The 115078-nt window shown below is 59.0% G+C and carries 103 protein-coding genes and 8 pseudogenes (1 of these 111 cut by a window edge); 50 read left to right on the forward strand and 61 right to left on the reverse strand.

Annotation, left to right across the window (positions count from 1 at the left end; translation table 11 throughout):
• The first annotated feature begins 100 nt into the window (after positions 1 to 100).
• The 4 genes and pseudogenes from ASD00_RS02900 to ASD00_RS41340 all read left to right on the forward strand — a co-directional run.
• Positions 101 to 475 carry a transposase gene (locus ASD00_RS02900; protein WP_025431156.1) on the forward strand — a complete coding sequence of 125 codons (375 nt, stop codon included), beginning with the start codon at positions 101 to 103 and terminating at the stop codon, positions 473 to 475.
• Positions 472 to 819: an IS66 family insertion sequence element accessory protein TnpB gene (gene tnpB / locus ASD00_RS38210; RefSeq protein WP_008535377.1), complete on the forward strand. Its 348-nt coding sequence runs from the start codon at positions 472 to 474 to the stop codon at positions 817 to 819. The genes ASD00_RS02900 and tnpB overlap by 4 nt, the downstream gene beginning before the upstream one ends.
• A gap of 62 nt (positions 820 to 881) precedes the next feature.
• Positions 882 to 2504 (forward strand): IS66 family transposase, encoded by a 1623-nt coding sequence (locus ASD00_RS02905; protein WP_041692973.1) that lies wholly within the window; start codon positions 882 to 884, stop codon positions 2502 to 2504.
• A gap of 158 nt (positions 2505 to 2662) precedes the next feature.
• Positions 2663 to 2900: pseudogene (locus tag ASD00_RS41340) on the forward strand (hypothetical protein); the annotation flags it as partial.
• 45 nt (positions 2901 to 2945) lie between these two features.
• Here the strand turns inward: ASD00_RS41340 and ASD00_RS02915 are convergent.
• The 15 genes from ASD00_RS02915 to ASD00_RS02995 form a co-directional block, all read right to left on the reverse strand.
• Complete coding sequence (locus tag ASD00_RS02915; protein WP_057204448.1) at positions 2946 to 3590, reverse strand: FkbM family methyltransferase; 645 nt, start codon at positions 3588 to 3590, stop codon at positions 2946 to 2948.
• 86 nt (positions 3591 to 3676) lie between these two features.
• Entirely contained in the window at positions 3677 to 4777 is a 1101-nt protein-coding gene (locus ASD00_RS02920; RefSeq protein WP_082523425.1) for a glycoside hydrolase family 99-like domain-containing protein, read from the reverse strand.
• Between the two features lie 23 nt (positions 4778 to 4800).
• A complete protein-coding gene (locus ASD00_RS02930) occupies positions 4801 to 9225 on the reverse strand; it encodes a glycosyltransferase (protein WP_057204453.1) in 4425 nt (1474 codons plus the stop codon).
• Between the two features lie 117 nt (positions 9226 to 9342).
• On the reverse strand, positions 9343 to 10674 hold the full coding sequence (locus tag ASD00_RS02935; protein WP_057204455.1) for a hypothetical protein: 1332 nt from the start codon (positions 10672 to 10674) through the stop codon (positions 9343 to 9345).
• The gene (locus ASD00_RS02940; protein WP_057204458.1) at positions 10671 to 11759 is read right to left on the reverse strand and encodes a hypothetical protein; all 1089 of its coding nucleotides are present in this window, start codon (positions 11757 to 11759) and stop codon (positions 10671 to 10673) included. The genes ASD00_RS02935 and ASD00_RS02940 overlap by 4 nt, the downstream gene beginning before the upstream one ends.
• A gap of 9 nt (positions 11760 to 11768) precedes the next feature.
• On the reverse strand, positions 11769 to 13043 hold the full coding sequence (locus tag ASD00_RS02945; protein WP_156585432.1) for a hypothetical protein: 1275 nt from the start codon (positions 13041 to 13043) through the stop codon (positions 11769 to 11771).
• An 8-nt stretch (positions 13044 to 13051) separates the two neighbouring features.
• Positions 13052 to 13705 carry an ABC transporter ATP-binding protein gene (locus ASD00_RS02950; protein WP_057204462.1) on the reverse strand — a complete coding sequence of 218 codons (654 nt, stop codon included), beginning with the start codon at positions 13703 to 13705 and terminating at the stop codon, positions 13052 to 13054.
• On the reverse strand, positions 13702 to 14490 hold the full coding sequence (locus tag ASD00_RS02955) for an ABC transporter permease (protein ID WP_057204464.1): 789 nt from the start codon (positions 14488 to 14490) through the stop codon (positions 13702 to 13704). The genes ASD00_RS02950 and ASD00_RS02955 overlap by 4 nt, the downstream gene beginning before the upstream one ends.
• A gap of 1 nt (position 14491) precedes the next feature.
• Positions 14492 to 17542 (reverse strand): rhamnan synthesis F family protein, encoded by a 3051-nt coding sequence (locus ASD00_RS02960; protein WP_156585434.1) that lies wholly within the window; start codon positions 17540 to 17542, stop codon positions 14492 to 14494.
• A gap of 99 nt (positions 17543 to 17641) precedes the next feature.
• On the reverse strand, positions 17642 to 18511 hold the full coding sequence (gene rfbA / locus ASD00_RS02970; RefSeq protein WP_057204470.1) for a glucose-1-phosphate thymidylyltransferase RfbA: 870 nt from the start codon (positions 18509 to 18511) through the stop codon (positions 17642 to 17644).
• Positions 18508 to 19404 (reverse strand): dTDP-4-dehydrorhamnose reductase, encoded by an 897-nt coding sequence (gene rfbD / locus ASD00_RS02975; protein WP_057204472.1) that lies wholly within the window; start codon positions 19402 to 19404, stop codon positions 18508 to 18510. The genes rfbA and rfbD overlap by 4 nt, the downstream gene beginning before the upstream one ends.
• 4 nt (positions 19405 to 19408) lie before the next feature.
• Positions 19409 to 20464 carry a dTDP-glucose 4,6-dehydratase gene (rfbB, locus tag ASD00_RS02980; protein ID WP_057204474.1) on the reverse strand — a complete coding sequence of 352 codons (1056 nt, stop codon included), beginning with the start codon at positions 20462 to 20464 and terminating at the stop codon, positions 19409 to 19411.
• Positions 20465 to 20483: 19 nt separating this feature from the next.
• On the reverse strand, positions 20484 to 21056 hold the full coding sequence (gene rfbC, locus ASD00_RS02985) for a dTDP-4-dehydrorhamnose 3,5-epimerase (RefSeq protein WP_057204476.1): 573 nt from the start codon (positions 21054 to 21056) through the stop codon (positions 20484 to 20486).
• 103 nt (positions 21057 to 21159) lie between these two features.
• Positions 21160 to 22290, reverse strand: a complete 1131-nt coding sequence (locus ASD00_RS02990) for a hypothetical protein (protein ID WP_156585436.1) — start codon at positions 22288 to 22290, stop codon at positions 21160 to 21162.
• The gene (locus ASD00_RS02995) at positions 22287 to 24221 is read right to left on the reverse strand and encodes a glycosyltransferase family 2 protein (RefSeq protein WP_057204480.1); all 1935 of its coding nucleotides are present in this window, start codon (positions 24219 to 24221) and stop codon (positions 22287 to 22289) included. The genes ASD00_RS02990 and ASD00_RS02995 overlap by 4 nt, the downstream gene beginning before the upstream one ends.
• A gap of 587 nt (positions 24222 to 24808) precedes the next feature.
• Here ASD00_RS02995 and ASD00_RS03000 point away from each other — a divergent pair.
• Together ASD00_RS03000 and ASD00_RS03005 are read left to right on the forward strand one after the other, a co-directional pair.
• Positions 24809 to 25138 carry a DUF6516 family protein gene (locus ASD00_RS03000; RefSeq protein WP_244494747.1) on the forward strand — a complete coding sequence of 110 codons (330 nt, stop codon included), beginning with the start codon at positions 24809 to 24811 and terminating at the stop codon, positions 25136 to 25138.
• Entirely contained in the window at positions 25135 to 25506 is a 372-nt protein-coding gene (locus ASD00_RS03005) for a hypothetical protein (RefSeq protein WP_057204524.1), read from the forward strand. The genes ASD00_RS03000 and ASD00_RS03005 overlap by 4 nt, the downstream gene beginning before the upstream one ends.
• Positions 25507 to 25815: 309 nt before the next feature.
• Here ASD00_RS03005 and ASD00_RS03010 read toward each other — a convergent pair whose 3' ends face one another.
• The 9 genes from ASD00_RS03010 to ASD00_RS03050 all read right to left on the reverse strand — a co-directional run bounded on the left by ASD00_RS03010 (position 25816) and on the right by ASD00_RS03050 (position 34256).
• Positions 25816 to 26841 carry a sulfate/molybdate ABC transporter ATP-binding protein gene (locus ASD00_RS03010; protein WP_057204526.1) on the reverse strand — a complete coding sequence of 342 codons (1026 nt, stop codon included), beginning with the start codon at positions 26839 to 26841 and terminating at the stop codon, positions 25816 to 25818.
• A complete protein-coding gene (gene cysW, locus ASD00_RS03015) occupies positions 26838 to 27731 on the reverse strand; it encodes a sulfate ABC transporter permease subunit CysW (protein ID WP_057204528.1) in 894 nt (297 codons plus the stop codon). The genes ASD00_RS03010 and cysW overlap by 4 nt, the downstream gene beginning before the upstream one ends.
• Positions 27728 to 28549 carry a sulfate ABC transporter permease subunit CysT gene (cysT, locus tag ASD00_RS03020; RefSeq protein WP_057204530.1) on the reverse strand — a complete coding sequence of 274 codons (822 nt, stop codon included), beginning with the start codon at positions 28547 to 28549 and terminating at the stop codon, positions 27728 to 27730. Before cysT ends, cysW begins: the two co-directional genes overlap by 4 nt.
• A gap of 92 nt (positions 28550 to 28641) precedes the next feature.
• Positions 28642 to 29628, reverse strand: coding sequence for a sulfate ABC transporter substrate-binding protein (locus ASD00_RS03025; RefSeq protein WP_057204532.1), 987 nt, complete (start codon positions 29626 to 29628; stop codon positions 28642 to 28644).
• 160 nt (positions 29629 to 29788) lie between these two features.
• A complete protein-coding gene (locus tag ASD00_RS03030) occupies positions 29789 to 30607 on the reverse strand; it encodes a sterol desaturase family protein (RefSeq protein WP_057204534.1) in 819 nt (272 codons plus the stop codon).
• Between the two features lie 85 nt (positions 30608 to 30692).
• Entirely contained in the window at positions 30693 to 31490 is a 798-nt protein-coding gene (locus ASD00_RS03035) for a 3-methyl-2-oxobutanoate hydroxymethyltransferase (RefSeq protein ID WP_057204536.1), read from the reverse strand.
• A 52-nt stretch (positions 31491 to 31542) separates the two neighbouring features.
• Positions 31543 to 32769: an FAD-dependent oxidoreductase gene (locus ASD00_RS03040; RefSeq protein ID WP_057204538.1), complete on the reverse strand. Its 1227-nt coding sequence runs from the start codon at positions 32767 to 32769 to the stop codon at positions 31543 to 31545.
• Positions 32770 to 32810: 41 nt separating this feature from the next.
• Complete coding sequence (locus ASD00_RS03045; protein ID WP_025428998.1) at positions 32811 to 33128, reverse strand: MocE family 2Fe-2S type ferredoxin; 318 nt, start codon at positions 33126 to 33128, stop codon at positions 32811 to 32813.
• 36 nt (positions 33129 to 33164) lie between these two features.
• Positions 33165 to 34256: a fatty acid desaturase family protein gene (locus ASD00_RS03050; RefSeq protein WP_057204540.1), complete on the reverse strand. Its 1092-nt coding sequence runs from the start codon at positions 34254 to 34256 to the stop codon at positions 33165 to 33167.
• A 165-nt stretch (positions 34257 to 34421) separates the two neighbouring features.
• On the opposite strand from ASD00_RS03050, the gene ASD00_RS03055 reads away from it, so the two are divergent.
• Positions 34422 to 35453: a LacI family DNA-binding transcriptional regulator gene (locus ASD00_RS03055; RefSeq protein ID WP_057204542.1), complete on the forward strand. Its 1032-nt coding sequence runs from the start codon at positions 34422 to 34424 to the stop codon at positions 35451 to 35453.
• A 520-nt stretch (positions 35454 to 35973) separates the two neighbouring features.
• Here the strand turns inward: ASD00_RS03055 and ASD00_RS03060 are convergent.
• Complete coding sequence (locus ASD00_RS03060) at positions 35974 to 37023, reverse strand: capsular biosynthesis protein (protein WP_057204544.1); 1050 nt, start codon at positions 37021 to 37023, stop codon at positions 35974 to 35976.
• 350 nt (positions 37024 to 37373) lie between these two features.
• On the opposite strand from ASD00_RS03060, the gene ASD00_RS03065 reads away from it, so the two are divergent.
• The 4 genes from ASD00_RS03065 (at position 37374) to ASD00_RS03080 (ending at position 42119) form a co-directional block, all read left to right on the forward strand.
• Positions 37374 to 38186: a TIM barrel protein gene (locus ASD00_RS03065; RefSeq protein WP_057204546.1), complete on the forward strand. Its 813-nt coding sequence runs from the start codon at positions 37374 to 37376 to the stop codon at positions 38184 to 38186.
• Between the two features lie 237 nt (positions 38187 to 38423).
• Positions 38424 to 39353: a sugar ABC transporter substrate-binding protein gene (locus ASD00_RS03070; RefSeq protein ID WP_053250057.1), complete on the forward strand. Its 930-nt coding sequence runs from the start codon at positions 38424 to 38426 to the stop codon at positions 39351 to 39353.
• 163 nt (positions 39354 to 39516) lie between these two features.
• Entirely contained in the window at positions 39517 to 41058 is a 1542-nt protein-coding gene (locus tag ASD00_RS03075; protein WP_057204549.1) for a sugar ABC transporter ATP-binding protein, read from the forward strand.
• A 35-nt stretch (positions 41059 to 41093) separates the two neighbouring features.
• Positions 41094 to 42119 (forward strand): ABC transporter permease, encoded by a 1026-nt coding sequence (locus ASD00_RS03080; RefSeq protein ID WP_057204556.1) that lies wholly within the window; start codon positions 41094 to 41096, stop codon positions 42117 to 42119.
• Between the two features lie 381 nt (positions 42120 to 42500).
• On the opposite strand, the gene ASD00_RS03085 is transcribed toward ASD00_RS03080, so the two are convergent.
• Together ASD00_RS03085 and ASD00_RS39660 are read right to left on the reverse strand one after the other, a co-directional pair.
• A complete protein-coding gene (locus tag ASD00_RS03085) occupies positions 42501 to 43403 on the reverse strand; it encodes a zincin-like metallopeptidase domain-containing protein (protein WP_057204559.1) in 903 nt (300 codons plus the stop codon).
• Between the two features lie 1152 nt (positions 43404 to 44555).
• Positions 44556 to 44891 (reverse strand): hypothetical protein, encoded by a 336-nt coding sequence (locus tag ASD00_RS39660; RefSeq protein WP_156585438.1) that lies wholly within the window; start codon positions 44889 to 44891, stop codon positions 44556 to 44558.
• Positions 44892 to 45228: 337 nt separating this feature from the next.
• Here ASD00_RS39660 and ASD00_RS03095 point away from each other — a divergent pair, with 337 nt between their 5' ends.
• Together ASD00_RS03095 and ASD00_RS38215 are read left to right on the forward strand one after the other, a co-directional pair.
• On the forward strand, positions 45229 to 46050 hold the full coding sequence (locus ASD00_RS03095; protein ID WP_057204563.1) for a universal stress protein: 822 nt from the start codon (positions 45229 to 45231) through the stop codon (positions 46048 to 46050).
• A gap of 100 nt (positions 46051 to 46150) precedes the next feature.
• Positions 46151 to 46351 (forward strand): annotated as a pseudogene (locus ASD00_RS38215) (type II toxin-antitoxin system RelE/ParE family toxin); the annotation flags it as partial.
• Between the two features lie 427 nt (positions 46352 to 46778).
• Here the strand turns inward: ASD00_RS38215 and ASD00_RS03100 are convergent.
• A pseudogene (locus ASD00_RS03100) lies at positions 46779 to 47152 on the reverse strand (DUF2213 domain-containing protein); the annotation flags it as partial.
• 485 nt (positions 47153 to 47637) lie between these two features.
• Complete coding sequence (locus ASD00_RS41345) at positions 47638 to 47976, reverse strand: phage portal protein (RefSeq protein ID WP_244495991.1); 339 nt, start codon at positions 47974 to 47976, stop codon at positions 47638 to 47640.
• A 756-nt stretch (positions 47977 to 48732) separates the two neighbouring features.
• Here ASD00_RS41345 and ASD00_RS03110 point away from each other — a divergent pair.
• The 5 genes and pseudogenes from ASD00_RS03110 to ASD00_RS38225 all read left to right on the forward strand — a co-directional run.
• Positions 48733 to 48957: a hypothetical protein gene (locus ASD00_RS03110; protein ID WP_057204567.1), complete on the forward strand. Its 225-nt coding sequence runs from the start codon at positions 48733 to 48735 to the stop codon at positions 48955 to 48957.
• 494 nt (positions 48958 to 49451) lie between these two features.
• On the forward strand, positions 49452 to 49766 hold the full coding sequence (locus tag ASD00_RS03115) for a ribbon-helix-helix domain-containing protein (protein WP_057204569.1): 315 nt from the start codon (positions 49452 to 49454) through the stop codon (positions 49764 to 49766).
• Positions 49709 to 49831 (forward strand): annotated as a pseudogene (locus tag ASD00_RS41350) (type II toxin-antitoxin system RelE/ParE family toxin); the annotation flags it as partial. The gene ASD00_RS03115 and the pseudogene ASD00_RS41350, both read left to right, overlap by 58 nt.
• A gap of 74 nt (positions 49832 to 49905) precedes the next feature.
• Positions 49906 to 50639 (forward strand): annotated as a pseudogene (locus ASD00_RS38220) (IS5 family transposase).
• A gap of 9 nt (positions 50640 to 50648) precedes the next feature.
• Positions 50649 to 50801 (forward strand): annotated as a pseudogene (locus ASD00_RS38225) (type II toxin-antitoxin system RelE/ParE family toxin); the annotation flags it as partial.
• Positions 50802 to 51170: 369 nt separating this feature from the next.
• On the opposite strand, the gene ASD00_RS40715 reads toward ASD00_RS38225, so the two are convergent.
• The 4 genes from ASD00_RS40715 to ASD00_RS03140 all read right to left on the reverse strand — a co-directional run bounded on the left by ASD00_RS40715 (position 51171) and on the right by ASD00_RS03140 (position 54821).
• Positions 51171 to 51608 carry a hypothetical protein gene (locus ASD00_RS40715; protein WP_162249704.1) on the reverse strand — a complete coding sequence of 146 codons (438 nt, stop codon included), beginning with the start codon at positions 51606 to 51608 and terminating at the stop codon, positions 51171 to 51173.
• 144 nt (positions 51609 to 51752) lie between these two features.
• Positions 51753 to 52373: an NUDIX domain-containing protein gene (locus ASD00_RS03130; protein ID WP_057204804.1), complete on the reverse strand. Its 621-nt coding sequence runs from the start codon at positions 52371 to 52373 to the stop codon at positions 51753 to 51755.
• A 394-nt stretch (positions 52374 to 52767) separates the two neighbouring features.
• Positions 52768 to 54147, reverse strand: a complete 1380-nt coding sequence (locus ASD00_RS03135) for a sensor histidine kinase (protein WP_057204571.1) — start codon at positions 54145 to 54147, stop codon at positions 52768 to 52770.
• Positions 54144 to 54821, reverse strand: coding sequence for a response regulator transcription factor (locus ASD00_RS03140; RefSeq protein ID WP_057204573.1), 678 nt, complete (start codon positions 54819 to 54821; stop codon positions 54144 to 54146). The genes ASD00_RS03135 and ASD00_RS03140 overlap by 4 nt, the downstream gene beginning before the upstream one ends.
• A 77-nt stretch (positions 54822 to 54898) precedes the next feature.
• On the opposite strand from ASD00_RS03140, the gene ASD00_RS03145 reads away from it, so the two are divergent.
• On the forward strand, positions 54899 to 55966 hold the full coding sequence (locus tag ASD00_RS03145) for an ABC transporter substrate-binding protein (protein WP_057204575.1): 1068 nt from the start codon (positions 54899 to 54901) through the stop codon (positions 55964 to 55966).
• 369 nt (positions 55967 to 56335) lie between these two features.
• Here the strand turns inward: ASD00_RS03145 and ASD00_RS03150 are convergent, their stop codons facing one another.
• Positions 56336 to 56614: a PIN domain-containing protein gene (locus ASD00_RS03150; RefSeq protein WP_309239239.1), complete on the reverse strand. Its 279-nt coding sequence runs from the start codon at positions 56612 to 56614 to the stop codon at positions 56336 to 56338.
• Complete coding sequence (locus tag ASD00_RS03155) at positions 56614 to 56856, reverse strand: type II toxin-antitoxin system Phd/YefM family antitoxin (RefSeq protein WP_057204578.1); 243 nt, start codon at positions 56854 to 56856, stop codon at positions 56614 to 56616. The genes ASD00_RS03150 and ASD00_RS03155 overlap by 1 nt, the downstream gene beginning before the upstream one ends.
• Before the next feature lie 277 nt (positions 56857 to 57133).
• Between ASD00_RS03155 and ASD00_RS38230 the strand changes: the two are divergent.
• Positions 57134 to 57339: pseudogene (locus tag ASD00_RS38230) on the forward strand (ABC transporter substrate-binding protein); the annotation flags it as partial.
• A gap of 104 nt (positions 57340 to 57443) precedes the next feature.
• On the opposite strand, the gene ASD00_RS03165 reads toward ASD00_RS38230, so the two are convergent.
• Positions 57444 to 58358, reverse strand: coding sequence for a LysR family transcriptional regulator (locus ASD00_RS03165; protein WP_057204582.1), 915 nt, complete (start codon positions 58356 to 58358; stop codon positions 57444 to 57446).
• A gap of 94 nt (positions 58359 to 58452) precedes the next feature.
• On the opposite strand from ASD00_RS03165, the gene ASD00_RS03170 reads away from it, so the two are divergent.
• On the forward strand, positions 58453 to 59250 hold the full coding sequence (locus tag ASD00_RS03170; RefSeq protein WP_057204806.1) for an NAD(P)H-dependent oxidoreductase: 798 nt from the start codon (positions 58453 to 58455) through the stop codon (positions 59248 to 59250).
• A gap of 238 nt (positions 59251 to 59488) precedes the next feature.
• Here ASD00_RS03170 and ASD00_RS03175 read toward each other — a convergent pair whose 3' ends face one another.
• Positions 59489 to 59914: a type II toxin-antitoxin system VapC family toxin gene (locus ASD00_RS03175; RefSeq protein ID WP_057204584.1), complete on the reverse strand. Its 426-nt coding sequence runs from the start codon at positions 59912 to 59914 to the stop codon at positions 59489 to 59491.
• On the reverse strand, positions 59914 to 60159 hold the full coding sequence (locus ASD00_RS03180) for a type II toxin-antitoxin system VapB family antitoxin (RefSeq protein WP_057204586.1): 246 nt from the start codon (positions 60157 to 60159) through the stop codon (positions 59914 to 59916). The genes ASD00_RS03175 and ASD00_RS03180 overlap by 1 nt, the downstream gene beginning before the upstream one ends.
• 476 nt (positions 60160 to 60635) lie before the next feature.
• Here ASD00_RS03180 and ASD00_RS03185 point away from each other — a divergent pair, with 476 nt between their 5' ends.
• The 4 genes from ASD00_RS03185 to ASD00_RS40845 all read left to right on the forward strand — a co-directional run bounded on the left by ASD00_RS03185 (position 60636) and on the right by ASD00_RS40845 (position 64022).
• Positions 60636 to 61580, forward strand: a complete 945-nt coding sequence (locus ASD00_RS03185) for a tripartite tricarboxylate transporter substrate binding protein (RefSeq protein ID WP_057204588.1) — start codon at positions 60636 to 60638, stop codon at positions 61578 to 61580.
• On the forward strand, positions 61577 to 62068 hold the full coding sequence (locus ASD00_RS03190; RefSeq protein ID WP_025429027.1) for a tripartite tricarboxylate transporter TctB family protein: 492 nt from the start codon (positions 61577 to 61579) through the stop codon (positions 62066 to 62068). Before ASD00_RS03185 ends, ASD00_RS03190 begins: the two co-directional genes overlap by 4 nt.
• Before the next feature lie 14 nt (positions 62069 to 62082).
• Entirely contained in the window at positions 62083 to 63600 is a 1518-nt protein-coding gene (locus tag ASD00_RS03195; protein WP_025429028.1) for a tripartite tricarboxylate transporter permease, read from the forward strand.
• A gap of 254 nt (positions 63601 to 63854) precedes the next feature.
• Positions 63855 to 64022: a hypothetical protein gene (locus ASD00_RS40845; RefSeq protein WP_107028344.1), complete on the forward strand. Its 168-nt coding sequence runs from the start codon at positions 63855 to 63857 to the stop codon at positions 64020 to 64022.
• A 203-nt stretch (positions 64023 to 64225) separates the two neighbouring features.
• Here ASD00_RS40845 and ASD00_RS03200 read toward each other — a convergent pair whose 3' ends face one another.
• Entirely contained in the window at positions 64226 to 64498 is a 273-nt protein-coding gene (locus ASD00_RS03200) for a hypothetical protein (RefSeq protein WP_025429029.1), read from the reverse strand.
• 115 nt (positions 64499 to 64613) lie between these two features.
• Positions 64614 to 65717: a DUF475 domain-containing protein gene (locus ASD00_RS03205; protein ID WP_057204589.1), complete on the reverse strand. Its 1104-nt coding sequence runs from the start codon at positions 65715 to 65717 to the stop codon at positions 64614 to 64616.
• A gap of 450 nt (positions 65718 to 66167) precedes the next feature.
• On the opposite strand from ASD00_RS03205, the gene ASD00_RS03210 reads away from it, so the two are divergent.
• The 3 genes from ASD00_RS03210 to ASD00_RS03220 all read left to right on the forward strand — a co-directional run bounded on the left by ASD00_RS03210 (position 66168) and on the right by ASD00_RS03220 (position 68470).
• Positions 66168 to 67076: a DMT family transporter gene (locus ASD00_RS03210; RefSeq protein ID WP_057204591.1), complete on the forward strand. Its 909-nt coding sequence runs from the start codon at positions 66168 to 66170 to the stop codon at positions 67074 to 67076.
• Between the two features lie 91 nt (positions 67077 to 67167).
• Positions 67168 to 67563: a VOC family protein gene (locus tag ASD00_RS03215; protein WP_057204593.1), complete on the forward strand. Its 396-nt coding sequence runs from the start codon at positions 67168 to 67170 to the stop codon at positions 67561 to 67563.
• Positions 67564 to 67693: 130 nt separating this feature from the next.
• Positions 67694 to 68470, forward strand: coding sequence for an ABC transporter substrate-binding protein (locus ASD00_RS03220; protein ID WP_057204595.1), 777 nt, complete (start codon positions 67694 to 67696; stop codon positions 68468 to 68470).
• A gap of 355 nt (positions 68471 to 68825) precedes the next feature.
• Here the strand turns inward: ASD00_RS03220 and ASD00_RS03230 are convergent, their stop codons facing one another.
• From ASD00_RS03230 to ASD00_RS03240, 3 genes are all read right to left on the reverse strand, one after another.
• Complete coding sequence (locus ASD00_RS03230; protein WP_200951430.1) at positions 68826 to 70277, reverse strand: glycosyltransferase; 1452 nt, start codon at positions 70275 to 70277, stop codon at positions 68826 to 68828.
• A 178-nt stretch (positions 70278 to 70455) separates the two neighbouring features.
• Positions 70456 to 71586: a DegT/DnrJ/EryC1/StrS family aminotransferase gene (locus tag ASD00_RS03235; RefSeq protein ID WP_057204600.1), complete on the reverse strand. Its 1131-nt coding sequence runs from the start codon at positions 71584 to 71586 to the stop codon at positions 70456 to 70458.
• Between the two features lie 105 nt (positions 71587 to 71691).
• A complete protein-coding gene (locus ASD00_RS03240) occupies positions 71692 to 72735 on the reverse strand; it encodes a Gfo/Idh/MocA family oxidoreductase (RefSeq protein WP_057204602.1) in 1044 nt (347 codons plus the stop codon).
• A 610-nt stretch (positions 72736 to 73345) separates the two neighbouring features.
• On the opposite strand from ASD00_RS03240, the gene ASD00_RS03245 reads away from it, so the two are divergent.
• The 3 genes from ASD00_RS03245 to ASD00_RS03255 are packed head-to-tail and all read left to right on the forward strand — an operon-like array spanning position 73346 to position 76262.
• Positions 73346 to 74095 (forward strand): GNAT family N-acetyltransferase, encoded by a 750-nt coding sequence (locus ASD00_RS03245; RefSeq protein WP_162249706.1) that lies wholly within the window; start codon positions 73346 to 73348, stop codon positions 74093 to 74095.
• A gap of 33 nt (positions 74096 to 74128) precedes the next feature.
• Positions 74129 to 75490, forward strand: coding sequence for an FAD-dependent oxidoreductase (locus ASD00_RS03250; RefSeq protein WP_057204606.1), 1362 nt, complete (start codon positions 74129 to 74131; stop codon positions 75488 to 75490).
• Entirely contained in the window at positions 75483 to 76262 is a 780-nt protein-coding gene (locus ASD00_RS03255; protein ID WP_057204608.1) for a methyltransferase domain-containing protein, read from the forward strand. Before ASD00_RS03250 ends, ASD00_RS03255 begins: the two co-directional genes overlap by 8 nt.
• A 1067-nt stretch (positions 76263 to 77329) precedes the next feature.
• Here the strand turns inward: ASD00_RS03255 and ASD00_RS03260 are convergent.
• The 4 genes and pseudogenes from ASD00_RS03260 to ASD00_RS41355 all read right to left on the reverse strand — a co-directional run.
• A complete protein-coding gene (locus ASD00_RS03260) occupies positions 77330 to 77707 on the reverse strand; it encodes a helix-turn-helix transcriptional regulator (RefSeq protein WP_057204609.1) in 378 nt (125 codons plus the stop codon).
• 713 nt (positions 77708 to 78420) lie between these two features.
• A complete protein-coding gene (locus tag ASD00_RS03265; protein ID WP_057204611.1) occupies positions 78421 to 79326 on the reverse strand; it encodes a nucleotidyl transferase AbiEii/AbiGii toxin family protein in 906 nt (301 codons plus the stop codon).
• A complete protein-coding gene (locus ASD00_RS03270) occupies positions 79316 to 79879 on the reverse strand; it encodes a type IV toxin-antitoxin system AbiEi family antitoxin domain-containing protein (protein WP_057204613.1) in 564 nt (187 codons plus the stop codon). The genes ASD00_RS03265 and ASD00_RS03270 overlap by 11 nt, the downstream gene beginning before the upstream one ends.
• Positions 79880 to 80144: 265 nt before the next feature.
• Positions 80145 to 80813: pseudogene (locus ASD00_RS41355) on the reverse strand (tyrosine-type recombinase/integrase); the annotation flags it as partial.
• 284 nt (positions 80814 to 81097) lie between these two features.
• On the opposite strand from ASD00_RS41355, the gene ASD00_RS03275 reads away from it, so the two are divergent.
• Positions 81098 to 81847 (forward strand): SDR family oxidoreductase, encoded by a 750-nt coding sequence (locus ASD00_RS03275; RefSeq protein ID WP_082523430.1) that lies wholly within the window; start codon positions 81098 to 81100, stop codon positions 81845 to 81847.
• A gap of 22 nt (positions 81848 to 81869) precedes the next feature.
• On the opposite strand, the gene ASD00_RS03280 is transcribed toward ASD00_RS03275, so the two are convergent.
• Positions 81870 to 82733, reverse strand: coding sequence for a LysR substrate-binding domain-containing protein (locus ASD00_RS03280; RefSeq protein WP_057204615.1), 864 nt, complete (start codon positions 82731 to 82733; stop codon positions 81870 to 81872).
• Between the two features lie 105 nt (positions 82734 to 82838).
• Between ASD00_RS03280 and ASD00_RS03285 the strand changes: the two genes are divergently transcribed.
• The gene (locus tag ASD00_RS03285; protein ID WP_057204617.1) at positions 82839 to 83249 is read left to right on the forward strand and encodes a 4-oxalocrotonate tautomerase family protein; all 411 of its coding nucleotides are present in this window, start codon (positions 82839 to 82841) and stop codon (positions 83247 to 83249) included.
• A 71-nt stretch (positions 83250 to 83320) separates the two neighbouring features.
• On the opposite strand, the gene mmsB is transcribed toward ASD00_RS03285, so the two are convergent.
• From mmsB to ASD00_RS03305, 4 genes are all read right to left on the reverse strand, one after another.
• A complete protein-coding gene (gene mmsB / locus ASD00_RS03290; protein ID WP_057204619.1) occupies positions 83321 to 84217 on the reverse strand; it encodes a 3-hydroxyisobutyrate dehydrogenase in 897 nt (298 codons plus the stop codon).
• 55 nt (positions 84218 to 84272) lie between these two features.
• Positions 84273 to 85337, reverse strand: a complete 1065-nt coding sequence (locus ASD00_RS03295) for an enoyl-CoA hydratase/isomerase family protein (RefSeq protein ID WP_057204621.1) — start codon at positions 85335 to 85337, stop codon at positions 84273 to 84275.
• Between the two features lie 12 nt (positions 85338 to 85349).
• On the reverse strand, positions 85350 to 86492 hold the full coding sequence (locus tag ASD00_RS03300; RefSeq protein ID WP_057204623.1) for an isobutyryl-CoA dehydrogenase: 1143 nt from the start codon (positions 86490 to 86492) through the stop codon (positions 85350 to 85352).
• A gap of 122 nt (positions 86493 to 86614) precedes the next feature.
• Positions 86615 to 88033, reverse strand: a complete 1419-nt coding sequence (locus tag ASD00_RS03305; protein ID WP_057204625.1) for an XRE family transcriptional regulator — start codon at positions 88031 to 88033, stop codon at positions 86615 to 86617.
• A 141-nt stretch (positions 88034 to 88174) separates the two neighbouring features.
• Between ASD00_RS03305 and ASD00_RS03310 the strand changes: the two genes are divergently transcribed.
• The 6 genes from ASD00_RS03310 to ASD00_RS03335 all read left to right on the forward strand — a co-directional run bounded on the left by ASD00_RS03310 (position 88175) and on the right by ASD00_RS03335 (position 95901).
• Positions 88175 to 89707, forward strand: coding sequence for an acyl-CoA carboxylase subunit beta (locus ASD00_RS03310; RefSeq protein WP_057204627.1), 1533 nt, complete (start codon positions 88175 to 88177; stop codon positions 89705 to 89707).
• Positions 89708 to 89718: 11 nt separating this feature from the next.
• Positions 89719 to 90009, forward strand: a complete 291-nt coding sequence (locus tag ASD00_RS03315; protein ID WP_057204811.1) for a hypothetical protein — start codon at positions 89719 to 89721, stop codon at positions 90007 to 90009.
• 30 nt (positions 90010 to 90039) lie between these two features.
• On the forward strand, positions 90040 to 92043 hold the full coding sequence (locus ASD00_RS03320) for an acetyl/propionyl/methylcrotonyl-CoA carboxylase subunit alpha (protein WP_057204629.1): 2004 nt from the start codon (positions 90040 to 90042) through the stop codon (positions 92041 to 92043).
• Positions 92044 to 92215: 172 nt separating this feature from the next.
• Positions 92216 to 94354, forward strand: coding sequence for a methylmalonyl-CoA mutase (gene scpA, locus ASD00_RS03325; protein ID WP_057204631.1), 2139 nt, complete (start codon positions 92216 to 92218; stop codon positions 94352 to 94354).
• Positions 94355 to 94562: 208 nt separating this feature from the next.
• The gene (locus tag ASD00_RS03330) at positions 94563 to 95144 is read left to right on the forward strand and encodes a VOC family protein (protein WP_057204634.1); all 582 of its coding nucleotides are present in this window, start codon (positions 94563 to 94565) and stop codon (positions 95142 to 95144) included.
• 28 nt (positions 95145 to 95172) lie between these two features.
• Positions 95173 to 95901, forward strand: a complete 729-nt coding sequence (locus ASD00_RS03335) for a glutathione S-transferase family protein (protein ID WP_057204636.1) — start codon at positions 95173 to 95175, stop codon at positions 95899 to 95901.
• Positions 95902 to 95947: 46 nt separating this feature from the next.
• Here ASD00_RS03335 and ASD00_RS03340 read toward each other — a convergent pair whose 3' ends face one another.
• On the reverse strand, positions 95948 to 96580 hold the full coding sequence (locus ASD00_RS03340) for a hypothetical protein (protein ID WP_057204638.1): 633 nt from the start codon (positions 96578 to 96580) through the stop codon (positions 95948 to 95950).
• Between the two features lie 33 nt (positions 96581 to 96613).
• Positions 96614 to 98008, reverse strand: coding sequence for a selenium-binding family protein (locus ASD00_RS03345; protein ID WP_057204640.1), 1395 nt, complete (start codon positions 98006 to 98008; stop codon positions 96614 to 96616).
• On the opposite strand from ASD00_RS03345, the gene ASD00_RS03350 reads away from it, so the two are divergent.
• Entirely contained in the window at positions 97966 to 99546 is a 1581-nt protein-coding gene (locus ASD00_RS03350) for a hypothetical protein (protein WP_244495993.1), read from the forward strand. The genes ASD00_RS03345 and ASD00_RS03350 overlap by 43 nt on opposite strands.
• 199 nt (positions 99547 to 99745) lie before the next feature.
• On the opposite strand, the gene ASD00_RS03355 is transcribed toward ASD00_RS03350, so the two are convergent.
• The 5 genes from ASD00_RS03355 to phnF form a co-directional block, all read right to left on the reverse strand.
• Positions 99746 to 100285 (reverse strand): hypothetical protein, encoded by a 540-nt coding sequence (locus ASD00_RS03355; protein WP_057204645.1) that lies wholly within the window; start codon positions 100283 to 100285, stop codon positions 99746 to 99748.
• Between the two features lie 13 nt (positions 100286 to 100298).
• Positions 100299 to 100892, reverse strand: a complete 594-nt coding sequence (locus ASD00_RS03360; RefSeq protein WP_057204647.1) for a hypothetical protein — start codon at positions 100890 to 100892, stop codon at positions 100299 to 100301.
• Positions 100889 to 101488, reverse strand: coding sequence for a hypothetical protein (locus tag ASD00_RS03365; protein WP_057204649.1), 600 nt, complete (start codon positions 101486 to 101488; stop codon positions 100889 to 100891). Before ASD00_RS03365 ends, ASD00_RS03360 begins: the two co-directional genes overlap by 4 nt.
• 119 nt (positions 101489 to 101607) lie before the next feature.
• Entirely contained in the window at positions 101608 to 102060 is a 453-nt protein-coding gene (locus ASD00_RS03370) for a hypothetical protein (RefSeq protein WP_057204651.1), read from the reverse strand.
• 101 nt (positions 102061 to 102161) lie between these two features.
• Entirely contained in the window at positions 102162 to 102893 is a 732-nt protein-coding gene (phnF, locus tag ASD00_RS03375) for a phosphonate metabolism transcriptional regulator PhnF (protein ID WP_107028367.1), read from the reverse strand.
• A 90-nt stretch (positions 102894 to 102983) separates the two neighbouring features.
• On the opposite strand from phnF, the gene phnG reads away from it, so the two are divergent.
• The 10 genes from phnG to ASD00_RS03425 all read left to right on the forward strand — a co-directional run bounded on the left by phnG (position 102984) and on the right by ASD00_RS03425 (position 112625).
• Positions 102984 to 103451, forward strand: coding sequence for a phosphonate C-P lyase system protein PhnG (phnG, locus tag ASD00_RS03380; RefSeq protein ID WP_057204652.1), 468 nt, complete (start codon positions 102984 to 102986; stop codon positions 103449 to 103451).
• On the forward strand, positions 103451 to 104059 hold the full coding sequence (phnH, locus tag ASD00_RS03385) for a phosphonate C-P lyase system protein PhnH (protein ID WP_057204654.1): 609 nt from the start codon (positions 103451 to 103453) through the stop codon (positions 104057 to 104059). Before phnG ends, phnH begins: the two co-directional genes overlap by 1 nt.
• A 3-nt stretch (positions 104060 to 104062) precedes the next feature.
• Positions 104063 to 105169 carry a carbon-phosphorus lyase complex subunit PhnI gene (locus ASD00_RS03390; protein ID WP_057204656.1) on the forward strand — a complete coding sequence of 369 codons (1107 nt, stop codon included), beginning with the start codon at positions 104063 to 104065 and terminating at the stop codon, positions 105167 to 105169.
• Entirely contained in the window at positions 105166 to 106044 is an 879-nt protein-coding gene (locus tag ASD00_RS03395) for an alpha-D-ribose 1-methylphosphonate 5-phosphate C-P-lyase PhnJ (protein WP_057204658.1), read from the forward strand. Before ASD00_RS03390 ends, ASD00_RS03395 begins: the two co-directional genes overlap by 4 nt.
• Positions 106041 to 106817: a phosphonate C-P lyase system protein PhnK gene (gene phnK, locus ASD00_RS03400; RefSeq protein ID WP_025429075.1), complete on the forward strand. Its 777-nt coding sequence runs from the start codon at positions 106041 to 106043 to the stop codon at positions 106815 to 106817. The genes ASD00_RS03395 and phnK overlap by 4 nt, the downstream gene beginning before the upstream one ends.
• A 65-nt stretch (positions 106818 to 106882) precedes the next feature.
• A complete protein-coding gene (phnL, locus tag ASD00_RS03405; protein ID WP_025429076.1) occupies positions 106883 to 107590 on the forward strand; it encodes a phosphonate C-P lyase system protein PhnL in 708 nt (235 codons plus the stop codon).
• Positions 107587 to 108201: a DapH/DapD/GlmU-related protein gene (locus ASD00_RS03410; RefSeq protein ID WP_057204660.1), complete on the forward strand. Its 615-nt coding sequence runs from the start codon at positions 107587 to 107589 to the stop codon at positions 108199 to 108201. The genes phnL and ASD00_RS03410 overlap by 4 nt, the downstream gene beginning before the upstream one ends.
• Positions 108202 to 108748: 547 nt before the next feature.
• Entirely contained in the window at positions 108749 to 109567 is an 819-nt protein-coding gene (locus tag ASD00_RS03415) for a peptidylprolyl isomerase (protein WP_244495994.1), read from the forward strand.
• On the forward strand, positions 109564 to 110607 hold the full coding sequence (locus ASD00_RS03420; protein WP_057204663.1) for a HupE/UreJ family protein: 1044 nt from the start codon (positions 109564 to 109566) through the stop codon (positions 110605 to 110607). The genes ASD00_RS03415 and ASD00_RS03420 overlap by 4 nt, the downstream gene beginning before the upstream one ends.
• A gap of 83 nt (positions 110608 to 110690) precedes the next feature.
• Positions 110691 to 112625, forward strand: coding sequence for a DUF3604 domain-containing protein (locus tag ASD00_RS03425; protein WP_057204665.1), 1935 nt, complete (start codon positions 110691 to 110693; stop codon positions 112623 to 112625).
• A gap of 183 nt (positions 112626 to 112808) precedes the next feature.
• On the opposite strand, the gene ASD00_RS03430 is transcribed toward ASD00_RS03425, so the two are convergent.
• A complete protein-coding gene (locus ASD00_RS03430; RefSeq protein ID WP_057204667.1) occupies positions 112809 to 114527 on the reverse strand; it encodes a dihydroxyacetone kinase family protein in 1719 nt (572 codons plus the stop codon).
• A 13-nt stretch (positions 114528 to 114540) separates the two neighbouring features.
• On the reverse strand, positions 114541 to 115078 hold the 3' portion of the coding sequence (locus ASD00_RS03435) for a sugar phosphate isomerase/epimerase family protein (protein ID WP_025429082.1). It continues 401 nt past the right edge of the window; the window shows 538 of its 939 coding nt (coding positions 402-939); its start codon lies off the right edge, out of view; its stop codon occupies positions 114541 to 114543.

Below are 115078 nucleotides of genomic sequence, written 5' to 3' on the forward strand. Positions count from 1 at the left end.
GTAACCGCCCGATTGGCACCGCCTGCCGGATAGCGCCTTGATGGCCTAAGACACGTGCTTAGCGACGTCGTTAGCGACGTGTCTTAGGCGAGGGTATGGGATGCGTGTCGAAATTCTTGGTCAGGAACGGCGGCGGCGTTGGGGTGACGAGGAGAAGCTCGACATCGTCATGTCGGTTGGGCTCGACGGTGCGACGGTGACTGAGGTTGCCCATCGGCACGATGTGAGCCGGCAGCAGATTTACGCCTGGCGGCATGAGCTGAAGAAGAAGGGTTTGTTGCCGCCCACTGCCGATACGGTCTTCCTTGCCGTAGACACGTCCGCCATGCATGGCGCCCCGCTCGTGCGTGAGGACGTTGCGCGCGTGCCTGCAATGATCGAGTTGCGGTTGAACTATGGACGCAGCCTTCGCTTCGACAGTGGCGTTGATGCCGCCGTCCTGACTCGGCTCATCCGAGCGGTTGAAGCAGCATGATTGGACCAGGAACCGGTGTTCGAGTGTATCTCGCCTGCGGGATCACGGACATGCGCAAAGGAGTTGAGGGCTTGGCTGCGCTTGCGCAGGATGTGCTACGCCAGAAGCCGACGGGAGGTGCAGTCTTCGCGTTTCGGGGACGGCGTGGCGACCGCCTGAAACTTCTGTATTTTGACGGCCAGGGCTTCTGTCTGTATTACAAAATTTTGCAGAGAGGGCGTTTTCCATGGCCTTCAGCAGCCGATGGAACGGCGCGGCTGACAACGGCGCAACTGGCCATGCTTTGGGAAGGGATTGATTGGCGACGTCCGAACTGGGGCGCTCCGCCGGCGCGTGTCGGTTGATTTATCTCACTGAATCTGCTTGTTTTTATGGATACTTGTCCTGACCTATGGTAGTCAGGATCATGTCGAACGCGAGCCAAAATCTTCCCGACGATCCGGCCTTCCTGAAGGCGATGATCGCCGCCCTGCAGGCGGAAAATGCGAAGATGTCGGCGACGTTGCAGGCGCACGACCAATTGATCGGCGAACTGCGGCTGCGCATCGCCAAGCTGAAGAAACAGGTCTTCGGCAAGTCCTCGGAAAAGATCGAGCGGGAAATCCAACAACTGGAACTGGCGCTTGAAGATCTCTTGATCGCTGCGGCGGAGAGCAAGACGGCGCCGATCTATGAAGCCGAGGAAGCCGGGTCGGCGATAGCCTCGCAAGACGCGCCCGCAAAGGTCACGCGCCGCCGGCCGCGGGTATCGGAAAAGGCAGCTCGCGAGCGAAAAGAACTCGATCCTGGCACCTGTTGCCCCGAATGCGGTGGTGAACTGCGCCTTGTTGGCGAAGACGTCAGCGAAATCCTCGACATGATCGCTGCGCAGATGAAGGTCATCGAGGTCGCTCGATTGAAGAAGTCCTGCCGCTGCTGCGAAAAGATGGTGCAGTTGCCGGCACCCAGCCGTCCGATACCGGGCAGCATGGCGGGCGCTGGTCTTCTGGCGTACATCCTGGTCTCCAAGTTCGACGACCATCTGCCACTGTATCGTCTGAACGAGATCTTCGCCCGCATGGGCGCCGATATCCCCGATAGCACACTGGTCGATTGGTGTGGTCGTGCGATGCAGGTGCTCCAGCCGCTAATCGAGCGGATCGAAGCGGCGATCATGGGCAGTGACCTCCTCCATGCCGACGACACCCCGATCCGGGTGCTGGATCGTTCGCTACGAGACAAGGGATTGGGTAAAGGCGTGAAGAAAGGCAGGATCTGGACATATGTCCGAGATCAACGTCCATGGGCGGGTGCTGCCCCGCCTGGGGCGGTCTACTACTTCGCCCCGGACTGGAAGCAAGAACACGTCCATCGTCACCTCCGGCAGGCAAGCGGTATCCTTCAGGCCGATGGCTACAAAGGGTACGGAAAGCTCTATGAAGCTGGAGCAGATGGCTCGCGCCGCTTTCGGGAAGCAGCCTGTTGGGCGCATTGGCGCCGCGACTTCCATGATATCTGGACATCGAACAAATCCGAGATCGCACGCGAGGCTCTCGATCGTATCGGCGCGCTTTACGACATCGAGCGTGACATTGCCGGTCAACCTGCCGATATCCGCCTTGCCGCACGTCAGAAGCACAGTAAAGCAAAGGTCGAAGCATTCCGCGTCTGGGCCGAAGCGCAACTGACCCGCATTCCAGGCAAGGGCGATTTGGCTCAAGCCTTCCGGTATGGCCTGAGCAGGTGGTCCTCGTTCTGCCTGTTTCTGGACGACGGTCGTGTCGCCATCGACAACAATACCGCTGAGCGCGCCCTGCGTCCGATAGGAGTCGGAAGACGCAATTGGCTCTTCGCAGGAGCCGACACCGGCGCGGAGACCCTGGCGCGTGCCATGACGATCATCGAGACGGCAAAGATGAATGGAATTGACCCACAGGCCTATCTCGCCGACGTGCTCGACCGCATTCAGGATCACAAGATCAATCGCCTCGACGAACTGCTTCCTTGGCATTGGTCACCTGTCGCCACCATCCGCGCCGAGGCAGCCTAATGGCAACAATCACCTATGTCCGCACGCTCAAATATGTCGCCGAAATTCTCGGCGAGGATCCGGAGCTTCTCCGGGCAATCGTCTCCAACGATGATAACCTGACCTACGGCAGCATCATCAGCGTCTATAACGGGGAGGACGAATCCGTCACCGCTCTNTCCGGAGCTTCTCCGGGCAATCGTCTCCAACGATGATAACCTGACCTACGGCAGCATCATCAGCGTCTATAACGGGGAGGACGAATCCGTCACCGCTCTRACAGACGACGGCATGGAGGAATTGGAACAGATGCTCTCCTACGCTCGCCGCTCACCTCAGGAATGGAACGACTTCCTCGACAGCTTTGTAGACGACGAAGAACTCATCGCTCGCGTCAAGGCGAAATCTCCGCGGTAACAATCGGCCGGTTACAATCATTTCAGCACCATTTGCGTAGATATTTTATCTCGCGTCCGCAAGATTCCCATAAATTCGGGAGCTGACAAAGACTATGTTTGCACGCCGTAATATTGGCGCCCTTGCGATCCATTCCATCGTCTGTTCAAATAAGTGAAATACTCCAAAACCGAATGGTTCCAGAAACTCATTCACTTCGTCGTACGAAACATGATATTTATTATAACTGTTGAGACTGACCTCGCATTCCACAAAATCGGTGTTTCTAAGCATATGCGCCGCACCTTTCAGAACCTCTAGGTCGTGCCCTTCTGTATCGATTTTGAGGTAGCTGATACGGGTGATTTCATAGCCTGAACAAATATGATCGATCGTGCTCATCCGCACTATCTGGCCACCCCCGCGCCGATCTACTCTATTCATCTCAGAGTTATCGCCAACCCTCATATGCGTTGTCCCCTCGGATGACCCGAGTGCCAAATTTAGAACAGTCACCCGATCGCAATCGACAGTTTGCGCGCAAGCTGCGTCAAAAGTCGACAGAACCGGTTCGAACGCCAATATCTTAGCTAGCGGCAAATCCTCATAGAACTGCTTTGTCAGGCTCCCGACGTTAGCTCCAACGTCGAAGACCATCTCAAACTTATAGCCTGGCACATGCTTTAGAATTTTCGCGAAGGGCTCGTACATTGTGGGATCACATTCCAAGGTTCAAAGCAGGCGCACACAACCACAACTCACGAGGTATCTGCAGCAGGTTAAATGTCTCCCTGAATTTATTCAGTTGACAATGCAGGTGCAGCTTGTGAAGAAATACCATGTGTTAGCGCCGAAAGGTAGGCGGAGCCCAGCAGTTCGGTCGGCTCCAGCACGGCACCCTCAGCCCATTCATTCCAGGCATTGACGAACAGAAGCGGCGCGTCGATATGGCCAGATTGGAACTTTTCACGGCTCACATCACTGGCCCTTCGGACCCAGGATTCAAACTTGGCTGGGGTGCTGCCTATAACCACATGCGCATTTTTCGACCTGCGCGGAGAATTATCCCAGTCAGGCGTGACACCGGGATACATCCTATCAAAACCCTTCACGCGGGTTAATGCGGCCTCAACGATAGCGTCATAGGGTTCGAAATAATCGCCGCGAGAAGTATCGAATGGCTCAACAGTCTTCATGTCTAGCAATGTTCGCGGGCCACTGCGAGGGACGCGGTGCGGTGGAAACTGTACGACGGAATCGACGTCCTGCAACATTTCCACCTTGAGACCCGGCGAGAAGACGCAGCCTATCGTAACTTCCTGTCCAGTCCGGGACCACATCGCCTGCCGAAGTTCTTCAAGCCACAGTTTGCGGTCAGGGATTCGTTCAACCTGGTAAATAAGAATGAACGGTTTATCCTTGATTCTAATGTACCGAGGATCTTGCGTCGCCTCTACGAGGTCCGCAATCAGTCCACGCTTAGTGACCTCATCGTAGACTTGCTCGAGCAGCAAATCATCGCTCTTGCCATCCCATGCACGTGTCCAGCTTTCGTTAGCCCAACAATACATGAATGGAAAATCTGGGCGGCCCGCCTCCAAGTAAGAATGAAGTGGCCGCTCCAAAAGCCGCCGATTTCCCATTCGATAGTAGTAAAAACAAAAGCCGAAAACGCCAGCAGCTCGGGCCAGATCGGCTTGCTCCTCAAAGACATCCTGGCTGCGAAGATCGTAAAAGCCAAGCGCCCCCGGGAGACGCGGCTGGAAATGCCCCTCGAACAACGGCTTAGCTTTCACCACACTCCGCCATTCGCTAAAACCCTGTCCCCAATTAATATCGTTGACGGCATTAGGATAAAACTGAGGCAAGTAAAATGCGATTGGCTTAACATCTACCATATTGGCAATCTCTATATTGAAGTTTAGGACACATATTCAATGAGCTGGCGTGCGCGGCTATCAAAAGAATGATTTGATAAGAGCTCGGCACTCATCGCACGCCGTTGTTCTATTGTTGGCATCCAATCGTGCACGCCGTCAGTCAAATCTTTCAGGTCGCCTGCATTCGAATATACTTTTACGTGCGCACCGAATATCTGCTCAATCCCGGCAACCTCATCTGTGATTGCAACGCCGCCGCATGCAACCACGTCAAACAATCGGTTCGAGATTATCCCCGCGCATGCCATGCTCGGCCAGTGATCATTCAAAACGCACAAAGCCGATCTATACCAGTGAGGCAGATGTGCATTGTCGATGTGCTCGCCACGCATATAAGACCGGTCAACGAAGTATTCCCAATCTTGGCCGTAAATATCGAGCGGCAGATTCATCTTCACAGAATCCAGAACGATCTGGCGCGGCTCCCGCCGCGAGTTTCCGACAAACAAGAAGCGCTCCGAAATCGGCGTCACCGTCGCATTGTCCAGAAATGCGAAACGCCGAGCATCTGTCGCTTGCGGTAGAACCGTCGAACGGACCCCAAACCGTTGCCGGAGGTCCAACTGTGATTGCTGCGAGCAGACGAAAATCCCGGACATGCCCTCAAGCTCGGAAGCTCGCAGTTTATCAGGATGACTTATGAGCCACAAAAGATTCAGCGCGCCCGGCACGGCCTTAACGTCCACAATTCCCCGCAAATGAAGCACTATATCTGCGTCATACGTAGGATAGTCCCAATGATCACGCAGACGCACCTCGCAACGATGCCCTAGGCGCTCAAAAGAGGTCTTGAGTGAAAGTGCGAAATGATAGTCGCCCCAAGCATGACTATTTTGACCCGCTGGAGCCGGGCAGCGGATCTGAACGGCCCGCGACCCAGAACGAGTGGTGCGCGAATATGTCGGCAACGCGATCGCCGCCGCCTCGAGCAATCCGTTGGACACAACATACTTCTGCGGCAGTGTGTCGACTTTTAGTCGCGCTTTCGTGAACGAAACTTCGATGGTAGGCAGCCGACCGAACGTTTGCGCGAACCATTCTTGTTCCCGCGCCAAAGCGGTGCTGGTCCCGCACACACTCTTCTCGCGTTCGGCGACGAACTGCGAGCCAAAGTGCATCACGACTTTCCGAGCACTTTCGCGCCACAACGAGAGGACGAAACCAACAAGTCCCTTGTCGAGGCAAAGATTTGAATTGAAGCCGTTCAGCCTATCAAAGGCGTCCTTTCTAATCGCAACTGGGAAATGTTGCGCGGCAATGCCTGATGCATCCCCGATACGCTTGTCGATAACTTGCCTGCCAGCAACAGCCTGAATGCATGACGCGTCATGGGATATGGTAAACATCCCATCGATGGTCTTCCCCTCGGCATCGACCACGACTGGAAATTCGACGTCAGCTGCAGAGCTCAGCTTCGACATAAATGAATCGATGCGGTCCCCGTCATACCGAACCCTGCCGTCCCAGAAGAGCAATTTCTCGGAACAGGCCAATTTTGAACCTAAGTTGCCAGCCGGGAAGAACATGAACGTCCGCCAAAGGTGAACCACTCTCAATCCACGCACCGACTTTGAAAGCTCAGCCAGAAGCGAGGTCAGAGCATCAGGCAGGGCATTGTTGATAATAATAAGCTCGTGCTCGCCCATTGATAAATGCCGGACAGCTTCCCAAACCTGTGCTGCGCTCGATAGATGTTCCCCAGACTGTATTGACCAGATTATTGAGTATTTGGGCGTAAGTTCTTTCTTTTGACCGGTAACGTGGGAACCGAGGGCCATCTGAGCAATTGATAGCTTGTAGAAGTCTCCGACCAGCTCCGTGTTCGTAATTCTCTTCAGCTCACCGCTATCATCCACATAGTTGCAACCTGGGAATGCGACATAGTACGAAGGTGATTTCAGAGAAATTCGCCTAATCAGATCCCAATCTACGCACCTGGTGAGTGTTTCATCAAATCGGAAGCCTTCATCGACGAACCGCCGATGATGTCCGAAAACATTCATGTCTATGTAATTCTCACGATCCATGGCCATCTTATCATAGACGTCGCCACGGTAATAAATTTGGCCGCGGTCATTGTAAATTCGAAGGGCCGCATGCGCGGCATCAACGTTCTCAACGATCATGGACTTAATCATGATCTCAACGAAACTCGGCTCCCAATAATTATCGGTATCAAGGTAGAATATGTATGTCCCCGTTGCTGCCTCCAGCCCCCGATTTCTCGCCGCCGAAACGCCGGAATGCGGTTGCTCAATCAGCCTAATACGGGCGTCCGAAAGAGTGGCCAGGCAATTGACGGTAGCGTCGGTCGAGCCGTCATCAATAACGATCAACTCTAGATTGTTGTAGCTTTGCTGCATGACTGATGAAACAGCTCGCAAAATTACCGTTTGCCGATTTCTTGCCGGCATAATGACAGTAACCAAGGGGAGATCCTGGCTCGGCGTAGTTTTCTCGTATCGGCGCCGAACCTCCTGTTGCAACCTATTGGCCGCCGCAAGGTCGAAATAGGGGTAACTTCTGACGATAGTCTCATTCATGCGCAGTTTGGAAATATTCAACGCATCGAAGTGCGAGACCGAATCTTCGAATTCATCAATGGAGCGGCATGACGCATCAATGCGAGAAACGGCAGCTTCCGATTGGCCAGTGCCTATCTCGAACACCGTCCGTACGCCAAATGGCGGCCTCCCGGCACCCGTTTCGGGCTGACCAAACAACCACTCCTGAAGTTCGCTCGCATTTGCTCTCTCGCTTACGAGAACCGCAGGATGGGGAGAAGCACCGAAGGGTGAACTTAAAAATCGCCGCAATGGCTGTTCACTTGGACTGAGTTTGACTATCCCCTCATACCAACGGGGATCAAAGCGCTTGTTAGGTCGCCGGCGCTCGATGTCGCCTGCAACCAGAAAGTGCTTCAATAAGTGCATACCTGCCAGTGCGACATCTTTGTACATCGCCAGATAGTACCGAGTCGAAAAATACTTGCTGGGATCATGTAACCTTGCCTCGCCGGAGGCTAGGTAATCCAGCAACGGCCCTTTAACATCTGAGATAATTCGATACTTTTTACGATACCACGTTGGGTCGAAAAGATAATTCGGCTTGAATCCGCTGACCTCACCTTGCACGAGGTAGTGCATCAACAAATGGCCCGAACTAATTTCAACAACATCTGTATTCTTTCGATAGTAAACGGCATCGAACACGGCGTTGTTATGAACCGAAGGCGACCGGCGAGTGTTCAGAAAAGCAAGATAATCATCAAGGGATTTCTTGTTGAAAGCTTGGCCCGCGAAAAAAACCTTAGAATCACAATACAAATAATGGGGAACGAGATCTCTCTCTTCTTTTTTATCAAAGAAGACCTCGAGGGGCGTCTGATGTTGCCCTAAGACAGTACCCAATTTTGCGAGAAATAGCTGGCTATCGAAGCCGGGATTTGGTTCACGCCGGAAATGCCACCCACCGCTGATATAATCGATCCACGGATGCAGTCGAGCAGGCAAATGGTACTTGGTTCGATACCACCCCATCCAGAAACCGAGGTGTGGATCAGCGTCCAGTCGAGCGCCAAATTTCAGGAAGAAATAGAAGGGGTCAGACGCGGCCAGATGCTTGCTATCGTCAACAAGCAGATTGAGACTCGAAACATAGAACTTGGCGTCAAAGAGCGGGTGCGGGTTACGGTTTTCCCTGCAGCCAAGCTGAAGGTAGTGCTCGAGAGGATCGGCGGCCGCGTTGCGAACATCCTCGTACTGGCGAAGATAGTATTCCGCATCGAAGTATCTTCCGACAATCTCTCTACGTGTTAACTCCGCAAAATCAGCGTGCTCGGACCAAATCAAAGATGTCGCAACGAGTTCAGGCTCCTGCTCCCGAGCTATAGACTCAAGATCAGCGCCCGTCGGGTCAACTACTGATGCAATGCGCGCGTAGACAGGCCTACGTGACTGGTAGATTTCCTCCACCAACTGCAGGCCAAAATGTTCAAGCCAACCTGCAAAAGTCATTGTTAATGTCATGGTCAGAGTGGAACTGAGCGCATCCCCCCCCGCATTCTGATCCACGTGACTTGTGTCGGCAAACAGCCTTAGTGAAACACTTCTCGAACGACTGGGCTCGATCACCGCTCCGGACGTCAACCCTGAGACGATCGCCGAACGGTCGAATCTCAGTTCAAAGCCAAAATCGCCCTCCGCATTTAGCGCGGCTGAGACATCGGGTCGGCTCAGATTAACAGATGTTTGCCCGAGCTGGACACCATCGAGTTCAACCGACAGTCGATGAACGGTTCCATTATCGCCACGGGCAATCCACCCTCTAATTCCACTGGAAGTCAGCTCATCAATGAAACCGCGATATGGTGCTTCAGTGAGCGAATTATTGAACTGTAACGTCATTTGTCCGAAATACTCTTCCTAGTCGCTCAAATCTCGATTGACGAGTTGGCTAGCATATACCCTGGATAGCAACTTCAATTCCGATCAGCAATCCCGCAAGCCGTTGAGCGATCACTGTTAAAGGTTCGCACCGTCCCTGATATTCGCTACAAGAAGTGCGGTGATTGACCAAAGCACGAAGGCAGCCAGGAAAATCAGCGCGGCATTAATCGCCGGGCGCGGGTAGCGCGCCACATCCGGCAGCATCGGGGGAACAACCGTTACCACATATAATTGCTGCTGCGCCATCCGCCGGCGTGCGTCCTCGTAGCTTGCGCGTGACAACAGCAAAACCTGCTCCGCGAACTCTTGTCGCAGCTTTAGCAATTCGTAATCTTTCAGTTGAGCAGATACGGAACCCGCGTTCTCGGTTCCGGTGAGCTTTCCATTGAGATCCTCAATTTGCGAATCCACAACATCGAGTTGCGCGCGAAGATACGTTTCGCCAGGGCGTTCGGAGTTCCCCACACCGGCAGCGACGGCCAGACGGCTTTCCATTTCTATCTTTCGCGCCGTCAACTGGGAGATGAGAGCTACGATCTGCTTCGCATTTTCGATAGGGTCGATGGTACTGGATCGTTGTTGAAAATCGAGCAGCGCCGTCCGTGCTTCCGCCAGCTCACGTGTACTCTTCTCCACTTCAGCACTGGCGCGCGTGAGTGCATCTTGTCTGCTGCGCTGCGAGATGTGATTGATCAACGCTTCACTTCTCGATATTAAATCCTGAGTTAATTCTAGTGAATTCTCAGGTCGAAACGTATGCACGCGCAGAGTTATTATATTCGACAGCGTATCAAGGCTAATTGATACCTGCTCGTTCCAGTAATGCAGTATATCTTCAAAGTCTTCAGAGGGTCCCAGGCGGGATAACCAATCCACTTCGGAAGGACCATATATATCTTTCATCCGATCGCGGCCACCAACTGCTTCCACTGCGGCGCGGCTTTTTACATAATCCACGACGATCATCGCATTTTGAAACGTATTACTTGATTTCGTTAGCCCCACCTTGCTCAAAATCGATGAAGCCGTCGACGCCAAAGATTGTTGTGACGAACCATCCGCCTCAACACTCTCCCGAACGGCAATTTTTGCTTCCGAGACGAAAACGTCCGATGCGAAAAACAGTGAATAGACGAAGACAATGAAGGTCGGCACAAGAACGCAAAACAAGAAGCTGGACAGCAACGCGCCTCTACCGCGTCCGCTGGCCGAAGCACCCAAAACCTCCCCCTTATCAGCTTCATGAGGAGCCGGTCGGCGCTTGACGAGACCCCCAACACTTAGCGCGTTGGAAACCTTCGATTGGATGCTCCGCGACAGTCCAGTCGTACGGCGGTCCTCAAGAAGACGATCGTCCTGCAGCTTTGGCGCAAATTCGCCGTGCTTTTCCTGTTCTTCCCTCTTCATTGAATATAGGCGTGTTTTGCGTTGTGGATATCTTGCTCTTGTGTCGTCCCGAGCGCCGTTGCGATCGCATTCGCCACGAAAGAATAGAGAGCGATGTCCTCATCTAACAGATCCGCCACAAGCGCGATCTTCCCGAGGCTCTTCGCCAACTCGGAAGCACCACTAAGCGCCTCAATCGCGTCGGCTCGGAAGATGGGCACACCAACAATACCGTTAGCCATAAAGGCAAAATCATCGAAACGTGACTTGATGCCCACCGCGTCCACCTGGGCGAGGTTGTCAAGCGCGATGCTTACGTTTCTCCTCTGAACGATCTCATCGGGCGTCGCACCAAATGTCGCAGTCATCGGTGACTTAATCAAATGCCGTTGCTCGCGGCTTAACCCTCGAAGACCTTTGAGGATAGATTTCTCATCATGCAAGTCCATGCCCTCCACAGCGGGAACAAGTATCTCGTAGCGCTCTAAAAGGCCGCGCGAGAAGGATGTAATCGGCTGGCGGCTAATAAGTTTAATTAACAGCAACCGCTCCGCGAGGTCTTCGACGGGTTCTGACAGAAGTGCCGTAGTCACAAATTCCTTAGATTGCAGTATGCCCGAGAATCGAGCCCAGTTAATACGCCCAGAGGCGACGGTCGACTTCGAATAGTGATGGCCGAGCGCGGCAGCAATTGTCTCCATCGGGAACCGATCAAGCATCGGGTATTGCAATGAGAAGTGCGCCATCAGTTCCCGTAAGAGCTTGACCTGAGGCATCGCCCCAGTTTCGATCAAAACGACTTTGCTCTCAACATGCTTCGACGGATCACAGCGCCGATAGATCGGCAGCCCCGTGGTCGCCTCCGCCAAGGTGAATGACGCCAAGCTCGGCAGATCCGGGATCAACGCCTCATCTATCTGAAAGCCGGCCATCCCGGTGGCATGGAGCCCCAGATCATACAAATCTTTGCGGAAGACATTCGCCCGCAGTTTAACTTCACGGCCATCTTCAATTAGAATCTTGAACTCGGGCGTTTCACTCGGATTATCGAGTACCAACCATCCGCAAACTGTGCCGCCGGAATCGACGTCGATATTGAATTGCATCTTGCCAACCTAGGTAGCGGTGTTGTCGCGCACAAGTATCGCCATCCCGAAGAAGGCCGCCCATCCGATTAATGCCGCGACACTAATCACGATCCAGGTCAACAACCGCCGAGGGTAAAGTGATTCTTCGGCTTTTGTTGGACTGATGTATGTCTGCAAGTAAGAACGCTGGCGTTCTGCGGCTATACGCGCCCTTTCGAAGGCTGTCATCGCCAGGGTGTACTCAGACTGAGCTATCTTTTGATCCATTTCGTTTTGGCTTAAAAGCTTTGCATTTTCTGCCAGTGTTTTCTCCACACCCGCACCGTCACCACCAGCCATCAGCCCTTCATAGTAAGCTATCTGGTCTTGGATCGCTCGACTGCGCGCTTGGAATTGAACAAGCTGCGGTGCTCTCTGTGAATTGGTGTTACGCAAAGCCAAAATTTGTTGCTCAACCTTTGTCTGCTCTAGCCGCAGTTCGGACAACACGTCCCCATAGACCTTTGCGGCGACCGAAACATCGAGAATACCCAGCTTCGATCGCGCATCGCGCAGTGCCGAAACAGCTAGCTCGAGGCTGCGCTTCGATCGCTCCAACTCTTGCTGCGCTTGCATGAGCGAATCTGATTCATTGCGGCGTGTCAGTTTGTTAACCATTTCCTCCGAGTGATCAATGATTGCAGTAATCAAAGAACGGCTATCGTCGGGCGAAAAGGTTCTTAGTTTCAGAGTGACCAATCCCGAAACGCGGTCAACCGAAATCGATACCTGGGATTTCCAGTAGTCTAGGAGGTCTTCGGCGCTGCCTTTCGGGTCGAGTTCGGCCCAAAGATCCCACGTACCCGGTCCGAAGATGGCGCGAAGATCGTAGTCCTTTGACAAAACATCGATCATAGCACTGCTCTCGACGTAATCAGCCACGATTAGTCCATCGCGGGCTGCGCCTGTATCGATCATTGACGATAGCCCAGCTAAGCTTTCAAGAGGTGATGAGTCGCCAGATCTTATCGCGAAGCGCGCTTCGGACACAAATTGGTCGGCCGCAAAGAAGCTTAGATAGGCGCCGCTAAGAACTGACGGGCCAACAAAAATCACGAAAAAGCTGTACAAAACAATGTTGCGGAAAACTTTGTCAATTCGGCGCGCTTGAAAGCCGCTGCCCCCAGCGACGACGGGGGTGACGACACGCGCTTTTCTGGCCGCGCGACGGAGCTCGATTGATATCGCCTTTGCGACACGTTGTGCACGCTGGCCTACGTCGACCTCTTCAGCACGCTCTGATTGGACCACCACATCGGACACGCCGCACCTCATTGATTCAGCTTTGTGTAAAGCTCTATCGCATCATCAACGTGCGAGAATTCATGCAGCACTCCGTGCGCAAGCACAACGCCACGGCTGCAGTAGCTCCGTATCGTCTCCATTGAGTGCGACACCATAATGATGTCGGAATGAGCCCTGCGCCTGGCAAATTCCTCGTGACATCGCGCCTGGAATCTTGCATCGCCCACGGCAGTTACTTCGTCTATTAGATAGCATTCGAAGTCGATCGACATCGAAAGGCCGAACGCCAGTCTTTGCGCCATTCCAGAAGAATACGTCCGGTAAGGCTCATCTATATAGGCGCCGATTTCAGCAAAATCCTCTACGAATTCGACTGCACGCTTTGGATCTTGGCCATAGATTCGGGCAACGAACTGAACGTTCTCCCGTCCAGTCATCGCAGGATGAAGCCCTGCCGAGAACCCAAGCGGCCACGAAACCCGTGCCGAGCGACTTATTCTTCCCGAATTGGGAAGTTCGGTCCCTCCCAGCATACGCATTGTTGTTGATTTTCCGGCTCCATTTATCCCCAATATACCGTAGGACAATCCAGCACGGAATTCGTAACTCACATTGTCAAGAATAACCTTCTTGCTGCCGCGGGTTTTATAATATTTGTGGACGTCAATCAATTTAATCATGCGCCGAGCAACTTGCCTCGCAAAAACCTTTCCCCGAGCAGCCCCAACATCAGGCAAGTCGTGGCAACCCAAAGAACGAATTCTTGTGAGAGCATTTCGCCGCCATAACCGTCGTAATATGAAGATCGAACCCATTCGACACAATGAAGGAGCGGATTATACCACATAAGCTCCCTAACGGCCGGAGAAAATGACGACGGCAGGACGAAAACACCGGCGGTCGCATACATGAAAAACATCAACAGGACGAATACGACGTGCCACATCTTAAATATAGATGAAATAACCGTATTCAAAATACCCATACTGATCGATAAATACACAGTTGCCAGAACACCACTGGCCCAAGCGCTATAGTTTATCGGAACAATATCAACGCCGAATGATAAAAGCGCACCACAAAAAATAATCGCAACTACGAACGCAGTCAGAAACTCGATCGCGCCCCTGGCCACAATAACATCGAAGACTTTGACGACTGGAAACAGAAACAAGGCCCTGTTCGCCTCCACGCTATAGCCCATCAAACGCGCGGGGTATAGGCAGAGAATGTACGGCAAGACGCCGCTGACGACAAATACAGCTGGATCTGTTCCGAACGGCAGTACCCTGTTCGCGTAAAGCATCATGGAAACAAGGACGCTGAGATGGACCAACGGCCATGCGATGGCGATCATGTAGCCAACGTGCGAGCGGCCAAAACGCGTCCTCATATCACGCATCATGATCGCGAAAATGACGCGCCCACGCTGCGCAATGCCCAGATTTTCCGGGAAGCCAACCACGCTAGTCTCGGCACTGTGCGAGGGCGCCGTCGTCGAGGCGCCGGAGCTTTTTGTATATCTCTGCGAGAGCAATTGGATCGTAAACCTGACAACCCACGGCAGTGGCTGATGATCCACCACCAACCGTCACCTGACCGACCATCTCCTTCTCAGCTCGGAAAATCGCAATCTCAATTTTCTCAGCAATCGTGGCAGGCTCCAAGATCTCGACCGGGAGAATGTTGCCATAACGAGCCTCAAGCCTTTTGTGCGAAAAGTTATTCGCGATTGTCAACAGACCAGCTTCAGCCATTTCCAAGGGCGGATAACTCGGGTGCGGCGATATCATCAACGATATTCCCACGGACGCGGTGCTCAGATACGCCGCATACTGCTGTAGCGACGCTTTTCCGACCACGGAAAAATTCTGCGCCGGAAGTGCCCAATCCCTACTGTACTCCTCCCCAAGGCTCACAATGGACCACTTCGCCGCTAGGCTTGGATTACGCTGTTGCCAGAGAAACAATGCGTCGACGACAAGCTCGAAGGCATTGCGTGTCACGCTTGGACGGCCATAGATAATGATCGTCCGCTCGCGAACGCTCGCCCTCAACGACCGCTTGATCGTTCCGTTCATCTGGTATGGCAGGCAGAACGATTTGGAAAATTGGTACCGTTCGGTAATGCTTGAGAACAGTTCCTCGGAGTTTATGATCGCTATCGTTTCATCTGGACGCTTATATGTTGCTTCCGCCAGCGACCATTTGCTTGACCAACCATAAAAATTCGGCTCGTCGTCCTGTATGAGATATATAACAGGAGGCGGCGTTTTTCCCGACGCTCGTCGAATATCATTGAATTCGAACGCGAATCTCGCCGTCCACCACGCAGTCGCAACAAAGACGTCGGAAGGCCTTAGATCGAGACGCCCCTGGGATCTGTCAAATACGTCAGTTAGGCTCCACTCCGTAGTATCTGAGGACGGCCCCATCGGAGTGAGAGTATAATCAGAGAACCGCTCGACAGCTTCTGCCTGAACAGGAGCGCATGTCGATACGATCCTCCTGTCATATCCAAGCGCGTCGGCAATCTCGCCGAATACCTTAATTGCGGTGGAGATCCCTCCGAACGTCTGCGACGGATTGACTGTTGGTACCAGTAAGTTCAGACGAGGCCGCTCATTTCGGGATGGATAGGTCAAAATGGCGCGGGTTTCTGGTATCGCCCGCTCGCTGGGCATCACCCCGCTCACGGGTCTCGTCAAGACAGGCTGGAATACAAAGTGCCGCCATTTTATCAGATCCGTTGGGCTGTCCACGCGGAGTACGGTTTCCGGCTTTTCATACAAATCCCGCTTGACCACCTTCCGCCATTCAAATCCTGCACTTTCAACAGCAAAAAGCATCGATCTTTCGATCGCATGCGCAAGCGTGCCGTCGATTTGGCCAGCCTCTTCCGGGAAGTCTTCGAAGGCAAGCTCCAGATCAAGCAACCCACGGATTGCCTCGCTTCGCCCCCAAAACATTGATCCCGAAGGGAACTCCAGCACCATATCCTTATCGAGTTTGACACCTACTCTGTCCAAGAGGGCGCGTGCGAGGTCATAGTCATAACCCCAGTTCAATATTCCCCTCAACTCAAACAGGTGTTGCGGAAAGACCACGCCAATCGAATCGTCGTCGAACAGGGTAAGGATCGATTCAACTATGTCTTGGCTGCCACAGATATTCTCCAGCAAATAATCGCGCCACCTGGCCAGTGGTTCACCGCCATGCGGCGATCTTTTGCTGTGAGCATGCAGAAACAGCTCGTATCGCGCATATACGTCACGGAAACCCACGAATTTCGGAGCTATATCACGCCCGCGATTCTCGAAGACACGGACTTCAAACGTCCCTTTTTGCCAGGATCCCTGGCAGATATCCGTGATTTGTTCGCGCTTTTCCGCTGTATCTGTTGATATAAAAATATCTGCTGCAAGCGGGATATTATCGAAATATCGGAGCATTTCCGGTAGGACGTCCGGATAGAAGCAATGCAGTACAATTGCTATTGTGCGATCGGGACCACTTTTCCGATCAAAACCAAACGGGACTTCCAACGCGTAATCTGCATCATTACGCGGTCTCCTCGAGGGGACGACACCGTCCTCTTTAGTCAGCTCGTAAGTATATTCATAGTCACTTTTGGCAGAACGGGCCGCGCGCCTGTCACGATTTGCACTCGCGCTGTGCCGACGGTTCCCCTCAGCGGCATTCGCCAGGTGCCGCAAGATACTCGCCAAAGCGACTTTGTCGCCAAATGTCGAACGTATACTTCGGTATTCCTCAACCCAGCCTGTGTTCGATGCCGGCCCAAGATCACTAGGATCCAACACTCCGGCAACCTCCCGGACTCCCGCGCCGACCACTGCGCGCATTCCGCGCTTCTTTAGAATATCTTGCGCTTCCGAAAGAAGCTTCTTGTATTTTTCTAGCATCTGACCGTCTTGAATATCCATAGCCTCCGATTGTCGAAGGCATTTTAACAGGTCGTCCAGCGCGGCCGGCACATCGAGTTCAGCGCAGCCTGCAAGTAAATCGATAGCATTGCTACGATCGCCATCAATCGTGGACGGCCAAATCGCTCGTCCTTCCGCGCGGCCCCATTTCAAATAATGGAAAAGCGGGTTGTAACCCGCGTTGGCTACATCGCCATATGCCGAAAGATAAAGACCAGTTGAAAACCCAGGGTGTGGATCGCGGCCCTCCAGCGCACCATGTCGCCAATAGTGAACCAGTGGATTGATTGTGCTGGACGCGACATCGGGATTATTCTCAAGATACCAATGGGTATCAAAAAAAGGATTGGCGTGGCGCCCTTCTGTGGCGCCGTGGCGAAGGAAGTGCCGCCAGGGATCGATCCGCGACTGAGCTACATCTGCGTACTCGGCGAGATACCAGTCCCTGTCAAATAACGGAGGACATTTGTTTTGCTTCTGACCATTGAGCCTGCCAAATAAGACCTGCCTCAACCTCGCCGAGACACGACGCATATGATAGAATCCTTCGTTTGCAAATCCCGTTGAATCCATGGTGGATTCGCCAATCGCCCGCCGCTTTCCTACGAAATGTCGTTGGCCACGTCAGCTATTTCGAATGATTGCGCTTTTAAAATGGCACCGACACCGTCCCTATTCGGCGCCCGCCAACTTTAAGAGATTGCGTCCGTAGGCTGTTTTGGCGAATTTCTCCCCGAATGCTTTGAGCTGCTTCTTGCTAATCCAGCCGTTCTCAAATGCTATCTCTTCAATACAAGCGACATGCGTGCCCTGTCGGTGCTGAATGACGCGCACGAACTCCGATGCCTCCAGCAGACTGTCGTGTGTCCCGGTGTCCAGCCATGCAAATCCTCGGGACATTTGTTCGACGAACAATGCGCTTTGTTCCATATAGATACGGTTCAGATCGGTAATTTCGTATTCTCCGCGTACAGAGGGCTTCAGAGTCTTAGCAAATTCAACGACCCGATTGTCGTAAAAATACAGACCCGTCACCGCTAGGCGCGATTTTGGCGCATTTGGTTTTTCTTCCAGGCTAAGCGCATGTCCATCTGTGCCGAGCTCGACAACACCATATCTTTCAGGATCATCGACCTCATATGCGAAGACCGTGGCACCATGTCTTCTGGCACGGGCCTTCATTAGAAGGTCCGCCAGGCCTGCGCCAAAAAAGATATTGTCTCCGAGAACGAGCGCAACATGATCGTCGCCAATGAAAGCCTCACCTATCGTGAATGCCTGGGCCAATCCGTCTGGCGTCGGCTGCACTGCGTAACTTATCGTTAACCCCCATGGGCTGCCGTCTTCGAACAGCGCCTGATAGCGGTCCAAATATTCAGGCGATGATATAATCAGAATATCCCTGATTCCGGACATCATTAAAACAGACAATGGATAGTATATCATTGGCTTGTCATAGACGGGAAGAAGCTGTTTATTCACAGCCAGCGTCGCAGGATGGAGTCTTGTTCCGGACCCCCCCGCGAGGATAATACCCTTCATCTTTCTTCCTCTCTTAGCACTTCAGATGCGAGAAGGCTCGCCATCACATCCGAAAGCGCGTCTTTCCAATGACGTGGGTTCACACCGTAGTCGGCCATTATTTTTTCGTGAGATAGCGTCGAGTTCGCGGGGCGCTTTGCAGCAGTCGGATACTCGAAAGTGCGGATCTCTTCCAAAGCGGGCGATGTCCCGCGGAGACGGAAAATTTCTCTGGCGAAATCGAACCAACTACCGACACCAGCATTGGTGAAGTGGTAAGTTCCTGTCGGCGCAGCACGATGGTTAATTAAGCTTAGCGTGATCTTTTGGACGGTTTTGGCAATATCGACAGCGCTTGTTGGCGATCCGATCTGATCTCCGACAACCTTGATGCTCGGTGCGGCTTTCGCCAGCCGTAACATAGTTTTAACGAAGTTGCTGCCGTGTTCGCTGTAAACCCATGCGGTACGTAGAATGACATGACGGGCATTGCTGGTCCGAACCGCTTGCTCGCCCGCCTCTTTCGAGGCCCCGTATACCCCCAGCGGCCGAACCGCATCGTTCTCGCAATACGGCTCTCTTCTGGCTCCATCGAACACGTAGTCCGTTGAAATTTGCACAATTGGTATTCCAGCGGCGCTGGCTGCCGAGGCAAGTCCCGCCGGCGCCAGAGCGTTAATCTTCCAAGCTGCAACAATTTCGGATTCAGCACGATCCACCGCAGTGTAGGCGCCCGAGTTGATAATCGCGGCAAAGTTTCCGCCAGCGACGTACTCCACGATCGCGCTTACATCCGAAAGATCAAGTTCACTTCGTGCGGGCGCAACCAATTGAGCATTCTCTGGCCAGCCGCGGCTGCGGATCAGCTCTAAGCCTACTTGGCCAGTGCCGCCGGTGAGCAAGATACGAACCATCTTACTATCCGCCCAATCCGCGACGCTGAGCCGCCGTTGTCGCTTGCAGAATTTGCCCCCACCATTGGCGGTTTTCGAGATACCAGCCAACAGTTCGTGTGATTCCGCTCTCGAAAGTTTCCAGCGGTTCCCAATCGAGTTCGCTGGAGATCTTGCTGGCGTCTATGGCGTAGCGCTGGTCGTGTCCCGGCCGATCCGGTACATAGGTGATCTGCTCTTTATATGATTTGCCATCATTTCGCGGCTCTCGTTGGTCGAGGGCGTCACAGATGGCGTTCACGACATCGATATTACGACGCTCGGAACTCCCACCAACATTGTAAGTCTGTCCGGGAATACCTTGCTCAAACACCCTTTGGAGCGCCCGCACATGGTCTTCAACGAAAAGCCAGTCGCGGATATTTGCACCGTTTCCATAGACAGGCAGTGGCTCCCCTGCCAGGGCCTTAACGATCATTAGCGGAATGAGCTTCTCTGGGAAGTGATAGGGTCCGTAATTGTTGGAGCAATTCGTCACCAGCACCGGCAGACCGAATGTGTGCCCCCAAGCCGAAACCAAGTGATCCGAGCTCGCCTTTGAAGCCGAATATGGTGAACGCGGGTCGTAGGGTGTTGTCTCGGTGAAGTACCCAGTTTCACCGAGCGAACCGAAAACCTCGTCCGTCGAAATATGATGAAAGCGGAAGGATTTTTGACGAGCTTCGCCCAATCGGCGCCAGTAGTCTAAGGTCTTTGTAAGCAGCGTATAGGTACCGACGATGTTAGTTTGGATAAAGGCGCCCGGACCATCAATAGAGCGGTCAACGTGCGATTCGGCCGCGAGATGCGTAATGACGTCCGGCTGAAAATCCTCGATCGCGGCTCCGACTGCACGCTCATCACAAACATCGCCCTGTTTGAATCGGTACCGTGGTGACGACGAGACCGTCGCCAATGAAGTCAAGGTTCCGGCGTAGGTCAATTTGTCAAAATTCAGAACTTCGTGATCGCTGTTTTCGATGAGATGTCGGACCAATGCAGATCCGATAAAACCAGCTCCACCGGTAACTAGAATGCGCATATCGTCTCCTGGAAGATACTTAAACTTCGATCATTTCAAGCGGTATTCCGTCATATTCGAACGGACTGTCGAAATCACGCAGTAAGGGCTGACGTTCGTCTTTGGCACTTAGCGTAGGGGCGACGTCTTGCGGGAGCGGCCAGTTCACTCCAATCTGCGCATCGTTCCATCGGACCCCACCGTCGTTTTGAGGGGAATACACGTTCGAGACCTTGTATGTGACCTCGGTGGAAGGCTCAAGTGTAACAAAGCCGTGAGCAAAGCCGACCGGCACGTAAAGTTGGTCGCCGTTTTCTGCCGAGAGTTCAGCCCCGACCCACCGCCCAAACGTCGGCGAAGCCCGACGGATATCAACGGCTACATCAAAGATACGGCCGCGAATGCAGCGAACCAACTTCGCCTGAGCGAATGGCGGCGTTTGGAAATGCAGCCCCCTCAGCGTGCCAACGGGCACCGAAAGCGAATGATTGTCCTGGACGAATCGGTCGCTAATGCCCCGCTCGAAGAAAGTTTTTTCGTTATAGGTTTCAGAAAACCAACCGCGCTCATCGCCAAATCGCTTCGAGCGAACCAAAACAACCTTAGAAGTCATCAACAATACCTACCATTCCAATGAACCGACGACTAGCACGGGCTCTGTTAGCCGGTCCAGTCGCGGGTAGCACGGAGAGACGAGAATGGCAATTCTGTGCAAGCTATTCACAACGTAGGCTTGTGGCAGTGCACGTCGCCAGCATTTTTAGCCCCTCATTCGCACTTTGCGTCATCTGCCGGACAAGCCGCAAGGTGCTTGCTGTTGCCAAATCATGAGCCTCGTGATCGTCAACCAGCCTTAGGATCGCATTCTGCCAGATGTCGCGAACATATGGCACACGCTGCTCGCCAGAACCTTCACGTGTTGCGTATCCATAGGCTGCGCCCTCGGAAAATACTCCGGCAGCTTTATATCGGGCAACGTCGATCCGCTTCGTCGGCGCCCGGCTATCATTCACGCGCGATGGGTGAAGCGGAACGAGCATGACATCGATGGTGCGATTGTTGGCGTCCGCGAGATAGTCCTTCCAGGGCAGTGGTCTTCGGACCGACACTCGTTCCAACCCTTCCCAAATCGATGCGGCACGGCCGTCTGCAAAAACCTCAAAGCGCACCTGCGGTCGTTGTAGCAAGATTTCCTCGATGATCGGACGCAGAAACCGGTGCTCTTCAAGGTGGATGCCAGTTGCGTGGTAAGCAATCAAAACCTGATCTGATACCGAGTTTGTGACGCGACCAGATCCAGGCGATCGCGGCCTCCATAATGTTTCGGGAGGCGCCGGAGGCAGCACTTCGACTTCGTGCACCTGCAGGGTTGATGCCAAATGCGGTGTCGATGCCCAGACGATATCGAGATGACGATTGAGACGACGGAGCGGCCAAAGCGCTCTAAAACACAGAGCGAAGCGATAGCGCAGACTCGCATCTCGCCCTGTGACCACGGCCGGTATGTCGTCGTCGACGAAGAGCCCCACACCGGACAGGCGATCAGCATTGGTATCCAACCAAGTCAGCACGTCGGGCGATACATAGCGACAGATGATGATGAAAGTGCCCTCTGGATCAAGGCCTGCAAGTTTGCCGTGCCTGATATCGACAGCTTGGTACGGGGGCATGCCCGGCGCCGCAAGCCGCGCCGCGAAATAATAGTCAAACGTCGGGTTCGGCATGCGCCCGAAGACGATAATGCGTTTAACAGGCCCACGTGGACGACCGTTCGCCCCCGGCCTCAACTTCGGGCGCGGCAGCCTTCGCTCGATCCATAGAGCAAGCCGTTCTCTGAGATCAGTCATCGTGATGACCTCGGAGATAGATCACGCGGGCGGGCCTCAAGAACAAAATCCTCCGCGATGAGGGAGAGGTTCGGGTTGTGATGCGGATCATCCCGCAAAATATCGCCCCACCGCTGATACACCGTCTGCTCCTCGCGCGCGAAACGGCCCAGCTTTTCAGGTGTATTGTCCGCACCTCGAGAGACCGATTCCCTGTGCAGCATGGCGCTATCAGGAGTCCAGACAATCGTGCATGCCGCTTGCCGCACCTTGACGCAGTAGTCAACATCGTTGAACGCAACGGTGAGATTGCTCTCATCCATGCCGCCAATTTGCATCCAAAGGCTTTTGCGTGTCAGCAAGCAAGCTGCAGTGACCGCAGAGATCTCCCGCCGCTCACTCAAGAGACCATTGTCCTCACCTGATAGGGGGTGCAGGAAATGAAAGCTGTGCCGAGCAACAGTACCCGCCCCGAGCGTCACGCCGCCGTGTTGTACGTAACCATCCGGGAAAAATAGGAGGCTGCCCGCAGCGCCAACATCCGGATCATCCAACTCCCGCGCAAGGTTCGAAAGCCATCCCGGCTGCAATGGTTCGACGTCATTGTTGAGCAAAAGGATGAGTTCGTTGCGCGATGCTTCGACACCAAGATTGCAAGCCCGTGAAAAATTGAACCCACCTGGCAGCGGCAGACGACGGATACGCCCCGCCTTCTCATAGCGGTCCATAAGGGCAAGAGCTGCGGGATCGCTGCTGTCATTGTCGATGACAATAACATCCAGATCAACGCCATCAGTGCTTTCAAAAAGGCCCCTGAGACATGCCTCTAGCAGGTCAGCTCGATCCCGCGTCGGAATGATGACGCTCACCTTGCGCACGTCGACCGTATCCGCATTGAGTCGGACGGGCCCCATCATTCGCTGGTATGGGGCGTCTCTGTGCAAAAGCACCCGAGGCAAATGAAGGACCGCACCGCGACGGCCGTTTGCAGCTTTGGCGATCACCTCACCCATCGGCCGATTCTCGAGATCCAAGCCCTCCGGCAGGTCAGCCAAGCGGACAAGGGCGCCGTCCAATGGGAGCCAACCGGATTGCGCAAGGGGCGGATTCCAAGCCGGCTTGAAGAACGGATCGAACCGGCGACCACGCTTATTGACCCGATCTTCGTCGCTATAAACTGCAGTCACCGAAGACGAGAAAGCGAAGGGGCGTGCAAGCCTCTCCAAAGCGCGCGGCGCCAGGCGCATGCCCGCGGGAAGCCGCATCCATAGTTGCGGTCGGGCTGCGTTCCCGTCTTTCATACCTGCGACTTCACTGGCAGGCATCTCGGCGTAGTCGCGCCAGGTCTGTGTGGCCAGTGAAGCGCGTGTTTCGCCGACGGCCTGCTCAGTGCCGCGCCCAATCGAAACGAAGACGAAAGGTTTTGTTGGCCAATCTCCCCGAGCGTCAGGCACCTCCGCGCGCTCCGCCGCCTGCTGGGCGTCGATCCATTCGTCATAGCTCGGCGCCGACAAAGCGTCGACTTGCCTGGCAAAGCGAAACGTGGCGCCTTTCACGTTGCGCGCCATAAGGAGACGAAGAATACGAAGAATGAACAAAGGTCGTCGCAGAGCGAGGATAGTCCCGATTTCGAGCAGCGACAGCCGCCGCACGCTTATCTCCGGGGTAACGTCCGCCGATATTTCCGCTGTTGCGTCATCGGCGAAAAGCGTTGCACCTTCGAATTGCACCGGCAGCCATCCATAAAACCGTCCGTGGCCTTTGCTGTTCACCAGGAATGAGCGGAAAACCGAAGCCGGTACTCTGCCCTTACGATGCAACGCCAAGCGCGGGCGCAGACCCAAACGGTGCCCTGGATCCTTAACCGTTAGAACGACAGGACGGTCGGCATAATCTTCCAGCGCAGCCTTGAGCGGCACTTTGAATTCGACCTGTGAAGCGTCAGCCATCATTCTCTATCTTGCAATTCAGCGAAACCGGAGTCGGTATGCCGCTTATGCCAGAGCTTTGAATGAAATTTAACTCATAATTCCAGTTATCTGCGCAAACCGAATATCCATGCATCCAATGCTGTTTCAGGCAGGTGCTAGCTTGATCGTCCGAGCTCGGCGCGCGGCTACTTTTGTAGGCCTACCTCCACAATCCGGCTTTGGTTAAGGATCACCGGCTGACGAGGCCAGGGCTGCCTCCGCCTATCGGCGTCATGATTGTTGCGTGTTCGATAAATTGGCCTTCCCCGCCAAATTAGCAATCTTTCCAAGCACACAATGTGGACGCCCGTAAGATCTGCGCGCACGAAGGCTCGCGACGAACGGCTGGCCTCGGCCCTCCATGCGACCTTCATTTGATGACGTGCTTAAAGAAATGAAAGCGGCGCCAACGACGAAGCTTCTGAAATTGTTGGAGCATGAAATTGCGTCTTGTGCTCACCGTTGGCGGCGTCGCCCCGGGGCATTACTGGCACCGTCCGCATAGGCCCTTCTATGATACCCCTGCCGGTACTCAGGAAAGCCTGCGATCTGTCTAGAACAACGCAGTGTTGGCCAGATTGACAACAGCGGCGATTGTTGGCATATTAGCCAACATGGATGCGCAAAAAATCACCGAGCACAAAAACGTTGAAGCAGACGGCAGCATCATCCAGTTTGTCATCTGGAAGCTGCCGGAACCCGTTCCCCCGACCACGCACGGTTTCAAGTATCGCATGGTCTATATTCGAAACCGCGAGCGCGTCGTCGGTTTCGATAACGAGCGCGGCAAGGGTGATCATATGCATCTGGACGGCAAGGAGTATCCTTACCAGTTCACGTCGCTTGAGCAACTCATTGAGGACTTCATGTCCGAGATCGAAAAACGGAGGCAGTCATGAGGACATTGACCATCACGACGAACACCGATTGGAAATCGGCCCTGCGCGCCGCCGGAGAGAAGGCCAAGGTGGGTCTTGCCACCGGGACCTATCAGGGCGAGACGCTGAATTTTGCTACTCCCGGAGCGTTTTTCTCCCACCTTACCGAACGTCGATGGGAGATGCTGAACGAGCTTCTTAGGAGTGGAACGATCGGAGTCCGTGAACTTGCGCGCCGGCTAGGACGAGACGTCAAGCGCGTGCATGAAGACGCTGCGGTGCTTGTTAATCTAGGACTAATCGAGCGTGATGAACGTGGCGCACTTACATGCCCCTTCGGAAACATTCACGTTGACATGGTAATGACGTCCGCAAAATCGGCGGCGTAGGTGTCCTCCCTAGAAAGGGATGCTGAGAAGACGTAAGGCCGTTGTCCTAATCTTACCGCGCAGGCACTTGGGTAAGGACAAACGGCCGGAATTCCGCTCATGGGCGCGCCGGTTATCGTTGCGTTACGCCCGCCGGCTCCGCTGAACGCCAAAACTCCGTGATCTTCTCTTCTCGATCTCACTGCGATGTTCTGTAGGAGACATGTCTCTCCCCATTTTCATGAAGATCGGTTCAGCATGATAACTTGCGCCGGGTCTCCGACGCCGGTTAATTCGCCCGCCCTTTAAGGTCTGGCACGCGCACTCGATTTAAACACCTCTCGGGAAAACCTGCGGGTTCCTAAGGATAATCCCAGCCCCCTGAGACAGATCGGGTTCAACTTGCTCAGGGATTTCAAACTCCACTCGAACACCATCTTTGGTCGTACCAGCGACAGTCAATCCATCGGGCCGATGTAAGATGCGCTCGATATCCACGGGAATACCTCCCGCATCCTTCTGCCAAACCACATCCCGTGGCCTTACGAATACCTCGACAGGACCAACTTCGCTGGACGCGATACCAGTGGCCGTTTCGCCGACAAAAACGAAACCGTCCCGTGCCACGCCTGGAAACTTATTAACGTCCCCGAGAAACTGCATGACAAATGCCGAGCCCGGATGCCGGCAGACTTCTGCAGGGGTGCCCTCCTGCACGATCTTGCCTTCATTGAGGACCACTACGCGGTCGGCCAGGTCGAGCGCCTCTTCCTGGTCATGCGTCACGAACAAGGTCGTAATGCCGAGTTCGTCGTGAATCTCGCGAAGCCAGCGGCGGAGATCCCGGCGGACGTTGGCATCGAGAGCGCCGAAAGGCTCGTCGAGAAGCAGCACCTTCGGATCGACGGCAAGAGCGCGGGCAAGGGCTACACGCTGACGCTGACCGCCGGAAATCTGGCCGGGGAAACGGTCGCCAAGCCCTTCGAGCTTTACCAACCGCAGGAGTTCCGAGACACGTGTCGCGATCTCCGACTTGCTCCGCTTGGTCTTGGAAACCTTCATGCCGAAGGCGATGTTCTCAGCAACGGTCATATGCGGGAAGAGCGCGTAGTGCTGGAAGACGAAGCCGACGCCGCGGTCACGCACCGGTATGTCGGTCGCGTCCTGATCGCCGAAATAGATGTGGCCGCCGTCGGCATATTCGAGCCCGGCCACCATGCGCAGGATTGTCGTCTTGCCGGAGCCCGAGGGACCAAGGAGTGCCACCAGTTGTCCGCTCTCGATGTCGAGCGAGACACCATGCACGGCGCGGAACGTGTCGAAGGTCTTCACGACCTGCTCGAGACGGATTTTCATGGTCGGGTTCCTGCATTCTGTTCTTTGGCTGCGGCAGCAAGCGCCGGCCGGCGGCCTGCGCCGCGACGCTCAAGCGCGACCTTGGCAATGATGGTGACGACGGCGAGCGTCGCAAGGATTGAGGCAGCGGCAAAGGCGCCCGCCGCCTGGTAGTCGTGATAAAGCAGTTCGATATGGAGCGGCAGCGTGTTGGTCTGGCCGCGAATATTGCCGGAGACCACGGAGACCGCACCAAACTCACCCATGACCCGGGCGTTGCAGAGTACCACGCCGTAAAGCAGCGCCCATTTCACATTGGGAAGCGTGACGGAGAAGAACGTGCGCCAGCCTGACGCGCCAAGCGAGGTTGCCGCCTCTTCGAGGTCCCTGCCCTGCGCCTGCATCAATGGAATGAGCTCACGCGCCACGAAAGGTGCCGTCACGAACATCGATGCAAGCACAATTCCCGGCAGGGCAAACAGGATCTTGATATCCGCAGCCTCCAGCATAGGGCCGAACAACCCTTGCAGACCGTAGACGAAGAGATAGGCGACGCCGGCAACGATCGGCGAGATCGAAAATGGGATCTCGATCACGACGAGAAGGAAGCGTCGTCCCCAAAAATCGAACTTGGTGATTGCCCAGGCGGCCGCAAGACCGAAGGCGGTATTGATAGGAACGGCGATCAACGCGGTTGCCACCGTCATGAAAATGGCGTGGCGTGTATCGGGATGAGCGATGGTCGCCACATAGGCTTTGAGCCCCTGACCGAATGCTTCGACGGCAATCACGATGAGGGGTGCGAGCACCAAAATGGCACCGAAGAACAGGGTCGTGCCAATCAACACACGGCGTATGATCGGCCCATCGCCGACGCGCGGCGGTTTGCGTCTGGTCGGTCTCATGCTCAAGACCTCGCGGTGTAGCGCAAGGCACGGGCCTGCAGGAGATTGGTGGCTGCCAGCATCAGGAAGGCGGTGATCAACAGCACCGACGCAATGGCGGCGGCGGCCTGATAATCGTATTCCTCAAGCCGGATGAAGGCGAGCAATGCGGTGATTTCGGTTTCCATCGGCTGATTGCCGGCGATGAAGATGATCGCGCCGAACTCGCCCAGCGACCGGGCGAAGGACAGTGATAGGCCCGCGAGCAGCGCCGGCATCAGCAAGGGCAGGATAACGCGCACGAAAATGGAGCTGTCCGATCCGCCGAGCGATTGGGCCGCCTCCTCCAGTGCAGGATCGAGGTCTTCAAGCACCGGCTGTACCGTACGGACGATGAAGGGCAGGCTGGTGAAACACATGGCCACCATGATGCCGATTGGCGTGTACGCCACCTTGATACCGAGGGGTGCTAGAAGTGCTCCGAACCACCCATTGGCCGAAAACAGCGTCGTCAGCGCAATGCCGGCCACGGCCGTCGGCAGGGCAAAAGGCAGATCGACAATCGCGTCGATGATCCGACGCCCAGGGAAGCGGTAGCGAACGAGTACCCAGGCAAGCGCCAGGCCGAAGACGAGGTTGAAGGCGGTGGCAACAAGGGCCGAAAGCACGGTGACGCGGTAGCTGGCGACAGCGCGCGGTGAAGAGACGATCGCCCAGTATTCGGCAGGTCCAAGGCTCGCCGCCTTAAAGACCAGCGCCGCCAAGGGCAACACGACGATCAGCCCTACGTAAAAGAGGGTGATGCCCAGCGACAGAGGCAGGCCGGGCAGGACATTGCGTTTCAATTGATCGCCTCCACGGCGGCATAACTTTCATTCATGGCAACCCGGCGAGCAGAACGCGCCGGGTAAATTGGATCGGTTTGATGTCGCGGTTTTCAGCGATTGCCGTAGATCTGGTCGAGCGCAGCGCCGGAAGCGAAATGCTCGTCCTTGATCTTGCCCCAGCCGCCGAACACGTCCTCGACCGTGACCAGGCGGATCTCCGGGAACTGATCCTTGAATTCCGCTGCCACCTTCTCGTTGTGGACGCGGTGGCCGTATTCAGCGGCAATCTTCTGGCCCTCCTCGGTGTAGAGGAAATCGAGATAGGACTTTGCCAATTCGCGCGAGCCGCGCTTCTCGGCCACCTTGTCGACCACGGCAACCGGGAATTCCGCAAGCAGGCTGACGGAAGGCACGACACTTTCGAACTTGTCGGTACCATACTGCTTGGCGATCGAGCGGGTTTCCGCCTCGAAGGTAATGATCACGTCGCCGATTTCGCGCTCGACAAAGGTCGTCGTTGCCGCTCTTCCACCGGTATCAAAGACCGGAACGTTGTCGAAGATCTTCTTGACGAATTCGGTGACCTTGGCCGGGTCGTCCTTGAAGGCTTCCTTGGCATAGGCCGTTGCCGCCAGATAGGTGTAGCGCGCATTGCCCGATGTCTTCGGGTTCGGGAAGATCACCTTGACGTCGTCACGCGCAAGATCGCCCCAATCCTTGATGCCCTTCGGATTGCCGGAGCGCACGAGAAAGGACGGGAAGGAATAGAACGGCGAAGCGTTGTTCGGAAAATCCTTCTGCCACCCCTCGGCGACGAAACCGTTCTTTGCCAGGAAGTCGATATCCGTGACCTGATTGAAGGTGACGACGTCGGCCTCCAGGCCTTCGACGATGGCTCGCGCTTGCTTGGAGGTGCCTGCATGCGACTGGTCGACGGTGATCCCCGGATGCGCCTTGATGAAGGCTTCGTTCTCGGCCGCAAAGACTTCCCGCGCAACATCGTAGGAGGCATTGAGAAGGGAGGCCGGCGCTTCGGCAAGGGCCGGTCCGCTCAGGAGCGCAACAAAGGCAGCGCCCGCGATCAGCAGTTTCTTCATGGGTATCTCCGGTGGAATAGAGGCGGCAGGTTAGATGAAACCTAACGGCCGCTATCGGAGACGACGAGGCACCATGATCTTCGCTTGTTTCCCGAACGAGAAAAATCGCCTAACGAATTCGGATATCAGAGAAAATGGCGTTGCGGCCTTGGCCCACGAACTACCGATCGGAGGTTGCCGACGCCTCTTGCGTCGGGGTCGATTGCGAAGGTCGTTTGAGGCTGATGGCCGGTGCCTCGCCTTCAAACGTCTCCACCCGCCGGTCATAGACTGGCGAGATCGTGCCGAGAACACGGTCCCAAAAAGAGAAATAGTTCGCGTAGTTGTAATTGAATTCGGCGTGATGCTGATCGTGATAGGTCGTGCACAACAGCGGCCACGGATAGCGCGCAGTCGGCGAGGCAAAATACTCGAACCCCGCATGCCCGAAGGTGCCGTTGATCTGGTCGAACAGCCTGTGCGCCAGCAGGATCAGCGGCGGAAACGGCACCAGGAAGACGATGACGGCGTAATAGCCCTGCGACAGGGCCGTATCCACGAGACCGATCGAATCGTTGCTCCACACGGTCGGGGCGACACTTCGATGATGCAGCAGATGATATTTGTAGAACAGCTTGGTGTGCAGCAGCCGGTGCGCGAAGTAGAACCAGGCGTCGAACAGCACCATGCAGAGCAGGAAGAGTGGTACCGCCGTCCACCAGCTGAAGGCCCAGGGCGTGAACAGTGTCCAGCCCTGGTACTGGGCAAAGAGACCGATCGCGACGGATGTGCAGGTCACGAGGATCGACGCCATGCTCTGACGGATCTCGACCGCCTTTCGCTTCTCCCCCCGGCGTCCCTTCTGGATGCGCCGCTCCGGATTGCGATCATTGAGCCAGGTGATGCCGTAGCCGAGCGCAAAATAAACGAGCACCGTCGCGGCGTAGATGACCGCAAGAATGGCGAGAAAAGTCAGGGTACCCTGGACGAACGCGTTCAAGTGGAAATCCGGTGCTGCTGCGTGGGAAATAATCAGACCCGCTGAATACACCAACCAGACCGAGCAAGGCAAGGCAAGCCCCGGCTCAAACCCGCTCAAGATCCGACAGAAACGCGTTCAGTTCCGTTTGGTCTATCCCGACGAGATGGCCTTTGTCGGGATAGGCGCCGGACCGCACGTCTTCGGCAAACTCCGAGAAGGCAGCGATGCGCTCGCGTTGAAGCCGCTCATATTCAGCGGCGAAGTTGCGATAGATTTTTGCGTGACGGGGAACGTGGCCACGATTGGCACCGAGCACGTCATCGCTGAAGAGATACTGCGCGTCGCAGCCCGTGCCGGCGCCCATCGACAACATGAGCATTGATGTCTTCGCGCTGATCGCGGCGGCGACCTCGCCGGGCACCACTTCGATCTCGGCGGCAAATGCACCTGCCTCTTCCAACGCTTTTACCTGGCGCCAGATCTCGATGGCGCTTGCCGCCGTCTTGCCGACGGCGCGAAACCCGCCGGTCCAGGTGGCCTTCGACGGGATGAGGCCGACGTGCCCGCAGACCGGGATGCCCTCTTCGCGCATGCGGCGAACGGTAGAGAGGCTTGCCGCGCAGTAAACCGCGTCGCCTCCTGCTTTGAGCGCCTTGAATGCGGCGCGGATATATTCGTCGGCCGTGACCAGGTCGCCATATTCGAGGCCCGGGAAGGCAAAACAGGTCGGGGCCACTTCGCGAAACTCCGGCCCGAGCAGCGCCGGCGGCACGGAGACCAGATCGATGCCGGCGGCTTCGGCGGCTTCCGCCTCATCGAGCGTTTCGACCCGCAGCATCGTCAACTGTCTCTTGCCTTTCATCGAAAGAAGGTCGGCAACGGTCGGGCGGCGGTTTCGCATCAGGATCTCCGGGTATCGGTTGTTGTTATGACAGAGGAAGAAGCATCGTGCCTCAGGCGGCGAGCAATGCCTTCAGCTTGATGTCGATTGAGCCGAGCGCCTGCGGATCCGGCCTTTTCCCGGCAGCAATCAGCATCTCGGCAAGGCGGATGTCGCGAGCGATCGCGTTTCCTGTGCCGATACCACTCGCGCTGATCAGTCGACCGCTGGCGTCAAGATGAAAGAGAATGAAGGCGCTATCGCCAAGGTCCCGCTGCACCGTCATCACAGCACCATCGGCAAGGCCGGCGATCTGCAGGGTCAGGTCGTATTGATCGGACCAGAACCAGGGCACGCTCGCAATCGTCTCGGCAGCACCCAGCAGATTGGCCGCGGCAAGCGTTCCCTGGTCCTGCGCGTTTCGCCAGGCTTCGAGCCTTATGCGTCGACCCCCGTAGTGCCCGAGCGGATAGGAGCAGCAATCGCCGGCCGCGAAAATGTCGGGGTCCGAGGTGCAAAGCGTCTCATCGACGGCGATGCCATTATCGATGGCAAGGCCGGCAGCCTCGGCCAAGGCCGTGTTCGGCAAGGCTCCAATGCCGATTACGACCAGGTCGGCGACAAGAATGTCTCCGTCGGCAAGCTCGATTTCAACCTTTTCCTCGCGTTCCGCGATGCCGGCGATCTTGGCATTGCAGCGGATATCGACGCCTTCCAGTCGATGCCGCTCGGCAACGACGGCGGCGATTTCTTCCGGCACGCCGCGGGAAAGCACCCGTGGCAGGCCCTCGAGGAGAACGACATCTGCGCCGAACTTGCGGGCAGTCCCTGCGAGTTCCAGGCCGATGAACCCGCCACCGATAATGGCAAGCACCTTGCCCGGTGCGAGCTTTGAGCGGATGGCAGCGGCATCCGCATGCGTCCGAAGCATCCGGATAAGTAGTGATGCCTCTGACAAGCCCGGCAACGACCTTGGCCTCGCACCAGTGGTCAGCAACAACCTGTCGTAGGAGAGCTGCCGGCCGTCGGCGAGCCGTACCGTTTTCGCATCGCGATCGATGGCCGCCACCGGCGTATCGGTGAGTACCTGGATCCCGGCAGCCTGATAGCGCGCGGCGTCGGCGACGAATTTGGGCTCAAGCTGTCCAGCCAGACCTTCCTTCGAGAGTGGCGGCCGCTCGTAAGGCAGATGTGCCTCGGCACCAATGAGCGTGATGTCACCCTCATGGCCCTTTTCCCTGAGCGCAAAAGCTGCCCTCGCACCACACTCGCCGGCGCCGACAATGACAATCCTGTTCATGTGCCTCTCCCAATGTCTCGTTGGACGCCTTGAGCATCCGCTTAGGCGACCGCGATGAAAACGCTGCCGGCCTCGACCTTTACCGGGTAGGTCTTCAGGTTGACGCAGACGGGCGCGCCCTTGGCCTGGCCGGTCTTGTAGTTGAAGCGGCCATTGTGTTTCGGACACTCGATGATGTCGTCCATCACCAATCCGTCGGCGAGATGGATGTGCTCGTGAGTGCAGAGACCGTCGGTCGCAAAATATTCGTCGTCGGGACTGCGGTAGACGGCAAAGGTGCGTCCGTCATGGTCGAAGCGGATCACATCCTCTTCGTCGATCTCGTCGGCCGCACAGACCTCGATCCAGTTTCCACTCATGCTTGTTCCTCCAAATGCTGTTGTTTGCTGGTGTGCCTATTCGGCAGCATGCACCAGGGCATCGCTGTGAAACTCTTCGCGATAGGGTTTTGCCGTCGGCGGCAGGTCGCGCTTCAGGAAATAATCCTCGTTCCTCAGCTGGCGCAGGTAGGCCGGGATCATCTCGCGGTAGCCGTGGAGCATGGATGGATTCGGCTCCGGCAGATCGTGCTTGATCATGGCGTGAAGCCGCGGCAGCGCATGGTATGGCACCATCGGGAACATGTGGTGTTCGACGTGGTAGTTCATGTTCCAATAGATGAAGCGGCTGACCGGATTCATGTAGACTGTGCGGCTGTTCAGCCTGTGGTCCGTGACGTTGTCGGCAAGCCCACCGTGCTGCAGGAGGCCCGTCAGCACATGGTGCCAGGCGCCATAGAGGCGCGGCAGGCCGATGAGCATCATCGGCAGGATCGAACCGAGATAGAATGACAGGCCGATGGTTGCGAGATAGATCGCAAACCAGATCCGCGCGGTCCTGATTGCCTTGGGCTGCTCCATTTCCGGAATGAAGGTTTTCTCGGCAGCGCTGATGACGCCGAAGGCATTGCGCACCATGTCGATGACGGCATGCCAGACATCGAGAATGCCGAAGAAGTTTAAGACGAGCCGAAGCAGATCCGGCGGCCGCATGACGGCGATTTCAGGGTCCCGACCAACGATGACAGTGTCGGTGTGGTGACGCGTGTGGCTCCAGCGCCAGGTCACCGGATTGCGCATGATCATGAAACAGGCGACCTGATAGACCACGTCATTCATCCACATCGTCTTGAACGCCGTGCCATGGCCGCATTCATGCCAACGGCTGTCAGAAGCCGAGCCATAAAGAACGCCATAGGCAAGAAAGAAGGGAACGGCCCACCAGGTTCCCCAGTAGTAGACGCCGAGGCCGCCAAAGAGAATGAGGCTGGCGAACCAGATGGCCGTATCACGGATCGCCGGGCCATCCTCGCGCTTCATCAGTTCCTTCATCTGCTTGCGCGGGATCTCTGTGTGATACCACTCCGCCGCAGACAGCCCATTGGCGACCGCGGCCTGAGCGTCGCGGCCAAGCAAGCTGTAATCACGCTTCGTCGGAACCATCGCCATCCGTTTTCTCCTCCCGCAATCGACCACACGCCGGCGGCCGCTCCTCATCTCTTGGAACTGACGATAGGTTGACTTTTGCAAGTCCTCAATGCAGTGATGATATATTCTCTCAAATACCATCATATCTTGCATTTCATGTATGATGGAATAGTTTCAGGGGCAGCCATGAGCAACAGACCGACAATTGCCGATCTTGCCCGCGCCGCGGGTGTCAGCGTTGCAACCGTCGACCGCGTGCTCAACGGCCGACATCCCGTGCGCGAAGAGACGGCGCGACGGGTCTATGATGCGGCCAAGTCCATCGGCTACCACGCGGTCGGCTTGCTTCGTCAGCGGGTCTTCGAGGACCTTCCGCAATACCGCCTCGGTTTTCTCCTGCAAAAGCCGCAACAATCCTTCTACCAAACTGTGGCCAAAGAGATCGAGAACGCAGCGCTCGGGCTGTCAAACGTCCGCGCCCTGCCCCAGATCGAATTCGTCGCCAACTCCACACCGACGGGTATCACCGAGAAGCTGAAGGCAATGGCTGCCCGCAACCAGGCGATTGCCCTCGTCGCGCCCGATTATCCGGCGGTGACCGCAGTGGTCGAAGAACTGAAGGAACGCGGGATCCCGGTTTTCTCCCTGCTTTCCGACTTTGCAGCCGGCATCCGCGAAGGTTACATCGGCTTGAACAATCACAAGGTCGGCAGGACAGCGGCCTGGATGATTGCCAAGGCTGCGAAGAGACCGGGCAAGGTCGCAGCGTTCGTCGGCAGCCATCGCTTTCTCGGCCATGAACTGCGTGAAATCGGCTTCCGATCCTATTTTCGCGAGCACGCGCCTGATTTCGAGGTGCTCGACACCATGGTCAATCTCGACACCGCCGAGATCACCCACGAAGCGACGCTCAACCTCTTGCAGCGCCACCCGGATCTGACGGGCTTCTACGTCTGCGGCGGCGGCATGGAAGGAGCAATCTCGGCGATCCGCGAGGAAAAACTCGAAGGCAAGCTGATCGCTGTCGTCAATGAATTGACGCCGGAGTCGCGCTTAGCACTCGCCGACGATGTCGTGACCCTGGCGATATCGACGCCGACGGGGGGCCTTGCACGGGAAACAATCAATCTGATGGTGCAGGCAATCGGCAAAGGGCCGACGGGGGCCCCGGGACAGACCTTCCTGCCGTTCGATCTTTTTACGCCGGAGAACATCTGACGAAGTATGTCGGTGGCCACATCAAACCGGAGTACAAGAAGGTGGACCGCATCGACCGCCGCCGCAAGGAGAACCAGAACGGCAAGCGGTGCTTTCCCTGTGCGAACACAATCCCGATCGCCGAACCGCACGATCACCCGTGTAGTCAAGGGCGGCGAAACGCATCGTAGACAAGGTGTGCACGGCGGAAATGACGGTCGGGAAACAGCACCACCTGCGGTGAGCGATTTTGGCTTCGTCACTTCCCCAAGGCATATTTACATTTTCACCACGACACTATTGACACTTTCCCCGGCTTTCTATTGACACTTTCCCCGCAGGTCGCGCTCCCTCTGTCGATATTTTGGTCATTCAAAGAAAGTTTAGTCTGAATGGACGATTGGACAGCTGCTTTCAGGAACAAAAACGGAACGTGAATTGGAAACTAGCAACTTTTAGCAGAGCAGAAAAATTGGAATGGCGCGTAATCACGGGCTCGAACCGTGGACTCGCTGATTAAAAAATCGAGGCCATAAAAAAATCAGGCATTCCGTCCAGTTGTGGTGATTTCTTCGACCAGATAATCGATTGCCTGGAGGGGCTCCAACATCGCCCATGTCTTTGGATGACGATAGACAGGGTAGAGGCCGAACGCTGCGAAAGTAAGCTGATCGAGGGTGGGGCGTGCAATTGCCCGTCTCGCATGGGCCAATTGGGCACGGTCTTCCACGTGGTCTTCTGTCAGTCCCCAACCCGCATAAAATGGGCTCGCATAACAACGAACGGGAAGGCCACGCAAAAGTGCGTCGAAACCCATTTGGCTGGAGACGGTCCATACTTCATCGACGACAGCGAGAATGGCCGCAGCAGACACCTTGTCGGCCATCAGCGTTACGCCTGGTAACTTCGATGCCCGTTCGGTCATATAGCCCTTGCGATGACCGGCAATGACGTCTGGATGCGTGCGAACGACAATCTGCGCACCGCTTGCAAGCGCATCATCCAACATGCGGTCAAAGGAGGAAGGCGAGCCTAACGCCTTTTCTACGGAAACATCGCCAAACACCTGATCAACCAGCAGTATCCTGCGCCGTGTCGACGGAGCGAGACGAGGCTCGCTGTGAGGGAGGTTGTTGTATTTCGACAGCTTGTGCGCCACCAGGGCTTCACGGATCGGGGCACCAACATCATGCGCTAAGACGCCAGCCGCTTCACGGATCAGCAATTCCAATCGAGAGGCGCGACCGGCATCGACCGGCAGCGCTTTATCATCGACGACAATCGAGATCGGAACACTTCCATCCTTGCCGAGACCGACGGAGCGCAGGAACCCATCCTCGATATGCCAATGCGGAAGGTGGCGCAATCGCGCAATTCGCATCGCGGTCTGTGCTGGCAGACGACCACCCCAGGAAACGATGCCATCGAGCCTGGGGGCAAGCGTCGAGCGAAGCGGTGCATCGCCGAAATAGCGACCCAACCAAGGGAACGCCTTGTGCACGAAATAAGTCGCCCCGAGCCTTGCCCCCCATTTCGGGTGCCAGGGTCGGACTTGTGTCGCGGTTGGTGCGGGATTGTCGAGCACGTCCATATTCTCACTCTGCCAGCCATCACGGCGCGCTCCGCCAGAAATCACCTTGCAAAGGGAAATGCAAACCGAACTTGCGATACGTCGGGCGGTTGAAGACAGCTTTCTCGATCCAGGCCAACCGGGCAAGAGTTCAAGGGCAGTCGCACGCGGACGGTAGATCTGCACTGAGGTCACCTGGAATCTGATTGGATTCCATCATCTGGAAAAGACAATCTTGCAACAATGCAAGTGCTTTGACCGGACACGCGTCAACTACCTCCTAGTCATTGGTGATTTGCACGGGTAGCTATAAATGGAATGAACGTTCCATTTATAGCTACCGACGAACCACACCTGGAGGAGACATTCCCATGACCACCCTACCCTTCGCGCTTAATCACATGACAACCCCCGGCCTGCCGCTCGACGCCTTCTTTGCTCTTGCGCGATCGCTCGGCATGACTGCCGTCGAGATCCGCAACGACCTGACCGGCAATGCCATTCTAGATGGCACACCCGCAAAACACGTTACGGCACTGGCAGCAGAACATAGGCTGACAATCATCTCGATCAACGCCCTGCAGCGGTTCAATGAATGGAACGACACGCGCGCCGCCGAAGCCGCACAACTGATCTCCTATGCCAGGGACTGCGGGGCAAAAGCGCTCGTTCTTGTTCCCCTCAATGATGGCAGCGGCCAGGCCGATGGTGAGCGTCAGGCAAACCTAAAGGAAGCCCTTACGGCGCTGAAGCCGATGCTCGATGCGGCCGGTATCATCGGCCTTGTCGAGCCGCTCGGCTTCGAGATCTGCTCGCTTCGCTCCAAGACGGAGGCTGTTGACGGCATAAGGGCAATCGGCGGCGAGGCTACGTTCCGCGTCGTGCACGACACCTTCCATCACCACCTCGCCGGCGAGCCGGCAATCTATCCCGAGATGACCGGCCTCGTTCATATATCCGGCGTCACTGCCAGCGACGTAGCAATCGCCGATCTGCGCGATTCGCATCGTGTTCTGGTCGACGGGAACGACACCCTCGACAATGTCGGGCAGATCCGCCGCCTGAAGGCTGCAGGTTATTCCGGCCCCTTCTCGTTCGAACCCTTTGCCGATGAAGTCCACGGCGTCGCCGATCCGGCAGCCGCCCTCAAAACCAGCATGGCTTACATCGAAGCCAATATCTGACCGGCAAAGCCGACCGAGCACTGGAAAACGAAGCGAGGCGTCGAAAGACACCCTTGACGGCGCTCGCACAAAATGGAATACATATTCCGTAATTGCAAATCACTGGTTCTTTTATTCCGTTTTGATTGGAGCGCAGCGGGAGTACCGCTTCCGATCAGAGATGGGCGCGACCCGATATGGTCAGCGTTTCCGGCTGGAGAAGGTGTGGCCGGGCACCAAATGTGGAGGAGAAAGACAATGAAGAAATTCCTGCTGGGTACAGCCATGGCGGTGATGATGTCGACGGCGGCGCATGCCGAAACCATCGGCGTTTCCATGGCGCAGTTCGACGACAACTTCCTGACGGTCCTGCGCAACGGCATGTCCGACTACGCCAAGACGCTCGACGGCGTCGACCTGCAGATCGAAGACGCACAGAACGACGTTTCGAAGCAGCAGAGCCAGATTCAGAACTTCATCGCAGCCGGCGTCACCGCCATCATCGTCAACCCTGTTGATACCGACGCGACGGCCGCGATGTCGAAGATCGCCGCTGACGCCGGCATTCCGCTCGTCTACGTCAACCGCGAGCCTGTAAACGTCGACACCCTGCCGGAAAAGCAGGCCTTCGTCGCTTCCAACGAACAGGAATCCGGCACGCTGCAGACCCAGGAAATCTGCAAGATGCTCGGCGGCAAGGGCAAGGCCGTCGTCATGATGGGGGAGCTTTCCAACCAGGCTGCCCGCATGCGTACCAAGGACATCCATGACGTGCTCGCGACCGAAGCCTGCAAGGGCATCGAGATCGTCGAGGAGCAGACGGCCAACTGGTCGCGCACACAAGGGTCGGACCTGCTCACCAACTGGCTTTCTGCCGGCCTTGAGTTTGACGCCGTGATTTCCAACAACGACGAAATGGCGATCGGCGCGATCCAGGCGCTTAAAGCAGCTGGCCGTCCGATGGACAGCGTCGTCATCGGCGGCATCGACGCGACACAGGATGCGCTTGCAGCCCTGGCCGCAGGTGACCTCGACGTGACAGTGTTCCAGAACGCCGCCGGCCAGGGCAAGGGCTCTGTCGATGCAGCCCTCAAGCTCGCCAAGGGCGAGCCGGTCGAGAAGAAGGTCTACATCCCCTTCGAACTTGTCACGAAGGAAAACATGGCCAGCTATCAGGCGAAGAACTGATGCTTGCATTGGGAGCGCGGGGTATCTCGCGCTCCCAACCAAAACAGTCCCGCGGCAGGTGCGCTGATCCTGTAGATTGGCGCCTGCGAGGAGAATGGCTGGTTGACCCACCAGCTGCGAGGACTTTTCCGCGAAAGCCGGAATTGACGGGGAGGCAATGACAATGACGCTCAGTCCGACAACGATGGCCGCCGTGCGCGCCAGCGGCGCTGTACCCAACGCCGAATACCTTCTCAACGTTGAAGGCATTCGCAAGGAATTTCCGGGCGTCGTCGCGCTCGACGACGTGTCTTTCCGCCTGAGGCGCGGCACCGTCCATGCGCTGATGGGTGAGAATGGCGCCGGCAAATCGACGTTGATGAAGATCCTGGCCGGGATCTATACGCCCGATAAGGGTGAGGTGCGATTGAAGGGCGCCGACATCAGGCTGAAGTCGCCGCTCGACGCGCTCGAAAACGGCATCGCCATGATCCATCAGGAACTGAACCTGATGCCGTTCATGACAGTCGCCGAAAACATCTGGATTCGGCGCGAACCGAAGAACCGCTTCGGCTTTGTCGATCATGGCGAGATGCGCCGCATTACCGCCCGGCTGTTCGATCGTCTGAAGATCAAGCTCGACCCTGAAATCGAGGTCCGCCACCTCTCGGTTGCCAACCGCCAGATGGTCGAAATTGCCAAGGCGGTCTCTTACGAATCCGACGTGCTGATCATGGATGAGCCGACATCGGCCTTGACGGAGCGCGAGGTCGCGCACCTGTTCGAGATCATCCGCGATCTGCGTTCGCAGGGCATCGGCATCGTCTACATCACCCACAAGATGAACGAGCTCTTTGAGATTGCCGACGAGTTCTCGGTCTTCCGTGACGGCAAATATATCGGCACGCATGCTTCAAGCGACGTCACCCGCGATGACATTATTCGCATGATGGTCGGTCGCGAAATCACCCAGATGTTCCCGAAAGAAGAGGTGCCGATCGGCGACGTCATACTTTCGGTCAACAATCTGACGCTTGACGGCGTGTTCCACGACGTCTCTTTCGACGTGCGTGCCGGCGAAATCCTGGGGATCGCCGGACTGGTCGGCTCCGGCCGCTCGAATGTCGCCGAGACTCTCTTTGGCGTCACCCCGGCAAGCTCCGGCACGATCGCCATCGACGGCAAGACCGTTTCGATCGATAGCCCCAACACCGCCATCCGCAACCGCATGGCGTTCCTGACGGAAGACCGCAAGGACACTGGCTGCCTGCTAATCCTCGACGTGCTTGAAAACATGCAGATCGCCGTTCTCCAGGACCGCTTCGTCAAGGCCGGCTTTGTCTCGGAAAAGGACATCACCGCAGCTTGCGAGGAGATGAGCCGCAAGCTTCGGGTCAAGACGCCCAATCTGCAGGAGCGGATCGAGAACCTGTCCGGCGGCAATCAGCAGAAGGTGCTGATCGGCCGTTGGCTGCTCACCAACCCGCGCATCCTGATCCTCGACGAGCCGACGCGCGGCATCGACGTCGGGGCCAAGGCAGAGATCCATCGCCTCGTCACCGAACTCGCCCGCAACGGCGTTGCCGTCATCATGATTTCTTCGGAAATGCCGGAGGTGCTGGGCATGAGCGATCGCATCATGGTCATGCATGAAGGTCGCGTCACCGGCATCCTTCACCGAGCCGAAGCAACCCAGATCAAGGTCATGGAACTCGCGGCCAGCTGAGCGCGAACCGAACGGACCACAGGGAGGAACGAACAATGGAAACCAATGTCGCAGCACAAGGCACCGGCTCGGCCCTTCCGGGTGCGAAGCGTCGGATGCCGCCCGAATTCAGCATCTTCCTGGTGCTGATCGGCATCGCGCTTGTCTACGAAATCCTTGGCTGGATCTTCGTCGGACAGAGCTTCCTCATGAACCCGCAGCGCCTGACGATCATGATCCTGCAGGTTGCCGTTATCGGCATCATCGCCGTCGGCGTGACCCAGGTGATCATCACCGGCGGCATTGATCTGTCCTCAGGCTCCGTTGTCGGCATGACCGCGATGTTCTCGGCAAGCGTGGCGCAGGCCTCCACCTGGCCGCGCGCGCTCTATCCATCCTTGACAGACCTGCCGGCCATCGTGCCGATCGGGCTCGGCATCGGCGTCGGCCTGCTTGCCGGTGTCATCAACGGTCAGTTGATCGCCAGAACGAAGATCCCGCCCTTCATCGCCACGCTCGGCATGATGGTTTCGGCACGCGGCATCTCCAAGTGGTACACGAAGGGTCAGCCGGTTTCGGGCCTTACCGAACAGTTCAATTTCATCGGCACCGGCATCTGGCCCGTCATCGTCTTCCTGGTCGTTGCGATCATCTTCCACATTGCCCTTCGTTACACCCGCTACGGCAAGTTCACCTATGCGATCGGCGCCAATGTTCAGGCAGCCCGCGTCTCGGGCATCAATGTCGAGGCGCATCTGATCAAGGTTTACGCCATTGCCGGCATGCTCGCAGGCCTTGCCGGCGTGGTCACCGCCGCCCGCGCTCAGACAGCGCAGGCCGGCATGGGCGTCATGTACGAACTCGACGCGATCGCCGCGACTGTCATCGGTGGCACGTCGCTGACCGGTGGCGTCGGACGCATCACCGGCACCGTGATCGGCACCATCATCCTCGGCGTCATGACCTCCGGCTTCACTTTCCTCAGGGTCGACGCTTACTATCAGGAAATCGTCAAGGGCCTGATCATCGTCGCCGCTGTCGTCATCGACGTCTATCGCCAGAAAAACCGTAAGAAAGCCTGATCCTCCAAAGAAGACCTGTTCTCCCAGTGAGCCAACTGGCCGGGATGATGAAAATCATCCCGGCTTCTTTTGCGCGCTTCCTGCCCGGCAACGCGACTGTAGCTCGCACGACGCACGAGGGCCTAAGCGAGGGTGTCGCGGCGAAGACTGGGGTGTAGCCGACTGAAACGCAACTTGCCGCGAACGTATTGCTCGCAAACGATGCCATTCAACTTGCCCAGCCATCGACGTGGATGCGTCGCTTGAGCAAGCCGCTTTTTTTGGGGGCAAGCGCCGGTACCTGTCAGAGCGAACCCGAAGGTGGTGGCTATGCAAAATCGACATGTTGTGGGCAAGTACTGATCCTGATGCGCGCTCCGTGTCCTCGCGCGAAGGCGGCCGCTAGGCCGCCTCCTGCCTTTCGGGTGAGTTAAGGGTCAGCAGATAGTCACTGGCCTCGGACGCCTTGCTGGCGGCGGTGATGAATGCCTTGCGGTCGCCCTTCAGGATCTTGATCCAGTTGTGAAGGTACTTGGCGTGGTCGGCGCGAGGCTCGGCCGAAACGCCCAGGCGGGCGCACAGGAACGCCGCGCCCAGTTCGGCAACCAGTTCTTCGGCGGCATAGGTATCATCGCCGAAGCGCTTGCCAAAATCGCGCTTGAGGCGCGGTGCACTCCAGTGGGTCAGTTCGTGCAGGGCGACACCGTAGTATGCCTCGGTGGCGCTGCTGGTGGACGTACCGGTGAACAGGTGTTGCGGGGGCAGCACGATTTCGTCGGTGCTGGGCCGGTAGAAGGCAAGCGCGCCTTCATGGCGGATCTTCGCGCCACTGGCGGTGATGAGGGCATCGGCCTTGTCGATCGGGGACACATGGTTGTCCTCGGGCGTTTGTGCTTTCTCGGGCTGGTAGCCATTGACCTGAGCGACGTTGAACACCCAGCTCAGGCGGGCGCAGGGAATGCGGCGGTCATTGTCGTCATCGGCGCCGGCGTCGCCGACATCGTTGCCCCCGCGCTCGAGCATTTTGAACCAGATGACCGGCGTGCCCTTCTCGCCCTTGCGGACGCTAGCGCCCCTTTCGGACCACTGCTTGAAAGTCGCCCATTGATTTTGCGCGTAGCCGGCCTCCTGGGCGGCGACCCACAGCATGACGACGTTGGTGCCGCGATATTCGTGACCCGACATGGCGTTGACCGGCATGGTCGGCGACGGGCTGACCCAGGGACGCTCGCAGGGTCCGCAGTTTTCGAGGGCCTGGAGAATGGTGTCGGTGATGACTTGGTAGGTGTCGCGCTTGGTTTGCATGGTGTGGCTCCTTTCTGGACCGCCTTAGCGGCGGGAGCTTCCAGCAGCGGAGGGCCATGAGCGGCGCATGCACCCGCAGGGCCGAAACGCACGTGGAGGAGGGCTTGCCCTTGCTTGCGCCGCGGCCCGTAGCAGCCTGCTCCCCTACGCCCCATCGGTCCGGAAAGAGACGATTGCCCATGCCCGCGCGATCGCCGGGCTTGGTCGATCGACCTTGACAACCGACATTTCATGGTTGCCGACCTCTGGCCGCAAAGTGCTGGATGCTTGTCCTAGCGGTCCGGACCTCAGCGAAGAGGTAGCCGTCAGCCCTCCGTCGCATGCCGCGATCGGGTGAAAATCAGTGAATTTCATGGTATGGTCCCGCCTCACCAAAAAGGGACAGCTTCAATGTACGCACGAGTTGCGTCGCTTCCGGACTTGGACAAAATATTCGCCGCGCCCGCACAACGATGTATCGAGGAGCTCGAGTGCGCTGGATCGAGCCTAGGAGAGGCGGAGAGAAATTTCCGCACACGGCAGAGGGTCGGCGACATTCGGGCACTGATCATAAAGGACGATGATGCTACCGGACTGATCAGCTGGCAAAAAAGAGAAGTGCTCGGCAGCCTGCGAATCCGCGTCTACTTCATTGGCGTAGAAGAGTTTTTCGCACCTCAGGTTCCCTCCACAAGGTTCGGACGGAAATACATGAGTACGCTACAGTCCGAGTTAGGAAACCTGCCGATGCTGTCAATGTGTTGGGGCACCCACCCTGAGGTTGACCGCTGGTACCGTTTGATGGGGTATCGCTTGGCCGAAACATACGGCCAACAACGAAACTTCGTGCTGGAGCCCAGACAGTAAGCGCAAACAGCGACTTTCCTGCGGTTCGACTTATTGAGTTGCTTCACGTTGAGGCTGAAACCCGGGAATGAGAAAGCCAGCTGCCAAAAATCAATGCAGCCTAAGATCTCGCCTTTAAGGCGGCACCATAAATGCGAGAAGCAGCTCTCGTGCGTCAAAGCAAATGGGCGACCGCAGGCGACGGATGGCCAGGCGCATTAAAACGTTCGGCCTGACCGAAGCACTCGCATCTGGCAGTAGGTTACTTCACGCCGACGCAACCGGCTGGTCTGCAACGGCTACACTGACGACCACGCCGCGATCGAATTAGCCGCAACCGTCCAGTAAACGCCGCCGGCGATCGGAAGCTGCGGATTGGTTGCGAAGGACTGCTTCACCGTCGCGGCAAGATAGCTCGCATTGCTCTGTTGATCGACACGAACGGTGCATGTTCCGATCGCCGCCACCGACGACCTTGAAGGTATCCTGCGTGCCCAACATGAATACCGGCGCAAGCCCGGAGGTAGACGTCGCCGTACCTGCTGGGACGACGACGGCGATCTGAATGTCGTTGGCAATCGTGTAGATTGAAGCAGCGAGTCGCACGATCCGTTCGCCGTTTCTGTAGAGGTCAGCGCCTGTTTCCGAGTTTTTGTTGCTCATCAAACAACGCTTGAGCTCCTGGACGACGAAATGACACGGCGCCTTCAATGTTCGGCAGACAACTATAAGTCTGGAATAGATACGTCAAAGTTGATAGAGTGGCACTAATCAGCCGTCACTCAAAAGTTGTTGAGCTCGACAGTGATGTTGTCACTTGCGATCGATCCGCAGCCATAATTGAAGTTCGTCAATGCTCTGGCGGCGAGTGTTCTCTACGTTGGATAAGACCCCTCCGCCTTACGCAAGGCGTAGAGTTCGCATCAAAGAACCCAGATCCCCCAGATCCCAAAGAGCGGATCTGTAGGCGTCAGAATGGTGAACAAAAGGCGACCACTACATGAGCTACAGATCCATACTTGTAAATCTTGATATAGACGGCCCGGTCGCTCCAATCGTCGAACTTGCCACAGAGTTGGCCGCTCGCTCGAGTGCGAAGCTGATTGGGTTTTGCGCCGCAGACGTGCCATTGCCGATGGTGGGTCCAGAAGGCGGCGACCTGTCGGCGCAGGTCTGGCAACAACTCAAGGCGGACGTAGAACGCAGATTCAAGGACCTGGAGTTCGATTTCAAGGGTCTGGTCCCTACCTCCCTGGAAGTGGAATGGCGCTCCTCGCTCAGCTACCCGACGCAAGCCCTGGCGCGAATAACGCGGCTGGCTGACCTTGTAGTGACAGGCGCCAAACGGGGTGCCGCCACCGGCGACAGCTATCGCGCCGTTGATCCTGGAAGTGTCGTGCTTCAGGCTGGCAGGCCCCTGCTTGTCGTTGCCACGGACGCGGAACACGTTCTGGCCAGAACTATAGTTATCGCGTGGAAAGATACCCGTGAAGCGCGGCGGGCGGTGAGCGATGCGGTCCCGCTGTTACAGTCGGCAAGCGATGTCGTCGTCGTAACGGTAGACCCTGAACCCGACGGTTGGATCAGAGACAGCGTTGCCGATGTGGTTGCGTTTCTCGCACGCCATCAGATCAAAGCCCGAAGCGAAATCATCTCTGCTCGGGACGAACGCCGAGCACTGACCGACTTCGCGGTCTCTTGCCACGCCGATCTCGTCGTTTCGGGCGCTTATGGCCACAGCCGGTTGAGAGAATGGGTGTTTGGTGGCGTGACACGTTCATTGTTGGACGCCGGCAATCTCCATCGTTTCATGTCAAGTTGATCGGTGGGACCGTTTCCGTTGCGAAACTCACTTTGGGAAAGTCGGGTGAACCGACCTTTTTCAGTTCCGGCCGCTTGCGTCCCGATCCCGACTTCCACCGATGAGATCGTCGTCAAATCAGCAGGCACGCACGGTTCAATCGATGACGACTGCACCGACACGCCTGGTTGAACAGCCGCGACTTGGCGAGAAGCTCGAAGAATTTGCGCCTTGCGAAGTCCGCCAAATCCTCGTTGGGCATTATGAGATCCGCTACGAGATTCAACAGTCGATTATCTATGTTCTGCGCGTGTGGCATACCCTGAGGCCGTTGAGCTTAAGGCCAGCCCAACTCCGCACTTGCACGATAGACGGCGCGCCGATACAGAAATTCCGACCCGGCTAGTAACCACCACTCTTGTTACATGTCCGAGTTTCGAAACATCATCAGAGCGTGGTGTTGATCGGTTTTGCCGACCGCATTCCTGGCCCCTTCATCCTCGATGCCATGTACGCCGACCTCACCTTCCTGCGGGTAGACGCCTGCTATTAGCAAATCGCCAACGGCCAGGTCGTCGTTGCCGCCGTCATCGACGTCTATCGACAGAAGAACCGCAAGAAAGCCCGACCTTCCAGAGAAGACCTGTTCTCCCAGTGAGCCAACTGGCCGGGGTGATGAAAATCATCCCGGCTTCTTTTATTCAAGCAGCTGAGCGCAAACTGCGCGCCGGACCGGGGCACCGGCAATCGCTCGTTTGGCGCTTTCCCTCGTCGACGCCCTTGATTGCCGCGGCATCGATCACGATCAGCGGCATGCGGACCAACTCGCCGTCGCGGGCGCCGCCCTCGTCACAGATCTGGCCGACGGCCAGTCCTTCCAGTTGGCGGCGCGGACCGCTTCGTCAAGGTGAACCTTCGTCACCGGCTTACAGCTGCCGGGGCCATCCCGAGCGAACAGCTGATCTGCGGACCGATAGACCTTCACGACCGGCATGTCGGGTTTGCCGACCTCGTGGCCGGGGTAGTCCTCTGTGCCAGTGCGAGCAGCGCGGACCTCGGCGACAAGGTAGCCGTCGGCGGTCCGTCGCGTTCCCGCGATCGGTGCAGAGTCGGTGAATTTCATGACGAGTGCCTCAAAAAAAAATCCACCTTACGGCGATGGCGGTTCGACACACTGTCAACGAAAGCAGCGAGATCAGACCATGGTCCGATACAAAAATTTCAGCGCTGGGCTAGGTTTTGGACCCGTACAACAGTCGTGGAGTTTTGTAGTGACAAAGGTTCTGGTTGCCGCGATGGCGCTGGTAATGGTCGGTTTCTGGGGTTCTGTAGGGCTTCTGCTTTACTCGCTGCTTGCGTCTTAGTGGGTAGCGGGATCGTCGTCCCTCCCCTATAGTTCCTCCCGGCAATGGAGGTTGCCTACGGAGGATTGCATGAGCGACACCACGTTTGGGTTTCTGTTGGCGGCCGAGTTGTCGGCCTTACTCTGGGCCGCACTTTTTATGGTGATATTCTCGGCCTCTTGATGAGCCGCTCGGGTTCATCGCTCCTGACTTGACTGTGCGGCTGCTGCGGCCGCATGCGCGTGTTCGGAGGGCTCCTGCACGCTCAGCTTGCCATATTCCTCGATCGCCGCATCGAGCCCAGGCAACGTTCCATCCTCGACGAGCGCGTTCGGACACAGCTTCGCGAGGTATAATTTCCTGACCAGGCGAAGTACCCACCAACTGGCGCCAGCGTCGGCCTTCGTTTTGAAGAGTCGGCCTTCTCCTTCTCCAGCCCCAGGGGGGGCGCCCACTCATAATAGATGTCAGCGTCACGTGAGCCGGAACCGCTGCGGATGATGCACTCTTCAAGCCACCACATTGCTCGACGCATCTTGGCTTTCTGCATGGCCTGCAGGCGATCGTAAAAGTTGCGCAGGTCGCTTTCGCCGGTGGCGTTCATGCCAGCCGGTGACTGGACGAGTAGCCGGGTCGCCGGGACGTCGACTGCGCCGCAACGATCTGCAGGAACACCATAAGGACTTCCGGAGACGTGCTAAAACTGGCCCGAACTCCTCTTCCTTGTCCAGGAACAGGTCGCCCTTGATGCCCTTGGCCGTGGCGGCGAGCATCTAGCGCTGAAGGATCTTCGCGCAGTACTCGGCATTGTCACGTTAGCACCGCTGCGAAAATCGCAGCAGCATCGTTCGTTAAGGTCGGTGCGGATTCGCCCGGCGCAATTTTGTCAGTCATTGATCCGTAGCACGGCACAGCGGTTATTGGGTGGTCGCGTCCAATTTCGAGCTATATCTAAAACGCGAGAACGACACATCCACAGGACATACCGCGCATGTCAGTCTAAGCTGGATTAGCTCGTCGGCAGTAGGAACAAATTGAGATCAATTCCCATGAAAAAAGGCCGGGGCGAAACCGCACCGACCTTCCTCATCATCGCTTACCAAACCAGTGCCAGTACATCCGTGGTCAAAAGTCTAAAGCGACGAGGCATTTGCGAGCGGCGAATCATTCAGCGCTCATAGCAATGCCAACGACGAGGTAAGGCCAATGTGTTCGAATCAAGTCGGTAACCATTTCGAGGCGTCGCGGATCGCGGAACGGTCGAAATACGACACCTGCCGTATGTCGCCGTCTCAGCAATAGTCCTAGGCAAAAGCTTCCCGCATTCCTTGGCGGGAGGTTCGAACCTAGGAGACTACCAATGAAAATCACTATCGCCGCCCTGGCGTCTCTCGCTTTTGCGACTTCCGCCATTGCTGCTGTGCCGTCGATGCCAGCCGAAAAGCAGTCCACCGTCAAAACAGCCGGTCAGATTGAATTGGCCTTCGGGTCTTCGCGCGGCCTTGCCACATCAACCAAGCATGGCAAGAAGAGCTCGACCAAGGACGGCGCGCCGATTGGTGGAAAGACAACGTTCGCCAAATAATGAAACTAGAAAGGGCGGCTTCGGCCGCCTGATTTTTGGATGCATTTCTTCGACGAGCCGTATGTAAGCCTTCTGCGAACGTCGGCAGGCGTGACATCGAAGCCAGGCGCACGCTCACCGCTCCAGTTTATGCCAACGCTGACAGCATCCTTTTCCAACCTTACCAACCGACGATCGCGAAAACCTCCAAGGTCTGCGGGTGTAGCATGAAGTCGCGATAGGATGGAAAGTCTCAGAAGATTTCATAGTGGGCTGCGGCGATGCTCATTGGTCTTTGTATTTATGATGCTACCGGCGCGATCAGGAGGACGGCAAGCACTGTGCTCTCGGCCTTTGATGAAAGGTGAGCGACAATGCAATTGCCAAATATGTGCATCACAATGGATCGTCCGGATTTGGTTGTCCGAGGTCGGTTGGTGCATTCGACACTTACAGCCTCTCCACTTAAGCAAATCTGTCACTATGATTAAGGTCGATTACACAGGAAGCGTTCATTGAAAACCAAGGTACTGACAGCGCATGTTCCGCTGCCGCTTGCGGAGAGGGTAGATCAGTTGGCTAGCAGGCTGGAACGTTCGCGCGGCTGGATCATCAAGCAGGCACTCACTGCCTGGGTAGATCAAGAGGATGAACGACGCCTGCTCACACTTGAAGCGCTCGCGGACGTGGACGCCGGTCAAGTTATTGATCATCAGGCCGTGCAAGCCTGGGCCGATAGTCTGGACAACGACAAGCCGCTCTCTGTTCCGCTCAGGTTAATTGGACAAGCAAGACCCTTGGTGATCTCGCGCGCCCTTTCGAATTTCTAGCTCCCGTTAATCGGCGAGCCGCCGCACGCACGGTTCAACCGTTGACGACTGCACCGACACGCCTGGGGTCCGGACCCAATAAGTGGGTTTCCTTGCGCACTGCGACGTGTTTCACTCGCCTCAGCGAGGAGGCGGTTGCATGTCTGATTTCTTTTGGTTTTCCGACGCGCAGTGGGAGCGGATAGAGCCGCTTTTGAGGCAAGCCGCGCGTGGATGACCGCCGGGTCTTGAGCGGGATCGTCCATGCGCTGCGCTGTGGTGGCCGCTGGGCGGATTGCGCAGATGTCTATGGACCGAAGAAGACACTCTACAACCGCTTCGTCCGCTGGTCCGAACGCGGCATCTGGGAAGGCATCTTCAGTGCGCTCGCAGGGGCCGATGATGCGCCGGATCGACTGTTCATCGACAGCAGTTGCATCAAGGTCCACCGCTGTGCGGGTGGAGGAAAAGGGGGGCCTTGGCTCATGGTATCGGCCGCACCAAAGGTGGACGGAACACCAAGCTCCATGCTGTCTGCGATGCCAAAGGCCGCCCTCACGTCCTGCTCCTGACGCCCGGCAACGTCCACGATTGCAAGGTGGCAAGGCTCTGTATCGAAGCTCTGCCACCCTCCGCCGAACTCGTCGCCGACAAAGGCTATGACAGCCAGGCTCTGCGCGAGTGGCTCGACGAGCGTGGTACCCAAGCCGTCATCCCGCCGCGCAAGAACCGCAAAATGAATACGACAAGGCCATCTACAAGCAGCGCAACGTCATCGAGCGCATGTTCTGTCGCCTCAAGGACTGGCGTCGCCTCGCGACCCGCTTCGACCGCAACATCAAAAACTTCATGGGGGCAATCGCACTCGCAGCCGCCGTCATCTGGTGGTTGTGAGTCCGGACCCTAGTTGAACAGCCTCGACTTGGCGAGAAGCTCGAAGAATTTGCGGCTCGCGAAGTCCGCCGAATCCTCGTTGGGCATTATGAGATCCGATACGAGATTCAACAGTGGATCATCTATGTTCTGCGCGTATGGCATACCCGCGAGGCCCGTTGAGCCAAGGCCGGCCCCACTTCGCACTTGCACGATAGACGTCGCGATGGAACGACCCGGCTCGCAATCACTCTTGTTACATATCCGCGTTTCGACGCATCATAGCGCATGGGATTGATCGGTTTTGCCGACCGCATCACCGCCCCCCATCTTCGATGTTATGAACGCCGGCTTCACTTTCCTGCGAGTCGACACCTGCTATCAGGAATCGCCCACAGCTTGATCGTCGTTGCCGCCCGTTGTCATGGACGTCTATCGACAGAAGAACCGAAAGAAATCCTGATCCTCCGAAGAAGACCTTTTCTCCCATTAAGCCAACTGGCCGGGACGATGAAAATCATCCCGGCGTTTTATTGCCGGCACCGACGTATTTTAACCGTTCCGACCGTTTTTCGACATATGCTTGCCGCGCAGGGCTGCCACGGCGCTACCGCTCTGGCAACTGCAGCTCCGATCGACTATATCAAAGCCATCCAAAACTATCGGAGATTTATCATGTTGTCGCAGCGCAAGCTTGCGAGCCAGTTTCAGCCGCGTTTCGTTCTTCAGCTTTGGAACGCGATGCTTCGGGTCCAGACCCGCGAAACAGCTTCCCTCTTCGGCCAGCGCAGCCGCTAAAGCGCTACCCAGTCCTTGTACGTAGTTCCAGCGTATGAGCGTGTCGCGCTCGTCGAAGACGGCGACCAGTTCACCATCGACGTCCATCACCAGCTTTTGCAGCTCGGGCTTCCGAGAGAAGAGATCGCTCGACGGCCGGCCCTTTTGCAGCAGCCTATCTAGGCGCAGATACCGGCGCGGGGTGTTGGCCAAGTTTGCGGTTTGGTCCGCCCCGCAAATGAAGGTAAAGTCACTGGCTGATGCTCGAGGTCGGACGCAAATCCGGACGGAAGACTGCGTCGTACTTTTATCGCAACGACTTGAAGGTTGCCGCGACGGCCGGTGACTGCTGCGGTCTCAGGAAGGGCGTGCAGCGCCAACGTCGATTGGCGTTCGATTGGAGAAGAGGTTCAAGGCGGCGTACTGCAGCAGCATGATCGTTTTTCCATCCCGAATTGCCCCCGAGCCGACCATCGCAAGCGCCTCGTCGATACCAACTTCCAGGACGGCAATATCCTCCCCTTCGGCCTCGTTGCCACCACCTGCCGAAGCCTGGTCGCCTGGCTGGTACTCGCCAACGAAGAAGTGTAGCCGCTCCGTTACGGAGCCAGGGCTCATGAACGCGTCGAACGCCAGGCGCACATCGCGCACACGAAAGCCTGTCTCCTCTTCCGTTTCTGCGCGGATGCGTTCTTCCGGCTCGGCATTGTCGAGCAATCCGGCCGGCGCTTCGATGAGAAGGTCATCATGACCATTGACGAAGGCTGGATAGCGAAACTGTCGGGTGAGTATCACCGTGCGGCGTTTCGGATCGTAGAGAAGGATCGTCGCACCGTTTCCCCGGTCGTAGGTCTCTCGCGACTGTCGCTGCCAATTGCCGTCGGCGCGCAGGAAGGAAAAAGTCGTTTTCTTTAGGACGTACCAGTCGTCCGAGAGGATGGTGACATCCTCTAGGCGAACGCGGTGTGCAATGCTCATCTTGACCTCTTTCATTGTGGCAAGGTCAGCATAAGTCGCCGTTCCTTGTTTGACGGCAAATTTCGTGCATTTTCGTGCAATGTCAAGCAATTTCGTGCACACCGAGAATTAGGCCGCCGCAGCGCGCCTCCCTAAGCACCGCCCGTTTCGCCGAAAAACTTGAGGTCGGGCGCTCCCAACCGCTTTGAACTCCTTTGTTCGTGGGGGGGATTATGGCGCAACGGCCAGCTAGATTCGCAGCCTCGGAGGAGCTCTCGAATGATGTGCAGATGTAGCTCCTGGGATGGATACGTTCCGTTTGCCAGATCGAGTGCCGAACTATGGATCGGTGGCCTACAACGGGGGAACAACTCTGTTTGCGCGCGCCGGATGGAGACTGAGCGGCCCGCCCTGTTCAGCCGGCCGGAAAGAGGATGGCAACCCTAAGCCCGCGCCCACCTGCCCCATCGGTCAGGCTTGTTCGCGCACCGTAGAGGGCAGCAATTTCCTCGACGATCGGCAGACCGAGCCCCGTTCCAGGCGCTTCGCTCGCGCCGCGCTGAAACCGCCTGAGCACGCTCTCGCGCAGTTCCGGCCTGATTCCGGGTCCGCTGTCTTCGACCTCCAGGGATACGAAACCTTCCTTTTCGCTCACCCGCGTCGTGACCTCCGCCCCTCGCCCGGCATAGAGCAGCGCGTTGCCGATCAGGTTCTTCAGCATCTCGCCGACCAGCAAAGGCTCTGCACGAACGAAGGCTTCGCCCTCGCCGTCGAAACCCAGATCGATGCCGGCGTCACCGGCGGCTGGCACATGTTCGGCGGTGATGCCGCGCGCCAGCTCGACAAGGTCGATCCGCTCCAGCTTGCGCGTCTCGTCCTTTCCGGCAGCGTCGATCTTCGCCATCAGCAGCAACTGCGCCAGAATGCGCTCGGCGTTCGCAACGGCCTCGTCGGCCTTTTTCACCGCCTTCTTGGTGTCCTCGATCGAGCCTGCGCGCAGTGCCAAGGCCAGTTGCGTTCGGATGATTGCGAGCGGCGTGCGCAGCTGATGGCTGGCGTTGCCGGTAAAATTGCGCAGCGCGTCGAGCGCCGACTGAAGACGTCCCATGAACGAATTGACCGTGTCGACAAGCCCCTGGACTTCGTTTGGTACGCGCTCGCCGATCGGATGCAGATCGTCGGGACTGCGCTCGGCGATCGCATCGCCTAAGCGATAGAGCGGTCTGAGTGAGAAGGTGACGGCAATCCAAACGATGACCGCGGCACCGGCGATCATCAGGCCGAGGCGCAAGGCGGAACGAACGAGAATCGTCTGCGCCAGCTGTCGGCGCGCGATGGTCGTTTCGGCAACCGTCACGACGAAGGGAACCGAGTTGATGCCCGTCGAAGCCGACCGGCGCAGTGCCGCGATCCGGATGGGCTCGCCGCGGAACGAGGAGTCGGCAAAGGTCGTGGAGCTACCGGGAACTTCGTCCAGAGACGGCAGGGTCTGGTAGCCGGTGATGAATTGTCCGGGCGGTCCATCGACACGGTAGAAGACACGATCCTGCGCCGCCGAGGTCAACATCTCGAGCGCCACATAGGGGATGTCCACCTCGAGCGAACCATCCTCCGCCACAACCACGCGCTCGGCGATGGCGAGCGCCGAACCGGCAAGAACGCGGTCCGACACGACATTGGCTGTCGTCACCGCCTCGCGGTAGGTGTCGGTCAGCGCCGCGACGCCGATGACGGCGGTTGAGATCAACAGCCAGCCAAGCAGCCTGCGGCGAAGGGAATAGACCGCCGCCCTCATTCCGACCCGGCCGCTTTGTCGAGATAGTAGCCGATACCGCGCGCCGTTCTGACCGTTAGGCCGTGTGGCGCAAGCCGCTTCCTGAGGCGGCTGACATATTGTTCGATCGCATTCGGGCTCAGATCGTCGTCAAAGCCGGTCAGCGATTGCATGATCGCCTCCTTGGCGACGACCTTGCCGGCGCGCATGAACAGGAGTTCGAGCAGCCCCAGCTCTCGGGCCGGGATTTCGATCGGCACGCCACCGGACGAAAAGCTACGTGCATTGAGGTCGAGCGACACATTGCCGTAGCTGACCGTTGACGCGCGCAATCCCGCCTGCCGGCGAAGCAGCACGCGTACGCGCGCTTCAAACTCGCCGATATCGAACGGCTTGATCATGTAATCGTCGGCGCCGAGATCGAGCCCCTTCACCCGCTCCTCCGGCGTGCCCCGCGCCGTCAGGATCAATACCGCCGCACTGTTCTGTCGGGCACGCATCGCCCTGAGCACATCGAGCCCGTCCATCTCCGGCAGGTTCAGGTCGAGGATCACCAGATCGAACGTCTCGGCGGCGGCAACCGCGTGGGCCGACGCGCCGTCGCTGACGACATCGACGGCATAGCCGCTACCACGCAGGATGGCCGACAGACCCTCGGCGAGGACCTGATTGTCTTCAACAAGCAATATGCGCAATTGTCTTCACTCCCCTCTCCACTCTATCCGCCGTTGCCTTGCTTGTGAACGGTGGCGCGCTGAGGCATTGTGAATTTATGCGGTACTTGATTTCTTTTCTCTTTTTGGTTCTTTGCCCCCGGCTCCTTCTGGCCGCACCGGTCATTTTCCCGGCGCTTTCGGGCGCCTCGGACGCCAGGACGCTGGTCGTCTACTCCTCGCTCGACGAGCCGCTCGCCAAACCCATGATCCTCGGCTTTCAAAAAGCCAATCCGGATGTCGCAGTGCGCTATGAGGACATGCTGACGGGGGAGATCTACGACCGGATCGTCAAGGAAACCGACGCGGGGCTGAAGACCGCGGACTTCGCCTTCTCGTCTGCGATGGACCTGCAAGTCAAACTGAGCAATGACGGCTATGCCCAGCGCAGCTACCTGCCGATGAGCGGCCGCTGGCCGACCTGGGCCAATTGGCGCAATACCGCCTATGCGCTAACGTTCGAACCGGCTGTCTTCGTCTATCATAAGCCGAGCTTTACCAAGGAAGCGCCGCCTTCGACCCGCGCCGAATTCGTCGCCTATCTCAAGCGCCAGGGCGCCGATGTCTTCGGCCGGATCGGCACCTATGACATCGAGCGCTCCGGCGTCGGCTTTCTCTTCATGTCGCGCGACCAGGAGCAGTTCGGCGACATCTGGGATGTCATCCAGGCCATGGGCGCCGCCGGCGTCAAACTCTATTCCACCAGCCAGGCCATTCTGGAGCGGGTCGCCGACGGGCGGTTCGTGCTCGGCTACAACATCCTCGGCTCCTACGCCGCCGATTGGGCAGCCCGACACCCGGATGTCGGCATCGTCCTGCCCAAGGACTATACCGTAGTGATGTCGCGGATCGGCCTCGTGCCACAAGCATCCGCCTCGCCTGACCTCGGCCGCCGCTATCTGGAATTCTTCATGTCCAAGGAAGGCCAGACGATCATGGCGCGGCAATTGCAAATCCCCGCTGTCAGCCCGGATGTCGCTGGCGAAAACACCGCCAACACCATGCAGGAAATGCTCGGCGCCCAGTTGCGTCCGGTGCCTGTCAGTCCCGGGCTGATGGTTTATCTCGACCAGGTAAAGCGGTCCCGGCTGATTGCCCGCTGGAACGAGGTGCTGCGGCTCCACTAGTTCCAGCGTTTTGACCGGGTCGACATCTGCTGCTTTCGTTACTCGGTCCGCCCTCGGGGATCGCAGCCCCTCGGGAGAAGTTGGGTGTCTAGCAGCCAACGACAGCACCTTGGACTTTCGGCGCGGCTCACCCGAAATGACCCGTCGTCTTCAGCGTCGGAGAGAGCGCTTCTGCGTCAATTCACGGAAGCCGCAGCGCTATAAGTGATAAGCCCTACGCTATAACTCCGGCATTGCCTCGAAGGGATCGAGTGCTCGAACGCCTAACGGTCCAAAAAGACGCAGATTGCTTGTCAAAACAGTCAGGCTATGCACTTGGGCTGTGGCAGCTATTACAATATCCTCGAAACCCGACTGCTGGGGCGTCATCTAGAATCTGCCCGGCTGCAGGCGCGCATTGCAGATCGAACGGAGCAGCTTCTGCGCGTACAGATACTCTATGATTTCCCACCAATCTTTTAACCGCTGCGCCTTGGTAGTCGCACCTTCTCGTTCCGCCTTCGTGATCCCTGAATTAACCTCAGCGGCCGAAATAGCAGATAGGAACAGCTGCGAACTGGCTTTATCGAGCCATTCGACAAGCTGCTCGGAACTTTGACGTTTGGACGGGGCAAGCGCAGATATCACGTTCGTGTCGACCAGAAACATCAGAGATCAATCATCCGGCTCGGCTTGTGACCGCGCGGTGGGATATCGTCGTCATCACCTGGATAGGACGCTAGGAGCCGTCCGAAACTTGGAACGTGTTTCAGCTTTTCATACTCCTCGAACGAAAGCACCACTGCTTCCTTTCTGCCATGTCGGGTGATGATCGCAGGATTGCCGTGAACCGCCTGATCGACAACGGCAGAAAGCGTTGCCTTGGCATCTTTGAGCCGGATCTCTTTCATGTCGGCCTCCAAATAATGACCCCCGTAGTCATACTGCCGCATCGACGCTCCCGAGCAAGAGCCAAGCGACTTAGACGTCCTATGTTTGAACAGCACCATGCCACCATACAATGCCGATGAGTGCTTTCTCTCCAGATTTGAGGCCAAAGCGCGCGGCTCGGTAGCAATTTTCACTTCACAAGTGGGCGGCATGCTCGTCCAATTGCAGGCGCCCCCTTTTCTCTGGATCATAGACCTGATCGGAACGGGCCTCGCGACGGTGGCGCTGCGTCTGCCGGAAGGCCGGACGATCACGGCGCGGCAATTGCAGATCCCCGCCGTCAGCCCGGATGTCGCCGGCGAAAACACCGCCAACACCGTGCAGGAAATGCTCGGTGCCCAATTTCGGCCGGTTCCCGTCAGTCCCGGGCTGATGGTCTATCTCGACCAGGTCAAGCGTCCCGGCTGATTGCCCGCTGGAACGAGGTTCTGCGGCTCCACTAGTCCCAACGATCAACCCAGTGAAATCTATTTCGTTGGCCTCGATCAATATGGGGTCGCTCAAACGTGTCTGCGACCATGGACGGTCGTGTGTCAGCACAACCCGGTTACTCCAGACCTGGAATGTCGCCGATCCGTTCCGCGAGATAGTCCACAAGCAACCGCACCCGGGCAATGCCTGCACGCTCCGGCACGATCAGCATGCTCAAGGGCACGGCTGGCAGAAAATGGTCCGGAAGGATGCGTATCAACCGGCCATCAGCGAGCAGATCGTCGACCAACCAACGGTGCGCGGGGGCGATGCCGCGGCCGGCGACGAGCGCCTCGCGCGCCGCCAATCCATGGTCGACGCGTAGACGCCCGTGAAAGGGCACCATATGCCGTTCCCCGGCGTTCCCGTGAAGTTCCAGCATGTCGCTGCCCGCCACATTCGACATGCGAATGCCCTCGTGGTCCGATAGATCCCGGGGAACGACCGGTGTCCCTCGCTTGGCGAGATAATCCGGCGCGGCGACCAGCAGACGCTGGCTTTGGCCCAGTGCCCGCAATTTCAGCGAACTGTCGTTGAGCGGCCCCAGGCGGAGCGCGATGTCGATGCCCTCCCGCACAAGATCGATGCGCTCGTCCGTCAGGCTGAGATCAACACCGATATCCGGGTATTTTTCCTGAAAGGCAAAGATCAGTCGCGTGGCGTGCAGAACGCCGAAAGCCGCGGTGCAGGAGACCCGGATCGTGCCGGCCGAGGCACCACGGGTGCCTAGTGCCTCGTCGCCGGCCTGCTCCACGAGGCGCAGGATCTGGACGCTGTTGGCATAGTACCGGCTGCCCTCGTCGGTCACCGTCACGCGCCGGGTCGTGCGACTGATGAGAGGCACGCCCAGCGCCTCCTCCAGTTCGTGCAAATGCCGCGTGACCGTCGACTGCCCGAGCCCGAGTTCACGCGCAACGGCTGACAGGCTGCCACGCTCGGCAACGCGCACGAATGTCCGCATGCGTTCGAGCGTGATGTTGGACTTATCCATTTTTCGGCACAATCATATGCATTCCCAAGTTATAGTGAAACACTTGGGTATCGTCTACATCAGGGGTTGGTTTCTCATCACAGGAATGCTGACCGTGAAAGTTTTGCTTGTTTTCGCCCATCCAGAACCGCGTTCGCTCAACGGCGCGCTCCGCGACGTCGCCATCCGCGAACTCGAGGCTCAGGGCCACGAAGTCCGTGTATCTGACCTCTATGCTGAAAAATGGAAATCCGAGGTCGATCGGAGCGACTTCCCAGAGCTTTCAGCCGACACGCAGTTCAAGCCGAGCCGCGCCTCGAAAGCCGCCTTCACGACCGATACCCTCACGCCGGATGTGAAGGCGGAACACGAGAAGCTCTTATGGGCGGATACACTCATCCTGCAGTTTCCGCTCTGGTGGTACACAATGCCAGCCATCCTGAAAGGCTGGGTGGATCGGGTCTATGCCTACGGATTTGCCTATGGCGTCGGCGAACATAACGACACCTATTGGGGCGACCGGTTTGGCGAGGGCACGTTCAAGGGCAAGCGAGCGATGCTGATCGTCACCACCGGCGGCTGGCAGGAACACTACTCGGCCCGCGGGGTCAACGGACCGATCGATGACCTCTTGTTTCCCATCAACCACGGGATCCTTTACTACCCGGGATATGATGTGCTTCCGCCCTTCGTTGCCTACAGGGTCGATCGTATCGACCAAGCTGGCTTCGCAGATGTTGCGGAACGTCTGCGCGAGCGGATGCGGACGCTTGCCACAACCCCGCCTATTCCCTACCGGCCACAAAACGGTGGTGACTATCTGATCCCGAGCCTTCAGCTCCGTCCAGACCTCGTCAATCCGGGTGACCGCGGCTTCGCCCTCCACGTCGATCGGCAAGAAGCAGCCGAGTAGCGTTTAAGATGAAATTTGCAGAAGCGGCTCCACCAGCTCTTGCGCATCATCGCCATCCGTTTCCGGGTCTGATCGGAAAACGGATGGCGGACGGAACGCCGGCCTCAGCCTTGTGGCGCCGAACGACCACACGCCGCAGTGCATTCCGGCGATGGTGCCGGGGTCAGGACGCTGGCTGCTACTCAGGACAAGGTATTGGTGAGCTGTCTACGGCCTGGGATCGTCGCGGCTGGCGATCTCAGGCAACATCGATTTCTGTCCTGGAAAAATCATCGCCTTTGAACAGAAGCGGCACTTGCTGGGACTTCGCACAAGCATAAGCGAAACAATCGCCGAAATTCAGCCGAGCCGGATGGCCGACAAAGCGACCATAGTTGCGAGCCGCCTCAATCGCTGCGCGGTGCAGGGATCCGCTGATATTGCCCATCGATTGCTCAAGGAATTGCGCAACACTCTCCTGCGCCAGTTCGATGATATCCGGTGGCGTTGGAGCCTGGTTGCCGTTGTGTGAGATGGCAATGATACGTGCCAGGCTGATCACCGCTTCGAACACAGCAAGTGACGAATAGAAGATTGGCGTCTTTGACATCTCGATTTTGGCGAGATGATATCCGGCATCTTTCGCCAGCCAACACCGCCACGACACAGATGCGTCCAGAGACATCAGAGTTCCCACATCTCGTCGATGAAGTGCTTCATGTCAAAGTTGGGCTTGTTCGACCCCATATTCGCTCTGAACTTGTCTTGAATTTTCGCGACGCGCTCGCGTAACGGCACTTCTTCCCGGATGCGATCGAGTTCGTGTTGCAAGGCGCGACGAACGGCCTCTGTCTTGTTAGGAGCCTTGGACAGCTTCTGGAGCTCGGAAGCGAGATTGTCGACTGTATTGTCACGAATATAGAGCGCCATCGCTTTCTCCTGAATACGCAGCAAGGAATATTCAAGTAACACAAGACAGCACTCTTAGCTTGCAATGCGCCATAAAACGCAGAGAATTGGGCGTCTCGCCCCACATCGCCGTCGGGGCTCATTTCTTAGTTGGGAAATGGCCCGCGAACGTTCGCGAATCGCACCCCAACCGGAAACGGCACGAGCACCTGCCCCACGGCGAGCCCATTCCCGCCGCGAGTGGCAAGCAACAGCCTAAGATTCCGTAAACACTACGCTTCATTTTCGCAATGAGGACTTGATGTCAGCTTAATGTCAGCTTTCTATGATGGTTTAGCAGTCGTCGGCGCCCCGTGGAGGCGGGCCCGCAGATTGCGCACTGGGAGGAAGTCACCAATCCGGTCAGCGACAAGGGTCCTTTGGACACCGTCGCGTCTTCCCGTTCGCACGCAGAAACAACGTGCGCGTGGAAAATCGCGCCTCATGGAGGACTGACCTTGAAACACTTTTTCCTGGCATCCATTCTCGCCGGCGCAATGGCGCTGCCGGCCTATGCGGCTGACTACACTATCATCGCTCCGGCAAATCCGGGCGGCGGCTGGGACCAGACGGCTCGCTCGCTCCAGACCGTCCTGCAGCAGGAAGGCATCTCCGGCAACGTACAGGTTCAAAACGTACCGGGCGCCGGCGGCACCATCGGTCTCGCCCAGTTCGCAAGCCAGCAGAAGGGCAACCCGAACGCCCTGATCGTCGGCGGGTACGTCATGGTCGGCGCAATCCTGACCAACAAGTCGCCGGTCACCCTCAAGGATGTCACCCCGATCGCACGCCTCACCGGCGAATATGAAGCAATCGTCGTTCCAGCCGCTTCCGAGATCAAGACGATGGCTGACCTCGTCGAAGCCCTCAAGAAGGATCCGGGCGCCGTTTCCTGGGCTGGCGGCTCTGCCGGCGGTACCGACCACATCGCCGTTGGCCTGATTGCCAAGGCAGCCGGTGTCGACCCGACCAAGATCAACTACATCGCCTATTCCGGCGGCGGCGAAGCCCTTGCAGCCATCCTCGGCAGCCAGGTTACGGCCGGCATTTCCGGCTACGGCGAGTTCGAAGCCCAGGTCAAGGCCGGCACACTGCGCCTGATCGCAGTATCGAGCGGCGAGCGCCTCCCCGGCATCGACGCGCCGACGCTGAAGGAATCCGGCCTCGATGTCGTCGTTGAAAACTGGCGCATGGTTGCAGCCGCTCCCGGCCTCACCGACGAGCAGAAGGCAGCCGTTTCGGCCGACGTCGAAAAGCTCGCCAAGTCGGCCGGCTGGCAGGAAGTCCTGAAGACCAAGGGTTGGCAGGATAGCTACCTCGCAGGCGACGCTTTCGCCGCCCAGCTCGACAAGGACGTTTCGGCCACCGAAGCCGTCCTCAAGGACATTGGACTGGTGAAATGACCAAGGGGCTCAACCCTTCGACCACAACGCGTCGCCCGGATCGGGCGGCGCTCTTCATCGCGGCCGTGCTGGCCGCCATCGCTGGCCTCATTTTCTGGGACGTGTCGCGCCTGGCAGGCGCTGCCGGTTACTCCCAGGTCGGACCGACGACGGTCCCCTATGCGATCGCCTGCTGTCTTGCGGCCCTCGCCATCTGGACTGTCTTTGCCGCATTCCGCCACGATTTTCCCGAGCGCGAGCACCAGGAAATCTCACCGGTCATCTGGATCGTCGCCGGACTTGCAGCGCAGATGCTGCTCTTGAACGTCGCAGGCTTTTCGATCGCCACCGGCATTCTCTTTGCGCTCACCGCGCGCGGCTTTGGCAAGCGCAAACTCTGGTTCTCCCTGCCAGTTGGTATCGCGCTCTGTTTTGCCGTCTGGGTGATTTTCGCCAAGCTCCTGCAGTTGTCGCTGCCCGCAGGGCCGCTTGAACATCTGTTCTTCTAAGAGGGCCGTCGACCATGGCTACTTTTGAATTCCTGTTGCAGGGACTATGGGTTGCTGCCCAACCGATGAACCTGTTTTACGCATTGATCGGCGTCACGCTCGGAACCGCCGTCGGCGTTCTCCCCGGCATCGGCCCGGCCCTGACCGTCGCGCTTCTGCTGCCTGTCACCTACCAGCTCGATCCGGCCGGCTCGCTGATCATGTTCGCCGGTATCTACTACGGCGGCATGTATGGCGGCTCGACCACCTCGATCCTGCTCAACACACCGGGCGAAAGCGCCTCGATCGTCACCGCGCTCGAAGGCAACAAGATGGCGCGTGCCGGAAGGGGCGGACCTGCGCTTGCGACTGCCGCCATCGGCTCGTTCGTTGCCGGCCTGATCGCGACGCTCGGCCTTGCCTTCATCGCGCCCTATATCGTCAAGCTCGCCCTGGTCTTCGGTCCGCGTGAATATTTCGCGCTGATGGTGCTCGCCTTCGTGACCGTTTCATCTGCGTTCGGCGATTCCACGCTTCGCGGCCTGACGGCGCTCTTTGTCGGCCTGGCGCTTTCGGTCGTCGGCATCGACCAGTTGACCGGACAGGCGCGCCTTTCCTTCGGTGTTCCCGAGTTGCTTGACGGTATCGAGGTCACGACGCTTGCAGTGGCGATGTTCGCGATCGGCGAAACGCTGTTCATTGCCGCACAGGGCGAGAAAGGCCCGGATAAGGTCGAGGCAGTCCGTGGTTCGATCTGGATGAGCAAGGCCGACTGGGCGCGCTCGTGGAAGCCCTGGCTTCGCGGCACGGTCATTGGCTTCCCGATCGGCGCAATGCCGGCCGGTGGCGCCGAGATCGGCACCTTCCTGTCCTATGCAGCGGAAAAGCGTCTGGCGAAACATCCCGAAGAGTTCGGTAACGGCGCCATTGAAGGCGTCGCGGGTCCGGAAGCTGCCAACAATGCATCCGCTGCCGGTACGCTCGTGCCGCTCCTGACCCTCGGCCTGCCGACGACGGCGACAGCGGCGATCATGCTTGCCGGCTTCCAGCAGTATGGGCTGCAGCCCGGTCCGCTGTTGTTTGCCACCAACCCGCAGCTCGTCTGGGGTCTGATCGCCAGCCTCCTGATTGCCAACTTCATGCTGCTGGTCCTGAACCTGCCGCTGATCGGCCTTTGGGTTAAGCTGCTGACCATTCCAAAGCCGTGGCTTTACGCAGGCATCCTGCTGTTTGCGACGCTCGGCACCATCGGCGCCAACCCGTCGGTCTACGAACTGGGCATGCTGCTCGCCTTTGGTCTGCTCGGCTATGCCATGCGGGTGTTCGGCTATCCGATTGCCCCTGTCGTCGTCGGCCTGATCCTCGGGCCGCTCGCAGAGCAGCAGCTCCGCCGGGCGCTGGCAATCAGCCAGGGCGACGTCAGCGTCCTCTTCACATCGCCGATCGCCGCCGTGCTCTTGGTCATTGCCGCTGCGGCACTGATCATCCCGCTGGTCCTCAGGGCCCGCGGACGTGGCGAGGTGCTGGCACAGCTCGCCGCCAACGAAGACTAAATAGCCCTGCCGCGCCGCACCCAATCGGGTGCAGTGCAGCAATGCTTAGACCTTCGGCATAATCTTCCTCAAATCGTCTCCGATTTGGCGAATTATGCAGGAGCCTCCCAAGGCTCAATCAGCAGGCCCGGTCGATGGATAGTCGACCGGGCCTGCTTCCGTTGCATGGCTGGAGTGTCCAATTGTGCATTGCAAAAAGACCTGGCAAACCCCATCTTTTGCTCATCAGAGAGAAAACGAAAGCGAGCAAAGAGATGGCTACCACAACTTACCGCAACGGTTTCATCGGCCGCGCATTCGCAGTTCTCGGCGCCGCTAGCGCCGCTGCCGCTGCTGTCGAAGGCCACCGCCGCCCGAAGGCGAGCGACCTGCGCACGCTCGGCATCGATCCGGCCAATTTCCCGGACGCACGCCGCAGCTAACAGAGATTTCCAGCGCCCGTTGCGACGGGGCGCCTTATCCTCCCAAGGATGAAACGGCTCGACATTGAGAGATGGCGGGCCGTTATTTTTTTGCCGCTCGCTCGCAGCGCATTTCCAGGCCGAAGTGCCTGGCGGTTTTTCGTCAGGAACCATCTGCAAAATGAGAAGAGCGTTTCTGTGACTGCGCATAAGGCTGAAGCGTCCTAACGCCACGTCGCCATGCGCATCAGATCACGCATGCGCTGCCGCAGGATGCGGCCCCATGGCACCTCCGCATCGATTGCCCGGTATCCCGCCTGCGTCAGCGAAAAGCGGACGCTACCGTCGATCTCGCGTCTGGTGATGTATTGCATGTTCAAGGCGCGAAAGACGGCGGCATGAAGCTCCTGCGGCCAATCGATATCGTCGGCCGGCACCCGATGGGCGCCCGCCCGGTAAACCTCTTCCAAGACCCGCTTCAGATCGCCTGAAATCATCAACCGGTTATCCAGGGATGATGGCCGTTTGGCAATGCCAGCCCGGCGCTTTCATGCAAAAGGCCCCGGTGCGCCTGCACCGGGGCCTTTTTAAGAGCGCCTATGGTCGAGGCGTTTATGCCTCGACGCGAGCATGGCCGTGGCTGGTTTTACCGCCCAACTCTGCCTCACGCTCCCGCTTGTTGTAGCGGATGGAGGACCAGAGCGAGATACCGATCAGGGCAGCGCCGCCGAGGCCGGTGATCACTTCAGGGATGTGCACCAGCGTCTGGAAGTACATGACCACCGAGAGGATCAGGATCGCGTAAAACGCGCCATGTTCCAGGTAGCGGTACTCGCTGAGCGTACCCTTCTCCACCAGCATGATCGTCATCGAACGCACATACATCGCGCCGATGCCAAGGCCGATGGCGATGACGAAGAGGTTCTGCGTCAACGCGAAGGCGCCGATAACGCCGTCGAACGAGAAGCTCGCATCAAGCACTTCGAGGTAAAGGAAGGCACCGAAGCCGCCCTTTGCCGCTGCACTCATCGTCTGCTGCGACGCGTCGAGCAGACCGCCGACGACCTCGACGACGAGGAAGGTCAAGAGGCCGTAGATGCCCGAATAGACGAAAGTATGCGCGTCTGCCGGATCGAGCAGGGTCGAGAAACCAAGGATCAGCGCCAGCACGAAGGCAATTTCGATGCCCTTGATCGTGGCGAAACGCGCCATCTTGCTTTCGACCCAGGAGATCCAATGCACATCCTTCTCATGATCGAAGAAGTAGGTGAGGCCCACCATCATCAGGAAGGTGCCGCCGAAGGCTGCGATCGGCAGATGCGCATCATTCATGATGCGGGCATATTCTTCGGGCTTGCTTGCCGCCAAAACGATCGCATCGATCGGACCGATGCCCGCCGCGATGACGACGATGAGCAGCGGAAAGACGATACGCATGCCGAAGACGGCGATGATGATACCCCAGGTCAGGAAGCGGTGCTGCCATTCCGGGGTCATGTCCTTCAGCTTGTTGGCATTGACGATCGCGTTGTCGAAGGACAGCGAGATTTCGAGAACGGCCAACACGGTGCAGATGAAGAATACCGCGGCCATGCCGCCGATCGTGCCGGTCGACTGCCAGCCGAGCCAGGCGCCAAGCACCAGGCCGATCGCGGTGACGATGAATGCCCACTTGAAATAGCCAATGGTGCTCGTGTGCGTTTGAGGCTGCGTCATCGACGGACCTCCTTCGCGCGCACGACACCCGGTTCTGAGAAGAAATGGGGCTTGGAAACGAAAACACGCACGGCCGAAAGGGCACATGCGTTAGGCATGAGATCAGTTTTCATGGTAGCTAATCCGCCGGCTTATTTGCTGGCGGTACCGACATCACGAGAGCGCCGTAAAAACTCTCGCCAGAGGGGCCCGGCACCAGTGTTCATCCCGCGGTCCGATGTCTGGACGGCAGGATCACCCCTTAAGTAGCAGCGCCGCGCGTTTCGTCAAGAGGCAACGCCATCTCCCACAAGGTGATCTGGGTGTTCCAGGATTGAAATCATCCCAAGCAGATTAACGGGCGGTCCGGCCTGATTCATTCGTAAAACTTATCGTCCCATTCGAACAGCACGATGGATCGGCGTGCTGGAATGTGTCAAAGCCACGCGAACACGTTTGAAAGCCGCTCCCATGACCATACTGACTGCCTCCGCAACCGCGCCGAACGCCGCTCGGACGGGTGTCATCATCATGCTTCTCGGCATGTTGATGTTCTCGCTCAACGACGTCATGGGCAAATGGCTGGTGGCGACCTATTCCGTCAGCCAGTTGATGGTCATTCGCAGCATTGCAGCCCTGCTCGTGCTTTCGCCGTTCATCCTGAAACGCGGGCTGCGTTCGATGTTGAAGGTCGAGCGACCGTGGCTCCAGGCGCTGCGTTCGCTGCTTTTTGCCGTAGACGCGTCTGCCTTCTATTTCGCCGTCGCCTACATGCCGCTCGCCGACACCATGACCTACTGGTTGGCGGCGCCAATCTATGTTGCCGCGGCCTCGCCGTTCCTGCTCGGCGAGAAGGTCGGCTGGAGGCGATGGACAGCGATCCTCGTCGGCTTTGCCGGCGTCGTAATCGCGCTCGAACCGTCAAAAGACACCTTCAGTCTGCCGGCGCTGATCGCCCTTGTCGGCAGCGCCGCCTTCGCCTTCGCGCTGATGCTCGGCCGAACGCTGCGCTCGACCCCGGATACGACACTGGTCTTCTGGCAGGTGATCGGCGCGCTGGTCTTTTCCCTGGTCGGCGTTGCCGCCAACCCAGCCGGTTGGGCGCCCGTCGATGGCGAGGCGATCCTTCAGCTCGGCATGCTGGGCATCGTGGCGATGCTCGCGCACATTCTGGTCAACCGTGCGCTGAAACTCGCGGATGCGGCGACGGTGGTGCCACTGCAATACACGCTGCTGCTTTGGGCCGTCGTCTTCGGCTGGTGGTTCTTCGGCGACACGCCACGTCCGACCGTCATCATCGGCGCCGGGCTGATCGTCGCCTCGGGTCTCTTCATCTTCTTCCGCGAACAGCAGTTGAAGAAGCGGGGCCGAACCATCTAGCCATTGGGCGATCGGAACTTCTGGACGAAGGGTTCCATCCTTCTTCGTCCTCTGCTACCTCGCACGCGTCTCAAAGCTGAAGGAGGCTCACTTGGCCAAAGCAATCCACTCGATGATCCGGGTGCTCGACGAGCAGAAGTCCCTGGATTTCTACAGAGTGGCATTCGGGCTTTCCGTAGCCGAGCGGCTCGATTTCGAAACCTTCACGCTTGTTTATCTCAGCAATGAAGAGAGCGAGTTCGAGCTCGAGCTGACAATCAACAAGGATCGAACCGAGCCCTATGCGCTCGGCGATGGCTACGGTCACCTCGCTTTGTCGGTGAGCGATCTCGACAGCGAGCACAAGCGATTGACCGATGCGGGGCTTGGTCCGAACAAGATCGTCGAGTTCAATCGAGACGGCGCACTTCTGGCGCGGTTCTTCTTCATCATCGATCCGGATGGCTACAAGATCGAGGTCCTGCAGCGCCACGGCCGGTACAAGTGATCGTCCGATGGCGGTCATGATCAATCGAAACAATACCGATTATCGCGCCTATCTATTTCGCTTATAGGCGGACCGGACTTAGTGTTCTCCCGGAAGCATCAAGAATGATGCGCTAACAAGGGGAACACGGATGAAGAAACAGATTGCAGCAATGATGCTGGCTGTCATGGCGACGGCAACGGCGGCGACAGCCGCTGACAAGATCAAGATCGGCACCGAAGGCGCCTATCCGCCCTTCAACTTCGTCGATTCCGCCGGCAAGATCGGGGGCTTCGATGTCGATATCGGGCTGGCGCTTTGCGAGCGCATGAAGGCCGACTGCGAGGTTGTCGCGCAGGATTGGGACGGCATTATCCCCGGTCTACTAGCCAAGAAATACGACCTCATCATCGCGTCGATGTTCATCACCGAGGAACGCAAGAAGCAGGTCGCCTTCACCAATCCCTACTATCTTGCGGCCATGACGCATGTGGCGCCGAAGGGCGCTGGCATCACCACGTTTACCAATGAAGCCCTCAAGGGCAAGGTGATCGGCGCCCAGTCGGGCACCACGCAGGCCGATTTTATCGCCGCCACCTATCCGGACGCCGAGATCAAGCTCTATCCGACCCAGGATGAAGCCAATCTCGACATGGTCAACGGCCGCCTTGATCTGCAGGTCGGGGACATGCTGCCGCTCCTGGATTGGGTGACGAAGAACGACGACGGCAAGGCTTGCTGCGAAATCATCGGCGAACCGATCACCGACAAGAAGTTCGTCGGCGACGGCGTTGGCATAGCCGTGCGCCAGGACGACAACGACCTGCGCGAGAAGCTCAACAAGGCACTCGACGAAATCCGCGCCGACGGCACCTACAAGAAGATCAACGACAAGTACTTCACCATCGATGTCTATACGATGAAGTAGGCCAAACGTGATTTCACCGGCCGCCATAGTGGCGGTCGGGGATGCGTTGTCGCGTACAATGTGCGTGCTTGGCCACAGCAACACCCAGTCCTGAGAAATTGCAGCGCTTAAGCTCTGGGACACCAGATCGACAAGCGAAACTCGTCGTCGTCCTGTTCCGCGAATTCTACGAAGTCGCACCGTCGAAAACAAGCAAGGCTTGCGGCGTTGTCGATCTCGATGTGTGCGCGGATCTCGGCGAAGGCGAAGCCCGGCCCACGCAAATACACAAGCAGACTTCCTTTGCCGCAGCCATTGGCGCATAGTTCCGGCCGCGGCCACCGATAGCAGATATGCCATCGGACTCTTAGGCGGGCTACACCGCGATCGCTTTCGCCGAGGCGATACCGGAAAGGCCATCAGCCAAAACGCGGATCATCGCGGCCTGGTCGGGGAGATTGCAGCCGTTCAGGACCCGTTCCATGAGCGCCAGCCATTGGGAAAAATCTTCCTGGCCGAACCAATGAATGGAGAGGCAATCCCCAGGCATCGGGCCCTCCAGGCCGGCCTTCTCGAAATCGATGCACTGCACCGGTCCGGATATCAGCCACATGGCGCGACGAATGCTGACATGAGGCACGGTTTCTGCCTGCCGCATCATCATTTCGCGCAGATCTGAGTCGTTCAACAACGCCGACAGCAGCAAAAGCCACGCGATCTCGCAGGGATCCAGCCGACCCATGTTGGGACTGAGCCGGCCTTGTGCGTTCCCCCTGCGGGTAAAGAGCACGATCGCGTCCTCAAGCTGGCCCTGAAGCATCGCCAGTATGCCCAGCATGAATGGCGGCTCGGCAATGTGACCAATCCATTGGCTCGCGGCGGTGAGCGCGGCCTGCGCTTGCCCCAAATCGTCTCCGGTCAGAATCGCGTCGCGGGCATCACGTAGGATGGCAGACATCGGGTTGTCGTGAAGCGAAAAATCGGCGATCGCAGGCGTATCCGGCTTGCCCGGCACGTTCCTGAACCGTCCGAACTGTCTCGTTTGCTGCGTCATCTCACCTGGCTTGCGCGCCATGCGGCACTCGTACCAGTCGAGCAGATACGTCCATTTCTCGCGGGTGAAATTGTCCTGTATCAGCCGGTAACCGCTTTTCTTGATGCGGTTGTACGCGTCAGGCTTCGAGGATACCGCAACGATCTTGGCATAGAGTTCCTCGCCGCTGCCCAGGATGCAGTTCTCAAGATCGACGAAGCCGTATCTCTTGACGACCTCGGAGTCGGGCGCAACGAGGATCGCGCCGGCGGCCGGTATCTCCAGGTGTTTTCGCACCACATAATCCAGCCGGGTCGTATCGGCGATCGAGAAGTAACTTTGCGATATCAGCCGGGCATATTTTTCGTCGCGAACTTCAAAGGGTGCTGGCGTGCCGGACTGGTAGCCCGGATGCGTGTAGACTAGCGTTGGCAGGAAATGCTGTATCTCCTGCGTAACCTTCGCTCGCCACGGGTAAAAGGCGGGAAACAAATGGCCGCTGAAGATCGTGACCGGGATCGTCTTTTCGACAGCGTAGTCCCTGAATATCTTGCTGTCGATAAACAGCGGCAGGAGGTGGCAGGTAAAACGCTCCAGCTCCGGCGTGTGCTGCAAGTGTTCAATGCCGCAGAATATGGTCTCGACGCCATAGGTTTCCAGCATGCCGAAAAGAAGCGGTCTCATCGGATCATGGGGATCGCAATTGAGGTACAAGACCCGCGGTATTTCCGGGAACGCGGCGATGTTAGCGATATTGAGCCGTTGGGGACGGACCCAATGGACAGCGTCAAACACGACGAAATCGGGCTTCAGCTTTCGGCAGGCCTCCTCGAAGTCGAAATCCTGATCGATCGTGTCGACATGGCAATGCAGCGCAAGCGCATCCACCCACTCGCTGGATATCCTGCGCAGCAATGGGCCGGCGTCCGGATTGAGAGTCGGCCTGACACACAGGACCCGCCTACGGGGCGCTTTACTGGTCATTCTCGTCCCCTCGCTCGAAGAAGCCCCTTACTGCATCGATGACTCGGTCCTGCTGGTCCGGAGTGAGGCCGGCGAACATCGGCAGCGATAGTGCCGTGCCGGCATAGTCATCGGCGACGGGGAAATTGCCTTGGGCCGATGCCATGTCGGCAAAACATGGCTGTCGATGAAGCGGGATTGGATAGTGCAGTCCAGTCTGCACGCTGTGTCCTTCGAGATAGCTTTTGAGCGCATCGCGATGCGATGTGCGAACGACATAGAGGTGGAACACGTGATCGCCGTGGACGACCTCCGGCAGCTTCAAGGGAAGCCCTGAAAGGCCTTCCGCATAGCGCAAGGCGATCTGCCGCCGCTGGTTCGTCCAATCGTCGAGATGTGCGAGCTTGTGGCCGAGCACCAGCGCCTGAATACCATCCATACGATAGTTGTAACCGATCATCTGGTGGACGTAGCGCTGTGCCTGACCGTGATCGCGCAATGCCCGCATCGCGTCGGCGCTGCGATCGTCATTCGTGACGACAAGACCACCCTCGCCGGCTGCGCCAAGGTTTTTTCCAGGATAGAAGCTGAAGCAGCCAAAGTCTCCGAGAGAGCCCAGCGGCTGCCCATCGTAGCGGGCGCCGATCGCCTGCGCGACATCCTCGATCACCAGCAGCTTGTGCCGCCGGGCGAACTCCAGGACCGCCGCCATGTCCGCGGGCTGCCCGTAGAGATGAACCGGTATGATCGCCTTCACCTTTTCGTCCAGCTTGCTTTCGGCGTCGCGAACATCGATCGTTCCAGCGCCTGCCTCCACATCGCAGAACACCGGAATGGCGCCGGCATAGATCAGACCCCAGACCGTCCCGATAAAGGTGTGGGTCGGAACCAGGACCTTGTCGCCCCGAACAATTCCCGCAGCGATCACCGCGACATGCAACGCGGCGCTGCCACTGCTGACAGCCACGGCATGGCGCACGCCGAGGTATTCGGCAATCCGCTGCTCGAAGTCCTTGGCCCAAGGGCCAAGGCAAAAGGCGCTTGCTTCGAACAGGCGCTCCATATCAGGCAATACGCTGCTGCGTATCTGGTTCCACTGTATCGACAGGTCCACGAAGGGCACTGTGGAATGGGCGTTCATCTAAGTCTCTTTCCCTGCATTCGAACTCCTTGCCCACGCACGACGATTGGGAAAGCGAACGTTGCTGATCAATGTTTCGGCTAAAGGTATAGGGTCAAACGGATCTCATTCCGCCGCGACGACGCTGGCTTGTTGAGCGGCTAGCCCGTTGCGAACACGCAGCAGGCTGAAGTCCAGTTTCGCCTGCGCCTGCTCAAGGGTGCGCACGACCCGTAGCCCCAGGCGACCATCCGTCTTGCATCGCTCCTGCCCCAGCATGACCCGGCGGAAATGCTCGAGCACATCCACCAGCGGTTCCGAACCCGCAAGGCGTGGAGAATGGACCGAGCCGATGCGGTAGCTCGGCAGGATCATGTGGCGCTCCTGCTCTGATTGGAAGGTGATGCCCGAATCATAGACCTTGAGCGGCTCTTCACGATTGAGATCGTCCCAGACTGCCATTTGGGCGCTGCCTCCGACGGCGATGCGTCGCACCTTGACCGGAGACATCCAGCTCAGGTTGAGATGCGCAACCATCGATCCTGGGTAATGGAACGTCAGGTAGGCGATATCAGGAGAGGTGGGATTGACGTGGCAGTACCCGCTTGCCTCGATCTCGACCGGCTCGTGCTGGAAGAGGTAATCGATGATCGAGAGATCGTGCGGGGCCAGATCCCACAGGACGTTCACGTCGGGCTGAAACAGGCCGAGATTGACGCGTTGCGAATCGAAATAGGAGATGCGCCCAAGCGCCTCGGAGTGCACGAGCTCGGCGAGCTTCATGACGGCCGGATGAAAGAGGAACGTGTGATCCACCATCAGCGTCAGGCCGCGAGCAGCAGCCCGGAAAACGAGATCGGCGGCTTCGTCGCTCGAGCTGCACATCGGCTTCTCGACCATGACATGCTTGCCGGCATCCAGGGCAGCGCGCGCGAGATCGTAGTGCGACGCGACCGGCGTCGCGATCACAACAGCATCAATGTCACTGTCGGCCATCACCGGTGCCGCGTCGGGGTAGACTTTGACGTTAGGGTGAGATGCCGCCAGTCTTTCCTGCAGGCCGGGCGCAGGATCAACGACAGCGGCCAATTGAAGGCCGGGATTGTTGGAAATCACCCGGAACAGGTTTCGGCCCCAATACCCCATTCCAAACAATGCGACCTTGATCATATCCCCATCCATCAAGAAAACTACTCGGCCCAAACTGGACAACAAAGCTTGTCCCGGCCTGAACGCGGCTAATTTCCCAATAGATGATCGCTGACCGAATACTCAGCGACGGAAAGCCTGGCAAAAGATTGCCCAAATACAACACGAGTGCGGTCGACCTCGAAAAGCAATCGTCGTTGCTGCACCATGACAATGAATTGACTAGCAATATTCCGGATTGGAAACATTTCGGACAACGTGACGAGGTTGACGAGCCGGCTGAGAATCGCCGTTCGCTTCTCGTCGGATTTCACCACCCACCGACCGATGCCGCGAACCAAGCGCCGAGGTCAGCGGAAACTCTATAGCGGCGAAACTACGCATGGTTCATCACATCACGTCCTACGACGCCAGCGCCAAACAAGCGTGGGATGATTTCGTGCCCACGACGCAGGCCGGCACGATCATGCACAGCCGCCGGTTTCTCGAATACCATGGCAAGCGCTTCGAAGACGAAAGCCTGTGCGTCTGGAGCGACCCCGGCGTTAGGCTGAAGGCGGCCATTGCGCTGGCGCGCGCACCAAACTCCACGGACGTCGTGGCCTCTCATCCGGGAAGCACTTTCGGCGGCATGATTGCCAACGTGATCGACCCCTCGGAGCGAGCCAGCATCCTTTCGGCGGTCGCCGGGACGCTGCTTGAGCGAGGATATCGCAAGCTCGTCTACAAGACTGTGCCCGCGATCTTCGGACAACAATTCGATGAAAGTGATCTAAGGCTGCTTCTGAGAACAGGAACGGTGCGCCGTGCCGATCTCTGGAGTTTCATCCGGATCGACAGAGCTTATGCCTTTTCAGCCAAGAGGCGCGCCTCCATCAAAGCCGCCGAACGCAAAGGCGTGCAGCTACGGCAAGCCCAACAAGAGGCAGATTGGGTGGCCTTCCACACGCTGCTGTGCAGCAACCTGCAGGAGCGGCATTCGACTGTGCCGGTGCACAACCTCGCCGAGATGCTCGATCTGCGCCGTCGCCTCGAAGGCGAAAACCAGCTATGGCTCGCATACGGGTCGGACGGCGAGATTCTTGCCGGGACATGGTGCTTTGCCTACAACGCCGAAACGCTCCACACCCAATACATCGCCTCCAATCCTCGCGGGCGAGAACTTGGCGCCGTGGATTACCTGCTGGCCGGCGTAATCGACGCGACAGCGGCCAGCAGCTTCAAGGTGATGTCGTTCGGCATCAACACCCTATCCGATGGATACGCGATCAACACCAATCTGCTGAAGCAGAAACTGCGTTTCGGCTCTGGCGTCGCGGTGCACTGGCATTTCGACGTCGATCTGGAGCAACTGGCGAATGGGGATGCGGGTTTTGCATAAGGACAATGTGGCTCAGGATCTGGAAGGTTTGACATGACGGAACTCGTTGTCATCGGAGCCGGCGTCGCAGGGCTCGTATGCGCGGCGCTTGCGAGGGCGCAAGGCGCTTCGGTAACCGTGGTCGAGGCCGGCGCTTTGGCAGGAGGCCTGTGGAAGTCGACCGCCGTCGACCTCGGCGGGCAGTCGTATAGGCTTGATGCCGGTCTGCGGCTCCCGGTTCTTTCGGGAACGAAGTCGATCGACGATGCGATCTTTCACCGCCCCGACTTCCAGTTTTCCTGGGTCTACTATGACGGCTGGCCACGCGAGAGCGCCATCACTGCGGACAGCTTCAATTCGGAAAGCTCCTGTCTCGACACAACCGTCCTGGGGACGCAGCTAAACGTTGCGCTCGACGAAATGCGTGCAACGAGACCGGTCGAAAATGCCGACAATGCCGAGGACTACAGCCTGAACTGGTTCGGGCCGACGTTGACGAACGGCCTCGTTCGCGACGCCGTGCTCGGGCTCTTTGAGACGGAACTGTCTGAGCTGGCGCCGAATGCCGTAACGTGGTTCCTGCCGCGCCGCATGATCGCCGGGGACCATCAGGCAACTTCGAGACTGCTGGACGACGAGGCTCTCGCCGGGCGCATCGCGCATGCACGCTACAGCGACTTGCCCAAAAACGCTGCGCGGCAGTTCCTGCGGCCGCAGAGTGGCGGCATTTCGACCTGGATCAATGCCCTGCAGCAGAGCCTCGCCGCAGACGGCGTGACGTTCCTCTTCAACGACGCAGTGCAGGAGATTCATCGTGCGCCAGTCACGCAGCGTCTGGAGCGCATAGTGCTGCGGTCTGGCGAGGTCATCCGCCCGGCAGGCGTGATCAGCACGATCGCGCCCGCGCTCGTCGCTCGCGCCATGGCCGTGTCCCCCGGCGCCCTGCCGCGGTTCCGCCATTTGCAGATCTCCCACGCACTCGTGGACCGGCCTGTTACCCATCAGGCCGAGTATGCGCTGAACTTCAACCGTCACCCGGCCTTCTTCCGCGCCATCTTCCACGACAACATCGGTGATATCCCGGCCGCCGGCCACATCATCACCTTCGAGCATCTCGTTGACGAACTCTTGCCGGCGGACCTTGCAGGTGCAGCGCTGAATGAATGCAGGCGATGCGGCATCATTGATGCCGGGGCCACCGTTCTCGGCAGTCACAGCGATCTCTATCGCAACATCATTCCTGTTCCCACCTCGGACTACGGCAGAGCAACCGCGCAGTTGAAGCAGGATACGCTCGACCGCGTTCCCAATCTGCGCTTTGTCGGGCGCTCGGCGGGCACGCCATTCCTCGATGGAATCATCCAGGAGGCCTCATTGGCAATCAAAACAACGATCGGAGCCGAAAGTTATGCCTGACGCCATTGCCACAGCGTCCAAATTGATTGGCGCCGAGGAGTATGCCCAGAAGTATCTCATCGACATGGCGTTCGAGCGGCATCTCATAACCGCCCGTCAGGACAACTGCCTGGAGTTCCTCGGGCAACTTGCCCCAACGTCTGTCGTAGAGGTGGGCTGCGGTCCCGATCTGCTGATAAACCGCTTCGATCTCGCCGGTTCGTCCATCCGAAGCTGGTTAGTGATAGAACCCTCGTTCTATGCCGACCTGATCGAGGAAAAACGGACGTCCATCGACAAGCTTGAGCTTGAACGCGGTTATCTCGAAGAGAGGGTCGAAGCGGCAAGGACAAGAATGCCGGAAGGATTTGACGCCGTTCTGCTATCGGGCCTGCTGCACGAGACAACCAATCCTCAGACCATGCTGTCGGCCGCCAACGCGCTTCTGAGGCGCGGCGGCTCGCTTCTGGTCAGCGTGCCGAATGCCATGTCTTTTCATCGCCTGCTCGGCGTCGAAATGGGCCTGATGCAATCGCCAACACAACTCTCCGAACGAAACATCGAACTCGGGCAACCTAATGTCTTCCATCGGGAGACGCTGGAGAAAATGGTAATTGATGCAGGCTTCGGCGAACTCGCGTTCTCCGGATACATGTTCAAGCCGTTCTCCAACGGCCAGATGCGCGAGGTGCTCGACATCGTCGGCAACAACACGGTCGAAGGACTGATCCGGCTAGGCAAACGTTTCCCGGAGAACGCTGCAGAGATCGCGATCTTCGCCCGCAAGCTTTAGCAATACGTTGGCAGTAAGCAGACAACGTGCGGTCACCGCACGAGGTCGCCGATGCCAACCGATTTGGCGGGCAGGTACTGATAGATCCGACGACCACGGGACCGGTGTAGATCGTCTCCAACCTGGCATAGGCTTGGAGAACCTTTCGACCTGGATTGCCCTTGTCGAGCGCGTACTGGCTGCCAATGGCAGGGCAGATCGCATTCGCTACGGTGCTGTTCTTGACGGCCGGTCCAAGATCATGCTCGGACAAGCTAAATTGAGGCGAAGGGCGGCCATTGATATCAACGGGCTCATCGCGACCACGGCCTCGCTGGCCTCCGCTTGTCTTTCGATCCTTGACGAACACTTTGCGTTCGACAACCTCGACGCGCTGGGCGAAGGCGCGCAGGTTCGGGCTGAAGACGAGATAGGCTCGACAAGCATACCGCGGCTAATCCACTGCTGGTCGCTGCGTCGGAACCGACGCCCAGCATCGTTGAACCGCTGTCTCTCGCCGCCACAAGGCGCGCGATCTCGAAAACGCGTCCGGACGATCAGGGCTTCGCGATCATCCGGTACAAGGGCGTTGTCCCTCTCAAAATCGCTCCGACTTCCATTGAACGGGGAATTCGCGTCCGAAGTCAGTTGTTCGCTCTTGGAGAAACTCAAGGCCATTTGTCCAAGGCAACCGAGAACGGGTGCTCGTTGTCGAGAATGAATCAATTGCGTTCGGCCTGGAGGAACAGTCCGAAAAAACATCAGCCGACAACCGCAGAATTGAAGCGGTGGGATGAAAAACCGTTGCCATAGGTACGTTCGAGAAGCCTCCGGACCCAACTATCCGGCGCGGCGTCGGCGAAGACGCGCCGCCAATGCACCGCGCATGTCTCCGGTCTAACCAGATGTGTGAAATGGCCCAGCTTCAAGCGGAAAGGTTGGCTGCACGGCAAAGGCGCGGGGACTGTCGATCCAGGCTGGATCATAGGCAAAAGTCGAGAACTGCCGCGGCCCGGCCTGCGTGAAACCCAGCTGACCAACGGGTGTCAGGCTCTCGCCGAGAACGACATGGGCGTTGGCGTCGGGCTTCAGAATGACGCGCCGTCCGGATCGACGGCATCCGGATCATCCAGTGCCGTTTTACCCTTGGCCTTCTGCCTGCGCAGTGTGGTCGCAATAGACCGTCCGCGACGCGGCTGGCGTTCGGCGGTCAACGCTAGACCCAGATCATCCTTGCGGATGTCGATCAGGTCGGCCAGCCGGTCGACAAGACCAAGCACAACCAGGATATCGGCGAGCGTGCCGATTCCGACACCGGGATCCCCCTTCTCGAGGCGCGAGACGGTGCTCGGTGACGTGCCCGCACGCACCGCCAGATCGGCCACGGCGATGCCGCGCCACAAACGAGCGCCGCGCACGTCGTGTCCAAGTCTTTCTAGGGCGGACTTTGATTTCGGCGATCCCATAGCAATGATCCAGATACGATGATAAAATAGCCGTATCACGTCATATATGACTAATTGTGGAATTCAACAAGGGTGCCATAGAGCAGTGGCTCGATTTGGCGGCCGACTAGGCGACGTGCCTGAGCGCTTCCTTCCCGGTCGATGCGTCCCTGCCTGGGACCAGTCAGGGCTAAATAAGACCCGACGCCGGTCCGGCTCCAATAAGCAGCATCGCCACGGATAATCTGCACGGTGCGCAATGTGATCTTTTGCAGGACACGCTTGCCCACGAACGATCCGATGAACGCCCAAACCGTGCCCACTGCAACCGGCGCAAGCAGTTGCTACGACTGAATAAGCTGCTCGGATAGGACGCCCGTGGCGACGAACGCCTCCTTCGTCAGGCCGGTTTTCAGCAGAAAGGCGGAACGTAGTGCCCCATGCTTGCCGGAGAGACCGGTACTCCGACAGCACGCCTCCAAGTGGCAGCCAGTGCAACAGGAAAGCCAGTGTCTGGAAACGCGGTCACAGTTCCTGAATGGCGAATACGACGATCAGCACTCCGATGACGGCCTTGACGACAGTGATTTCATAGGTCCATCCGCCGAGCGTGTAGCTCGCAAGAGCCGGCATCTTGTCGAACCCAGGTGAGCAAGCTTGCTCCGACAATGACAGCGACGGCCGCCGGAATACCGAACCGCGCCACGACCGGCACTCGCGTCAACGGCGCGGCCTTACAGCTGAATCCATCCCGCACGCGGCTTCCAAAGCCAATTGCCATCACGGGCCCAAGTGAGGGGCAGCAGAAAGCGTCCGAGGTCCCCCACTACCGTGGCCAAGCCTGGCGGCGCGACCGCCATACGTTCGCGACCGAGAAACGCCCGCCACTGCCGATCCCATACTTCGGCATAGGCATCGCTGAGACCCATCGGCCTCTCCTTCGGAAAGTCCGTCCCCCTTCGAGCGAAAGTCTGGCGCACGGCCTTCGCGAGGGTGGACCACTCAAGCTCGAACGTCTCGGCGATCAGCCAAAGATCGTAGAAATCCTTTAGGCGGCTATTCGCCATGCCTAGCGTCACCAGCGCCTCGAACTTCTCTGCGACCACGGTTGCGACCGGATAGGCTCGCAGGTGCGGCGCCGGAGCATCGAGCAATGATGGATATTCTATTTCGACCGGTCCGGGTGTGATGGCATCCCCGAAGCCGATGTCCACCTGAATCGGGATGCGGGCGCCTGCGATGGTGGCTGTGGTGCGGACTCGAATTCCGCCATATTCGACTTCTTCACGGATCGGCGCGGCTTCGAGCGCATCGACATCGAAAACGACGCCATCATCGTCGACCGGCTGCGTGCAAATGGCATGGAAAGTTTCGGCGATGGCCTTCGGGCTGTTCGCACCATAACCCAGCAGGTCGAGGTCACGCGTCGGCCGAAACGGGTCGGCGACCCATGTAACGAACAGCATCGCGCCCTTTAGGATGAAGCGGTCGCGATGCGCGGATAGGCTCAGCCGGTACAGGAGCCTTTCGAGCGCGTAGCGCGTCAGCAGGATCAGAAAGTCCGTGCGCTCCGCGCGGGACCGATCCAGAAGCCGGGCGCGCACTGATGCCCCGACGTTTTTCTTCGGTTCAAGCGCCATCAGCCACCGTCGCTTCGACATAGGGTCGCATGGTCGACCAGATTCTGGCCCTCTTCGCATATGTCCAGAGTTCGTCGCTTGTGGTTTTGCGCCGCCGGAGCCCCTCGCGCAGCCCCTCCATCGCAACATCGAGGCCGACTTTCGTCCTATAACGGAAGCAATCGACGATCGAACGCGCCGGATTTGTGATCGGCACGTCGACCCCCTCGATGCGATGCCGTTCGACACCCTCGGCGAGAGCGGTGCCGGTGAAGCGTACGAAACGGATAGGCGGATAGTCGATCTTGGGGCGCCAAGCCGTTCGATCGATGGCCATCCAGACCGCCGACGGCATTTGCAGCGTCAGCTGATGAAACTGCAGCGCCGAGATTAGGCAGACGATCCCTCTCGGCACAAGCGCCGATGCCTCGGCTAGGGCATGTCGTGCGTCGGCCGTAGCGTCGGGAAGCTGGTAGAGGCCGCGCGCCGGACGAACGACTTCTTCATCTCGTACCAGGCGCGCGAGCGTCTCTGAGCCAATGCCGTGCGCGGCGAAATCCTTCAGCCGCAGCATATGCCGGGCTTTCAGGAGTTCCAGTGCGCGAGCCCGTTGGGTGCCAGCCGTGTCCACTTCCGTGATGTTTCCTCTGCTGAAAATCATACCAGCAGAGGTTTTAACACATTCGCCTCTGAAAAACACCCATGCTCACCTGCTCCTTGACTTCTACCCCAAACTAGAACGAATATAGAACATTACGTGCCCGTCCCTGGAGGTCAAGAACGAACGTGCGGTCAGAGCCCGCCACTACGTCAGCCATCAAGCCCTAAGCGGCATGTCCCCTTCCCAGAACGTGGGTAAACGGCTCCAGTGGCAAACCTTCCGCTTTCGCCCGTTCGACGACTGCGTAGGTCACCCGGTTCAAGGTGGCGCGCGACATCGGAGCATCCGCGTGATGCCGCGACGGCAGCAGATATCTTGAATTCCGTTACACAGGTCTTCAGGGCGATCATAATGTCGTACCTGGCGCGACAGGCGTTATTCGCCTTGGAGCGCTTGATCCGCTCTGGGGATCGTCCAGACCGCATTCTCGAAGTCGACCTCGTCCCATACGCGTTCTGCAGCTCGCTCTTGCGAACCACCGTGAGGAGATAGAGCCGCATTCCCAAACGGATCGTGGGAAGCGTGGCGATGTGGTCGAGTTGCTTCAGCATCACTCGAATTTCGGAGGATGAGAGCGCGCGGTTTTTAGGCACGAAAGTGGTGATCGACGCTGGTCCCACTTCGGCTGCCGGGTTCGCGACCTTCTCTCCGTTCAGGATGGCAAATCCGTAGATCTACTTCACAGGATGTCTCGCACGTGGATGGCCGTCGCCGGAGCGCCGCGTTCAGCGATTTTCCCGCAATGGGCTCGTAGATCGTCGGGCGTGATCTCCGTCAGGAGACGATTGCGCCATGCCGGCAGAAGTTCTCGCTCGAAGATGGAGCGCGTGCTGTCAGCCAGAGCGCCGGTGAGCCCATACTACTGACACGCTCTTATCCGGAAATAGAAAATAGCAGACTGCCACCAATATACGCTGGGCATTAGCAAACGGGCGCGTCGATCATCTGTTATTCCCCAATGACCGTGCACTCCGTATCCGTGAAAGCCCGCGCCACGCCGATCGGGGCACTGACTGGCGACGCACCGTGTCGCCGTCAAACCTGCGGTTGGCTGACACGGCAACACGCGCTAAACGTTGGATGTCGAGACTTGGCGTTGTTTCGACCGCGATGACAAGTCACGAGGTATATATGTTCGATCTCAACGGCAAATCAGCTCTCGTCACCGGCGGTGGCCGTGGACTTGGCTTTGAGATGGCAAAGGCACTTGCCAAGGCGGGCGCGTCGGTGGCAATCAATGGCCGCAACCGCTCGGCATTGGAGGCGGCACGCGATCGGGCCGCGAGTGAAGGCATCACGCTTGAGACCGCGGCCGGCGATGTGGCGGCAGATGTGGACGAGATCCTGGCCGCGGCGACAGGTAGTACCGGAAGGCTGGATATTGTGATCCACGCCGTCGGTGAGCGCGACCGGCGCGGTGCGGACGAGATGGATGCTGCCGGCTTTGCAGCCCTCATCAACACCGATCTCACTGCCGCTTACGGGATGGCGAAGGCAGCGCTGCCTTATCTTCGACAATCGGACGCCGGACGGCTGATCTTCGTCACCTCGATCGCGGCCTTTGCAGCCCGCGCCGGCGACCCCGCCTATACCGCGGCAAAGGGCGGACTTGACGCATTGACGCGATCGCTTGCGGTCGAACTCGGCTCTGACAGCCTGACCGTTAACGCCATCGCGCCCGGCTGGTTTGCTACGGAAACCAACGCTGCACTTGCCGCCGATCCCGTGCTGCAGCAATTCATCGATGTCCGCATCCCATTGAAGCGCTGGGGCCGGCCGGAAGAAATCGCACCTGCCGCCGTGTTCCTCGCGTCACCAGCCTCAAGCTTCGTCAACGGTATCACCTTGACGGTGGATGGCGGCATGACGGTCCAGATGTAAGCCGCGGCACTCGAAGCAACTGTCAGGGCGCAGAAACCGCTTTTGAAAGTCCGTCGACAAGAAGGCTCGCAAGCGTGGTCGCCGCCTTTTCGGCGCCGGCTTTGAGATGCAGGCTGAACTCGGCATCGGGCAAGGCCGGCAGCGCCAACCTTTCGGGCGCAATCGCCACACCCTCGCCGACGAAGCGCTCGGTTCTCGCCGTCAGCGCGATGCCGCCGCGAACCGCGGCGCGAAGCCCGGAGAGGCTCGGGCTTGTCGCTGCTATCCGGTAGGGCCGACCACTTCCCTCAAGCGCGTCGACAGCCGAAGAGCGGAAACCGCAGGGCGGATCGAGGACGGCAAGCGGCAATTGCTCGTCGACAGGCAGGACGTCCGGCGACGCTGATAGCCAGACCATCGGTTCGCGCAGCACTGCGACCTCGTCGCCCGCCGCGCTTTGCCGCATGACGATCATCACGTCCACAGCGCCCTGATCATATTGGGCCACGAGCTCTTTCGAACGGCCGACCCGCAGATCCAGCTGCACCCGCGGGTGTGCGCGTGCAAACTGTTGCAACAGCGTCGGCAACGTGCTGTCGGCAAAATCCTGGGTGCAGCCGAGCGACACACGCCCGTCGGTACGTGCGCCCTTGAGGCTGAGCCACGCGTCACGGTGAGCGTCGAGGATCTTGCGGGCATGCACGACCACATCTTCGCCGGCTGGCGTCAGCACCCGGCCACGCCCAGATGGCGCCAGCAGCGCTTCACCGATCATGGCCTCCAGCCGCTGCATCTGGGCAGTGACTGCCGAAGGGGTTCGACCGACGACCGTTGCGGCATGCGCCAGCGAGCCGCTTTCGGCAAAGGCCAAGAATGTGCGCAACAGGTCAGGATCAAGCGTCTGCATAACTTCATGATAATCGAACTATCACTCAAAAACAATTCGATTTAATGACACCAATAGAACTGCCAGATTGGCTTCAACACCAACCGACACTTCAAGGAGCCAATCATGCCTATCATTAATGTCACCGTCACCGGCAAGGCCGACCCTGCCCTGTCCCAACGCATCGCCGCCGTCGTCAGCGAGTTGACGGCCACGCATTTGCGCAAGGATCCGACGATTACGGCCATCGTCGTCAACTATGCCGATCCGCTTCACTGGTTCGCCGGCGGCCGCTCGCTTGCAGAACAGGCCACCAACAGCTTCTGGCTTGATATCAAGGTTGTGGACGGCACAAACACCAAGCAGGAGATGGCAAGCTACCTTCAAGCGGTCTTCGCCGGTTTTCAGCAGTTGCTCGGCAACGTGCATCCGGAAAGCTATATCCTTGTGCACGAGGTCTCGGCTGCCGCCTATGGCTTCGAAGGCAAGACTCAGGAGTTTCGCTATATCAGCAACCAGCTCAAAGCGGCAGTTTAGCCGCCACGTCTGGGATGGCCAAAAGTATACGGCGTCGGCTCGTATCGACGCCGTATACCGGTTACACCCGGTCAGCTGGGCTTTGCTTCCTCATTGCCGCGCAGCAGATGAATGAGCGCGGAAAAGTCTTCGCCACCATGGCCGAGTTTCTCGAACATGGAATAAAGCTGCGCTGCCTGGGCGCCCATCGGCGTCGAGGCGCCGCTTGTGCTGGCGGCCTGCTGCGACAGCTTCAGATCCTTCAGCATCAGGCTTGCTGCAAAACCGGGCTTATAGTCGTGGTTGGCAGGTGATGTCGGCACGGGCCCTGGTACCGGGCAATAGGTCGTCAGCGACCAGCATTGACCGGACGAAGTCGACGCAACATCGAACAATGCCTGATGCGACAGACCGAGGCGCTCGGCGAGGACAAAGGCCTCGCAGACGCCGGCCATGGAAATGCCGAGGATCATGTTGTTGCAGATCTTTGCCGCCTGGCCCGCACCGACGTCACCGCAATGAACGATCTTCTTGCCCATGGCGTCGAGCAGCGGCTTGCCGCGGGAAAAGGCATCATCCGTACCGCCGACCATGAAGGTGAGCGTGCCGGCGGCGGCCCCGCCGGTGCCACCCGAAACGGGCGCGTCCAGCGACAGGCATCCGGCCTTGTCGGCAAGCGCATGCGCCTTGCGGGCGCTGTCGACGTCGATGGTCGAACTATCGATCAGCAAAGTGCCGGGGTCGACGAAGCCGAGCAGTTCATCCCAGACATAGAGCACATGCGCGCCAGCCGGCAGCATGGTGATGACGCATTCCGCCTCGCGCACCGCATGCGTGATCGAACCTGCAACCGAAACACCCGTCTTTGCCGCAGCGGTGCGCGATGCCTCCGACAGATCGAAGCCAGTCACCGCGTGGCCGGCCTTCACCAGATTGGCGGCCATTGGGCCGCCCATGTTGCCAAGCCCGATAAAGGCGATCTTCGTCATCTTCACTCCTCCTGAATTGCAATTCGACCGACGCCAACCGGAGCGACTGGCTCCCTCAGGCGACAAACAATGGCAGGTGATCTCGGTTCGTAAATTGCGCGCGCTTCTCTTCCGTCACATCGGAAAGGCCCACCGACCATCTCGGGTTGCGGTCCTTGTCGATGACGGCGGCACGTACGCCCTCATAGAAATCGGGATTGGAAAGCATGCCGAGCGTGGCCGAGTATTCCCGCTCGAGGCATTCATTGAGCGAGGCGCTCTTGCGTCCGGCACGCAGGAGATCGAGCGTTAGTGCCATGCTCAGCGCCGAACGCGAGCGAAGCAGCGCCAGCGTTTCCCTGCCGAAGTCACTGTCTTCCGCCTCGAGCGCGGCAAGGATCTCCTCGACCGTATCGAAGGCGAAGCACCGGTCGATTGCCTTGAGATGCGCCGCGAGCGGCGATGGCGGAACCTCATCGGCCACCCCTTGAATTGCGGCATCGACATCCGCGGCCTTGGCTGAAGGCGGCAGCGCGGCAAGGGTCGAGAACAGCTCGTCGAGCTTGGCGGTCGGCACATAATGGTCGGCAAGGCGCGCATGGATTGCATCAGTGGCGCCGATGTCGCGGCCGGTAAGCCCGAGATAGGTGCCGAATTCGCCGGGCGCGTGAGGCAGCAGCCAGGTGGCGCCGACATCCGGGAAATAGCCGATGCCAGTTTCCGGCATGGCAAGCCGGGTGCGCTCGGTGACGACACGGTGGCTGCCATGTGCCGAGATGCCGACACCGCCGCCCATGACGATGCCGTCCATGATGGCAACGTAGGGCTTCGGGTAAGCGGAAATCCGGCTGTTGACGATGAACTCCTCGCGCCAGAACTGTGCGCCTTCGGCCGGCCGCTCGCGCCCGCTCTCATAGATCATACGGATGTCGCCGCCGGCGCAAAGCCCGCGCTCGCCTTCGCCGGTCACCATCACGGCCGCGACAGAAGGATCGCTCTCGAACTCGGTCAGCGCTTCGGCGATCAACCGGATCATCGGAACGTTGAGGCTGTTCAACGCCTTCATGCGATTGAGCCGGATGCGGCCGATTGCACCCTGGCGTTCGACGATGACTTCCGGTGCTACCGCCTGCATTTCCATGAAAAGCCCTTCCTATTTCCGGCCGAAGATCGAGCGCGCCACGATAAGCCGCATGATCTCGTTGGTACCCTCGAGTATCTGGTGCACTCTCAGGTCCCTGACAATCTTCTCGACACCGTAGTCGGCGAGATAACCATAGCCGCCATGGAGCTGCAGCGCGTCGTTGGCGACGGCAAAGCAGCGATCGGTGACGAAGCGTTTGGCCATGGCGCAAAGTTTCGTCGCCTCGGGGTCACCAGCATCAAGTGCCGAGGCCGCGCGCCAGAGGAAGGTACGGGCGATTTCGAGATCGGTTGCCATATCGGCGAGGCGAAACTGCAGTGCCTGGAACTCGCCGATCGCCTTGCCGAAGGCGCGACGTTCCTGGACATAGGCCAGTGCCCGGTCGAAGGCGGCCTGCGCACCGCCGAGCGAGGCTGCGGCAATGTTCAGCCGGCCGCCGTCGAGCCCGCCCATGGCGATCTTGAAGCCGTCGCCCTCGGCACCGAGGCGGTTTTCAACGGGGATCCGCACGCCGTCGAGCATCACGGCGCGGGTGGGCTGCACATGCCAACCCATCTTCTTCTCGTTCGCGCCGAAGGTGAGGCCGGCCGCATCCTTTTCCACCACGAAGGTGGAGATGCCCTTCGGCCCGTCCTCGCCGGTTCTCGCCATGATCACATAGAGGCCGGACACGCCGGCACCGGAGATAAACTGTTTCTGGCCGGTCAGCACGTAACTGTCGCCGTCCTTGACTGCCTTGGTCTTGAGCGCTGCCGCATCCGAACCGGATCCTGGCTCGGTCAGGCAGTAGCTCGCCAGCGTCTCCATGGTCAGCAGCTTCGGCAGCAGCCGATGGCGCTGCTCGTCGGTGCCATAGCGGTCGATCATGCCGGCGCACATGTTGTGAATGGAAACGAAGGAGGCAACCGCCGGGCAGCCGGTTGCCAGTGCCTCAATGATGATGGCGGCGTCGAGCCGTGTCAGGCCGGTGCCGCCGACATCGTCGCTGATATAGATGCCTGCCATGCCGAGGGCGGCTGCGGCCTGCAGCTTATCGACCGGGAAATGCTTTTCCTGGTCCCACTCAATGGCGTGAGGCGCCAATTCGTCGCGAGCGAAGTCGAGTGCCATCTGGCGGATGGCTTCCTGTTCCTCTGACAGGTGAAAATCCATATGCATGTCCTCCCTGACCGCATATTGAACGATTGGGGCTAGTTACACCAAATTCCGTACAGGCACAGGTGCAACTTCTCACAGGTTCTGTTCAAAAACGAACAGATCCCTGCAAAAGTCCATTAGCTTTCACTCAGACGATACGGCAGAGCGCCGCGCAAGTCATGGTCGACGATCAGTCTTCGCTTCAATGGTGGCACGGCGCGGCTGGCGCATTTCGTGCGCTCGCAGATGCGGCAGGATATGCCAATAGGATCGAACGCCGCGCGGTTGCCGAGATCGAGGTCGTCGGCGTAGACGAAGGCGTCGGCGTAGGAGATCTCGCAACCGAGTGCCAAGGCGTAACGCGGCTGCGCCGCGCGAAAGCCGCCACCGCCCTTGGTGATCTGCGTTGCAAGGCAAAGGTAGCGCACACCATCAGGCGTCTCAGCGAGCTGACGAATGATGCGGCCGGGCGTCTCAAACGCCTGATGCACGTTCCAGAGCGGACATGCTGCACCGAAACGGGCAAACTGCAGCTTGGCCGCACTATGGCGCTTGGTGATGTTGCCGGCCCGATCGATGCGGGCAAAGAAGATCGGCACGCCCTTCTGGCCCGGACGCTGCAGCGTCGACAGCCGATGACAGACCTGCTCGAGCGACGCACCGAAACGCGCCGCCAGCAGCTCGACGTCGTGCCGGAGTTCGCGCGCCGCCTTGTGAAAGGCCTGGTAAGGCAGGACCAGCGCACCGGCGAAATAGTTTTGCAGCCCAATTCGGCAGATCTCGTAGGCTTCCTCCGTGCGGAAACCGGCGCCGCCGGCCACCCGGTCAATCTCTTCTCGGGCGTGCAGTTGAGCGATCTGCAGTGCAATCTGGAAATCGCGTGTCGCGGCCGGGGCATAGGGGTTCAGCGTCAACAGGCGGGCACGCGGATCGTAGCGCCGGATCGCCTCGTCGCCGGCCGCACCCCGCAAGACACGCACGCCGTGGCGCTGCTCGAGATAGGCGGCCAATGCTGCATGGTTGTCGCCCTCACCGAGCCCGAGTTCGCCTGCAAGTCGCTCGGCGAGAACGTCGATGTCGTGGATATAGTTGTCGACGAAGTGGAAGAAGTCGCGAACTTCTTCATAGGGCGTCGTCTCCACCGAAGACCCGCCGCGGCCGATGGTATCGTCGATGCTGGCCAGTTGCTCGCTGTTGCGGCGATAGGCCTGGTGACAACTGATCAGCGCATGCGCTAGCCCCGGCGCATTCTGGGTGATCAGCTTCAATTCCTGCAGGCTCGGCGAATAGGTCTCGAATAGCGGATCGCTCAAGGCTTCCGATAGCGCCGAAAGCAACCTGTCGCCCTCCCCGGTCGAAAGTTCGGCGATATCGATCTGAAACTTTTCGGCAAGTGCCAGAAGAACCGAAGCCGATACGGGCCGCTGGTTGTTCTCGATCTGATTGAGGTAGCTGGTGGAGATGCCGATGCGCTCGGCGAACTGTCCCTGCGTCGCCCGGTTTGCATCCCGAAGTTCCCTGACCTTGCGGCCGATATAGAGTTTGCCGATCGCCATGTTCGCAACTTTGCAATTTACATTTCGCAATATTCTCTATTTCACATTTGCACATGAACGGGCGTTTTACCATCCGTCCTTCGAGGCTATTGCGAAGCGACAAACGCCTCTGCACAATCACGGAAAAACCGGGAGGGAATTATGCGCGCCATACTTGAACAGGTCGAAGCTCGCCGGGCGGAGGCAAGAGCCGGCGGCGGCCAGCGGCGCATCGACGCCCAGCACGGCAAAGGCAAGCTGACGGCACGCGAGCGCATCGAGGTTCTGCTCGATGAAGATTCCTTTGAAGAATACGACATGTATGTCACGCATCGCTGCGTCGACTTCGGCATGGACAGCCAGAAGGTGGCCGGCGACGGTGTCGTCACCGGCTGGGGCACGATCAACGGCCGGCAGGTCTATGTGTTCTCCCAGGACTTCACGGTTCTCGGCGGCTCGCTGTCGGAAACCCACGCGCAGAAGATCTGCAAGATCATGGATATGGCAGTCAGGAACGGCGCGCCGGTCATCGGCCTCAACGATTCAGGCGGTGCGCGCATCCAGGAAGGCGTCGCCTCACTTGCAGGTTATGCCGAGGTCTTTCGCCGCAATGCCGAGGCATCGGGCGTTATCCCGCAGATCTCGGTGATCATGGGCCCTTGCGCTGGCGGCGCCGTCTATTCGCCAGCGATGACCGACTTCATCTTCATGGTGCGTGACTCATCCTACATGTTCGTCACCGGCCCCGACGTGGTGAAGACCGTCACCAACGAAATCGTCACCGCCGAAGAGCTTGGCGGCGCCGGCACGCACACGAAAAAATCCTCCGTCGCCGACGCGGCCTACGAAAACGACATCGAGACGCTTGAGCATGTACGCCTGCTCTTCGATTTCCTGCCGCTCAACAATCGCGAGAAGCCACCGGTCCGGCCATTCCACGATGATCCGTCGCGGCTGGAACGCAGGCTGGACAGTCTCATCCCCGACAGCGCGGCAAAACCCTACGATATGAAGGAACTCATCCTTGCGCTTGCCGACGAGGGCGATTTCTTCGAGCTGCAGCAGAGTTTCGCGCGCAACATCATCACCGGCTTCATTCGGATGGAAGGCCAGACCGTCGGCGTCGTCGCAAACCAGCCGATGGTCCTTGCCGGCTGCCTCGATATCGATAGTTCGCGCAAGGCGGCCCGGTTCGTCCGTTTCTGTGACGCCTTCTCGATCCCGATCCTGACCCTCGTCGACGTGCCGGGCTTCCTGCCGGGCACCGCCCAGGAATATGGCGGCGTCATCAAGCATGGCGCCAAGCTGCTTTTCGCCTACAGTCAGGCAACCGTACCGATGGTGACGCTGATCACGCGCAAGGCCTATGGCGGCGCCTATGACGTCATGGCCTCCAAGCATATCGGCGCCGACGTCAACTATGCCTGGCCGACCGCCGAGATCGCGGTGATGGGCGCCAAGGGCGCGACCGAAATCCTCTACCGCTCCGAACTCGGCAACGCCGAGAAGATCGCGGCGCGTACGAAGGAATACGAAGAGCGCTTCGCCAATCCGTTCGTCGCCGCAGAACGTGGTTTCATCGATGAAGTGATCATGCCGCACTCTTCGCGCCGCCGCATCGCCCGCGCCTTTGCCTCGCTTCGCAACAAGCAGGTCGATGTCCGCTGGCGCAAGCATGACACGATCCCGTTGTGATGGAGGCAATCATGGAGCCGGAACGCGAACGCATCATGACACCGGAAGAGGCCTGCCGCGACCATCGCGAGATGCTGCGTTATCTGGCCGTCAACGCGCTCTATGGCCTTGCGACCGGCGCGACCGTCGCTGGCGTGCTGATCTGGCTCAACATCGGCGCGGTCGGCACCCATATCGCCCGCTCCACCAGCCCCATCCTCGCCACGGCCATGGTTGTCGTGCCGTTTGCGCTGCTCTTCGGCGGCGCCGTTGCGGCATCATCGATCGCGCTCCTGCCCTATCGACGCAAATTCAAACGCTGACGCGACACCAAGGATTTGAAAGAGAAACGCATGTTCAAGAAGATCCTCATCGCCAACCGTGGCGAAATCGCCTGCCGCGTCATCAGAACCGCGAAGAAACTCGGCATCGCCACCGTTGCCGTCTATTCCGACGCCGACCGCGATGCCATGCATGTGCGCATGGCGGATGAGGCCGTTCATATCGGCCCCTCGCCTTCGGCGCAGTCCTATATCGTCATCGACAAGATCATCGAGGCGATCCGCAAGACCGGCGCCGATGCGGTTCATCCCGGCTACGGCTTCCTGTCGGAAAATGCCGCCTTCGCCGAAGCGCTCGAAAAAGAAGGCGTTGCCTTCATCGGCCCGCCGGTTGGCGCAATCCAGGCGATGGGTGACAAGATCACCTCGAAGAAGCTTGCGGCCGAAGCGGGCGTCTCCACCGTGCCCGGCCACATGGGCCTGATTGCGGATGCCGACGAGGCGGTAAAAATCTCCGGATCGATCGGCTATCCCGTGATGATCAAGGCGTCGGCCGGCGGCGGTGGCAAGGGCATGCGCATCGCCTGGAACGACCAGGAAGCGCGCGAAGGCTTCCAGTCCTCCAAGAACGAGGCGAAGAACTCGTTCGGCGACGACCGGATCTTCATCGAAAAATTCGTCACCGAACCGCGCCATATCGAAATCCAGGTGCTCGGCGACAAGCACGGCAACACGCTCTATCTCGGCGAGCGCGAATGCTCGATCCAGCGCCGCAACCAGAAGGTCATCGAGGAAGCCCCCTCGCCGTTCCTGGATGCCGCCACCCGCAAGGCCATGGGCGAACAGGCGGTGGCGCTGTCAAAGGCCGTTGGCTATCATTCGGCCGGCACCGTCGAGTTCATCGTCGATGGCAATCGCAACTTCTATTTCCTCGAGATGAACACCCGCCTGCAGGTGGAACACCCGGTCACCGAACTCGTGACGGGCCTTGATCTTGTCGAGCAGATGATCCGCGTTGCGGCCGGCGAGAAGCTCACCTTCGGCCAGGCGGACGTGAAGCTCAACGGCTGGGCGATCGAAAGCCGTCTCTACGCCGAAGACCCCTATCGCAACTTCCTGCCCTCGATTGGCCGGCTGACGCGCTATCGCCCGCCTGTGGAAGGTGCAAACGACGACGGCACAGTGATCCGTAACGACACCGGCGTCTTCGAGGGCGGCGAAATCTCGATGTATTATGATCCGATGATCGCCAAGCTCTGCACCTGGGGACCGGACCGCCTGACGGCCGTCGAGGCCATGGCGGAAGCACTCGACCAGTTCGAGGTCGAAGGCATCGGTCACAACCTGCCGTTCCTGTCCGCCGTGATGCAGCAACAGCGCTTTCGCGACGGCCGCCTGACAACCGCCTACATCGCCGAGGAATTCACCGACGGTTTCCATGGCGTGACGCCGGATGAAGCGTCGGCGCGCAAGCTGGCGGCGATCGCTGTTTCCATCAACCAGACCCTGCAGGAACGTGCCAGCCAGATTTCCGGCACGATCGGCAACCATCGTCGCATCGTCGGCTACGATTGGGTGGTCAATCTTGCCGACATGGACTTTGCGTTGACTTCAGGCGCTTCGGCCGATGGCGCCTATGTCCGCTTTGAAGACGGCACGTCCGCCTCGATCGCCGGCGACTGGACGCCGGGCCGCACGCTCGCCACCTTCAACATCGACAATCAGCCGATGAGCGTGAAGGTGGAACTGACGGGCACCGCGATCCGGCTGCGCTGGCGCGGCATCGACGTGATTGCCCGGGTCAGGAGCCCGCGTGTCGCCGAGCTTGCCAAACTCATGCCGAAGAAGCTGCCGCCGGACACCTCCAGGATGCTGCTCTGCCCGATGCCCGGCGTCATCACCTCGGTCTCGGTCAAGGCCGGCGATACCGTGGAAGCGGGCCAGTCGCTGGCAATTGTCGAGGCGATGAAGATGGAGAACATCCTGCGCGCCGAGAAGCGCGCGACCGTCAAGCGCGTGGCCGTTATCGCCGGCGCAAGCCTCGCGGTCGACGAATTGATCATGGAATTCGAATGATGAGCGCCAAGCAATCAAGCCCTCATTCCTGTGCTTGTCGCAGGAATCCAGCAGCGCCGCGTGCGCGGTGCACGAGATCATTTCTTCACGCGAGAGACATCGCGTGACTGGATCCCTGCGACAGGCACAGGGATGAGGTCCGAAAGGTGCCCTTTGGGCCAAGGAGTTACCGATGAGCGATAAGACCGTGAAAGATTGGGAAAACCTCGCCGAGCGCGAACTCAAGACGGCGCCGGAAAATCTTACCTGGCAGACGCCGGAAGGCATCGCCGTCAAGCCGCTCTACACGGCTGACGATCTCGACGGCATCGGCCACCTTGGTTCCCTGCCGGGCTTCGCGCCGTTCTTGCGCGGCCCGCGCGCGACGATGTACGCCGGTCGGCCCTGGACGATCCGGCAATATGCCGGGTTCTCGACGGCAGAAGCGTCAAACGCCTTTTACCGCAAGAACCTCGCTGCCGGTCAGAAGGGCCTTTCGGTTGCCTTCGACCTTGCCACCCACCGCGGTTACGACAGCGATCATCCGCGCGTCGAGGGCGATGTCGGCAAGGCCGGCGTGGCGATCGACAGCGTCGAGGACATGAAGATCCTGTTCGATGGCATTCCGCTGGAGGAAATGTCGGTGTCGATGACCATGAACGGTGCTGTGATCCCGATCCTCGCCTCCTTCATCGTCGCCGGCGAGGAACAGGGCGTTTCACGCGACAAGCTGTCGGGGACCATCCAGAACGACATCCTCAAGGAGTTCATGGTCCGCAACACCTATATCTACCCTCCGGAACCCTCGATGCGCATCGTTGCCGATATCATCGAGTATACGGCAAAGGAGATGCCGAAGTTCAACTCGATCTCGATCTCGGGCTATCACATGCAGGAGGCGGGCGCGACGCTGGTGCAGGAGCTCGCCTTCACGCTCGCCGATGGCCGCGAATACGTGCGCGCCGCCCTTGCCAAGGGCCTGAACGTCGACGAGTTCGCCGGTCGCCTCTCCTTCTTCTTCGCCATCGGCATGAACTTCTTCATGGAGGCCGCCAAGCTTCGCGCAGCACGGCTGCTGTGGACGCGGATCATGACGGAGTTCGACCCGAAGAAGCCGTCTTCACTGATGCTGCGCACCCATTGCCAGACATCGGGCGTCTCGCTGCAGGAGCAGGATCCGTACAACAACATCATCCGCACCGCCTTCGAGGCGATGTCGGCAGCCCTTGGCGGCACCCAGTCGCTGCACACCAACTCGTTCGACGAGGCGATTGCGCTGCCGACCGAGTTTTCGGCGCGCATCGCCCGCAATACCCAGCTGATCCTGCAACATGAGACAGGGGTTACCAAGGTCGTCGATCCGCTGGCGGGCTCTTACTATGTCGAGAGCCTCACCAACGAGCTGGCGGAAAAAGCCTGGGCGCTGATCGAAGAAATCGAGGCGATGGGCGGCATGACCGAGGCGGTCAATGCCGGACTGCCGAAACGGCTGATTGAAGAGGCGGCCACCCGCCGGCAGGCGGCGGTCGACAAGGGCGAAGAAGTGATCGTCGGCGTCAACAAATACCGTCTCGACAACGAAGAGCCGATCGACATCCTGGAGATCGACAATACCGCCGTGCGTGCCGCCCAGATCCGCCGGATCGAGGAAACCAAGCGTCGGCGCAACTCGCAGGATGTGGCAAAGACACTGGCCACTATTACCGAATTTGCCCGCACCGGCGACGGCAATCTGTTGACCGCCGCGGTCGAGGCGGCCCGTGCCCGGGCAACCGTCGGCGAGATCTCTGACGCGATGCGCGCGGCCTTCGGCGACCATGCCGCAACGCCCAAGGTCGTCAGCAAGATCTATGGCAAGGCCTACGAGGGTGAGCCCGAACTGGCCGTGCTCACCGAACGGCTGGGCGAGGTCTCGGACAAGCTCGGCCGCAAGCCGAAGATCATGGTGGCAAAGCTCGGCCAAGATGGCCACGACCGGGGGGCCAAGGTGATCGCTTCGGCCTTTGGCGATATCGGCTTCGACGTTCTGGCCGGCCCGCTGTTCCAGACCCCCGAAGAGGCGGCCGACATGGCGCTTGCGAGCAAGGTCAACGTCATCGGCGTGTCATCGCTTGCCGCCGGCCACAAGACCCTGATGCCGCAGCTTGCCGATGCGCTGAAAAAGCGCGGCGGCGAGGATATCATCGTCATCTGCGGCGGCGTCATCCCGCGGCAGGATTACGAGTATCTGATGGATAACGGCGTGTCCGCCGTCTTCGGCCCCGGCACGAACGTCCTTGATGCCGCCCGCGCGGTGCTCGACCTGATCGAAGGCAAGCGGCGAAACATTTGAAGCCTGACCGCACCGGGATTCCACCGGTGCCTTCTTCAAAGGACGGGCGCGACTGCGCACAATAGCAGTCCATCCAGTCCGCTCCGGTGTTCGACAAGCAAGAGCCGAAGTCGAAACGGGTGTAACATTGCTGTCTGGAACCCGAGCGGCGCGCACAATTGTCCAAGGACCGTTTTTCCGCCGGGGTTCGATCTGCGGGAGGACGGCAATGCGCAAACTTCAATCGCAAGGGGTCCATCACATCACACTCGTCGGCGCGAACCGCCAGACGTCGATCGACTTCTGGGAGGGCGTGCTCGGCATGCCCTTCATCTTCGAGCAACCGAACCTCGACAGGGCGGCGGAAAGCCATCTTTATTTCGATCCGGGCGATGGCCGCCTGATCACCGTCTTCACCGACGAGGCCCGCAAGCCCGATCCCGATCGGACATCGACGGATATCGGCTGCGTGCATCACATCGCTTTCGCCGTCTCGCGCGCGACGTTCCAGCAAGCGGTCGACCGTCTCAACGAGCGGGAGATCCGCCATAGCGGCGTCAAGGATCGCGGCTTTATGGATTCGATCTATTTCGAGGACCCGCTTGGCCTGTTGATCGAGCTTGCGTCCTATCGGTTCGAACCGCCGGCCGGCCATACTCATGCCGAGGTCCTGATGGAAGCGCACCGGATTCGCGTCGCCCGCAGCGAATACGCCATCGCCGAGGAGCATCTCGCCGATGCCATCGAGGCCCTGGTCGAGCGGACCCGGCCTTCATTGTCAACCGATCGGGTGCCCAGGAATCCGTACTGAGCACCCCCGCGAAAAGGGAGGAACACTCGTGTCTGCAATCAAACTCAATGTCATCAAGCCCAGCGTCAACAACCTGACGGCCCGCGTGTTCGTTCGCGCCGCAGGTCTCGATTTCAGCGAGCATGACGTTTATGGGCTTACGCGCTCGGCCGAGTATCTGGCGAGGGCGCCTTCGCACTTGACGCCGATGATCGAAACGGCGGATTTGCCCAAGGGCGCACTGTGGGAAAGCTGCGCGATCATGCAGTATCTCTGCAACAAGCACGGGCTCAACGACTTTTATCCGAAGGATCCCGAGGCGCGCGCAATGATCGACAGCGCTATGTTCTACCTGATCGGCACCTTCTATCCCTATCTCGCGCGCGCCACTTATCCGGTGCTCAAGTTCCCACAATATCCGGGCGAAGTCGGCTATAGTGATGCAGACGCCGCCACCAAGGAGCATGCGCGCAAGCAAGCTGCGGATGCGCTGGCCGAACCGCTCGAAGTCTTCCACACGTTCTATATGGGCGAGAAACCCTTCATCGGTGGCACCAAACCGTCGATTGCCGACATGAGGCTTGCAGCGACGCTCGAGTTCCTCGCGGTAATCGACTATTCCCTGCCGGCCTGGGCGGCAACCTATATGGCGGCGATCGAGAAATCGCTCGGCAACGCCTACTCCGAACCCGCCGCAGATGTTCGCGGCTATATCGACTACGTGAGAGCCCAGAGGCAAGAGGAACTGACAGGAAATAAACGTGATCGGATAGAATGAGTGAGAGCGGATGCGGGAGAAGAACCGCAATGGCGGCATCGGCCGTTCATTGGACAAGAAGCGCGATGCCGGTCGCGCCGAGCGCCAATGTCCAGAGACGATCGAAGTTGATCCACGCTGAGCGCAGGGCCGCAAGGCCCAGCCACTCGAAGACGGCGAGCGCGACCGCCGCGATGACCGCGAGCATGGCGCCGCTATGCACCGCAAGGGCGGCAAGCGCGACCGGGAGGGAGCTCGCCATCGGCATTGCGAGGTCGCCGGAGCGATCGGCGAGACAGATGCTGAACACTGCGGGCACCAGCATCAACCCCGCCCCGTGGCTCGTTGCCATCAGGAAGGACCAGAACGCAAGGCCGCCCATGCCGGTTCGCATTCCCACTCTGACGCGTTGGCGGTGTCCGTAAACGGCGCCGTAGGCGGCAAGGCCAAGTATGAGCGAGGCAGCGGCAAGCCTGAAGCTGTCCAGATCCAGGGCTGCGCCGAATGCGATGACCACCACCAACACGGTCGCGATGGAAATCGCATGGCCAATCGCAATGGGAACAAGGGACAACCAGACGGTCCGCCGGCTCTGGCGGTGAAGCCCCAGCGCCACGGCGAAGAGCCAGCCCATCGCCGGATTGAGACCGTGAAAGGCGCCGAGGCCGGCAAGCGAAAGCCATGGCCAGAAGGTCGTCATTCGCCATGGTAGGGCCGCACGCCCGCACCCTCCTTACGGATAACAGTAGGAATCGGACGAGCAGTCCCCGCCTTCCAGGCGAACCTGATGCGGGCGATGGCCTTTCGGCCAATCGACGAAGAAACTCTCGTCAAACGCGATTCCGCCGCCCTCATTGACATCCAGCTTGACCATCCACCCGTCGATACCGTCGGGATAGAATTGCGGGTCGATCGCGCCATAGAGCGAATTGGTGAAATAGACCCGCTTGCCGTCCCGGCTGATCTCCACCATCTGCGGCCCGCCGCTCAACGCTCCGTTTGCAGCCTTCGGATGGGTCGCACGTGAGACGATCCCACCGATGCGCACTCGGCCCGTCTCCTTCGGCGCGAATGGGTCGGAAACATCATACTGGATCATGTCACCGGTGCCCCAGCAGGAAACATAGAGGAACCGATCGTCCATCGACAGGTCGATGTCCGTGACGAGCGGTGCGACCGCGCCGAAGCCCTTGAGCACGGGCGGCAGGAGATCCGGATCGGCGGGCTCTGCCGGGATTTCTATCACCTTCTTGACCGCCCATTGATCTCCGTCACGATACCAGGTCCAGATCGACGCCGAGAGATCCTTGAGGCTGATGACACAGCCGACGAAGCCATAGGCCTTGGTCGGATCGTGGGCCGGGCGCAGTTCAAAGACGAGCTGGTGCTCCTCGCCGAAGTCGATCTCTTGCAGGTGCTTGCGCTTGTGCAGATCCCAGAAGTGCAGCCTGCGGCCGTATTTCGAACCGAGCAACACTTCCGGAACCAGCCCGTTCTCGAAGGTATCCGGCGTGCCCCATTCGCTGGTAATCAGCGTGTCGTGACCGAGATGCCACCAGAAGTCATAGGCGAGCTTCTGCGGTCCACGATCCATTTCCCATTGGCCGAGCACGTCGAAACTCTCGTGATCCAGCAAGAAGATGCCGCCGGGCGCATTACCGTCGCGGTCGGCGAGCGCGTTGACGTAGATGCCCTCGGGGCCGCAATGGATGGTGTGCAACCGCGAATAGTTCGCCTTTTCGGCAATTTCGGAAGGCTCGATCACGCGGATGATCTTCGGATTGCGCGGGTCCGGCTTGGTGTCGATGATGTGGAGCCGCGAGGATCTCAAACCCGGGACTACGAGATAGCGACGCTCGACATGCGGGTGCGGCGCATTGGGGCAAAGACAGGAGGAGCAGGCGTTCCAGCCGAAATGATGGAGCTCGTCGCCAACGTTCGGCATATCGACCTGTGCAACGATTTGCGAATAGCTCGGTGACGTCGGGTCGACATCGACCACGGCGATCGCATCCGGCCTCGCCCGCTCAGGATCGAAGGCTGCGACATAGGCTAAGGTTTCCTTAGGAGCCTTGGCCGCCATGCGTGGTGAAGGATAAAAAGAAGGATCGGGTCGCCACGTCGCCATTTCCATTCTCCCTGGAGAATTCCCAATGCGTGGATCCTGATGCAGCCTTTGGTGATGCGGCAAAAACGCGTCGGAAATGCGGCGCATTGCCCCATTTCCTCAAAAGGAGCGATGCGGCTTCCTGTCGGGCATCGCATCGATCATCGCCTGGGGCTTACCGCCCCGCTTGCCGCCCTTTCTTATGCCTCGATCTTGGCTTGGTGCGCCGCGCGGTTGTGCTCTGGCCAAAGTGCACTTATGTTCTGGTCATGACGTCGATAGCAGATGCGCTCGGTCCCATTGGCCTCATGGGACGTTTGCTTGCCCGCTTTTGGCCGCAACTGCTCCTGATCGGGGCGGCAGGCTATATCGTGCGAGACCTGCTGCTGCGTGCCGCAGTGGAGGTAGGTTTGCGCCACCCGCTCGGCGGCATGGTGGTGCTGTCGCTCGTCGTCCTTGCCAAGCTCATCATCGTCGTCCTGATGTTTCTAGCCCTGCGTCCCGGATTGCCCGCGCTGGAGTCGCTCCGGCAGACGAAGAGCGTGCCGGACTCGTCAGGCAAATCCGGCAGCAACGATCGGCGCTTGCTGGCCGCAACCGCCGCAGCGATTTTGCCGTTCTTCGCCTATTACGCGGCGTGGGGCTTCCTCGGCAACACGGTGCGTGAATATTCCCGGCTGGCACTCGACAAGGTCGCTTTCGGCGGGAAGGCCGATTTCTTTAACATTCTCAGTTCACGCGGCCTGCTTCTGTCCATCGCTATTTGCTGGGTGGTACGTTGGGCCGCCAAGCAAATGAGCAAAAAGAGCGAAGCGCCAACTTGGCGCTTGCTGATCGTTGCAGCCGACGCGAGCTGGATCTTTATCGGTCTTTACGGGCTTTCGATCTGGAAGGATGAATTCATCACCTGGCTCGGCGCCGGCAAACTGCTGAGCACTCTTGATTGGGGCAACAGCTTGCAACTGATCGGCGTTGCCTATGCCGCGGAGAACTTCATACCCGTCGAATTTCGCGAGCCCGACTGGCTGACACAGGCGCAGAGCCTGTTCTTCTACGCCCTCTTGCCGATGGTCTGGCTGGTGATGGCGGCAATCATCAACGGCTATGAACTTTCCGCGGTCGGTCCCCGCACCATGCCGGCACGGACCAGTGCACGGAGCTGGCGCAAATGGCTCATCGATTTTCTCGAACACTTCGTCAGCGACTATCGCTCGCGTTATGGGCCGGTCTGGACCTGTCTGAAGCTGACACTCGGCGCAGGGCTTGCAACCTTGCTCACCTTCATCGTCGCCTATCGCCTGATCGGTTGGCTTGGGGCCTGGCTCTGGTTTGCAACAACGCGCCTGCTCGGCGTCGAAGAGTTCGCGACCTGGGAGTTTGTATCCAGCATCCTGGTCGTCTTCATCGGCAGTCCCAGCGATCTCGACGGCGGCATCTTGCTCGATGCCATGCGCATCTCGCTGCTGGCAGCCATACTCGAACGAGCCATTTCGCAGGCAACACCTGCGGTGGCCCCTGAAGCGCCGCGCATCTTATCAGACGCGCAAAGGTTGCTGTAACACTTTGAATTGCTGCGGGCGTGCAATCCTATCGTCGCACCTGATGTCCGAACTTCGGCTAGCGACCAAAGGGGAAGTTCGACCCAATGCGGGCCTGACGCGTCGACGCGAACCTGTCGGGCGCGTTGCGTGATTAGGCAGGAACGTAGGTCCCAACCTGATCACGTCATCCCGGATACCAGGCGTCAGATTCTATCCACTAACCACGCTTCCATTTGAATACGAGCGCGCCGTCGCCTGCTCCCAGAACCTCGACCACGAGCGAAAGATCGCTTGCCTTGGCCGGCACCATAAAACTTTCCGCCATTCTGACTGTGCGGCCGTTTCCGGCATTTCCAAAAGCGAGGCTCGAACAGCGCGGGCGATCCGCCACTTCGGGATACATCTCGCGCACGATTGGTTCCGTCAGCATCAAGGGCTCGAAGCGCCGCCCCTCCGCATCCACCAGCCGAACGCGGCACGCACTCTCAGCCAGCATTGCCAGATCTTTCGGTTCGCTCTCGAATTCCGCCAGAACAACGCGCGCGTCATCAGATGGACCGGGCAGTCGTTTCAGATCCGCAAGCTTCCATTGCCCGCCCGCATAGGGCTGGACCACACCGCTTTCGACGATGATGTCGCGCTTACCGGAAAACAAAGGCATCTCACGCAAACTATCCCAGGCGTGGACCACTATCGCCAATGGCAGCACGGCGACGAGTGCCACGAGGCAGGTCCAGAACAGGCGTCTTTCGCTCATGACCTGCCTCTCGTCATTTTGCAGCCAGCGTCCACGGCATGCTGCCGCTGCCGCGCGCAAGCGTGATCGATGGTTTGATTTCCAGTGGTGCCTTCTGGTCGAGCGCGATCCAAAGTTCTTCGCCGAGAGGGGTCAGACCAGAGCGCGCGATGAGCAGACGACCGCCGCTGATCGCCGTCTCGGGCAACTCGAATGCTACGAGCACCGGCTTGGGCAAGCCCGGCTCCAGTCGCTCCGTCGGCAGATAGCCACGCATGGTCGAGAAGCGTTGACTAAGGGCATAGCGGATTCCGCTTGGCGACAACCATCCTGCTGATAGCAACGTCAGGCTCTCTTTCTTGGCAACCGCTGCACCTTCGATGACCAACCAGACACCCGAGCTTGAATAGTCGCGCACCCGTCCGAAGCTCTCGGTCTTGACCGCCCGCGCCAGATGCACATTCGCGGCACCATAGGCAAAGGCATGGCTTTCCACCCGCTCGCCCGCTTTGCCACGGATCGCAATCGGCGACGTGATATCGCCATAGCCCGGCGTGTTGTGCTGCATGGCGTAGAGCACGAGAGCGCCAAGTCCGAGCAACAGGATTGTACGCAACCCGGCGATCATCGCACTGCCTCGTCCGTTTGCCCGCTTACGGCCAGTTCGACGATGGCGGCCTTGCCGTCATCAAACCATCCGGGCGCGCCATAGAGATTGTCGCGCGGTTTGTAGATCTGCTTGGCGACCGAAAAGCGCAGCGCCTTCGGGTTCGGCAAACCCTCCGGCCATTCCCAAACAGCGATGAGTTTCTCCGGCATGCCAGGGTTGATCGCGCTCGCGATCCATTTGTCACGGGCGAGGTAGTAGACCGGCTCTGGAAGTTGGACCGACATCGGCGTCTCGATCGAGACGAGCTGCATGAACGCATTGCTTGTCGCGGCCGAGCGATTGTCGAGTTCAAGGTCGACCGTCAGGAACCGCTTGGGGTCGACTGGCTTGGTTCCCGTAGGGGGAACTTCCGCCATCGAGGCATTGTTTATCGTGATAACCCAACGACCTGTGTCGATTGGCTCGCCCATCCTGGCAAGCTCAACGGGAGCGGGATTGGCCGCCTGATAGACTGCGGTTGCGAAGGAGGCGGCCGCAGCCGCCATGCCTCCGATGCCCGTCACGAGCATCGCCAGAAGACGCCGCTTCAATTTCGACCGTCGCGCGATCGACATCGCACCTCCGCCCAGGTTTGATCGCTCCTGCAACCGCAAGATAGTATGGCTTGGCCGAGAAATCAAAGTTCTCAGGCTTTTCAGCGGTCCCCATCGCACTACGGCAGGCACCGCCGAGATCATTCTTCACTTATCTTGATCTTGCGGACCTTTCCAAAACTCTTGTCTAAGGCGGGCAGCCGCCTCTCGTAGTTGACCTTGACATGGGGGGACGCACCGTGGTCGCTCTCCTTCATCAGGACGACGACCAGCCGACTGTCTGCGAGGGAGAGATGCACCTCAAACGGTTCATCCGCCTGTTTGGCGCCGATGTTAGGCCGCCATCGCCCAGTTCCGCTGGCGTAGGATGTCGGGCCGTAACTGTTGGCAGTCACAACTGCCGACCAGCCCGCTTCGCTGACAACGGTAAGGACAGTGCCGTGCCGAACAACGCTGAGGCAGCCTTGGCAGCGTATGAGCGTCGCGCCCACTTCGCGCCAGAGCCCAGAAATTCCGCTATCGTCCGCCCGCACGGATTGCGCCGCCAGCAGCAAAGTACCGATCAAAACCAGTAAGCCTACACGTCCGCTCACCGAAGCTCGTCTCCACCAATCCGTTCAGACATTTCCTATTGGTCGACTGGGCACAAAGATCAACTTTTGCAGGCAAAAACGAATTAACGCAACCCGGCAGATTACGTTTCGATCCGCAATTTCATTCGGTCGGCGGCAAAACAGCTGCGGGAATACTCCACGGGCTTGCCGTCGAGGTCCGCATTGACCGACTGCGCCTCCAGCACGATCGCACCAGCCGAGAGTTTCAGCATCGAGAGTTCGTCGCTGTCGGCATGGCGGGCGACGATCTCGGTCGAAACGCGCACGTAGTCGTCAAGGCCGTGGGCGGCAAACGCTTTGGTTACGGAATGCCGTTGCTCGAACTCTTCCGCCATGCGGGGAAACCGGGCGGCGGGATAGTAACTTGACGAAACGGAGAGCGGACGGCCATCGCCGCTGCTGACGGTGCGCAATTCGATCACCGGTTCACCCGGCGCGATACCCAGTGCCGAGGCAATGTCGCCAAATGCCTTCAGTTCGGCATGGCCGAGCAGGCGGGTGCCGATCTCCTTCACCTGCCGGCCGAGACCCTGCGAGAAGCGGGTGCGACGCGAGATTGGATAGCTCACCCTCTCCTTGCGCTCGATCATCGTACCGCGGCCCTGGACGGCACGAACCAACCCTTCCTCGGCAAGGGCTGCCAGTGCACTCCTGACGGTGTGCCTGTTGACGCCAAACTCGCCCGCAAGCACCGTTTCGGGCGGCACCATGCCGGCAGCGTCGTAGTCGCCATTGCTGATCGCCAGCCGGATCCGGTCTGCGATCTGCCGCCAGAGTGCGACCCCTGTCTGCCGTTCAACCACTTTTCGCATTGCCATGTCACAAGCCTGTCATTTGCGGACGCTAATGAAAAGTATAAGATGTGCACTTGTCTAGATCAATAGACATTTGAGGTGAAAATGATGGATGCGAAGCTGAAACAGGAAAGTCCGCCGGAGATGGCGCGCAAGGAAGGCATGCGGCTGCTGGCCCGCGCGTCTTCGGAAGAACTCATGGCCGCCTGGGAGGCACTTGCCGACAAGCCTGATGTGTCGCCCGTGCGCGGACCGGAAACGGGCTTGGTCATGGTTCGCGGCCGCATCGGCGGCGGCGGCGATGCCTTCAATCTGGGCGAGGCAACCGTATCGCGCGCGACGATCCGGCTTTCGACCGGCGAAATCGGCCATGGCCAGTTGCTGGGCACTGACAAGCAGCGCGCCCGCCTTGCTGCAATCTTCGATGCGCTCTTCCAGCGTGAAGCCGACCGCCCGGCCGTCGAGGCGCTTCACCGCGCAATTGCTTCGCGCATCGAGGCGGAGGACCGCCGCAGCGCAGAGGAAACCGCCGCGACACGCGTCGACTTTTTCACCATGGTTCGCGGAGACGACTGATGGCCAGCCAATCGCAAATCTATGCCGGCGCCTTCGCCGACCCGGTCTTTTCCGCCCAATCCGTATTCAAGAGCCTGATGGACGGCTTTGCCCGCCCGGGGCAGATCATCCGCCTGGAGGCGTCGAGCATCCCGCCGGCGCCAATGGGCGCGGCTGCCGGAGCCGTGGCCTTGACGCTGTGCGATCACGACACGGCAGTCTGGCTCACGCCCGCCCTTGGCAAATCCGCAGTACCGCAGTGGATCGCGTTCCACACCGGCGCACCGGTGACGGACACCAAAACCGATGCACGCTTTGCCTTTGTCGAGAAGGGCGCGCCGGTTCCGGGCTTCGACCAGTTTTCGCTCGGCACGCAGGAATACCCGGATCGCTCGACGACGCTCGTCATCGAGATTGAGGCGCTGACCGGCGGCGAACCGCTGACCGCCCACGGACCTGGTATCAAGGACGACATCACCATTGCGGTGCGTGGCCTGCCTGAAGTCTTCCTCGACTTTTGGAGCGCCAACCGCGCGATTTTCCCGCGCGGCATCGACCTCGTGCTGACATCAGGCGACAGCGTTCTCTGCCTGCCGCGCACCACCCGACTCGTTCGCCAGGAGGTTTAACCCATGTATGTTGCAGTGAAGGGCGGCGAAGCCGCCATTGCCAACGCCCATCGCCTCCTTGCCGATCGGCGCCGCGGCGACCGCGCCCTACCGTCGATCACCATCCAGCAGGTCGTCGAACAGCTCGGCCTTGCCGTCGATCGCGTCATGGCCGAAGCCTCGCTTTACGACCGTGAGCTCGCAGCCCTTGCCGTGCGCCAGGCGCGCGGTGACATGATCGAGGCGATCTTCATCCTGCGCGCCTACCGCACGACGCTGCCGCGCTTCGGCTATTCCGAGCCGGTCGATACCGCGACCATGAAGGTCGAGCGCCGCGTCTCGGCCACCTACAAGGACCTGCCCGGCGGACAATTGCTGGGCCCAACCTTCGACTACACCCATCGTCTGCTCGACCCCTCGTTGATCGACGACGCAGCGGTCGAGGAGCCTGAAGTCAAGGAGCCTGGCGAACATGTGATGCGCGTCTCCGACATTCTCGACGGCGAAGGGCTGATCGAAGGCGACGGCCGCATGCCCGAAGGCCATGTCATGGGCGACCTCACCCGCGAGCCGATGGAATTTCCAATGGCCCGCGACCTGCGCCTGCAGGCCCTGGCACGCGGCGACGAGGGCTTTCTGCTGGCGCTCGCCTACTCGACCCAGCGCGGCTATGGCCGCACGCATCCCTTCGTCGGCGAAGTCCGCATCGGCGAAGTCGAAGTCGAACTGGACCTGCCCGAGCTCGGCTTTGCCGTCTCCCTCGGCGTCATCCGCGTCACCGAGTGCCAGATGGTCAACCAGTTCATGGGATCGGCGAAACAGCCGCCGCAGTTCACCCGCGGCTACGGCCTCGTCTTCGGCCAAAGCGAACGCAAGGCCATGTCGATGTCACTCGTCGACCGCGCGTTGCGCACCGACGAATTCAGCGAAGACATCGTTGCGCCGGCGCAGGACCAGGAATTCGTGATTTCTCATGCGGACAACGTGCAGGCGACCGGTTTCGTCGAACACCTGAAGCTGCCGCACTATGTCGATTTCCAGGCTGAACTCGACCTCGTTCGGCGCATGCGCCGCGACTATGACGCTGCCCGCGCCGGCGGCCAGGACGGCATGAAGGAGGCCGCCGAATGACCGACCTTGCCACCTACAACTTTGCCTATCTGGACGAGCAAACCAAGCGGATGATCCGCCGCGCCATTCTGAAGGCGATCGCCATCCCAGGTTACCAGGTTCCCTTCGCCTCGCGCGAAATGCCGATGCCCTACGGCTGGGGCACCGGCGGCGTGCAGGTTACCGCGTCGATCCTCGGACCGAAGGACGTGCTGAAGGTCATCGACCAGGGTGCCGACGACACCACCAACGCCGTGTCGATCCGCGCCTTCTTCCAGAAGGTCGCCGATGTCGCAGTGACGACGAAGACTAAGGAAGCAACCATCATTCAGACGCGCCACCGCATTCCCGAGGAAGGCCTCAGGGAGGGCCAGACGCTGGTCTACCAGGTGCCGATCCCGGAGCCCCTGCGCTTCCTCGAGCCGCGTGAGACCGAGACCCGCAAGATGCACGCGCTCGAAGAATACGGGTTGATGCATGTGAAGCTCTATGAGGACATTGCCCGCAACGGCCATATCGCCACCACCTATGCCTATCCGGTGAAGGTCGAGGGTCGCTACGTCATGGATCCCTCGCCGACGCCGAAGTTCGACAATCCGAAGATGCACATGTCGGAAGCGCTCCAGCTTTTCGGCGCCGGCCGTGAAAAGCGCATCTATGCGGTTCCGCCCTATACCGAGGTCGTCAGCCTCGATTTCGACGATCACCCGTTCGAAGTGCAGAAGTTCGACAAGCCCTGCGCCCTCTGCGGCGCCGAGAACGTCTATCTCGACGAAGTGGTGCTCGACGACAAGGGCGGACGCATGTTCGTCTGCTCCGACACCGACCATTGCGAAGACCGCCGCGACTGCGGCCATGCTGGACACATGCTTGCCCGCCAGGAGGCCGCAGAATGAGTGCCGTACCGCTTCTGAAAGTCAACGACGTCTCGAAATTCTACGGAAGCCGCATCGGGTGCCGGAACGTCTCCTTCGACCTCTTCCCCGGCGAAGTGCTGGCGATCGTCGGAGAATCCGGCTCGGGCAAGACGACGCTTCTGTCCTGCCTTTCGACCCGGTTGATGCCGACATCCGGCATCGTCGAATACCATATGCGCGACGGCCAGTATCGGGATCTCGCCCGCATGGGCGAGGCCGAGCGACGCTTCCTGATGCGCACCGACTGGGGCTTCGTCCACCAGAACCCGGCCGATGGCCTCAGAATGACGGTCTCGGCCGGTGCCAATGTCGGCGAGCGCCTGATGGCCGTTGGCGACCGGCACTATGGCAACATCCGTGCCGCCGCCAGCGACTGGCTCGAGCGTGTCGAGATCGGCATCGACCGCATCGACGACCAGCCCCGCGCCTTTTCGGGCGGCATGCGCCAGCGCCTGCAGATTGCCCGCAATCTCGTCACCTCCCCTCGCCTCGTCTTCATGGACGAGCCGACCGGCGGCCTTGACGTTTCGGTGCAGGCTCGCCTGCTCGATCTCGTGCGCGGGCTTGTGCACGATCTTGGCCTTGCCGCCATCATCGTCACCCACGATCTCGCTGTCGCACGGCTTTTGTCGCACCGCATGATGGTGATGAAGGACGGCGCCGTCATCGAGCAGGGGCTAACCGACCGCGTGCTCGACGATCCGCGCGAGCCCTATACCCAGCTCCTCGTCTCCTCCATCCTGCAGGTATGACGCATGATCCCGAAAAGTAAAAATCGGTTTTCGATCAAGATCATGCGCAAAGGAAAGTAAGAATCATGGCTACGCCCCTAGTTGTTTCCGAAGTCGCAAAGAGCTTCACCATGCACCTGCGCGACGGCGTGCGCCTGCCTGTCGTCGCCAACGTCTCCTTCTCGGTCAAATCAGGCGAATGCGTCGTCCTTGGCGGCCCCTCAGGCGTCGGCAAAAGCTCTATCCTAAAAATGCTCTACGGCAATTACGGCGTCGATGAGGGCCAGATCCTGATGGAGCACGACGGCAAGCTGGTGAACCTCGCCACTGCCGAACCGCGCACCGTGCTTGAAGTCCGGCGCGCAACGCTCGGATATGTCAGCCAGTTCCTGCGCGTCGTGCCGCGTGTCTCGGCGCTCGATATCGTCGCCGAGCCGCTGCAGGCGCGTGGCGTCGCCATGGAAGATGCCCGCGCACGGGCCGCCGAGCTTCTGTCTAAGCTCAACCTGCCGAAAGAACTATGGTCGTTGCCGCCAGCCACGTTCTCCGGCGGCGAGCAGCAGCGCGTCAACATCGCCCGCGGCTTCATCACCGACCACAAGATCCTGCTTCTCGACGAACCGACGGCTTCGCTGGACGCGAAAAACCGTGCGGTGGTCGTCGAGATGATCGCCGAGAAGAAGGCGAAGGGAACGGCATTGATCGGCATCTTCCACGATGAGGAAGTCCGCGACGCGGTGGCTGACCGCATTCTCGACGTATCGGCCTTCTCACCGCGAAAGGCAGCCGCATGAGCCATAAACTCGGTCTTGAGCCTTTCATCCACCCGACCGCGAGCGTCAACAACTCGACGCTCGGCCGCTACACCGAAATCCAGGAGCGCTCGCGCCTGGAAGAGGTCGAATTCGGCGACTACTCCTACATCATGCAGGACGGCTCGATCTGGTGCGCGACGGTCGGCAAATTCGTCAATATCGCTGCCGCGGTGCGCATCAACGCCACCAACCATCCGACCTGGCGCGCAACGCTGCATCACTTCACCTATCGCGCTCCGAACTACTGGGACGATACCGAAGTCGATCACGATCTTTTCGCCTGGCGCCGGTCGAACCGGGTGACGATCGGCCATGACGTCTGGATCGGTCACGGTGCGACGGTGCTGCCAGGCGTCAATGTCGGCAACGGTGCGGTAATCGGAGCCGGCGCTGTCGTCTCCAAGGACGTGGCACCCTATACGATCGTCGGCGGCGTGCCGGCAAAGCTCATCCGCGATCGGTTCAATGCCGGTATCGGCGAACGGATGGACAGCCTTGCCTGGTGGGATTGGGACCATCAGCGCCTGCGCAAGGCGCTCGACGATTTCCGCGAGCTGACGGCCGAAGAGTTTCTCGTTCGCTACGCCTGAGCACGCCGACATCAGCGCCGCAGTTGGGGCCGAAGCTGCCCCGCGGCAGAAACGCCTCGAAAGTCCGGATTGGTGGGGGTTTGCGGACGCTAGGGAGCGTCATGTGAAGTTGGATGTTCGCCGTCGAGCGCGCTTTCTTCAGTCCTGGATTGCAAACTAACTGATTGCAACTAGTATATATCACCCAGAATCACAAAGCTTATCGGGGGTAAGGACAATCATTTCCACCGACAAAGAAAGCCGACAGGCATCCGCAAGTTAAACCGCAGTGCGCGATAGGGATATACACTATGCAAGCGGGATAAAGCCATGCGAAGTGACGTAAACATCACATCGAATACATATTGCAGATTATGCCGTTCCTGGCGCATAAATGTCATCGGCACCGCCCTGGAAAAAAGGTGGCGGACGTTGGCCGAATAGAGGAACTGCACTGACCTTGTGACTTTGAATTTTCTTCTCTGCCACTCACCGGAAGGAACACGGAGATGGCTGTATGAAGTTGCTCAGAGAACCTCTACTGCATTTCGCCGTCGCCGGCGCTGTCATGTTTGGCGGCTACTCATGGTTGCATGACAATCGGGCGCAGGACGGGGCTGAACCTGTCCGCATCGGCGAGGGCGACATCCGATGGCTGAGGCAGACGTGGTCGAGCCAATGGTTACGTGATCCGACCGCCGGCGAGTTGAAGGGAATGGTCGACGGTCTCCTGAACGAAAGGCTTCTGGCACGCGAGGCCAAGGAGATGAGCCTCGATCAGGATGACACCATCATCCGCCGCCGCCTGGCGCAAAAACTCAAATTCATGATTGAGGACACCGCCCAACTGGCTGAGCCGACTGAGGCGGAACTGCGGAAATTCTACGCCGCCAACTCGTCGCGCTTCGAGACGCCTGGCAAGTTGTCGTTCAAGCAGGCCTACTTCAGTCCCGAGCGCCGCGTTGACGCTGCGGCAGACGCCAAGGCGGCGCTCGCCAAATTGAACGGCGGCGACGTCGAGCCGGCGGCAGGCGACCGGCTGCTCCTCGGGAACAGCTTCGACGATGCAGACGCAGCGGCTATTTCGGCCATGTTCGGTGCCGATTTCGCGCACGACGTCCTGGCACTTCAACCGGGCGGGTGGAGCGGACCGGTGAAATCCGGCTATGGCTTCCATCTGGTGTTTGTCACACAGCGCGCGTCGGCAACTCCGAAACCTTTCGAAACGGCGCGCGACGCTGTTCTCGCCGAGTGGCGCAGCGCGAAGCAAGCCGAACTTACCCGCAATTATCTCGCCGAGCTTCGCAGGAAGTATGGAGTCGAACTGGATGACGGCGTGAGCGCGACTCTGGGTTCCGAGCCCGCGTCGAAGGCGGCTGCGAAATGAGCGCGCGACCCCGCCCATCCGTGTTCGTGCGAGAGGCTTGCCCCGCAGTGAGGTTGGTCTGGCTGGTTGCACTTACAGTGGCTGCCATGCTGTTCTCGGAGGCCGCCTTCGCCCATGAAGTGCGCCCTGCCTACCTCAGCATTCGGGAAGAAGCGCCGAACGAGTTGCGCGTACTCTTCAAGACGCCCATGCAGGGCAATGCGCGGCTGGCGCTGAAAGCCTTGTTCTCCGGCAGGATCGAGATGATGACCCCGGTCGTCTCGCATCCGACCGGCGATGCGATGGTACAGACCTGGCGCATCCGAACCTTGGAGCCACTCGCCGGCCAGACGGTGCTGATCGACGGGTTGCAGAACACCATGACCGACGCCCTGGTCCACCTGGTTCTTGCCAATGGCAACACCTGGACGGCTCGGCTGACACCCGGCGCGCCATCTGCGCTGATACCCGCATCGCAAAGCACCTGGGGCGTCTTTACCACCTATGTTCGGCAGGGCATCGAGCACATCGCGTTTGGCTTCGATCACCTGCTCTTCGTCGCCGCTCTGATGCTGATCGTGCGCGACTGGCGCAAGCTGGTGAAGGCGGTTACCGCCTTCACCGTTGCTCACTCGATCACGTTGACCTGCGCGACGCTCGGCTGGGTGACACTGCCATCGCGACCAGTCGAGGCGATGATCGCCATCAGCATCGTCATGGTGGCGGCAGAGATCGTGCGCATGGAGCGTGGCCAGACCAGCCTTGCGATCACCAGTCCATGGATGGTGGCCTTCGCCTTCGGGCTGCTGCATGGTTTCGGTTTCGCTGGCGCGCTTGTCGAAATCGGCTTGCCGCAAGGCGACATTCCGCTGGCATTGGTGGGGTTTAATTTCGGGGTCGAACTTGGGCAACTGGCGTTCATCGGAGTATTGCTGACGCTGGTGCAAGTTGTCCGTCGCTTTGCCGCAATGCCGCGCGGGGCAGCCGTTGCTTCGGCGTACGCGATCGGGATTGTCGCGGCATTTTGGTGCGTCCAGCGGCTTGACGCCATGTTCCTGTAGGGCAGCGCAAGCCGTGAAGTTCTTACAGTTCGTTGAGTAGGAAAGATGAGAGCGAGAAGTTAACCGTCGATCGGGAGGATGTCATGCGCGTTATGATGCCTTTGGCCGGATTGGCCTTGGTTGCGACCACGGCATTTGGTTACCCCACACTGGCACAGGAAACCATAGATAAGGGGACGCTCGATCCCAATATGGTCGACACACTCTTCCCGAAGCCGGGGTATTCGCCTTACGCCGGCAATAGGTTCCCCTCCCGTCCGCTGTTTGGCGATACGCACCTGCACACGTCTCAGTCGTTCGACGCCATCGCCTTCGGCAACTCCCTCGGACCGGAGGAAGCCTATCGCTTCGCACGCGGCGAGGAAGTCATCTCCTCGACCGGTCAGCATGCACGATTGAGCCGCCCGCTTGATTTTCTGGTCGTGTCCGATCACGCCGAGAACATGGGCACGCTGGGCGAAATCAAGACCGGAAACCCGACCTTGATGAATGATCCTGAACTGAAACGCTGGAACCAGATGATGGCAGCCGGCGGCGACCAGGCGATGAACGTCTACTACGAAATCATGGCGAGCGTCGGCGGTGGAGGCAAGCGTTTGCCGGCTGCGCTTCGTTCGGACGAACTGACGCGGTCGGTATGGCAAAAGAACGTCCAGGCTGCGGATAAATACAACGATCCCGGCACGTTTACTGCGTTGATCGGCTATGAGTGGTCATCCAACACCGGCGGCAACAACTTGCATCGCGTGGTCGTCTTCCGCGATGGCGCGGAAAAGACGGAGCCGATCCTGCCATTCTCGTCCTTGCAGAGCGACAATCCGGAAGACCTATGGAAGGCTCTCCAAAACTACCAGACGAAGACCGGCGGCAGCGTGCTCGCCATCCCTCATAACGGTAATCTGTCGAACGGCCTGATGTTCCCGTTGATCAATCCCGTCGGAGGAAAGCCTATCACCGCGGAGTATGCGCGCACCCGCGCAAGCCTTGAGCCACTGATGGAAGTTACCCAGATGAAAGGCGACGGGGAGACGCATCCTACTCTGTCGCCGACTGACGAGTTCGCCAACTTCGAGCGGTGGGATATGGGCAACCTCGACCTGAGTGCGGCGAAAACTCCTGATATGCTGCAGTTCGAGTATGCGCGCTCGGCCCTCAAGAACGGCCTGAAACTCGATAAAGAGCTTGGCGTGAACCCGTACAAATATGGATTGATCGGATCGACGGATTCCCACACGTCGCTCGCCGCGGTCGAAGAGAACAACTTCTTTGGCAAACTCCCTGCGGCAGAACCGAGCGCCGGCCGCGCGACACACCCAATCGCTAAGTTCGGCGACAAGGAGGTCATGGGCTGGGAAGTCGTTTCGAGCGGCTATGCTGCCGTCTGGGCGATGGAGAACACGCGTGAAGCCATCTTCGACGCGATGAAACGTAAGGAGGTCTACGCCACCACTGGGCCGCGGATGCTGGTTCGGCTGTTTGGCGGATGGGAGTTCGCCGAGGCGGACGCCAAGACGCGAAGCCCGGCAGCGGTCGGATACGCCAAGGGTGTTCCGATGGGAGGCGACCTGCCGCCCGCGCCCGCAGGGAAAAAGGCTCCTACGTTTCTGGTGGCCGCGCTGAAGGACCCGATCGGCGCGAACCTCGACCGCTATCAGATCGTCAAGGGCTGGATGGATGCGGCGGGGCAATTGCACGAGCAAGTCTATGACGCCGCATGGTCCGGAGAACGTAAGCCTGGCACTGACGGCAAGGTGCCGCCTGTGGGAAACACGGTTGACGTCGCCGACGCCACCTGGACCAATACCATCGGCGCGCCAGAGTTGATCTCGGTCTGGACCGACCCCGCCTTCGACCCGGCCCAGCGCGCCTTCTACTACGCCAGAGTGTTGGAAATCCCGACGCCGCGTTGGACAGCCTACGACGCGAAGTACTTCGGCGTCACCATGCCGCCCGAAGTGCCAATGTCGTCGCAGGAGCGGGCATACACGTCGCCGATCTGGTACAATCCGGGGGGTTAGAAGGTTCATACGCGCCCCGCGCGCAACGACCTAGCAAAGACTGGTCTTTGCTACGGACATCAGCGCAAGGCGCGCAAAAGTTTGCAGCGGTTTTGCGATAACGACACGCGTAACAAGACAACAAAAAGGGCGCGGTTGGGAGGACCCGCGCCCTTTTTGTGAGGAATGGACCGGACGGCGTTATCAGGCGTCGACGGCTTCCTTCAGAAAGTCGGCGGCGACGCGGGCGGTGAGCGCCAGCGACACGGCGCCTGCATCCGGATGGCCGATGCTCTTTTCCGCAAGCGGCCGAGCACGGCCGAGTTTCGGCGTCAGGCTGGACGTGGCGTCAGCCGCATCGCTGGCAGCCTTGGCCGCCGCCTCCCAAGCCTTGCTCAACGACTTCAGGTTTTCAAATTCCCGCTCCAACGTGTCGACGAACGGCACGAGGGCGTCGACCAAGGTCTTGTCGCCGACGCGGGCGCGTCCGAGACGGGTGACGCCGTCGAGCGCGAGCCGCGCACCTTCGATGATGGCCGCATCCGCAGGCTTGTCGTTGTCGGAAAATGCATTGCTCCAGGAGCGAAGAAGCAGGCCCCAGATTGCACCCGACGTGCCGCCCGCGCGATCGGCCCAGGCATCGCCCGCAGCGGCAAGCACGCTGGCAGCACCCGCGCCGGCTGTCACCGCAGAATTCGCGGCCTCCTGAGCCGCCGCCGAACCGCGGCGCATGCCCTGGCCATGGTCGCCGTCGCCGGCAAAGGCGTCGATACGGCCGAGTTCGTCTTCAGCTTGCTTCAGGGCATCGGCAACCTTGCCGATCAACCGGGCAATGCACTTGCCGCTTTCCCTGGATGCCTGCGACGCAGGCGCGAAGGTCGCAGGACCATCCTCATCGGAAATCGTATCGGTCGCCGGCTCCGCGTTGATGATCGCGCCCTTGCGCAGCACCGGTGCATCGCATGGCGCACGCCAGTAGGTTTCAAGCTCTTCGTCGAGCCAGAGCAGCGACAGCGAGCAGCCCTGCATGTCCAGGCTGGTGACGAACTCGCCGCATTCCGGATCGACGATTTCGAGGCCAGCCGCCTTCAATTCCTTTTCGACGGCGATCCAAAGAACGAAAAGCTCTTCGTACTTGGTCGAGCCGAGGCCGTTCAGCACCGGCGCGACCTTTACCGTCCCGGCCGGACGCTCGGCCAGCAGTTTGCCGACAAGCAATTTCGCAAGCTCGGTGGCCGTTACGACCTTTTCTTCGCTGATGCCCGGCTCGCCGTGAATGCCAAGACCGAGCGCCATTTCGCCCTTCGGAACCGTGAAGAGCGGATGGTTCGCGCCCGGCAGGGTGCAGCCGCCGAAAGCGACCCCGAAAGAGACGGTGCGATCATTGGCAAGGCGGCTGACGCGCTCGACCTCGTCCAGCGACAGACCGGCTTCGGCCGCAGCGCCTGCAATCTTGAACACCACGAGATCGCCGGCGATGCCGCGGCGCTTAGGCGCCGTTTCAGCGGCGGCGCTGGCAACATCGTCAGTCACCGGCACGATGCGCACGTCGATGCCTTCGGCTCGAAGCCTCTCGGCGGCAACGCCGAAATTCAGCACGTCCCCGGCATAGTTTCCGAAACCGAGGAGAACGCCGCCGCCCTGGTCGGCATGACGGCAGACACGCGCAACGGCAGCGGTCGACGGCGAGGCAAAGACGTCGCCGGCGACGGCAGCATCAGCCATGCCCGGGCCGACATAACCTGCAAAGGCCGGATAATGGCCGGAGCCACCACCGATAACGACGGCGACCTTGCCCTTGGGCACCTTGGTCGAGCGCACGACGCCGCCCTTCACCAGGCGGACATTGCGGGCATAGATGGAGCTGAAGCCGGCGAGCGCGGTTACGGCGAAATCTTCCGGTGCGTCAAAGATCGTGGTCATCGCTACTTGTTCCTTAGTCGCGAGGCAGAATGCGCCTCAGATAGTCCCGATTGGTTGCGCTGACGGAAAGGCCATCGCCACCGTAATGCTCGCAGAGGAACGGGCTCTGGAACCCGTGCGAAAGCGCCATGCGAATGGCGGAACGGTAGTTGATCACACCGAACTCCAGCGGGGCTGGATGGGTGACGATCAGCCCCGACGTTTCGTCCTCGGTGCGGTTGTAATTCTTGACGTGCCAGTATTTGGCAAAGGGTGCAACCTTCGCCATCATTTCCTGCCAGTGCTCGACCGGACGATGCAGGCGGACCAGGTTGCCGAGGTCGGCGTTGATGCCGACATTCGCAAGACCGACGTCGGTAACGAAGCGCACGGCGCTGTCGGCCGAACCGATATAGGTGTCTTCGTACATCTCGAGCGCCAACTCGATGCCCAGCTCTTCGGCGTGGCTGCCGAGCTCGCGGATGCGCGAAACGCCCTTCTGCCAGATGGCTGCATCATCAGGGTTCTTGACGCCATCGACGGTCCAGAACCACAGCGCCTTCTTCTGTGCA

The organism is Ensifer sp. Root31 (assembly GCF_001424825.1).
Classification (GTDB): Bacteria; Pseudomonadota; Alphaproteobacteria; order Rhizobiales; family Rhizobiaceae; genus Ensifer; species Ensifer canadensis.

Excerpts from the sequence above, each read along its gene's own strand:
- ASD00_RS02900 (WP_025431156.1), top strand. The coding sequence starts at position 101 with ATGCGTGTCGAAATTCTTGGTCAGGAACGGCGGCGGCGTTGGGGTGAC.
- ASD00_RS03165 (WP_057204582.1), bottom strand. The coding sequence starts at position 58,358 with ATGGATAAGTCCAACATCACGCTCGAACGCATGCGGACATTCGTGCGC.
- phnK (WP_025429075.1), top strand. The coding sequence starts at position 106,041 with ATGAGTGCCGTACCGCTTCTGAAAGTCAACGACGTCTCGAAATTCTAC.
- ASD00_RS03315 (WP_057204811.1), top strand. The coding sequence starts at position 89,719 with ATGGAGCCGGAACGCGAACGCATCATGACACCGGAAGAGGCCTGCCGC.
- ASD00_RS03250 (WP_057204606.1), top strand. The coding sequence starts at position 74,129 with ATGACGGAACTCGTTGTCATCGGAGCCGGCGTCGCAGGGCTCGTATGC.
- ASD00_RS03025 (WP_057204532.1), bottom strand. The coding sequence starts at position 29,628 with ATGAAGAAACTGCTGATCGCGGGCGCTGCCTTTGTTGCGCTCCTGAGC.
- mmsB (WP_057204619.1), bottom strand. The coding sequence starts at position 84,217 with ATGACGAAGATCGCCTTTATCGGGCTTGGCAACATGGGCGGCCCAATG.
- ASD00_RS03035 (WP_057204536.1), bottom strand. The coding sequence starts at position 31,490 with ATGCGAAACCGCCGCCCGACCGTTGCCGACCTTCTTTCGATGAAAGGC.
- ASD00_RS02935 (WP_057204455.1), bottom strand. The coding sequence starts at position 10,674 with ATGAAGAGGGAAGAACAGGAAAAGCACGGCGAATTTGCGCCAAAGCTG.
- ASD00_RS03320 (WP_057204629.1), top strand. The coding sequence starts at position 90,040 with ATGTTCAAGAAGATCCTCATCGCCAACCGTGGCGAAATCGCCTGCCGC.
- ASD00_RS03365 (WP_057204649.1), bottom strand. The coding sequence starts at position 101,488 with ATGTCGATCGCGCGACGGTCGAAATTGAAGCGGCGTCTTCTGGCGATG.
- ASD00_RS41345 (WP_244495991.1), bottom strand. The coding sequence starts at position 47,976 with ATGAACGCCACCGGCGAAAGCGACCTGCGCAACTTTTACGATCGCCTG.
- ASD00_RS03075 (WP_057204549.1), top strand. The coding sequence starts at position 39,517 with ATGACGCTCAGTCCGACAACGATGGCCGCCGTGCGCGCCAGCGGCGCT.
- ASD00_RS03310 (WP_057204627.1), top strand. The coding sequence starts at position 88,175 with ATGCGCGCCATACTTGAACAGGTCGAAGCTCGCCGGGCGGAGGCAAGA.
- ASD00_RS02920 (WP_082523425.1), bottom strand. The coding sequence starts at position 4,777 with ATGGTAGATGTTAAGCCAATCGCATTTTACTTGCCTCAGTTTTATCCT.
- ASD00_RS39660 (WP_156585438.1), bottom strand. The coding sequence starts at position 44,891 with ATGAGCAACAAAAACTCGGAAACAGGCGCTGACCTCTACAGAAACGGC.
- ASD00_RS03360 (WP_057204647.1), bottom strand. The coding sequence starts at position 100,892 with ATGATCGCCGGGTTGCGTACAATCCTGTTGCTCGGACTTGGCGCTCTC.
- ASD00_RS03275 (WP_082523430.1), top strand. The coding sequence starts at position 81,098 with ATGTTCGATCTCAACGGCAAATCAGCTCTCGTCACCGGCGGTGGCCGT.
- ASD00_RS02950 (WP_057204462.1), bottom strand. The coding sequence starts at position 13,705 with ATGATTAAATTGATTGACGTCCACAAATATTATAAAACCCGCGGCAGC.
- rfbD (WP_057204472.1), bottom strand. The coding sequence starts at position 19,404 with ATGGTTCGTATCTTGCTCACCGGCGGCACTGGCCAAGTAGGCTTAGAG.
- ASD00_RS03055 (WP_057204542.1), top strand. The coding sequence starts at position 34,422 with ATGAGCAACAGACCGACAATTGCCGATCTTGCCCGCGCCGCGGGTGTC.
- ASD00_RS03155 (WP_057204578.1), bottom strand. The coding sequence starts at position 56,856 with ATGAAAGAGATCCGGCTCAAAGATGCCAAGGCAACGCTTTCTGCCGTT.
- ASD00_RS03200 (WP_025429029.1), bottom strand. The coding sequence starts at position 64,498 with ATGATTTCAGGCGATCTGAAGCGGGTCTTGGAAGAGGTTTACCGGGCG.
- ASD00_RS03260 (WP_057204609.1), bottom strand. The coding sequence starts at position 77,707 with ATGGGATCGCCGAAATCAAAGTCCGCCCTAGAAAGACTTGGACACGAC.
- ASD00_RS03265 (WP_057204611.1), bottom strand. The coding sequence starts at position 79,326 with ATGGCGCTTGAACCGAAGAAAAACGTCGGGGCATCAGTGCGCGCCCGG.
- ASD00_RS03285 (WP_057204617.1), top strand. The coding sequence starts at position 82,839 with ATGCCTATCATTAATGTCACCGTCACCGGCAAGGCCGACCCTGCCCTG.
- ASD00_RS03175 (WP_057204584.1), bottom strand. The coding sequence starts at position 59,914 with ATGTCTCTGGACGCATCTGTGTCGTGGCGGTGTTGGCTGGCGAAAGAT.
- ASD00_RS03330 (WP_057204634.1), top strand. The coding sequence starts at position 94,563 with ATGCGCAAACTTCAATCGCAAGGGGTCCATCACATCACACTCGTCGGC.
- ASD00_RS03145 (WP_057204575.1), top strand. The coding sequence starts at position 54,899 with ATGCGGTACTTGATTTCTTTTCTCTTTTTGGTTCTTTGCCCCCGGCTC.
- ASD00_RS03410 (WP_057204660.1), top strand. The coding sequence starts at position 107,587 with ATGAGCCATAAACTCGGTCTTGAGCCTTTCATCCACCCGACCGCGAGC.
- ASD00_RS03135 (WP_057204571.1), bottom strand. The coding sequence starts at position 54,147 with ATGAGGGCGGCGGTCTATTCCCTTCGCCGCAGGCTGCTTGGCTGGCTG.
- ASD00_RS03130 (WP_057204804.1), bottom strand. The coding sequence starts at position 52,373 with ATGAGCATTGCACACCGCGTTCGCCTAGAGGATGTCACCATCCTCTCG.
- phnF (WP_107028367.1), bottom strand. The coding sequence starts at position 102,893 with ATGCGAAAAGTGGTTGAACGGCAGACAGGGGTCGCACTCTGGCGGCAG.
- ASD00_RS03240 (WP_057204602.1), bottom strand. The coding sequence starts at position 72,735 with ATGATCAAGGTCGCATTGTTTGGAATGGGGTATTGGGGCCGAAACCTG.
- ASD00_RS03150 (WP_309239239.1), bottom strand. The coding sequence starts at position 56,614 with ATGTTTCTGGTCGACACGAACGTGATATCTGCGCTTGCCCCGTCCAAA.
- ASD00_RS02960 (WP_156585434.1), bottom strand. The coding sequence starts at position 17,542 with ATGGATTCAACGGGATTTGCAAACGAAGGATTCTATCATATGCGTCGT.
- ASD00_RS03430 (WP_057204667.1), bottom strand. The coding sequence starts at position 114,527 with ATGACCACGATCTTTGACGCACCGGAAGATTTCGCCGTAACCGCGCTC.
- ASD00_RS02995 (WP_057204480.1), bottom strand. The coding sequence starts at position 24,221 with ATGATGGCTGACGCTTCACAGGTCGAATTCAAAGTGCCGCTCAAGGCT.
- ASD00_RS03110 (WP_057204567.1), top strand. The coding sequence starts at position 48,733 with ATGAAAATCACTATCGCCGCCCTGGCGTCTCTCGCTTTTGCGACTTCC.
- ASD00_RS03305 (WP_057204625.1), bottom strand. The coding sequence starts at position 88,033 with ATGGCGATCGGCAAACTCTATATCGGCCGCAAGGTCAGGGAACTTCGG.
- ASD00_RS03270 (WP_057204613.1), bottom strand. The coding sequence starts at position 79,879 with ATGCTGCGGCTGAAGGATTTCGCCGCGCACGGCATTGGCTCAGAGACG.
- ASD00_RS03180 (WP_057204586.1), bottom strand. The coding sequence starts at position 60,159 with ATGGCGCTCTATATTCGTGACAATACAGTCGACAATCTCGCTTCCGAG.
- ASD00_RS02905 (WP_041692973.1), top strand. The coding sequence starts at position 882 with ATGTCGAACGCGAGCCAAAATCTTCCCGACGATCCGGCCTTCCTGAAG.
- ASD00_RS03235 (WP_057204600.1), bottom strand. The coding sequence starts at position 71,586 with ATGAACGCCCATTCCACAGTGCCCTTCGTGGACCTGTCGATACAGTGG.
- ASD00_RS03345 (WP_057204640.1), bottom strand. The coding sequence starts at position 98,008 with ATGGCGACGTGGCGACCCGATCCTTCTTTTTATCCTTCACCACGCATG.
- ASD00_RS03095 (WP_057204563.1), top strand. The coding sequence starts at position 45,229 with ATGAGCTACAGATCCATACTTGTAAATCTTGATATAGACGGCCCGGTC.
- ASD00_RS03190 (WP_025429027.1), top strand. The coding sequence starts at position 61,577 with ATGACCAAGGGGCTCAACCCTTCGACCACAACGCGTCGCCCGGATCGG.
- ASD00_RS03395 (WP_057204658.1), top strand. The coding sequence starts at position 105,166 with ATGACCGACCTTGCCACCTACAACTTTGCCTATCTGGACGAGCAAACC.
- ASD00_RS03245 (WP_162249706.1), top strand. The coding sequence starts at position 73,346 with ATGATTGCCAACGTGATCGACCCCTCGGAGCGAGCCAGCATCCTTTCG.
- ASD00_RS03300 (WP_057204623.1), bottom strand. The coding sequence starts at position 86,492 with ATGGATTTTCACCTGTCAGAGGAACAGGAAGCCATCCGCCAGATGGCA.
- ASD00_RS03420 (WP_057204663.1), top strand. The coding sequence starts at position 109,564 with ATGAGCGCGCGACCCCGCCCATCCGTGTTCGTGCGAGAGGCTTGCCCC.
- rfbC (WP_057204476.1), bottom strand. The coding sequence starts at position 21,056 with ATGACTTCTAAGGTTGTTTTGGTTCGCTCGAAGCGATTTGGCGATGAG.
- ASD00_RS02990 (WP_156585436.1), bottom strand. The coding sequence starts at position 22,290 with ATGACTGATCTCAGAGAACGGCTTGCTCTATGGATCGAGCGAAGGCTG.
- ASD00_RS03010 (WP_057204526.1), bottom strand. The coding sequence starts at position 26,841 with ATGAAAATCCGTCTCGAGCAGGTCGTGAAGACCTTCGACACGTTCCGC.
- ASD00_RS03195 (WP_025429028.1), top strand. The coding sequence starts at position 62,083 with ATGGCTACTTTTGAATTCCTGTTGCAGGGACTATGGGTTGCTGCCCAA.
- rfbB (WP_057204474.1), bottom strand. The coding sequence starts at position 20,464 with ATGCGCATTCTAGTTACCGGTGGAGCTGGTTTTATCGGATCTGCATTG.
- ASD00_RS03295 (WP_057204621.1), bottom strand. The coding sequence starts at position 85,337 with ATGGAAATGCAGGCGGTAGCACCGGAAGTCATCGTCGAACGCCAGGGT.
- ASD00_RS03060 (WP_057204544.1), bottom strand. The coding sequence starts at position 37,023 with ATGGACGTGCTCGACAATCCCGCACCAACCGCGACACAAGTCCGACCC.
- ASD00_RS03390 (WP_057204656.1), top strand. The coding sequence starts at position 104,063 with ATGTATGTTGCAGTGAAGGGCGGCGAAGCCGCCATTGCCAACGCCCAT.
- ASD00_RS03050 (WP_057204540.1), bottom strand. The coding sequence starts at position 34,256 with ATGGCGATGGTTCCGACGAAGCGTGATTACAGCTTGCTTGGCCGCGAC.
- ASD00_RS03005 (WP_057204524.1), top strand. The coding sequence starts at position 25,135 with ATGAGGACATTGACCATCACGACGAACACCGATTGGAAATCGGCCCTG.
- ASD00_RS03085 (WP_057204559.1), bottom strand. The coding sequence starts at position 43,403 with ATGCAAACCAAGCGCGACACCTACCAAGTCATCACCGACACCATTCTC.
- ASD00_RS02930 (WP_057204453.1), bottom strand. The coding sequence starts at position 9,225 with ATGACGTTACAGTTCAATAATTCGCTCACTGAAGCACCATATCGCGGT.
- ASD00_RS03280 (WP_057204615.1), bottom strand. The coding sequence starts at position 82,733 with ATGCAGACGCTTGATCCTGACCTGTTGCGCACATTCTTGGCCTTTGCC.
- phnL (WP_025429076.1), top strand. The coding sequence starts at position 106,883 with ATGGCTACGCCCCTAGTTGTTTCCGAAGTCGCAAAGAGCTTCACCATG.
- rfbA (WP_057204470.1), bottom strand. The coding sequence starts at position 18,511 with ATGAAGGGTATTATCCTCGCGGGGGGGTCCGGAACAAGACTCCATCCT.
- ASD00_RS03355 (WP_057204645.1), bottom strand. The coding sequence starts at position 100,285 with ATGAGCGAAAGACGCCTGTTCTGGACCTGCCTCGTGGCACTCGTCGCC.
- phnH (WP_057204654.1), top strand. The coding sequence starts at position 103,451 with ATGGCCAGCCAATCGCAAATCTATGCCGGCGCCTTCGCCGACCCGGTC.
- ASD00_RS03045 (WP_025428998.1), bottom strand. The coding sequence starts at position 33,128 with ATGAGTGGAAACTGGATCGAGGTCTGTGCGGCCGACGAGATCGACGAA.
- ASD00_RS03080 (WP_057204556.1), top strand. The coding sequence starts at position 41,094 with ATGGAAACCAATGTCGCAGCACAAGGCACCGGCTCGGCCCTTCCGGGT.
- ASD00_RS03070 (WP_053250057.1), top strand. The coding sequence starts at position 38,424 with ATGAAGAAATTCCTGCTGGGTACAGCCATGGCGGTGATGATGTCGACG.
- ASD00_RS40845 (WP_107028344.1), top strand. The coding sequence starts at position 63,855 with ATGGCTACCACAACTTACCGCAACGGTTTCATCGGCCGCGCATTCGCA.
- ASD00_RS02915 (WP_057204448.1), bottom strand. The coding sequence starts at position 3,590 with ATGTACGAGCCCTTCGCGAAAATTCTAAAGCATGTGCCAGGCTATAAG.
- ASD00_RS03205 (WP_057204589.1), bottom strand. The coding sequence starts at position 65,717 with ATGACGCAGCCTCAAACGCACACGAGCACCATTGGCTATTTCAAGTGG.
- ASD00_RS03210 (WP_057204591.1), top strand. The coding sequence starts at position 66,168 with ATGACCATACTGACTGCCTCCGCAACCGCGCCGAACGCCGCTCGGACG.
- scpA (WP_057204631.1), top strand. The coding sequence starts at position 92,216 with ATGAGCGATAAGACCGTGAAAGATTGGGAAAACCTCGCCGAGCGCGAA.
- ASD00_RS03065 (WP_057204546.1), top strand. The coding sequence starts at position 37,374 with ATGACCACCCTACCCTTCGCGCTTAATCACATGACAACCCCCGGCCTG.
- ASD00_RS03040 (WP_057204538.1), bottom strand. The coding sequence starts at position 32,769 with ATGAACAGGATTGTCATTGTCGGCGCCGGCGAGTGTGGTGCGAGGGCA.
- phnG (WP_057204652.1), top strand. The coding sequence starts at position 102,984 with ATGGATGCGAAGCTGAAACAGGAAAGTCCGCCGGAGATGGCGCGCAAG.
- tnpB (WP_008535377.1), top strand. The coding sequence starts at position 472 with ATGATTGGACCAGGAACCGGTGTTCGAGTGTATCTCGCCTGCGGGATC.
- ASD00_RS03415 (WP_244495994.1), top strand. The coding sequence starts at position 108,749 with ATGTTTGGCGGCTACTCATGGTTGCATGACAATCGGGCGCAGGACGGG.
- ASD00_RS03425 (WP_057204665.1), top strand. The coding sequence starts at position 110,691 with ATGCGCGTTATGATGCCTTTGGCCGGATTGGCCTTGGTTGCGACCACG.
- ASD00_RS03220 (WP_057204595.1), top strand. The coding sequence starts at position 67,694 with ATGAAGAAACAGATTGCAGCAATGATGCTGGCTGTCATGGCGACGGCA.
- ASD00_RS03340 (WP_057204638.1), bottom strand. The coding sequence starts at position 96,580 with ATGACGACCTTCTGGCCATGGCTTTCGCTTGCCGGCCTCGGCGCCTTT.
- ASD00_RS02940 (WP_057204458.1), bottom strand. The coding sequence starts at position 11,759 with ATGCAATTCAATATCGACGTCGATTCCGGCGGCACAGTTTGCGGATGG.
- ASD00_RS03255 (WP_057204608.1), top strand. The coding sequence starts at position 75,483 with ATGCCTGACGCCATTGCCACAGCGTCCAAATTGATTGGCGCCGAGGAG.